Genomic DNA, 112,452 nt, shown 5'->3' on the forward strand with positions numbered 1-112,452 from the left:
TTGCGCTCCAAGACGAGATCGCACTGGCAGCAGTAGGAGCGATTGCGCCGAGCGTGCGGAAAGCCGAAATCGAACGAGTCAAGCGCAAGCGCCCCGACAGTCTCGATGCCTACGATCTCGTGCTGCAGGCCCAGCCTGACGTGGATTCAGGCATGCCGGATCAGGTGACCAGGGCGCTGGTGCTTCTCGAGCGTGCGCTCGCGCTCGAACCGGCCTATGCGCTGGCGCATGGCAATGCCGCGATGTGCCATCATTGCCTGTTCCTTCGCGCCGGCCTGCAGGAGATCAACCGTGCGTCTTCGATCCGCCACGCGCGTTCGGCCATCGTCCACGGGCAGGATGATGCGCTCGCCCTCACATGGGCGGGCTTTTCCATCGGAATGGATGCGCATGATCGCGCCGGCGCATTCGCGGCATTGGAAGCTGCGCTTGCCATCAGCCCGTCGTCGGCGCTGACCTACATCCTCGGCAGCGTCATGCTCGGATGGAGCGGTGAAGCAGAGCGCGCAATAGAGTGGAGCGAGCAGGGAATACGGCTGAGCCCGTTCGATTCCTGGGCCTGGGCCGCATTTGACGCGCAGGCGATGAGCCATTTGCTGCGCGGCCGTTACGAAGAGGCTTGCCGTGCCGCCTACAAATCCGTCCAAGCCAATCCGGCGCACAGCATCACCTATGTGCAATTGGCCGCCGCGCTGGCCAAGCTTGGCCGATTGGACGAAGCGAGGGCGGCCGCCGCCCGCGTGATCGAGCTTCAGCCTGGCTTTCGCTACAGCCGCCAGTTTGCAGGCGTGAATTGCGCGCCAGCGCTCGCGCAGGCTCTTGGCAGCGCATTACGGGCAGCCGGATTACCTGAATAGACGACGAACACGTCTGTTTCGTTTGGCCAGCGAGACGCCGTCGTTGTTTCCTGCCCTTGCTCAGTTGGTCGCCGGAGCGCGCTTCTTCCTCTTGCCTTTCGGCTTGTCCGCCGAAGCGACCGGCGTGTTCTCGTCATAGCCGGCATAGGCCTGGTAGTCGCGCGCGGTCGGCTCCGGCACCACGACATTGCTGTTGACGAAGACGAATTGGGTAGCGGCCGATGGGTCGGTAACCTGCACCTGGTACGGATGCAGCTGCGAATAAAGCACCTCGTCGCCATGCTGAACCGCGATGCGGATCGGCATGGTGACGGTGCCGGGCGCGAACATCGGCCCCGGCACGATCTTGCCGGCGACGGCTATCTTCATCGACATCTGGCCGTTGGCATGGGTGCAATCGCGCGTCACGTCGGTGATCGACGCCTGATAGATAATCTTCGACGGATCGTGAGCGGGATCGATCGGCTGGCCGTTGGGTCCGGTCTGTGCGGCCGCGGCGGCTGCCTCGGCCTCGGCCGCGGCGTCAACCTTCTTTTTCTTGGGCTTCGCCGTCGTGCCCTTGGCATAGGTGTTGAAATAGGCAGTGCCGTCGCGCAGCGTCACCTTCGGACAATAGGCTCGCAGCTGGCTGGCAAGGATCTTGGGATCCTGCGGCGGCGGCGGCGCGACGGGATCCTTCTTGGTTAGACCAAAGTTAAGAATACCATTGTCGCTCGATTGGCAGCCGGCGGCGGCAAGCATAAAGCCGGTGAGCGCCAGACCCGCGACAAAACGACGGTTGACCGAATAAAACGCCATGAAACTGCACTTCCCTCTCACAAAGCCGGTGACGTATAGCAACCGCGCGGCAAAAATGCGACTGAGCGGGCTCGGAAAATTAACCAATTGCCGTGGATGACGCGACCGGCAGCAATGGGCCTTTGACGATGCAATATGTGAGTACCCGCGGGGATGCGCCCGCGCTTGGATTTTCCGACGCTGTGCTGGCCGGCCTGGCGCGCGACGGCGGGCTCTACGTGCCGCGCGAGTGGCCACAGTTTTCGGCCGCCGACATCCGCGCCATGCGCGGCCTTGCCTATCCGGACCTTGCCATCCGCGTGCTGACGCCGTTCCTCGGCGGCGAGATCGCGGCGCCCGTCTTCGAGCGGCTGGTGCGCGAGGCCTATGCGACTTTCCGGCACGAGGCCGTCTGCCCGCTGGTGCAGACCGGGAAAAACACCTTCATCCTCGAGCTGTTCCACGGCCCGACGCTGGCCTTCAAGGACGTGGCGATGCAGTTGCTGGCGCGGCTGATGGATCATGTGCTTTCGGAACGGGGCAAACGCGCCACCATCGTCGGCGCGACCTCGGGCGACACCGGGGGTGCCGCGATCGATGCGTTCGCCGGCCGCGACCGCACCGACATCTTCATCCTGTTCCCGCACGGCAAGGTATCGCCGGTGCAGCAGCGCCAGATGACGACGTCGAGCGCGGCAAACGTCCATGCGCTGTCGGTCGAAGGCAATTTCGACGACTGCCAGGGCCTGGTTAAGGACATGTTCAACGACCACGCCTTTCGCGACAGGGTGTCGCTGTCGGGTGTGAATTCGATCAACTGGGCCCGCATCATGGCCCAGATCGTCTATTACTTCTCGTCGGCCCTGTCGCTCGGTGCGCCCGACAGGCCGGTCTCCTTCACCGTGCCGACGGGCAATTTCGGCGATATTTTCGCCGGCTACGCCGCCAAGCGCATGGGCCTGCCGATCGAGCGGCTGATTATCGCCACCAACGACAACGACATCCTGGCGCGGACGCTGGCGAGCGGCGAATACCGCACCAAGGGCGTGTTCGCCACGACCTCGCCGTCGATGGACATCCAGGTGTCGTCGAATTTCGAGCGGCTGCTGTTCGAGGCCGCAGGCCGCAATGCCGAGACCGTGCGGCGCTATATGAACGGCCTGAAGCAGTCGGGCGCCTTCACCATCGAGGAGGGCGAGCTCAAGCGCATCCGGGCCGAATTCGACGCCGGCCGCGCTAGCGTCGACGAGGTCGCCGCCACCATCCGCGCGACGCTCGAGGCGAGCAACTACCTGCTCGATCCGCATACGGCCGCCGCCGTCCGTGTCGCCGCCGCCCAGGACTCCGGCGCGGTGCCCATGGTGGTGCTCGGCACCGCGCATCCGGCGAAATTCCCGGCGGCGGTCGAGGCCGCGAGCGGCATCACCCCTGCCCTGCCCGCATGGTTAGGCGGCTTGATGACAGCCGACGAAAAATACACGATACTTCCATCCGACTTGAAAATGGTGGAAGATTACGTGGACCGCCACTCGCGGGCGGCGCGTTAGGGAGTACTTGCCATATGGGTGTTGAGGTAAGCCGTCTGTCGAACGGCCTGACAGTCGCCACCGAAACCCTTCCAAGCATCGAATCGGTTGCCCTTGGTGTCTGGGTCAAGTCAGGCGCCCGCAACGAGCGCGACGAAGAGCATGGCATGGCTCATCTGCTCGAGCACATGGCGTTCAAGGGCACGAAGCGCCGCAGCGCCTTCGAGATCGCCTCGGAAATCGAGAATGTCGGCGGCGAGATCAACGCCGCCACCAGCGTCGAGACGACCTCCTACTACGCCAGGGTGCTTTCCGACGACGTGCCGCTGGCGGTCGATATCCTGGCCGATATCCTGCAGGAATCCGAATTCGATCCCGACGAGCTGGAGCGCGAGCAGCATGTGATCCTGCAGGAGATCGGCGCCGCGCACGACACGCCCGACGACATCGTCTTCGACCGCTTCACCGAAACGGCTTTCCGTCATCAGACCATCGGCCGCTCGATCCTCGGCACGCCGGAGACGGTCAAATCCTTCACTTCCAAACAGCTGCACAGCTTCATCGAGCGCCAATATGACGCGGAGCGGATGGTCGTCGTGGCCGCCGGCGACGTCAAGCACGACAATTTCGTGCGCGAGGTCGAGAAGCGGCTTGGCGGCTTCCGTGCCAAGGCGGCGGGCAATATCCCGCAATATGCGCAATATGTCGGCGGCGACTTCCGCGAGGACCGCGACCTGATGGATGCGCAGATCGTGCTCGGCTTCGAAGGCCGCGCCTATCATGTGCGCGATTTCTACGCCTCGCAGGTGCTGTCGATGATCCTGGGCGGCGGCATGTCGTCGCGGCTGTTCCAGGAGGTGCGCGAGAAGCGCGGCCTCTGCTACTCGGTCTATGCCTTCCACTGGGGTTTTTCCGACACCGGCATCTTCGGCGTGCACGCCGCCACCGGGCAGAGCGACATCGCCAAGCTGGTGCCGGTGATCATCGGCGAATTGCAGAAGGCCGGCGAGAGCATCCAGCAGGACGAGCTCGACCGGGCGCGGGCGCAATATCGCGCCGGCCTGATCATGTCGGCCGAAAGTCCAGCGAGCCGCGCCTCGCAGATTGCCCGGCAACTGCTGTTGTTCGGACGACCGATCGCCAAAGAGGAATTGATGGAGCGGCTTTCGGCGCTGACCGTCGAGCGGCTGACCGATCTCTCCTCGCGGCTGTTCTCGACTAAGCCGACGCTTACCGCGGTCGGTCCCGTGGGCACGCTGGCGCCTTACGAGGCGATCCTCGAATCGCTTGCGGGCCCGCAGACGACGGCCCGCCGGCTCGCCGTCTGATCTTCGACCAAAACCGTGTTCGCGCTCCCTTTCTTTCGCCGCGACCTGCCGGCACTGAAGGGCGACAAGGTCACGCTGCGCGTGCCCTTGACCAACGACTATCGCGAATGGTCGGCGGTGCGCGGCGAAAGCCGCGCCTTCCTCGAACCCTGGGAGCCGCGCTGGCAGCCGGACGAGCTCGACCGCAATGCCTGGCGCCTGCGCATCAGCCGCTACCGCGAGGATTATGCCCAGGGCACGGCCATCGCCTTCTTCATCTTCGAAAAATCGAGCGGCAAGCTCGCCGGCGGCATCACGCTCGGCAACATCCGCCACGGCGTCGCGCAGAGCGGCCATATCGGCTACTGGATCGGTGAACGCTTCGGCGGCCGCGGCATGATGACAGAAGCGGTCAAGCTGGTGTCGCGCTTCGCCTTCGATACGCTGCGGTTGCACCGGATCGAAGCTGCCTGTATTCCCGAAAATGCCCGGTCGATCCGTGTGCTTGAAAAAGCCGGATTCCGGCGCGAAGGACTTCTGCGATCCTATCTCAGGATCAACGGCATCTGGCAGGATCACTACCTCTACGCCCGGATCGCGGACGATCCGCCGGGCGATGGAACGAAGGGCTGATTGTGACGAATTTTCCGCGATTAGCGTCGCTGTTCGCCCTCATCATGACGGTCGTCACGCTTTTTTCGGCCATGCCGGCTTTTGCCGTCGAGCCGATCAAGATCGCGCGCGACGACAAGGCGCTGGACCTGTCGCGCGCCGTGGAAATCTACCGGAACCAGGGTGAGAATTTCCAGGTCTCGACGGCGCCCGGCCCCGACGGCATCGTGCGGCGCATCGAGGTGGAAGCCAATGACGCGCGCTCGAGCGGCGACTGGGCCGTCTTCGCGCTCGCCAACACCACCGACCAGCAGCTCGACCGGCTGATCGTCGCGCCGCATTTCCGCCTGGTGAATTCCGGCATCTTCTGGCCCGACCTCGGCTCGACGCGCATCGCCGCCATCACGCCCAGCGAGGGCTTCGCGCTCGACCGCCAGACAAGCCCCGACGCCGACGTGTTCCGGGTGACGCTGAACCCCGGAACGGTGGTGACCTTCATCGCCGAGCTCGCCTCGCCGAAACTGCCGCAGGTCTATCTCTGGGAGCCGGATTCCTACAAGGACTCGGTCAACTCCTACACGCTGTTCCGCGGCATCGTCATCGGCATTTCGGGCCTTCTTGCGCTGTTCCTGACGATCCTGTTCGTGGTCAAGGGAACCTCGATGTTCCCGGCGACCGCGGCGCTCGCCTGGGCGGTGCTGGCCTATATCTGCGTCGACTTCGGCTTCCTCAACAAGATCATCGAGATATCGCCCGGCAACGAGCAGATCTGGCGGGCCGGCACGGAGGTGGCCTTGGCCGGAACCTTCGTGGTGTTCCTGTTCGCCTATCTCAACCTCAACCGGTGGCATGGTCATTTCAGCTACGGCGCGCTGGTCTGGATCCTCGGGCTCTTGTTGATCGCGGGGGTGGCCATCGTCGATCCGGCGGTCGCCGCCGGCGTTGCCCGCATCTCGTTCGCCGCCACCGCGCTAACGGGCCTCGGCCTCATCATCTTCCTCGGCATCCGCGGCTATGACCGCGCGATCATGCTGGTGCCGAGCTGGGTGATGGTGTTGCTATGGCTATGCGGATCGTGGATGGCGATCACCGGCATGCTGGACAACGACATCGCCCAGCCGGCGCTGGGCGGCGGGCTGATCCTGATCATCCTCTTGATCGGCTTCACGGTCATGCAGCACGCCTTTGCCGGCGGCGCGCTGCATCAGGGCCTGTTCTCCGACCTGGAGCGGCAGGCGCTCGCCGTCGCCGGCTCGGGCGACATCGTCTGGGATTGGGACGTGCTGCGCGACCGGGTGGTGACCAAGCCCGACATCAGCCTGCAGCTCGGCCTTGCGCCCAACAGCCTTGGGGGTGCGGCCCGCAACTGGCTGCCGGTGCTGCATGCCGACGACCGCGACACATTCCGCACCACGCTCGACGTGGTGCTGGAGCATAGGCGCGGCAAGGTAGCGCAGAACTTCCGCCTGCGCGGCGCCGACGGCCATTACCATTGGTTCTCGCTGCGCGCCCGCCCGGTGATCGGCTCCGACGGCGAGGTGATCCGCTGCGTCGGCACCATGATCGACGTCACCGAGCAGAAGAAATCCGAGGAAAGGCTGCTGCACGACGCCGTGCATGACAATTTGACCGGCCTGCCGAACCGCGAATTGTTCATGAACCGGCTGGAAGCGATCATCTCGATCGCCCGCACCGAGGAGAAGGTGCGCCCGACGGTCTTCATCATCGACATCGATCGCTTCAAGCAGGTCAATGACGGCCTTGGCATCTCCGCCGGCGACACCATTCTGCTCACTGTCGCGCGCCGGCTGCACCGGCTGCTCAAGCCGAAGGATTCGCTGTCGCGCTTTGCCGGCGACCAGTTCGCGCTGATGCTGCTTTCGGAACAGGACCCGGCCCGCATCGCTGCCATGGCGGACGCCATCAAGCACGCGATCAACAATCCGATCACCTTCGCCAAGCGAGAAATCGTGCTCACCGCATCGATCGGCCTGATCACCTGGACGACGGCGCAGACTTCGGCCGAGGACATGGTCAAGGACGCCGAGCTTGCCATGCACCAGGCCAAGCGTTTCGGCGGCGACAGGATCGAGCCCTTCCGTCCCGCCTTCCGCACCGTCGGCACCGACCGGCTGCAGTTCGAATCCGACCTTCGCCGCGCTATCGAGCGGCGCGAGTTCACGCTTGCCTACCAGCCGATCGTGCGGCTGGAGGATGGCAGCGTCGCCGGCTTCGAGGCGCTGCTGCGCTGGGACCATCCGCGCCGCGGCATGATCCCGCCGGGGGACTTCATTCCGGTCGCCGAGAATTGCGGGCTGATCGTGCAGCTCGGCCTGTTCGCCATGCAGCAGGCGGCCGAGGACCTCGCGACCTGGCAGAAGCAGATCGGCGACGCGCCGCTGTCGGTGTCGGTCAACCTGTCCAGCCGCCAGCTCATCCGCCGCGACCTGGTCAGCGACGTCCGCTCGGTCATAGCGCGCGCCAATCTGAAACCGCGCTGCTTCCGGCTGGAGCTCACCGAGTCCCTGGTGATGGACAATCCCGAGCAGACCGCGCATGTGCTGACCAAGCTGAAGCAGCTCGGCATCGGATTGTCGCTCGACGATTTCGGCACCGGCTATTCCTCGCTCTCCTACCTGACGCGCTTCCCCTTCGACACCATCAAGATCGACAAGAGCTTCGTCGACGACGCCACGCCGAAGCGTGCCGTGCTGCTCAAATCGATGGTCAACATGGCGCATGAGCTGGGGCTTTCGGTCGTGGCGGAAGGCATTTCGGATGAAAGCGACGCGCTGGAGCTGCGCCAGATGGGCTGCGAATATGTGCAGAGCTTCATGTTCGGCGCGCCGATGCCCGGCGACCAGGTGCTGAAGACGCTGAGGGAGCAGTATCCGCTGACCCAGGCTTAGAGGCCGTTTGGAAACTCTGCTCCTGCGGCCATCTGGATGCGCTTTCTGCGCTTCCGGTGCTCACGTGCGTTAAGCACGCTCCGCTCCGGTTCTCGAAATCACCACCATATGGCTGGCATGAGCGAGTTTCGAAACGGCCTCTGCGTCTGCTCGGGTAGGCTAAGCGTGCCCGGCGGCGGCGCTCAGATGGGCGAGGTCGATGCCGATCGAGGCAAGGATACGGTCGTATTTGCGCTCGATATCGGTGTCGAAGAGAAGCTCCGGCGTCGCCGGACAGGTGAGCCAGCCATTCTCGGAGATCTCCGTTTCGAGCTGGCCGGCGCCCCAGCCGGAATAGCCGAGCGCCATGAGGGCATGGCGCGGGCCGCGGCCGGTCGAGATGGCGCGCAGAATATCGACGGTTGCCGTCAGGCAGATATCGTCGGAGACGTTGAGCGAGGATTCCACGCGATAGTCGCCCGAATGCAGCACGAAGCCGCGGCTGCGATCGACGGGCCCGCCGTTGCGCACGACGAAATCGCGCGTATGCGCCGGCAGGCGGATCGCTTCCTGCTCGTTCATGATGCCGAGTTGCACAAGCAGGTCCGGAAACAGCATCTGCTGCGTCTGATTGATGATCAGTCCCATCGCGCCCTCGTCGCTATGGGCGCAGATGTAGATGACGGAGCGCGCGAAACGGTCGTCCTTCATGCCGGGCATGGCAATCAGGAACTGATCGTCGAGGAAACCGCGTCCGGCGGCCGACTTCTTGTGGCGCAGCAAGTCCATGGCCTCAGCGTAACGCGTTTCGGCAGCGCCGAAAAGATGGTGCCAGTCCCCGATGTCACGCAAATATGATACCGGGAGAGCGATGAAGTCATTGCGCGGCCAAGAACGGACGGTCAAATCACCGCATGCGATACATGAAATTACTGGTTCTCGGCGTCGTTTTCGGGTGGGCTACAAGCCTACCGGCTGAGGCCTCCTCCTCGAACTGGTACAACAGTGAAGGCGGCAAGGTTCGGCTGGTGACCACCGGCAAGCCCGACCAGGTCGGCAAGATCCACGGCGTGCTCGACATCGCGTTGAAGCCCGGCTGGAAAACCTATTGGCGCGATCCAGGCGACGCCGGCGTGCCGCCGCAACTCGACATATCGGGCAGCACCAATGTCGCCGACGCGCAATTGTCGTTCCCGCCGCCGCAGCGGCATGACGACGGCTATGGCAAATGGGCCGGCTACGATCGTCCGGTGTCGCTGCCGGTGACGTTCACGCTGTCTTCGCCCGACCAGCCGGCGACCATCGATGCCAATATCTTCCTCGGCATCTGCGAGACGATCTGCATTCCAGTGCAGACCCGGCTCAGCGTCGATCCCGGGTCCGACCCCGATAACGCGACCGACGCGGCTCTGGTGAAAACCGCACTTGCGACGCTGCCCTCCCCGGCCCGGTCCGATTTCGGCATCAGCGTGCTGTCCAGCGACCATGAGACCCTTGTCGTCCAGGCGCAGTCGCCCGGCGATCCGCAATCCGTCGATCTCTTCATCGCCGGCGAGCGCGACTACATGTTCGGCGCGCCGGTGCGCAGTCAGAAGGATGGCAAGCTCGTCTTCACCGTGCCGATCCTCGACCGGCCGTCGGCGGCGCCGACCGATGGCGGGCTGTATTACACGCTGACCAGTGCCGAAGGTTCGGTGGACGGGCTGCTGCCTTTCCCTTGATCCAGGGTCTTTCTGAGCCGCAATTCCGGACGGAAAACCGCTGCACACTTTTCCTGGAATTGCTCTGAAGAGTTGCCGGAGCCCGCGCAGTCCGATATCGAAGGCATCGATCCTTCCCATCCCCCAAGCGAGGCACCCCATGACCATTGCGGTTGGCGAAAAACTGCCCGAAGCGACCTTCAAGACCATGACCGCGGACGGCGCAAAGTCGATCACCGGCGATGAGATCTTCGCCGGCAAGAAAGTCGTGCTGTTCGGCGTTCCCGGCGCCTTCACGCCGACCTGCAGCAACAACCACCTGCCTGGTTATCTGGAGAATCATGACGCCATCCTGGCCCGCGGCGTCGACACGATCGCCCTCGTCTCGGTCAACGACGTGCATGTCATGGGCGCTTGGGCGCGGTTCACCGGCGGCGAAGGCAAGATCCTCTATCTCGCCGACGGCAGCGGCGATTTCGCCAAATCGGTGGGACTCGACAACGATCTTTCCGGGGCCGGCATGGGCCTGCGTTCGAAGCGCTTTTCAATGATCGTCGACGACGGCAAGGTCGTGGCGCTCAATGTCGAGACCAAGCCGGGCGTCGACGAGAGTGGCGCGGCAAAAATCCTCGAGCAGCTCTAGATCAGGTCAGGTTTCGTTGGCCCCATGATCTTGTCCGAAAACCAGTTCCACTTCTTGCGTTCGCTGACCTTCGGTTCAGGATCATGCTCTGATGTTTGACACCGTCTGGCGCGCAGTGGCGATCGGCATCGGCGCCACAGTATTCATGGATGTCTGGGCGATCCTCCTCAACAAGGCGTTCGGCCTGCCATTGCCCAACTGGGGCATGGTCGGACGCTGGGTGCGGCATCTGCCGAAGAGGGTTTTTCACGACGATATCGGCAAGGCGGCACCTTATGCGCATGAAAAGGCGCTCGGCTGGGCATTCCACTACCTCGTCGGCATTCTCTACGGCGTGATCCTTGTCGTGCTCGCCGGCGCGGGCTGGCTGGCGGCACCGACATTCCTGCCGGCCTTCATCCTCGGCATCGTCACGGTTGGGGCCGGCTGGTTCCTCCTGGCGCCGGGCATGGGCGCCGGCTGGGCGGCGTCCAAGCTTCCCAATCCGATGAAGGTGCGCGCGCTCAACCTCCTGGCGCACACGGTGTTCGCGCTCGGCATGTTCTCGACGGCGCTGCTGATCCGCTGACGATCAAATGCCGCTATGCGGCGCCAGTTCGTCGATGGGGCGCCAGCCGTGCAGGATGCGGCGAGCCTCAATGTCATAGGCGAAGTAATTGCCGCCGCCCGCCGGCTGATCCGCGACACGACTGATTTGGCGGGAATCGAGCAGAAGCAGCAGAAGTGTCCCCACGCCTCCATGGCCAATGAAAGCCAAGTTGCCGGTGAGGCCGGTGCCAAGCACGGCGTCGACTTCGTCCATGATGCGCTGCTGTGCGTCTATCGCCCTTTCCCATCCGCGGATGCTGTCATGCGGCCTGGCGAAGAACTCGTCGGCAACCGCTTCGAATTCCGGCGGCGGCAGGAAGCCCGTCGCCGACCGGTCGTTCTCGTGCATCCGCTCCCGCACCTCGACCTCAAGATGAAGGTGCTTCGCCAGGATTTTCGCAGTTTCGACCGCCTTGCGTTCAGCGGACGACACGATGCGCCCAATCGAGCCGATCCAGGGCTGATCGAGCATCGCAACAGCCCTTGCCCGGCCGATGTCAGACAGCCCCCATTCCGGCACCGGAATGTTGGCGTCGATCCGAACCTGCGGATGGGTAATGTAATAGGCGATCGGCAAGGCAAACTTTCTCCGATCAGATGCGGGCTCGATGGCCGATCAGTAGCTCTGGGTCGAGCGTCGCGCCTTCGCAACCGCCGGCCGCTTCGGCTGCGCTGCGGGCTGCGCCGCCAAAACAGGCTTCACCGGGGCCTTCTTGAACGGCGCCATGCCCTGCCGGGCCAGTTCGTCAGCGCGCTCGTTCTCCGGGTGGCCGGCATGGCCCTTAACCCAGTGCCAGACGACCTTGTGACGCCGGTTGGCCTCATCGAGCGCCTGCCAGAGCTCGCCATTCTTGACCGGCTTCCTGTCGCCGGTCTTCCAGCCGTTCTTCTTCCAGCCGTGGATCCATTTGGAGATGCCGTCCATGACGTATTTGCTGTCGGTGTAGAGGTCGACCGCGCAAGGCTCCTTCAGCGCGTTGAGCGCGGTGATGGCGGCCAGCAGCTCCATGCGGTTGTTGGTGGTCTCGGCCTCGCCGCCGGACAGCTCCTTGGTGACGCCGTTGTAGCGAAGCACTGCGCCCCAGCCGCCCGGCCCGGGATTGCCCGAGCAGGCGCCGTCGGTGAAGATCTCGATCTGCTTGTTCATGTCAGCCCGTATTCGGATGGCGACTTGATGGCGCGATGGAAGCGCATGCGGCGGATATATTCGGTCGGATCGCGCTTCATCACCAGCCCGCCATCCGGAATGGTCAGCCAGTCATAGAGGCGGGTCAGCATGAAGCGCAGCGCCGAGCCGCGCGCCAGCATCGGCAGCGCCGCCTTCTCGTCGCCCTGAAGCGGCCGCACCGACTGGTAGCCGGCCAGCAGCGCCGCCCCCTTGGTCAGGTTGAAGGAAAAATCCTTCTCGAAGCACCAGGCGTTGAGGCAGGTGGCGACATCATAGGCGTAGAGGTCGTCGCAGGCGAAATAGAAGTCGATCAGTCCCGAAAGCTTCTCGCCGAGGAAGAAGACGTTGTCCGGGAACAGATCGGCATGGATGATGCCCTTAGGGAGGCCGGTGGGCCAATTGCGCTCGAAATCGGCGAAATCGGCATCGACCTCGGCCGCCAAGCCGGGCTCGACCTCGTCGGCGCGCTCGCGCGAGGCCGCCCAGAGCTTGCGCCAGCCGTCGATCGCCAGCGCATTCGGCCTTCGCATCTGAAAATCCTGGCCGGCGAGATGCAGGCCGGCGAGCGCCTTGCCGACTTCGCCGCAATGCGCGGCCGTCGGCCGCCTGAGCGACAGGCCTTCGAGGAAGGTGATGATGACGGCGGGCCGGCCGGCCAGCGTGCCGATGACGCTGCCGTCATGCGCGGTGACCGGCAGCGGGCAGGAAATGCCTTTCCTGGCGAGATGGCCCATCAGGCCGAGAAAGAACGGCAGGTCGGCCTTGTCGACCCGCTTCTCGTAGAGCGTCAGGATGTAGGAGCCGGTCGAGGCGTGGACCAGGAAATTGGAATTCTCGGTGCCTTCGGCGATGCCTTTGTAGGAGAGCAGCTCACCCACCGGATAGGCCTTGAGGAATGCGGTCAGCTCGCCTTCGTTGACGTCGGTGTAGACGGCCATCCGGTTTCACGCCGCTCCATTGACGAAGGCCATGTCGGCCGCCGTCAGTTCGACATCGCGCAAAACCCGCATCACCGGAAAATCCTCCGTTTCCGTGGCCGTGACGGCCAGATCGATGGTGACGTCGAAGCGTTGCCGGAACGCGTCGATGATCTCGTCGACGATGATTTCCGGCGCCGAGGCGCCGGCCGACAGGCCGAGCGTCCTGATCCCGGCGATCTCATCCCACGGAATTTCAGCGGCGCGCTGCACGAGAAGCGACATTGTGGCGCCGGCGCGCTCCGCCACTTCGACAAGGCGACGCGAATTGGACGAATTGGGAGCGCCGACGATAAGGAAAAGATCGGCGCCGGCCGCTGTCTCCTTCACCGCTTCCTGGCGGTTTGTGGTGGCGTAGCAGATCGATTCGGCCGCGGCCGCATGCAGTTCGGGAAACCGCTCCTGGAGCGCCCGGATGATGCCGGCGGTGTCCTCGACCGACAAGGTCGTCTGGGTGACGAAGCCCAGCGCCGAAGCGTCGACGGGCACGAAACGCGCGGCGTCGGCCTCGGTCTCGATCAGTGTCACCGCGCCTTCCGGCAATTGTCCCATCGTGCCGATCACCTCCGGGTGGCCGGCATGGCCGATCAGGAGTACGTGGCGACCGAGACGCTGGTGGCGCATCGCCTGCTTGTGCACCTTGGAGACGAGCGGGCACGTGGCGTCGAGGTAAAAGAGATTGCGCGCCTGCGCGTCCGCCGGCACCGATTTCGGCACGCCATGCGCGGAAAAGACCACGGGCGACTGGCGATGCTCCGGCGGAATCTCGGACAGTTCCTCGATGAAGACGGCGCCCAGGCTCTGCAGCCCTTCGACGACGTAGCGGTTGTGCACGATCTCGTGGCGGACATAGACCGGCGCGCCATATTTCTTCAGCGCCAGCACGACGATCTGGATGGCGCGGTCGACACCGGCGCAGAAGCCGCGCGGCTGGCAGAGCCTGATCGTCAGCGGTGGCTTTTTCTGGGTCATGAATGCAAGGCCGATTCAGTCGGAACCAAGAACATGATGCCGAAAAGTGTGAAGCGGTTTTCGGACGACATCATGCTCTATCTGTTTGATTAGGCGAAATGATGTGCGCACCCCTGCCCTGTCAAGAGCGAGGACGCTCACTGCTCCTTCGCCGGGCGGCGCAACCTCAGGATCAGCACGGCTGCAAGGGCGACGGCCAGCCCGTACCACGTGACGGCATATTGCAAATGGTTGTTCGGCAGGTCGATGATGGTGACGCCACCGACCGGCAGGCCGCCAGGATTCGGCGTCTTGTCGGCATCGACGAAGAACGGCACCAGCACGAACCCGGCAGGCAGACCGGCGGTCGCCGCCATGACGTCGCGGTCCTTCCAATAGAAGATGTTCTTGGCGACGTCATTGTCGGGAAGCATCATCGACGGCTTTGCAGGCAGCGGATTGCGGGCGAGTCCGGTCACCGTCACCTTGCCGGCGACTTCGCCCTGCCGGCGCTTGGAGGGATCCTTGAGGTCATATGGAACGAAGCCGCGGTTGACGAGCACGAAGCGGCCGTCCTCGAGCTGCAGGGGCGTGTAGACGTTGAAGCCGCTGTCGCCTTGCCAAGTGGAAAAGAAGTGCCGCTCGCCCTGATGCAAGAAAGTGCCTGTTACCGTCACGGGCGTGTAGTCGACATCGTGGGAGGCGGCGAACTCCTTCTCGACGTCCGCCAGAGCCAGCGGTGCGGAATGGGTGCGCTTGTCAATGGTCGCGAGCAGGCCTTCCTTCCAGTGCAGGCGCTGGACCTGCCAGGTGCCGAGCCCGATCAAGACGGCGAACAGAACAAGGCCGAGGCCAAGCAGCAACGCTGTGCGCTGCCGCGAAGGGCCGCCAACCAAATCGGTCGTCTCGCTCATTCGTTGGAATCCAGCCTGCCTTCAGCAGCCTTCTTGGAGTACTGCAAGGTGATCAGCACGCCCTTGATGAGGCGCAGCGCCGTCAGGCACAGCACCAGGGCGAGCGGTATCCACAACATAAAGTGCAGCCAGAGCGGCGGACTGAACGTCACCTCCATCCACAATGCGAGGCCAACGACGACGAAGCCGATGATCAGGATGACGAACACGGCCGGCCCGTCGCCCGCATCGGCGAAGGAATAGTCGAGTCCGCAATTATAGCAGCGCTTGCCGACGGTGAGGAAACCCGAGAACAGCTTGCCTTCGCCGCAGCGCGGACAGTGGCCATGCAGGCCGGCCGAGATCGGATCGATAGGTGGCCAGATCGCCTTGTCTTCGCTCATGTTCCCACCCTAGACCTTTTTGCCCCAAAGAATAAGGCGGCCACGTCGCCGCAGCCGCCCCTTGGGATTCCTAAACCAGTCGGTTTAATGGCCTTCGATCAGTGCGCCGTTGGAGGCCCAGACATAGATGGCGCTGAACAGGAACAGCCAGACCACGTCGACGAAGTGCCAGTACCAGGCGGCCGCCTCGAAGCCGAAATGCTGCTTCGGGGTGAAGTCGCCGCGCCACGCGCGGATCAGGCAGACCAGCAGGAAGATGGTGCCGATGATGACGTGGAAGCCGTGGAAGCCGGTCGCCATGAAGAAGGTGGCGCCGTAGATCGAATCCCTGAAGCCGAACGGAGCGTGCATGTACTCGTAGGCCTGCACCATGGTGAACAGCATGCCGAGGCCGACGGTCAGCACCAGGCCGTTGATCAGGCCCTTGCGGTCGCCATGCAGAAGCGCGTGGTGCGCCCAGGTCACCGTCGTGCCCGACAGAAGCAGGATGATGGTGTTGTAGAGCGGCAAATGGAAGGGATCGAGGACTTCAAGCCCCTTCGGCGGCCACACGCCGCCGGTGAAGGCGGTGCGGGCATACTGGTTCGCCTCGCCGGGGAAGAGACTTGCGTCGAAGAAGGCCCAGAACCAGGCGACGAAGAACATCACCTCGGAGGCGATGAACATGATCATGCCATAGCGCAGGTGCAGCGAAACGACGCGCGTGTGGTGACCCTCATGCGCTTCCTTGATGGTGTCCGACCACCAGGCGAACATCGTGTAGAGCACGATGATCATCCCGATGAAAAACAGCCACGGATTGGCGATGTTGTGGCCGAAGACCGGGAAGTTGCCGCCCTTCAGATACTGCATCAGGCAGACGCCGCCGATGGCGGTGACCAGCGCGCCGATCGAGCCCAGGAAAGGCCAGGGGCTCGGGTTGACGAGATGGTAGTCGTGTTGTGGTTTTGCGTGCGCGTCTGCCATATCAACCCCCGAGGCTTGCGTCGGAATCTGGAACTTTGTTGCTGCTGCCAGCGGCCGGCGCCGAGGAGGCGACCGGCTGTTTGTTTTCGACCGGGAACATCGTGTAGGACAGGGTGATGGTCTTCAAGTCCTTGAGTTCCGGCACGTTGACGATGTCTGGATCGACATAGAACACGACCGGCATGTCCAGCGTCTCGCCGGGTTTCAGCGTCGTGTCGGTGAAGCAGAAGCACTCCACCTTGTTGAAATAGGCGCCGGCCATTTCCGGCTGCACGTTGAACGAGGCGCGGCCGGTAATGGTGCGGTCGAACTTGTTGGTGGCGCTGTAATGCGCCTGCGCCGTCGCGCCGATCTTGATCGTCACCGAGCGGGCGACAGGCTCGAACTGCCATGGAATGCCGTTGGTGTTGGCATCGAAGCGGATGGTGATATCGCGGTCGAGCACGCGGCCGGCATATTGCTTCTCGGCGCGCTGCGTGGTCCCGCCATAGCCGGTGACCTGGCAGAACATCTTGTAGAGCGGCACCGCCGCATAGGCCATGCCGACCATGCCGGTGAAGAAGGCGAGGCAGACGGCGGCGACGATGCCGTTGTTCACCTTGCGGGGCTTGCTGCTGGCCTCGCCGCCCATCAGCCGCCTCCCAGCAGGCCGGAGCCGGTGATGCTGGCTCCGCTGTGACCGAAGCGCACGATGGTGGCGGCATAGAAGACGACGACCAGCGCTGCCAGCGCAAGACCGATGGCGATGGAGCGGTTGCGGCGGGCCTTCTGCTGGCGTTCGGTCAGCGTGACCAGTTCGAGTTTCTTGTCAGCCACGATCATGCTCCCCCCATCATGAGGGCGCGCCCGACCACGCAATCGACGAGATAGGCGGCAAAGATAGCGAAGAGATAGAGCAGCGAATAGCCGAACAGGGCCTTGGCCGGCTTCATCGCGCGATCGTCGTCGGCCATGGCAAGCACTTTCCAGGCATACCAGACGAAGCCTGCGCCGAGGGCCGCCGAGACGACGCCGTAGCCGGCCGTGGTGTAGCCGAGCGCCCAGGGCAGCACCCCGACCGGCGCCAGGATCAGCGCATAGGCAAAGATCTGCCTACGGGTCGAGGCATGGCCGGCGACGTTCGGCATCATCGGGATGCCGGCGCGGGCGTAGTCGTCGGATTTGAAGAGAGCCAGCGCCCAGAAATGCGGCGGCGTCCACAGGAAGATGATCAGGAACAGGATCACGCTTTCGAGGCTGACCGAGCCGGTCACGGCGGCCCAGCCGATTACCGGCGGGATGGCGCCGGCGGCGCCGCCGATGACAATGTTCTGCGGCGTCCAGCGCTTCAGCCACATGGTGTAGATGACGGCGTAGAAGAAGATGGTGAAGGCGAGAAGCGATGCCGACAGCCAGTTGACCAGCACGCCGAGCGTCATCACCGATAGCACCGACAGCACAAGGCCAAAGCTCAACGCCTCGCCTGGGGTGACGCGACCGGACGGCACCGGGCGGCCGGCGGTCCTCGTCATCACGGCGTCGATGTCGGCGTCGTACCACATGTTGAGCGCGCCGGAAGCACCGGCGCCAATGGCGATTGCGAGGATAGCGATCACCGCCATGAGCGGATTGATGGCGACGGGCGCCGCGATCATGCCGACAAACGCCGTGAAGACGACCAGCGACATGACACGCGGCTTCAGGAGGGCGAAGAAATCGCCTGCGGTCGCTTCCGACATGCGAAAACCCGCTTCCTCCATCAATCTGTCTTCGGCAAGGGCCATGCGTACTTAAAGTCCATCATTCCGTTGGCCAAGACCGCCGGGCAAGCCGGCGGCCTCGTATGCGTCGGGACGCTGCCTACCTGATCTTCGGCAGCTGTTCCCACTGGTGGAACGGCGGCGGCGAAGGCAGCTGCCATTCGAGCGTGGTGGCGCCCTCGCCCCACGGGTTGGCGCCGGCGACGCGCTTCTTCTGGAAGGCCTCGAACACGCCGTAGAGGAAGATCGCAACGCCGACGGCCGCGATGTAGGAGCCGTAGGACGAAACCATGTTCCAGCCGGCGAACGCGTCCGGATAGTCGACGGTGCGGCGCGGCATGCCGGCGAGGCCGAGGAAGTGCTGCGGGAAGAAGATCAGGTTGACGCCGACGAAGGTCACCCAGAAGTGGGTGTTGGCGATAACCGGCGAGTACATGTAGCCGGTCATCTTCGGGAACCAGTAGTACCAGCCGGCGAAGATGGCGAACACCGCGCCCAGCGACAGCACGTAGTGGAAGTGGGCGATCACGAAATAGGTGTCGTGCAGCGAGCGGTCGAGACCGGCATTGGCCAGCTGAACGCCGGTGACGCCACCGATGGTGAACAGGAAGATGAAGCCCAGCGCCCACAGCATTGGCGGCTTGAAGGAGATCGAGCCGCCCCACATGGTGGCGATCCAGGAGAAGATCTTCACGCCGGTCGGCACCGCGATGACCATGGTGGCAAACACGAAGTAACGCTGCGTGTCGAGCGACAGGCCGGTCGTGTACATGTGGTGCGCCCAGACGATGAAGCCGACGGCGCCGATCGCGACCATGGCGTAGGCCATGCCGAGATAGCCGAACACCGGCTTCTTCGAGAAGGTCGAGACGATATGGCTGATGATGCCGAAGCCCGGCAGGATCAGGATGTACACCTCGGGATGGCCGAAGAACCAGAACAGATGCTGGAAGAGGATCGGGTCACCGCCCTGATCCGGCACGAAGAAAGCGGTGCCGAAATTGCGATCGGTGAGCAGCATGGTGATGGCGCCCGCCAGGACCGGCAGCGACAGAAGCAGCAGGAAGGCGGTGATCAGCACCGCCCAGGCAAACAGCGGCATCTTGTGCAGCGTCATGCCGGGAGCGCGCATGTTGAAGATGGTGGTGATGAAGTTGATGGCGCCGAGGATCGACGACGCGCCGGCGATATGGATCGACAGGATCGCCAGGTCCATCGCCGGGCCGGGCTGGCCGGATGTCGAGAGCGGCGGATAGATGGTCCAGCCGCCGCCGACGCCGAAGGCGCCTGGCGCGCTTGGCACGAACATCGAGGAGAGCAGCAGGATGAAGGCAGGCGGCAGCAGCCAGAACGAAATGTTGTTCATGCGCGGGAAGGCCATGTCCGGCGCGCCGATCATGATCGGCACCATCCAGTTGGCGAAGCCGCCGATGAGCGCCGGCATGACCATGAAGAAGATCATGATCAGGCCGTGCGCGGCGCCGAAGGCGTTGTACATGCTCTTGCCGCCGTCGATGGCGGCGTCGCCCTGCATGCCGTAGACCATCTGCGCCAGGCCGCTGAAGATCTGGATGCCCGGCTCCTGCAGCTCCATGCGGATGGCGACCGAGAGCGCGGCGCCGATGATGCCGGCCATGATCGCGAAGATCAGGTAGAGCGTGCCGATGTCCTTGTGGTTGGTCGAGTAGACCCAGCGGACCCAGCCATGCGGCCTGTGGTCGCCGTGATCGTGAGCTGCAGCCTCTGCCATGTTCCGCTCCGTTCCCTAAATCTTGCTAACCCGCGGCATCAGTTGCCGGCGGCCGCTACCTTGTTGGTACCATCGATCTCGGCCATCAGCGCCTTGTTGGCGGCGGGCACGTCGGTCTTGGCCGTATCCAGCCAGGTCTTGAACTGCGCATCGGACACCACGCGCACCGCGATCGGCATGAAGGCATGGTCCTTGCCGCAGAGCTGCGAGCACTGGCCGTAGTAGAGGCCTTCCTTCTCCGCCTTGAACCAGGTCTCGTTGGTGCGGCCGGGGACGGCATCCATCTTGATGCCGAAGGACGGCACAGCGAAGGAGTGGATGACGTCGGTGGCGGTGATCAGCACGCGGGTCATGGTGTTGACCGGCACGACCAGCTCGTTGTCGACCGCCAGCAGACGCGGATAGCGGGCGCGATCTTCCTTGCCCGCCTTGGCCCGGTCGGCATCCTGAAGAACCGCCGAGTTGAAGGAGAAGGTCTTGTCGACCTGGTACTCGTAATCCCAGTTCCACTGGTTGCCGGTCGCCTTGACGGTGAGCTTGGCTTCTTCCGGCGGCGTGTATTGAGCGGTGAGCAGCTGGAAGGAGGGAATGGCGATGAGCAGAAGCACGATCACCGGCCCGACGGTCCAGATCACCTCGATCAGCGTGTTGTGGCTGGTCCTGGACGGCACTGGATTGGCGCTTGCGCGGAACCTAACGATGCAGACCAGCAGAAGCACCAGCACGAGGATGGTGATCGGGACGATGAACCACATGGTGTAGTTCCCAAACCGCTCGATCTGCCGCATCATGTCGGTCGCGGGCGCCTGGAAGGTCATCTCCCATTCCCGCGGCTGGTCGGCGCGAGCCGCCGCACCGGAGAAGAGCACGGCCGAAGCTGCCGTACCTGCCAAGAATTCAGCGCTTGCCAGGAATTTCCTCATCGCCCTCTCGTCTCCCACTTCCCGCGATCTGGTCGCACCAATAACGGACGACACCGGAATTGGGAATCCCGGGCTGTCCCGAGGCTGGTTCAAACCATACTCTATTTCCCTCCGCAAGAAAGGAGCGGAGGAAACCGTGCGGCATTTTTGCGCGCAAGCCGAAGGCTGCGTTCGGCGCCCGCCATGCTATATGCGCGACGGTCGCAATTCGGGCGAATTTGCTTTGGAAAAGCATGCAATTGCCGGCATCGGGGCGGACCGGCGGAGGTCTCGTCCTTTACTTGGCCCCGGCGCGGCTTAAAGTGCCGTGATTCGCAATGGAGCCGTTATGACTTCCTGGCTTTCGAGAACCCTGGCGAAGGTCGTCCTTGCCGTCGCCTTGCTCGGTGTCGGCGTAGCCGTCGGCGCCCCCGCCTCGCCTAACGACGCCAAGCCGCCGAGCGGCACGGTGAAGTCGACGCATGGCGCGTGGTCGATCATCTGCGATACGCCGGCAGGTGCTACCTCAGAACAATGCGTGATGATGCAGAACGTCGTCGCCGAGGACCGCCCTGAAATGGGGCTTTCGGTCGTGGTGCTGCGCACAGCCGACAACAAGGCCGAGATCCTGCGCGTGCTGGCGCCGCTCGGCGTGCTCCTGCCCAACGGGCTTGGCCTCAATGTCGACGGCAAGGATATCGGCCGCGCCTATTTCGTGCGCTGCTTCCAGGATGGCTGCTACGCCGAGGTGATTCTGGAAAAGCCGCTGCTCGACACGCTGAAGAGCGGCACGTCGGCCACCTTCATCGTGTTCCAGACGCCCGAGGAAGGCATCGGCATTCCGGTCGATCTCAAGGGCTTTGCGGACGGCTTCGCCGCCCTACCTTGATCTTCTTGCCCATGCACCGCGGCCATTTCCGACGCTGAGGTCGGATGGCGAATGCGGATTTGGCGGCAGGAGGCTCCATGCGCACGTCATTGTCCGCTTTCATCGCTGGGCTGGCGCTGGCCGGTGCGGTTTCGGTCGCCCGGGCCGAGGACGCCGAAATCCTCCGGAGGCCCGACCCGGCGGCGATCCTCGATATCGCCAAAGGCTTCGGTTCCGCCAGGATGGGCAAGGACGACAACGGCGATCCGATGATTTCGGGGCGGATCGACGGCGTTAAATACCTGATCTATTTCTACGGCTGCGAAGACCACGAGAACTGCAAGTCGCTGCAATTCGCGACCGGCTACGCCGACCCGCTTACCGCTGACCAAGCCAACGCCTGGAACGCAAAATACCGGTGGGTGAGGGCCTATTCGGGCGACGGCTCGAATTTCAGGATGGATGTCAGCTTTGCCGGCGGCATCACCAGGGCCAATCTCGAGAAGCAGTTTTCCAATTGGAACGCGATGGCCGGCAACATCAAGGATTTCGTCAGCGGCAAGTGATGGCGGCGCAATCGTCGGCTTGACCCAGTTGGCGATTGTGCGACGACGGCTTCGCGCCTACATGCCGAGGAACGATTTGTTTCCATGAATGGATTTGCCATGAACAGCCTGATCGGCCAATTCGACATTTCAGACGATCGCGTCAAGGAGATCGTCACCGAGACCATCAAGGGCGCCGACGACGGCGAGCTGTTCCTCGAATACAGCGAGAACGAAGCGCTGATGTTCGATAATGGGCGGCTGAAGACGGCCAATTTCAACACCGACCGGGGGTTCGGCCTGCGTGCCGTCGCCGGCGAGGCCAGCGGTTATGCGCATTCGAGCGATCTCTCCGAAGCCTCGCTGTTGCGCGCGGCGGACGCAGTCTCGACTGTCAAAGGCGGCTATTCCGGCACATTGGCCGGAGCGCCCGCCCGCACCAACCGCCATCTCTATGGCGACGAGAACCCTATCCCCTCGCCTTCCTTCGAGGCCAAGGCCAAGCTGTTGCAGGAGATCGACGGCTGGCTGCGCGCGAAGGATCCGCGCGTGCGCCAGGTGACGGCGTCGCTTGCCGCCTCGTGGCAGCATGTCGAGATCGTGCGCGGCGACGGCCACATTGTGCGCGACATCCGCCCGCTGGTGCGGATCAACGTTTCCGTGGTGGTCGGCGATGGCGACCGGCAGGAGAGCGGCTCCTACGGCATGGGCGGCCGCAAGAGCTTTGGCGAATTCGTCGGCGAGGAAAGCTGGAAGCATGCCGCCAGCGAGGCGCTGCGGCAGGCGCTGGTCAATCTGGAAGCGGTTCCGGCGCCCGCCGGCACATTCGACATCGTGCTGTCCAGCGGCTGGCCGGGTGTGATGCTGCACGAGGCGGTCGGGCACGGGCTCGAAGGCGACTTCAACCGCAAGAAGACATCGGCCTTCGCCGGCCTGATGGGCCAGCAGGTGGCGGCAAAGGGTGTCACCGTGGTCGACGACGGCACCATCCCCGAGTGGCGCGGCTCGCTGACCGTCGACGATGAAGGGACGCCCTCGGCGCGCAACGTGCTGATCGAGGACGGCAAGCTCGTCGGCTATATGCAGGACCGCCAGAACGCCCGGCTGATGGGCATGAAGGCGACCGGCAACGGCCGCCGCGAAGGCTACGCGCACCAGCCGATGCCGCGCATGACCAACACCTACATGACCTCGGGCGACATGGAACCGGAAGAGATCATCGCCTCGGTCAAGAACGGCATCTATGCCGTTTCCTTCGGCGGCGGCCAGGTCGACATCACGTCGGGCAAGTTCGTGTTCGGCTGCACCGAAGCCTACATGATCGAGAACGGCAAGGTGACGCAGCCGATCAAGGGCGCGATGCTGATCGGCAACGGGCCGGACGCCATGCACCGCGTCAGCATGATCGGCAACGACATGAAGCTCGACACCGGCATCGGCATGTGCGGCAAGGCCGGACAGGGCGTGCCCGTCGGCGTCGGCCAGCCGCATCTACGGATGAACCAGATGACGGTGGGCGGCACCAGGGTTTGAGGTCTATCGTCCACTGCCTGGCGAACGACCATCCGGATCAGTCTCCGCGCGCCAGGCGGGTTGATTCTGGCTCCACCTTGAAGTGAACACAATCGTGTTAGGACATTATTAATTGTTCAATTGGCGGGGCGGGCGTTTGCGCATTAGCTTGTCGCCAGTCTTCTCGTTGCGGTGGTGTCGGCAATGCAGCGTTCTCCTGGCGTCCTGACTTCTTCTTTCCTCATTGGCCTCGTTTCCCTGGTTGGCGCATCATCGCTGCAAGTCGGCCCTGCAGCGGCGCAGTCGTCGCTGTTCAATCTAACGGCTGCGAGCGCCGCCGCAGTCGGCGGCAGCACCAGCGTCCCATATGGCTGGCTCGATTTTTGTCATCGCCGGCCGAAGGAATGCAACGTGCCTGCCCTGCCTGCCACAAGCGTCAGGCTGACCGCGCAGAAAATGAGCATCCTCAAGCGGGTAAACCAGAAGGCGAACCGTTCCATCAAGCCCGTCAGCAACTATGACCACTGGGGCACGACGATGGACCACTGGGACTATCCGACGGACGGCAAGGGCGACTGCAAGATCTACGCGCTCTACAAGCGCAAGCTGCTCCTGGAAGCGGGCTTCCCCCGGCAGGCGCTGCTGATGACGGTGGTGCGCGACCTCCACAATGAGGGCCACACCATTCTGACGGTGAAGACCGACAAGGGCGATCTTGTGCTGGACAATCTGGTCGACGAAATCCGCCCCTGGAACGCCACCGGCTATTATTTCCTGAAACGCCAGTCGCAGCAGAACCCGAACACCTGGGTGTCGATCAACCAGCGCGGCGGCACGGCGAAACGACTGTCTCCGAGCTCATAAGGGCCAGAGCGTTTCACGGAAACGGCGAGCCGCTCTCTCGCCCAGGGATGCAATTCTGCACGGAAGGCTATGGCGAAGTCGCCGAGCCCGAACCTTTCACCTTTTCCCGCAATCGCTCCCGGCGTGACCAGAGCGGTCTTGTCTGCTTTGACGGACTGATCCGTCACATTCTCTACCTGGCAAATTCATAGGCCGGAAAATCCGGCCCATGAACGAGCGTTGCCGCCTGCGACGGGCAAGCCTTGCTGGCCTACTGCTGGCAGGGCGGCTCGCCAGGACGCCCGCAGGTCGGCTTCTTGTTTCCCTGTGGCGGCTGTTCCTTGGGCTGCTGCGGCAGGCGCCGTTCCTGTATCTGGGGCTGAGGCCGGGGCTGCTGCTGCAAGCGTCTTTCTTGCATCTGAGGCTCAGGCCTCAACTGCTGCAGGCGCCTCTCTTGCATCTGAGGTCTTGGCTGCGCCTGGAACTCTGGCCTTTGCGGCCTGAGCACCTGCACGTTCGGCCTTTCCTGTTTGAAGCTGCGCTGGACGTTGATGCCTGCGCCGGCGGAACCCTCTTCGCCGTTAGGCAGCCTGCGGAACTTCCTGTTTGCGTTGGCCGAACCCTGATTCTGGTCGGAGAACACACTCGGATTGTTTCTCCTGAGCCGCTCCTGCACGCTCGCCCGGTTGTCGGCCGGCGCGCCGTTGACGGTCGGCAGCTTGCGGAACTTCTTACCGCTGTCGCCTCCGTTGACCGAGCCTTGATCGCTCGGGCTGAGGGCTGTCTGGCCTCCCGACAGATCCTTGCGTGTCAGCTTCCTCGGTCTGCCTTCGTTCTGGCCGGACAACGCATTCGGATTGTTCTTCCCGAACCTCTGCTGAGCGTTCTGCCCGTTCTCGCCTGGCGCGCCGTTGACCGCCGGCAGCTTGCGGAACTTCTTGCCCTTATCGCCTCCGTTGGCCAAATCTTGATCGCTCGGGCCGACAGTTGTCTGGCCTGCCGACAGATCCTTGCGTGTCAGCTTCCTCGGTCTGCCTTCGTTCTGGCCGGACAACGTATTCGCATTGTTCTTCCCGAACCTCTGCTGGGCGTTCTGCCCGTTCTCGCCCGACGCGCCATTGACGGTCGGCAACTTGCGGAACTTGCCCTTCTTGCCCTGATCGTCGACAACTCCGTTCTGCTGGCCGTTGCCCGTGACGGGGGCGCCGGCATTCCCGGTAGCCTGCTGGTTGCCGCTCACAGGGCCTTGCTTGCCCAGCACCCTCCTGTTGGGCGCGTTCTGGCCGTTGAGCACCGGCTTGCCGTTGACGAGCGGCAGCGCTCTGCCGTCAGCTCCCGGCAAGGCGTGATCAGTCGAGAGCTTGCCCATCGTCCTCGCCTGCGGCGTCACACCCGGCTGCTGGCCCTGCGTGACAGCCTGGCCCGGTTTCAGCGATTGCGGCGTCTCACCAGGCTGCTGGCCCTGCGTGGCAGCCTGGCCCGGCTTCAGCGGCTGGCCGCCCTGATTTTGCTTGAACAGCGCCGCCCTTTTCTGCAGCAACGGCGGCAACGCCACCTTGGCCGCCAGCGAGGCCGCGCCCGCACCAACCGCCATCTTCTGCCCGGTGGTGAGGCCGCTGGGTGCATTTGCGTTTGGCTGTCGGGCCTGATTGGCCGGCTCGTTGTTGATCGTCGTGTTGTTGATGTTGTTGATGACGGTCGTGTTGTGAATGTTGTTGAAGATGATGTCGTTCGGCGGCGGCACGATGTCACGCGGCGGCCTGACCCAGACCGGCACGGGGACGAAGACCGGCGTCGGCAGGACGTAAACATCGACCGGCGGCGGGGGCGGCGGCAGCACGACGAAATCGGGCGGCGGCGGCGGCAGGAATATCACGTCGATCGGCGGCGGCGGCTCGAAGTCGAAATCGGGATCGTCGAAATAGAGCACCGGCCTGTCGACATAGATGATTTCCTCCGGCGGCGGCGGTGGCACGTCGTAGACGATGACGGTGAAGCTCGTCGGTGGTTCGAGCTCGGCGTCGAAATGCTCCAGCCGGCGGCGCGCGTCCCAGGCATGCAGCCCGTGCGGATAACGCTCGAGGTAGGACCAATAGGCCTCCGGCGTATCCCGCAGCCATGTTTCGCGCCAGGTGATCGCCTCGCGCCGCGCCGCGATGATGGCCCGCACACGCTTGGCCATCGGATCGTACGGATAGGCAACGAGGAACTCCTCGTAGCCGCGCATGGTATCGCGGTCGAGTGCCGCGACATAGGCGTCATGCGCATTGAAGTCGCGGATCGGCCTGGTCCGGTTGGCCCGTTCTTCGGCCTCCGAAACCTTCGGCGGCGGCGCGTCCGGAGCGCGTTCGAAGAACACGAAAGGCGCGCTGATCTTCGAAGCGTCCCACGGAATTTCGGCACCTTGCGTCACCTCGTTGACGCGTAGCCGCGTGCGGTCGAAAACATCGTCAAGCGATATGCCGCCTTCCCGCATCATCTCGGCGAGCGCCTGAGCATAGGCGCCGTATGGGCCCTTGCCTTCCGGCGCAACCGTTCCGGGCGCCGCGTTGAACGCAATCAGCATGTTGGGGTCGGGGTCGACCAGCGCGAGACCGCCGGCCAGCGGCTGGCTCATTTTCGGAAGAGCACTAGGCCGTGCCGCGTCGAGGACGACGATATTGACCTTCGCCGGCAATCCCGCCAGGGACTTGGTGATATCGGAGAGCCGCATGGCCTGCAGCGGCACGTCGGCCGGATTGGCGATCTGGGCGTCGACCGGCAAGAAATAGTTCTCACCTTCGAACTGCACGCCGCGGCCGGCGAGGTATACGAAAACGGTCGCGTGCGGGCCGGCGGCGGAAACCTTTCCAAGGAAATCGCGCAGCGCGCCGCGCAACGATTCCTGGTCGACATCGCGCGCGCCGACCACATCGAACCCTGCTGCCTGCAGGGTCTGGGCGATCAGGCCGGCGTCATTCGCGGAGGTGACCAGCGCATCCGACGGATAGGCGGCGTTGCCGATGACGAATGCGAGACGTTTCTGCTGTTGGGCGAGCGCGCCCGTCGTGGACGCGACGGCGAACGCGATGAGAACGACGACAAGGCCGATGACTTTCCGAAGCGAGCGCATTGCAATCCGCCATCCTTGTCCGCCATTTCGTCCAACGCGACAACGCCGGAGAGGCAGGAATGTTTCCCTAACCGCAGAATTAAGACCCTGCAAAAAGGCGGCTTTAGGGCGCAATTTCGTCGAAAGAACAGAGGCTTCACAGTTTTCACGCGAGCCTCCGGCCGCGAGCTACCGCCGCCGCTTCGGCTTCTCCAAAAGCGCGACCGCCTCGACATGCGGCGACCACAGGAACTGGTCGATCGGCGTGACGCTCTTCAGCGTGTAGCCGCCATCGATCAGGATGCGCAGATCGCGCGCGAGCGTCACCGGATTGCAGGACACCGCGGCGACCAGCGGCACGTCGGAGCGGGCGATCTGCTTCGACTGGTCCTCGGCGCCGGCGCGCGGCGGATCGAAGACCAGCCCGTCGAAGACGTTCAACTCCTTGAAGGTCAGCGGCCGGCGGAACAGGTCGCGGCGTTCGCTGGTCACCCGCTTCAGGCCGCTGGCAAAGCGGAAGGCGCGGTCGAGCGCGGCAAGCGCCGGCGCATCGCCCTCGACGGCATGGACCTCGGATTGCGCGCCGAGCCTGAGCGCGAAGCTGCCGCAGCCGGCAAACAGGTCCGCGATCTTCCTGGCGCGCGACAGATGCTGGCCGACGAGGCTTGCCATCACCTGCTCGGCGGCCTCTGTCGCCTGCAGGAAGGCGCCCGGCGGCACGGCGACCGCGACGGGCCCGAACTGCACCACCGGCTTCTTCGGCTCGACGATGATCTCGCCGTCGACGGAAAGCCTTGCCAGGCCTTCGGCCAAGACGAAATTGGACGCGATACGGCGCTGATGGTCGCCAAGCTTGCCGGCATCGTGCACAGCCACGTCGAGGCCTGAAGCGGTGACGGTCACCGTCATATGAAATGCCTTCGGGGTGGCGCAGACCAAGCCGGCCAGGGCGCGCAGTTTGTCGAGCGCCGAGACGATCGCGGGCAGCGAGATCGGGCATTCCTCGATCGGGATAATCTCGGAAGACAGCGCGCGCACGAAGCCCAGCAGCATGCCGGCGTCCGTGCGCCTGGCACTGAACGTGACCCGGCGGCGGGTGTGCGGCGCGCAAGGCACCAGCGCAGCGATGTCGCAAGCGATGCCCTTGAGCTTCAGCGCCTGCACGACCCTCTCGCGCTTCCATTGCCGGTAGGCTCCAGCCTCGTAATGCTGCAGCGCGCAGCCGCCGCATTCGGTGAAATGGCGGCAGGCGGGATCGATCCTGAGCGGCGAGGCTTCCAATACCGACATCAGCGCGGCGCGGTCCTTCTGGCGCGCGGCCGTGACCGTCTCGCCCGGCAGCGTGAACGGGATGAAGACCTCCCCGCCTTCGGCATTGGCGATACCGTCGCCCTGCGAGCCTAGCCTTGCAATGGTGAAGCGTGTGCTCATCGCTCGTCCTTCATGGCGGCGAGCAGGAACTCGCGGTTTCCGCCGCCGCCTTCGATCGGCGACGGTTCGAGTCCCAGCACGCGCCAGCCGGGAACGCCGGCCAGCCAGTCGCGCAAATTTGCGGCAATCCGATCGGCATCGCCCGGATCCTTGAGCAGGCCGCCCTTGCCGATGGCCTCACGGCCCGCCTCGAATTGCGGCTTGACCAGCAGAACTGCCTTGGCGCCCTCGCCCGCCAATTCCAGCGCCGGCGGCAGCGCCAGCTTCAGCGAGATGAAGCTGACGTCGCAGACAAGGAAACCGGGAACGCGGCCGCCGAGATCGGCTGCCGTCAGATCGCGCGCGTTCAGTCCTTCGATCACCGTCACACGCGGGTCGCCGGCAATGTCTGGATGCATCTGGCCGTGACCGACATCGATCGCCATGACATGGGCCGCGCCGCGCTCGAGCAGCACCTGGGTGAAGCCGCCGGTCGAGGCGCCGATGTCGAGCGCCTCGCTGCCGGAAGGATCGAGGCCGAAACGGTCGAGGCCGGCGATCAGCTTCAGCGCCGCGCGCGACACATAGGCCTGCGCCGGATCATCGATGACGATCAGGCAGTCCGGCGCGACAGGCTGGCCGGGCTTGCGGGCGACGGCGCCGTCAACCGTCACCGTGCCGCGCTCGATCGCGTCGCGGGCGCGCGAGCGGCTGGCAAACAGACCGCGCCCGACAAGCAATTCATCGAGCCGCTGGCGCCGGCTGGCTGGCAAAGGGGAACTCATCGGCCTTCATTGGCGAAAGCCGGGCGCGAACGCAATGGTTGAATATGGCGCAAGAGGCTGCAGAATGCCGAGAGGAACAGGCGGTTCGTCAGCCGGTGGAGGTGGCAATGCTGAGGGGTACCTGTCATTGCGGCGGAGTTCATTGGACGCTGGAAGGCGATCCCGGCGCAATCACCGCATGCAATTGCACGCTTTGCCGCCGCTACGGCGCGCTCTGGGCCTATGACTATGCCGACGAGCGCATCCGCGTCGCCGGACCGCTGAAATCGTACACACGCGCCGAGGTGGCGGAGCCCGCGCTGGAAATCCTGTTCTGTCCGACCTGCGCCTGCGTGGTCGCCTGGCGTGGGCTGCGCTCCGGCGAAAGCGGCCGCACGCGTATCGCTGTCAATGTCAGGCTTGCGCCGCCCGAGGAGGTCGCCGACCTGCCGATCGACCATTTCGACGGCCTCGACACTTTTGACGACCTGCCGCGCGACGGCCGCTGCGTGCGCGATATGTGGTTCTAAAAAATGGTGCGCGACACCTGGCGCTCGACGGCGGGCATCAGGCCGTCATTGCCGGAGGCTTGCTTGCGCGGCGGCTCAACCGGAGTGGGCGCGACGAGACCTGCATCCGGCAGCACGACGAGTTGAGGAACCTGCTTATAGGAAAAGCCGCCACGGATGTTGCCCATCTTGCCGGCAACGATATCCAGCACCGCCTTTTCGAGATTGCGGTCGTAACGCGTCTCGGCTGCCGTCGGGGCCGTCACGGCCGCCAAAAGGGCCACTCCGCACAGAAGTGTTTTCATTTTGGTTGTCTCCCTGCCTGGCCCGAGCTTCTAGCAGGGCGCCGTTGAAAATCGGCCAAGAGACAGGGTAAGCGAACCGCCAAACGGGAGCGTTAACAGATACTTACATCTGGCACCCGGCAAACCGATTCACCGCTTGAAGCTCTGATTCAGGCGCGCTGCGCCTGCACGCCGCGACCGAGCGCGGCGAAGACCGTGCGCACGATGCCTGCCGAATCCAGCCCGGCATCGGCATACATCTTCTCCGGCTTGGCATGGTCGGTGAACGCGTCCGGCAGCACCAGCGGCCGCACCTTGAGGCCGCTTTCGAGAAGGCCTTCATGGGCAAGGAAGTGCAGCACCTGGCTGGCGAAGCCGCCGATGGCGCCCTCTTCGACAGTCACCAGCACCTCATGCGAACGGGCGAGCCGCCGGATGAGATCCTCGTCCAGCGGCTTGGCGAAGCGGGCGTCGGCAACCGTGGTGGAAAGGCCCGCAGCGCCAAGTTCCTCGGCCGCCAACAGGCAATCCTGCAGCCGCGTGCCGAAGGAAAGCAGCGCGACCTTGGTCCCTTCCTTGAGGATGCGGCCCCTGCCGATCTCCAGCAGCGAGCCGCGCTCCGGCATGTCGACGCCGACGCCGTTGCCGCGCGGATAGCGGAAGGCGATCGGACCGTCATCATAGGCAGCCGCGGTGCGCACCATATGGCGAAGCTCCGCCTCATCGGCGGCGGCCATGACGACGAAGCCCGGCAGCGTGGTCAGGAAGGTCGTATCGAAAGCGCCGCAGTGGGTGGCGCCGTCGGCGCCGACGAAACCGGCGCGGTCGATGGGAAAGCGCACCGGCAGTTTCTGGATCGCCACATCATGGACGACCTGGTCGTAGGCGCGTTGCAGGAAGGTAGAATAGATGGCGGCAAAAGGCTTGTAGCCTTCGGTGGCGAGCCCCGCGGCGAAGGTCACCGCATGCTGCTCGGCAATGCCGACATCGAAGGTTCGCTTCGGAAACACCTCGCCGAAGAGATCGAGGCCGGTGCCGCTCGGCATGGCGGCGGTGATGGCGACGATGCGGTCGTCCTCGCGCGCTTCCTGGATCAGGCTCTCGGCGAAGACCTTGGTGTAGGCGGGCGCGTTGGCCGGCGCCTTGGCCTGCGCACCGGTGATGACGTCGAACTTGTTGACGCCGTGATATTTGTCGGCTGCGGCTTCCGCCGGCGCGTAGCCCTTGCCCTTCTGGGTCACGACATGGATCAGCACCGGGCCTTTGCCATTGTCGCGGACGTTCTTCAGCACCGGAATCAGATGTTCGAGATTGTGCCCGTCGATCGGACCGATGTGATAGAAGCCGAGCTCCTCGAACAAGGTGCCGCCGGTGACGTAACCACGCGCATGCTCGACCGCACGGGTGATGGCGCGGTCGGCGCGCTTGCCCAGGTAGGATGTCAGCTTCTTGCCGAAATCGCGTAACCCCAGATAGGCCTTGCCGGAAGCGAGCCTGGCCAAATAGGCGCTCATGGCGCCGGTCGGCGGCGCGATCGACATGTCGTTGTCGTTGAGGATGACAATCAGCCGGGCGTCGAGCGCGCCGGCATTGTTCAGCGCCTCGAAGGCCATGCCGGCCGACATCGAGCCGTCGCCGATGACGGAAATGACATTGTTGCGGCCGCCCGACAGGTCGCGCGCCATAGCCATGCCGAGACCGGCCGAAATCGAGGTCGAGGAATGCGCGGCGCCGAACGGGTCGTATTCGCTCTCCGCGCGCCGGGTGAAACCGGAAAGGCCGCCTTCCTGGCGCAGCGTGCGGATGCGGTCGCGGCGGCCAGTCAGGATCTTGTGCGGATAGGCCTGGTGGCCGACGTCCCAGATCAGCCGATCCTGCGGCGTGTTGAAGACGTAATGAAGCGCAACCGTCAGTTCGACGACGCCGAGGCCGGCGCCGAGATGGCCGCCGGTCTGCGACACGGCGTCGATGAGCTCGGCGCGGAGTTCCGCGGCAAGCTGCGGCAGCGCGCTCTCATCAAGCGTCCGCAAATCCGCCGGAATGCGGACCTTGTCGAGCAGCGGCGTGTCTGGCTTCACTCGGGCGCGTCCTGCGTCAATCGATCGAACACGGCGCTATCAGCAGATTGCGCCATAATCATGCGCGGGAATAGTCCGCCGGCGGGCGAATGTAAATGCGCGCCAGTGACGCGTGCTACGCTGCAAGGTGTATTGAGATTCAGGTTAGGCCGCGCCGAAAATGATGGATTCCGAGAACCGGAGCGGAGCGTACTCAAAGTACGTGAGCACCGGAAGCGCAGGAAACCGGCATTTGCAGGCCGGCCTCACCTGAATATCAACACACCTTAGTTCTCGGGCAGCGGAATAAACTCTTCCTCATCGCCGGGAACGATATCGAAGCGGCCCGTCTTCCATTCCTGCTTGGCCTGCTCGATGCGTTCCTTGGAGGACGAGACGAAATTCCACCAGATGTAGCGCTTGGAGCCCAGCGAAGCGCCGCCGAACAGTATGAAATGCGCACCGCGCTCGGAAGAGACCACGATCTCCTCGCCCGGCTTGAACACCAGGAGCCGCTCGGCCGGGAAAACATCGCCGGCGATCGAGACATCGCCCTCCAGCGTGTAGATGGCGCGCTCCTCGGCATCGGCCGGAATCTTCACGCTGGCACCGGCGGCCAGCCTGAGATCGGCGTAGAGCGTGTCGGAAGCGGTCGCCACGGGCGAGCGCAGGCCTGAGAACGCGCCAATGACGACGCGGCCGCTGACACCCTCGGCATCGATCTGCGGCAAGCGGGCCACCGACGTGTTCGCGAACACCGGGGCAATCTCCTCCTTGCCGTCGGGCAGCGCCAGCCAGGTCTGCAGGCCGGAGACCGACATCGGCGCGCCGCGCAATTCCTGTGGCGTGCGCTCTGAATGAACGATGCCGCGCCCGGCTGTCATCAGATTCACGTCGCCCGGCGCGATCACCATTTCGGTGCCGAGCGAGTCCCGATGCCTGATCCTGCCGTCGAACAGGTAGGTGACGGTGGAAAGCCCGATATGCGGATGCGGGCGCACGTCGAGCGCATGACCGGCGCGCAGGACCGCAGGGCCCATGCGGTCGAAGAAGATGAACGGCCCGACCAGGCGGCGCTTTGCCGTCGGCAAAGCGCGGCGCACCTCGAAGCCGCCAATGTCCTTGGCGTTCGGAACGACCATCAGCTCGATCTGGTCGCAGGCGAAGGCATCGCCGGGTTCGGGATCGTTTCCCGGAAAGAAGCTCATGTCGGATCCTCAGGCGAAACGCAGCGCCGACCTGGCCTTCGCCTTGGCAGCTTCTTCCTCGCGGTTGCGCGGTTCCTGATTGGTTTCGAGCGAATCGATCAATTCGCGCGCGACAGCCGCGATCGCCTCGACGGCATGGTAGAAGGCATGCTCGTTGCGCTTGGACGGCTTGGTCGAGCCGCTAAGCTTGCGCACGAATTGCAGCGCTGCGTCATGCACTTCGTCATTGGTCGCCGGCGGCTCGAAATTGGCCAAGGTCTTGATGTTGCGGCACATGGCTTGAACTCCTTACCTGCTTTCTCTGCCCTTACCCGGTCTGAGATCATCCGCTGAGGTGTTGAGATTCAGGTCAGGCCGAGCCGAAAATGGTGGTTTCCGAGAACCGGAGCGGAGCGTACTTGAAGTACGTGAGCACCGGAAGCGCAGGAAGTTGCCATTTGCAGGCCGGCCTCACCTGAATATCAACACCTCAGTCGGCGTCCAGCGGTTCAGTTCCCACCGGCTTGCCGTCGCGCGACAGCCTGATCTTCTCGACCTTGTCCTCGGCCGCTTTCAGCAGCCGGTCGCAATGCGCCTTCAGCGCCTCGCCGCGCTCATAGATCTTGATCGACTGGTCGAGCGGGACGTCGCCGCGCTCAAGATCATCGACGATCTTCTCCAACGCGTCGAGCGCCTGTTCGAAGCTCATCGCCTTGACGTCCTCATTGCCTTCCAATGCCATACTCTATCCCTTCATCAGCCGCCCGACATGGGCGGCGACTGAAAATGCCAGTCCCTGCAGATCGTAGCCGCCTTCCAACAGGCTGACGAGCCTGTTGGAGCTATGGCGCCCGGCGCGCTCCATCAACTGGCCGGTCGCCCAATCGAAATCGTCCTCGGTCAGGTTGATCTCGGCCAACGGGTCGCGATGGTGCGCATCGAAGCCCGCGGAAATGATGATCAGGTCTGGCGCGAACGCGTCGATCGAGGGCAGCACGCGCGACAGGAAGGCGTCGCGGAAGAGATCGCTCCCCGTCTGCGGCGCCAGCGGCGCGTTGACGATGTTGCCGGCGCCGGTCTCGTTCTTCGCGCCGGTGCCCGGGTAAAGCGGCATCTGGTGCGTCGAGCAATAGAGCACCGATGGGTCGTCCCAGAAGATGTCCTGCGTGCCATTGCCGTGATGAACGTCCCAGTCGACGATGGCGACACGCTCGGCCTGGTGCTTCTTCTGCGCGTAACGGGCGGCGATCGCCGCCGTGTTGAACAGGCAAAAGCCCATCGCCGTAGTCTTTTCGGCATGATGGCCGGGCGGACGGGCGGCGACGAAGACGTTTGCCGCACGGCCCTCGAAGACGTCGTCTACCGCCGCGTTGGCACCGCCGATCGCGGTGATCACGGCCTGCCAGCTTTTCGGGCTGGCGCTGGTGTCGGCGTCGATCGACACGATCCCGCTCTCAGGGATCGCCCCGCGCACGCGCTCGACGAAATCCTCCGGGTGCGCATAGAAGATCGTTTTCTCGTCGCCTTCCGGCGCCTTGACGCGGTCGAGCGCCGAAAACGCCTCGTCGTCGAGCACGCGCTCGATGGCACGCAGGCGGTCGGGCCGCTCGGGATGGCCGGGCGGCGTGAGGTGTTCGAGGAAGATCGGGTGCGTATAGAGACGGGTGGCCATGGCGCCTAATCTAGGGACCTGGCGGCCGAATGACCATGTTTGGCAGGCCGAATGGCTGGGGAAATCGCGTCTTGCCGTGTCGCTAACGCCATTGGCGCGGCCCAAGCTTCGCTGTAAGGTCGCATCGCTGCCAGGTGCCCGCGACGCGGGAGAATCGGGAACACGGTTGAACTCCGTGGCGTGCCCAACACTGTAAGGGGGACCGCGCCGGCAAACGCCACTGTCGAAGACGGGAAGGCGCCGGATGCGGGACGATCCCGAGCCAGAAGACCGGCCCGGCAGACATGGTTTTCCGCTTGGTCAGGCGGCGGACTGCTTGTCGCAAGGGGAAAAGCGATGACGGCAGCAGCGATCGCCGCGAGCGGCGACGACTTTGACCAATTGGCGCGCGACGCGGTCTACCGGGCCATGTTCACCAGGCGCGACGTGCGCAGCCATTTCGTCCACGACGATCTCGATGACAATGTGCTGGCGCGGCTCATCACCGCCGCGCATCACGCCCCGTCGGTCGGCTATATGCAGCCGTGGAATTTCATCGTCATCCGCGACGCCGAGCGGCGCAGACAAGTGCGCGACCTGTTCCTCGCCGCGCGCGAGCAGGAGCTGCCGGCGATCGAAGCGGAGCGGCAGGCGCTCTACAGGAAACTGAAGCTCGAAGGCATCTGCGAAAGCGCGCTCAACCTGTGCATCACCTGCGACCGGCAGCGGTCGAAGGACTCGCCGCTCGGACGTTGGCACAATCCGGAGATGGATCTCTACAGCACCGTCTGCGCGGTGCAGAATTTCTGGCTGGCGGCACGGGCCGAAGGTGTCGGCGTCGGCTGGGTAAGCATCATCGAGACCGAGGCACTGAAGCGGCTTCTCGCGATCCCGGAGCATGTCACGCCGATCGCCTATCTGTGCGTCGGCCGCGTCTCGGCCTTCGCGCCGAAGCCGGACCTCGAGGCGCATGGCTGGGGCAAGCGCCTGCCGCTGCCCGAACTGGTCATGAGCGAGACGTTTCGCGGCGCCGGCGAGGCGCCGCTTAAATCGGCAATCGCAAAGCTCGGCAGCGCATCAAAGCCGTGATCAGGCGGCCCTCGGCGTATCCCAGCGCGAGCCGCCGCCGAAAGAGCCCAGCGCCTTGTCGCGCAGTTCCCTGAATTTGGACGAGGTCTCGGCGAGCCGGCGGTCCCATTCGGGATTGGGCGCCTGGCCTTCGATGGCTTCGAAATAGACCTGCATCAGCGAGGCGATGGCGAAGGGCTCGATGAAGGCTGCCTTGAAGGCCCAGGCGAAGACGATGGCCAGCACGAAGGCCCAGCCGGCAAGCTGGCCCGGCATGACCCACAGAATGGCGGCCGCGGGCGCCAGCATCAACAGGAAGATGACGAAGGACACGCCCCACATGATCGCCGCCAACCAGACGGCGTTCTTGACCATGTGCCTGCCGTTCTGCGCGTAGAGCACGACGCCTTGCCTTGCCGTCTCGAAAGGCGAGCTCGAATTGATGCGGATGTTGTAGCCGAGGATGATCTCGTCGACATAGGTCAGCGACAGGCGGATCACCGTGTTGATGAAGCTGACGATGCCGCTCAGGCCCGGAATGGGCAGGAAGGCGGCGATGCCGCCGATCAGGCCGGTGATGGCTCGGATGGCGCCCTTGACCAGCTGGTCGACGACGAAAAGGATGTTGGCCTCGGCAAAACGCTGGGTGACCACTTCCTTCGCGTAGGCGATCTGGCCCTGGCCGTCGGGGACATCTTGGCCGTCGATCAGATGCACCATGACGGCGATATGGCCCGCTTTCAACACATAGAGGATGTATTCGCGTATCCAGTAGACGGCGATCGAGACAACGCCGAAGCCGACCACGCCACCCCACAGCGCGAAGGACATCGGGCCGTCGGGATCGGTGGAGATGTGGCCGACGCCGTAGCCGACGCTGGCGCCCGTACCGGTCGCCATGATGTAGGCGACCGTGATGCCAAAATAGACGATCATGCGAAAGACGATGAACGGCCATGTCCGCATCATGATCGACACGGATCTGGCGATGCTGAAGTCCCACATGGCCCCGACTCCCCTCACCTTCAGAGTTGGCGGTGGAGGATGCGCTCGCCCCGGCGATTGTCAATCGCGGCAGGGTTGCGCCGGCCCGAAACCGGTGCATAAGCCGGTGGCTTGATTACCCGAGCGTGCCGTCAAGGCTTCTTTCGCAAGCCTTCGAGCAACTGCTTGAAGGCCGTGATCGCTTTTTTCGAGGTCGCCTCGGGGTCCGTCGAATTGGCGATGCGCTGCGCGGCCTGGCTGCTGGCGCCATTGATCAGCCGTGAGGTCGTCTCGGGATCAAGCTCCGGAACGACCTCGCCCTCTTCCTGCAGCCTGGTCAGATGGTTGGTCATCGAGGCGGTGCAGGCGCTGGCATTCGGCCACTGCGCCGGGTCGCCGAGCACCGCCGGGCCGTCGCGGAACATGATGCGCTGGATTTCCGGCTCCAGCGCCATCTCGATATAGGTGGTGCATTCGTCGACGAAATGCTGCCAGCGGGTCGGCGCTTTCGAAGCCACCTCGTTCACCCGCACAGCCATTTCGCCGTCGATCTCGGCGATCACCGCCTGCAGCAGCCCCTTCTTGTCGCCGAAATGATGGTAGAGCGCGCCGCGCGTGAGGCCGGCCGACGCGGTGAAATCGTCCATCGAGGCCTCGGCATAGCCGATCGTGCCGAAAGCATGGCGAGCGGCTGCGATCAGCTTGGCGCGCGTCTCGGCGATCATCTCCTTGCGCGGTCTGTGCATGGTTCTGGCCCTACTCACATACGCCTCGTATGCCAATTGACATACGTGGCGTATGAACTATTTCACAGTCATACGCAGCGTATGTAATTTTAGTATGCACCGTTGTCGAGGAGCAGGATCATGCGAAATCCTTATTCGGACATCTTTCGGGCTCCCGGCACGAAAGGCTTCGCCGCGGCGGCTTTCATCGCGCGCTTGCCGATCGCCATGGCCCCGATCGGCATCGTGGCGATGCTGTCGCAGACACATGGCGAATACTGGCTGGCCGGCGCCGTCTCGGCGACCTATGCGCTGGTCAATGCTTTCCTGTCGCCGCAAGTGTCGCGGCTGGTGGACCGACGTGGCCAGACGGCGATCGCAGCACCCATGACGCTCGTCTCGGTGCTTTCCTTCGCGACATTGATCGTCGCGGCCAACCAGCACTGGCCTATCTGGACGTTGTTCAGCTCGGCGCTACTTGCCGCCGCCATGCCCAGCATCCCGGCGCTGGTCCGGGCGCGCTGGACCGAGATCTTCCGCGACCGGCCGGAGCTCAACACGGCGTTCGCCTTCGAATCGGCCGCCGACGAACTGGTCTATGTCGCCGGCGCCTCGCTGTCGGTGGGCTTGAGCGCCGCGCTGTTCCCGGAAGCCGGCATGGTGGTCAGCACATTGCTGCTTGCGCTCGGCTCGGCGGCATTCCTGCTGCAGCGCTCGTCCGAGCCGCCGGTCCGCCCGGCCGAACATGGCGCGGCCGGCTCGGCGATCCGGCTGCGGCCGGTGCAGATCATCACCTTCGCACTGATCTTCGTCGGCGCGACCTTCGCCACGACGGAAGTGACGACGGTGGCGATCACCAAAGAGCTTGGCCAACCTGAGGCGGCGAGCCTCGTCATCGGCGTCTATGCGCTGGGATCCTTCGTGCTGGGCATCATCGTCGGCGCGCTCAGCCTCAAGGCGCCGCTGCAGCGGCAATTGGCGGTCGCGGTCACCGTGATCGCGCTCACCACCTTGCCGCTCCTCTTCGTTGACACGGTGCCGACTCTGGCGCTGGCGGTGTTCGTCAGCGGCGTCGCGATCTCGCCGACCTTCATCACCGCCTTCGGCCTGATCGAGCGCCACGTGCCGCCGGCGATGCTGACCGAAGGCGTCACCTGGGTGACGACCGGCATCGGCATCGGCATGGCGCTGGGTTCCTTCGCCGCCGGCTGGATGGTCGACACTTTCGGCCCGCAGAACGGGTTCTGGGTTTCGGTCGCGGCCGGCGCCATCGCGCTGGCCACCGTGCTCGCCGGCCAATGCCGGCTGGCGACGGACGATTGCGAGGCGGATAGGGGCGAGGCGGTCGTCGCGGCGGAGTGACGGTTATTCGGCCGTCCGATCATTATCGCGGACGTTGGCGGTTGGCCGGAGCCTCCGCGACTTCGTCATCCACGGGCGGAGCGACGCGAAGCGGAGCGCAGACCCGAGGATCCATTCCGTGACCTTGATCATAGAGCGCAGCGGAGCAGAATTCTGAACCGTCGCGGCGCTTCGAGGTCACGGAATGGATCCTCGGGTCTGCGCGCGTCGCTTCGCTCCTTGCTTCGCCCGTGGATGACGAAGTTCCGGAGCTCCGGCCAATCGCCTCCGTCACGGAGACTCCGGTCCGTCAGCAAGGCCGGCGGGCTGCCGTACGGCCTCCGGTTCGTCAACCCTCCGACAGACTACAGAATCTCGGTCTTGGCGATATGGATGCCAAATCCTTCAAGACCGACATAGTGGCGCTCGCGCGAGGCGATCAGGTTGATCGAGGAGATGCCCAGGTCCCTGAGAATCTGGGCGCCAAGGCCGATCTCGCGCCATTCGTTCTCGCGGCGGCGGGCTTCCTCGTGGTCCTCGCGGTCGCCGCTCGCGGGCCGCTTGCGCTCCTGATGGGCGACGCCGACCGAGCCTTCACGCAGATAGACGATGACACCGCGCCTGCGCTCGCCCATCGCCTTCATGATGCCGTCGAGGCGATGGCTGGTACCGAAGACGTCGGTGACGACATCTTCCGAATGCAGCCGTACCGGCACCTCCTCGCCATCGCGGATGTCGCCGAAGACGACCGCGAGATGGTGCATGGAATCCCAAGGCAGCGTGTAGGTGAAGGCCTGCGCCTTGCCGCCGGGCGTGTCGATGTCGGAGCAGGCGACGCGTTCGACCAGCGTCTCCTTGCGCTGGCGATAGGCGATGAGGTCGGCGACCGAGACCTGCTTCAGCCCATGTTCCTCGGCGAAGGCCTGGACTTGCGGCCCGCGCTTGACCGTGCCGTCGTCATTGACCAGTTCGGAAATGACGCCGACCGGCGGCAGGCCGGCGAGCTTGCAGAGATCGACTGCGGCCTCCGTATGGCCGGAGCGCATCAAGACGCCGCCTTCGCGCGCGATCAGCGGGAAGATGTGGCCGGGGCGCACGAAATCCGATGGGCCGACATTGCCGTTGGCAAGGTTGCGCACGGTGAGCGTGCGGTCGTCGGCGGAAATGCCGGTTGTCGTGCCGTGCTTGAAATCGACGCTGACGGTGAAGGCGGTGGTGTGGGCGGAATCATTGTCCGCCACCATCGGCGCGAGGTTCAGCCGCCTCGCGTCCTCGCGCAGCATCGGCGTGCAGACGATGCCGGAGGTGTTGCGGACGATGAAGGCCATCTTCTCCGGCGTGCAATGGACGGCGGCAACGATCAGGTCGCCCTCGTTCTCGCGCCCGTCATCGTCCATGACGACGACGATCTCGCCGCGCTCGAAGGCACGGATCGCTTCGACGATCTTCTTCTGGTCGTAAGGCATCGGCGCTCGCTTCGCTCGCAGGAATTAGGCAGTAGGCAGTAGGCAGTAGGCAGTAGAAGAAAGAAAACGGCTGTGTCGGGCGGTCTACTGCCCTACTCCCCTACTCCCTCCCTGTCTGTCCTCTGTGCCGCAGATAATGATCCGCGATCGCGCAGGCAACCATGGCTTCGCCGATCGGCACGGCGCGGATGCCGACGCACGGGTCGTGGCGGCCCTTGGTCATCACCTCGACATCCTTGCCATCCTTGTCGATCGACTGGCGCGGGGTCAGGATCGAGGAGGTCGGCTTGACGGCGAAGCGGGCAACGATCGCCTGGCCGGTCGAAATGCCGCCCAGTATGCCGCCGGCATTGTTGGACAGAAACACCGGCTTGCCGTCATTGCCCATGCGCATCTCGTCGGCATTCTGTTCGCCGGTGATGCGGGCGGCCTCGAAACCATTGCCGATCTCGACGCCCTTGACGGCGTTGATCGACATCAGGCCGGACGCGATGTCCTGGTCGAGCTTGGCGTAGATCGGCGCGCCGAGGCCGGCCGGCACGCCGTCGGCAACGATCTCGATCACCGCGCCGACCGAGGAGCCGGCCTTGCGGATGCCGTCGAGATAGGCGGTGAAGACCGGGACCGAGGCCGGATCCGGAGTGAAGAACGGGTTCTCGGCGTCGCCGACGAAATTCCAGTTCCAGTTGGCGCGATCGATGGATTTCTCGCCCATCGAGACCAGCGCGCCGCGCACCACCATGCCGGGCACTATCCTGCGCGCCAGGGCGCCCGCCGCCACCCGCGCTGCCGTCTCACGCGCCGAGGAGCGGCCGCCGCCGCGGTGATCGCGCAGGCCGTATTTGACGTCGTAGGTGTAGTCGGCATGGCCCGGCCGATACTGGCGGGCGATCTCGCCATAGTCCTTGGAGCGCTGGTCGACATTCTCGATCAGCATCGACACAGGCGTGCCGGTGGTGATCATCGTCTCGCCGTCCTCGTCGAGTATGAAGCCGGACAGGATCTTGACCTCGTCCGGCTCGCGGCGCTGGGTGACGAAGCGCGACTGGCCGGGGCGGCGGCGGTCGAGCTCGGCCTGGATGTCCTCGCGCTTGAAGCGGATGCCGGGCGGGCAGCCGTCGACAACGCAGCCGAGCGCGGCGCCATGGCTTTCACCCCAGGTGGTGACGCGGAAGAGATGGCCGAATGTGTTGTGCGACATGGGAAATACGCCCTGCCCGGTGAGGGAACCCGGTTAAGGCTGCGTTCTATTGGCGTTTTCCACAGTGGTCAAACGGTGATCGGCTGCATCAAACTGTGATGTGGCGGATTTAGTTTTGACACATTCGGTTGGTTTCTGCTCTCTTCCCATCCGCCGTTGAGGACCCGCCGCTGACAAGCTGGCGCACTGACCTAAAGAGGACGACGATGCGTACCCTGATTGGCGCAGCCTGCGCCATGTTGCTGATTTCCACCGCCGCCGCGTTCGCCGGCCAGACCGAAGGCCTGATCAAGAAGGTCGACAAGGACACGCTGACGCTGACACTTGACGACGGCAAGGCCTACAAGCTCAACGCCGAGACCGATCTCGACTCGCTGAAGCCCGGCATGGACATCGTCATCGCCTATGACGTGACCAATGGCGAGAATGTCGTGACGGATATGCAGTTGCCCGACAGCGACCAGAACTAATCTTTCGAGTTAGAGGCTGGAGCGTCCGTGTTTCGTCATTCTAGGGCGAAGCAAGGAGCGTAGCGACGCGCGCAGACCCTAGAATCCATTCCGTTACGTCGACGCTTTGCAGCGGTGCAGAACGAGTTCTCTTCTGCACCGTTTTTACCATTTGATCCAGGTCACGGCATGGATTCTAGGGTCTCCGCGACGGAGCTTCGCTCCTGCTTCGCCCTAGAATGACGATGCTAACCTTCAAAGCCACTCCAGGCTGCGGCCTTCCAGCCGCAGCAGACGGTCCTGGGGGATTTCGAGGCTGGCGGCTTCCTGTTTGGAAATGCCGGTGACGAAGCGGAAGAAGCAGCGCATGACGCCGCCATGAGTGACGCAGACAGTGGGCCGGTCGAGTGCATCGAACCATGGCTTCACCCGTTCCAGCAGCATCTCGTAGCTTTCCGCGCCCTCGCCCGGCGGCTGGAAATCCCACTTCGCTGCGCGGCGACTTTTGGTCGAACCCGGGACACGCTTTTCGAGTTCGGCAAAGGTGAAACCCTGCCAGTCGCCGAAGCTTAGCTCCACGAGGCGTGGATCGGTGCGGTAGCCGGAGGGATCGAGCCCCATGGCGGCGCGCATCAGCTCCATCGTCTCACGCGTGCGCCGCATCGGACTGGCGACAAAGTCGAAATCCGCAGGATTTCTGACGAGCTCCGCCAGTCGCTCCCCATTGCGCGTCGCCTGCTTGCGACCGAATGCATTGAGGTCGGTGTCGGCCTGGCCCTGCAGGCGGCGCTCGGCATTCCACTCGGTCTGGCCGTGACGCGCGATGTAGACGAGCGGATACATCAGGTCTTCCAAGGTCGGGCCAGGGCCTGGGACGAAGGATAGGCGAAGGTAAGGATCAGTCCTTGACGGTCGAGATATCCGGCGCGTCGACCGCCTTCATGCCAACGACATGGTAGCCGGAATCGACATGATGGACCTCGCCGGTCACGCCGCGCGACAGGTCCGACAGGAAATAGACGCCGGAATCGCCGACCTCTTCCTGGGTGACCGTCTGCTTCAGCGGCGAATTGTACTCGTTCCACTTCAGGATATAGCGGAAATCACCGATGCCGGAGGCGGCCAGCGTCTTGATCGGACCGGCGGAGATCGCGTTGACGCGGATCTTCTTGGCGCCGAGATCGACCGCGAGGTAGCGCACGCTTGCTTCCAGCGCCGCCTTGGCGACGCCCATGACGTTGTAATGCGGCATCACCTTCTCGGCGCCGTAATAGGTCAGCGTCAAAAGCGAGCCGCCATCGGTCATCAGCGGCTCGGCGCGCTTGGCGATGGTGGTGAAGGAATAGACCGAAATGTCCATGGTCCGCAGGAAATTGTCGCGCGTCGTCTCGACATAACGGCCGGTGAGCTCGTCCTTGTCGGAAAAGGCGATGGCGTGGACGAGGAAGTCGAGCTTGCCCCAGTGCTTGGCGATGTCGGCGAAGACCGCGTCGAGGCTTTCCGGGTCGGTGACGTCGCAATGGCCTGCGACATGCGCGTTGAGTTCGGCCGCGAGCGGCTCGACGCGCTTCCTGAAGGCCTCGCCCTGATAGGTCAGAGCGATTTCGGCGCCGTGATCGACGCAAGCCTTGGCGATGCCGAAAGCGATCGACCGATTGTTGGCGACGCCCAGGATCAGGCCCCGCTTACCGGCCATCAGGCCCTGTCCACCCGCCATGTGCAAGCTCTCCGCAAGAATATCTGCTTTGTGGAGAGCCTATCGCACAGGCACAAAGCCCCTTCAAGCGCTCAAAAGACACTGCAACAGGAACAAAATTCCCTCAATCAGCCTTTTCTGCGGCGCATCAGGGCCTCGAGTTCGGCATCGCCGCCTCCCGGCAGCATCAGCCGCACATGGGCATAGAGATCGCCATGGCCGCCTGCCTTTTCCGGCAGGCCCCTGCCCTTGAGGCGCAGCACCTTGTCCGAGCTCGACCATGCGGGCACGTTGACCGCGAGCTTGCCGGTCGGCGTCTCGACCGCCACTTTGGCGCCAAGCACCGCATCGGCCAGATCGACGGGAAGATCGACATGCAGGTCGCGGCCTTCGATGCGATAGCGCGAATGGCGGCGGATGTGGATCTTGACCAGCGCGTCGCCAGGCTGGCCCGGACCCTGCTCGCCCTGGCCCTTCAAGCGGATCGTCTGGCCATCCTCGACATAGGCCGGCAGCTTGACCGCCACCTTGCGGCCGTCGGGGAACATCGCCGTCACCTTATCGGCGGTGGCTGCCTCCTCGACACTGATATCCATGGTGACGTTGAGGTCCGCGGCCTGGACCGGCTGACGCCGGTCGGCCCGGCCGGCGCCGCGGGCACCGGAGAAGGCATCGCCAAAAATCTGGCTGAAGATGTCGCTGTTGCCGTCGAACGGATCGCCGCCCGGGCGCCCGCTGCGAAATTCGAAATGCGCGCCGCCGGGGCCTTGCTGACGGCGGAATCCGGCAAACGGATCGCCGCCGGCTGCGCCTTCAAAGCCCTGGAATTTAGGCTTGCCGTCGGCGTCGATCTCGCCGCGATCGTAGGCGGCGCGCGTCTTCTCATCGCCGACGATCTCGTAAGCCTGGTTGGCCGCGGCAAAACGGTCCTTCGCCTTCGGATCATTCGGATTCTGGTCCGGATGATACTTCTTGGCGAGCTTGCGGTAAGCCGATTTTATGTCCTTGGCCGATGCGTTCTTGGCAACGCCCAGCACCTCATAGGGGTCGCGCATGCTTCCTGCCTGCATGAGAGAATGGATTTATGAGTCGCCTCCTATATGCGCTCGCATAGGAAGAAATTCCAGTGGCGCAAGGGCAATTGGCGCCCGAAAATCAGAGTGCCGGACAATCAGAGCGCCTTGAATTCCTGCATGCGCCAGCCGCCGGCCTCGGCTAGGCACAGCTCGCCCTTGTAGAGGGCGACGCCGTCGAAGCTCTCGCGCGTGGCGCTGAAGCGGCGGCAGGTCAGGCCGCCATCCTTCAGTTCCACCAGTTCGGTGATCGCGCCGCGGGACCCGGTCCCGGCATTGGCCCATGGCACCGCTTGGCCGGCAAGCTCCTTCAAGTCGGCGGAGGAAACGGCGTTGCCGATGGTGGTCTGGTCGGAGTCCTTATCAGCCGCCGGGGCAGCCGGCGACGACGGCGCGCTGGAGGTGATGATCGAGCGGTCGACGTCGGCCTTTTCGAGACTGAAGCCGCCGGCACCGCAGCCGGCAAGCGGTAACGCCAACGTCACGACCACAGCCTTGACGCTGGCAGAAGCGATAACGCCCCATTGCCTGCTGTCAAAAGCTTGCGCGATACGCGACAATCGGCCAACTCCTCCCGCAACGGTAAAAATTCGGAAAACTATGAACGAAACTGAGTTAACAAGCAGTGACTTCACCGAGGCCGCGGAGCCGTTCAGGCTCTTTGCCGCATGGCTGGAGGACGCCACCAAAAGCGAGCCCAACGATCCCAACGGCGTAGCGCTGGCAACCGTCGACGCCGACGGCATGCCGGATGTGAGAATGGTGCTGCTCAAGGGGTTCGACGAAAAGGGATTTGTCTTCTACACGAATTTCGAGAGCGCCAAGGGCCGCGAGATTCTTGGCAGCATGAAGGCGGCGATGTGCTTCCACTGGAAATCGCTGCGCCGCCAGGTGCGTATACGCGGGCCGGTGGAGATCGTCAGCGACGCCGAGGCCGACGCCTATTACGCGACACGCCCGCGCGGCAGCCGCATCGGCGCCTGGGCCTCGAAACAGTCGCGGCCGCTGGAAAGCCGGTTCGCGCTGGAAAAGGCGGTGGCCGAATACACGGCGCGCTACGCCATCGGCGAGATTCCGCGGCCGAAACATTGGTCGGGTTTCCGCATCCTGCCGCAGACAATCGAGTTCTGGCAGGACAGGCCGTTTCGCCTGCACGACCGCATTCTTTTTTCGCGCAACGCCGCCGGCTGGGACAAGACGCGGCTTTATCCTTGAACGGTACCGCAGGCGAAGGTCTCAGCCCTTCTTGCGCGTCATGAAGGCGGTGAGCGCAGCGCGCGCCTCGTCCGACTTGAGCCGCTCGCGGAAATGCTCGCTTTCGACCTCGATGCGGGCGATCAATTCCTCGCGCGGCGCGCGCATCAGGTCGCGCGCGATCTTCAGCGCCTCAGGCGGCTTGGCCGCGATGTCGGCGGCGGCCGCCAACACGGCGCTTTCGAGGGCCTCTTCCGCGACGACATCGTAGATCATACCGGCGGCCTTGGCGCGCTCGGCCGAAAAGCCTTCGCCGAGGCCGAGCAGCGCGAAGGCGCCCTGCCGGCCAAGCAGCCGCGGCGCGATCAGACTGGAGCCGGCTTCAGGCACCAGGCCGAGATCGACAAAGGGCGTGCGGAACAGCGTGCGCGGCGTGGCGAAGGTCAGGTCGCAATGCAGGTTGAGCGTGGTGCCGATGCCGACGGCGATGCCGTCGACGCCCGACACCATCGGCTTTTCGGCCTTGGCCAGCGCCATCAGGAAATCCCAGACCTCGTTGCCACCCTCGCCGCCGGTGGCGATGACCAGGAAATCGGCTAGGTCGTTGCCGGCGGAAAACGCGCCCGGAACGCCGAGGAAGACATGGACGCGGACCGCCGGATCGGCATCGCCTTCGGCGAGCGCCGCCGACATTTTCGCATACATGGCGCGCGTCAGCGCGTTCTTCTTGTCCGGGCGGTTGACGCGGATGATCTGCACGGCGCCCTGGCGCTCGACGACGATGTGGTCTGTCACGATCTTTTTCCTTGTGAACGTCAAGCGGAAATCAGTTGCTTGCCGGCGGCGGCGAGGCTCTCGGCGCCGTCGACGACACGCTCCTTGAGCGCGCGCGTCTCACCGAGCAGGTTTTCTGCAAAGAAGCGGCAAAGCGCGACGCGGCTGCGGTCGGCCAGCCCGCCTTGCGCCAGATAGGCGCCGCCGGCAGCGAGCGAGATCAGGCGCAGATAGGGCGTGGCGCCGGCCATCGCGGCGTCGGTCTTGCCGTCGGCCATGAGCTTCTGCAGGAACCGCGTCGCCTCTTCGAGATCGGCCAGCGCATGGTCGAGTTTGTCGGCGGTGCGGCCGAAACCGTCAATGTTGGAGGTGCGCACCGCATCGGCCACAGCTTTCAATTCGCCGATATAGGAATGCACATGCTCGCCACCGCCGAGCGGCAGCTTTCGCGCCACAAGATCGATCGCCTGGATGCCGTTGGTGCCTTCATAGATCGGCGCGATGCGCGCGTCGCGATAGAGCGCTGCGGCACCTGTCTCCTCAATGAAGCCCATGCCGCCATGCACCTGGACGCCGATCGAGGCGACCTCGACGCCGACATCGGTCGAGAAGGCTTTAGCGAGCGGCGTCAGCAGGTTGGCGCGGTCGCGCCAATTGGCGGCGGCCTCGCCCTGGCCGACGCGCGCGCGGTCGATGGCGTGGGCGCAGGAATAGCTGATCGAGCGGGCGATCTGGGTCAGCGCCTTCATGGTGAGCAGGTTGCGCTGTACATCGGGGTGATGGACGATCGGCGCCATGCCAGCGCCCGTATAAGCGGAAGCCTTGCCCTGGCGGCGCTCGTTGGCATAGGCGATCGCCTTCTGCGTGGCGGTCTCGGCCACCCCCACGCCCTGCATGCCGACGGCAAGGCGGGCGTTGTTCATCATGGTGAACATGCAGGCGAGCCCCTTGTTCTCCTCGCCGATCAGCCAGCCGATGGCGCCGGGTGTGGAGCCTTGAAAACCGTCGCCGTAGATCATGGTGCAGGTCGGCGAGGCATGGATGCCGAGCTTGTGCTCGAGGCCGGAACAGAAGACGTCGTTGCGAGCGCCGAGCGAACCGTCGTCGTTGACGAAAAACTTCGGCACCAAAAACAGCGAGATGCCGCGCGTGCCGGCCGGCGCGTCGGGCAATCTGGCCAGCACCAGATGCACGATGTTGTCGGTGAAATCGTGCTCGCCATAGGTGATGAATATCTTCTGCCCGAAGATGCGGTAGGTGCCGTCGCCGATCGGCTCGGCGCGCGTACGCAAGGCCGCGAGGTCCGAGCCCGCCTGCGGCTCGGTCAGGTTCATCGTCCCCATCCACGCGCCGGAGACGAGTTTTGCCAGGTATTTGGCCTTGAGTTCCTCCGAGGCGTGTTTGTCGAGCGCCTCGACCGCGCCCATGGTTAGCGTCGGACCAATACCGAAGGCCATGGCGGCGGAGTTCCACATTTCGAGCGCGGCGACGCCGAGCATGGTCGGCAGGCCCTGACCGCCGAATTCCTCAGGACCGGACAGCGCGTTCCAGCCACCCTCGATCCAGCGCCGGTAGAGCTCCTTCCAGCCGGGCGGCGTGGTGACGGCGGCGTCCTTCAGCACAGCGCCTTGCTCGTCGCCGATCTTGTAGAGCGGAGCAACCTCCTCGCTGGCGAAACGGCCGGCCTCGGCCAGGATCGCGTCGACAAGGTCCTCGCCGAGATCGCCAAAAATGCCGGCGTCAAGCGCCGGCTTCAGTCCCGCCACCTGCTTCAGCGTGAAGGCGATGTCCTCGACCGGCGCGCGATACATGTCTGCTCCTCCCATTCCGGCCGAGCGTAGGCGCATGGCCGAAGCGAAGCCATCCACCTTTGGGCCGGCCTCACGCCTTCTTTTTACGTAAACGTCAACTTTTGTCACGCGGATTTTGCTTGAACTTCGTCATCCACGGGCGGAGCGGGAGCACCGCGAACGCGTAGAGCCGAGGATGGGCCTGACAACCGGAAAACCGCGTCCGCTTTTCCTGGATTACCAGCCGGATGTAATTCGGCGTAGAATTTTGAATGGTAATTGCAACATTGAGATTGGCCGTGGCCTTCGCGATTTCGTCATTCTATGGCGGAGCAAGGAGCGAAGCGACGCGCGCAGACCATAGATCCATTCCGTTACTTTGAGGCGCTTCTACGGTGCAGAATTCTACTCCGCTGCATCCCACGGCCAAGGTCACGGAATGGATCCTCGGGTCTACGCGTCCGCTGCGCTCCCGCTCCGCCCGTGGATGACGAAGCTCGGACGCTGCGCTGATCTCCGGAGTCTGCGATTGCTTCGTTGGGGCAAGCGAACCTTCGCGCTGGTCCAAGCGTCCGAAATCGCGCAGAAACAAAACGGTCTCTCAACGTATGCTGCGTCCCACCGCCTGCAGCGCCAGGAAGGCTTCGTAGCGCCTGTCATGCCAAGCCCGCATTTCACCGGTCGCCGGGGTGAAAACATCGCCAAGCCGGGACATGGCAGGCATGGCGCTTGAAAGGTCCGCATACCGGCCGGCCGCGACAGCTCCGAGCATCGCAGCGCCCAGCAGCACCGGTTCGGGCGATTGCGACGCGGCGACCGCCAAGCCGGCGGCGTCGGCAAGCAGCTGGCGCACCAGCGGCGACTGCCCGGCGCCGCCGCTGATGACGATGGTGTCGACGGCAAGACCGGATGACGCCATCGCCGCCACGATCTGGCGCACGCCGTAGCCGAGGCCGCAAAGCCCGGCCACGTAAAGGCCGACGAGATTTTCGACGGAACGGTCCGTGCCAAGCCCGGCAATCAGGCCGCGCGCGTCCGGATCGGCCAAGGGCGAGCGATTGCCGAGGAATTCGGGAACGACATGGATGCTTCCCGCGAGCGTGGCCGCGGCCGATAAGTCGGGCGAACCCGCCGTGGCGGCCGCGGCGAGCCAATCGACCAGCGATTTGCCTTCCGTAGCGGCGCGCGCAGAAGCCTCGGTTTCGGCCGGGTGGAAATGCACCAGCAGATCGATGGCCGCGCCGGCCGCCGACTGGCCGCCTTCGCTCAGCCAAAGCCCTGGCACCATAGCTGAATAATACGGCCCCCAGACTCCCGGAACGAAGGCCGGGCCTTCGCTGCTTGCCATGGTGCAGGCAGAGGTGCCGAGCACATAGGCCATGCGCGAGGCGATGGTGCCGGCTTCGCCCGCGGCCCCCACGGTGCCGACGCCGCCGGCATGGGCGTCGATCAGCCCGGCAGCGACGACGGTGCCTGGAACCAGTCCCAATTCACCGGCGGCCGCTTCCGTCAGGCCGGCGCCCAGCGCCGTGCCGGGATCGACCACGTCGGTGCCGATGCGGATAAAACCCTCGTCGGCAAGCTCGCCGAGCCCCACGGCATGGAAATAGCTTTCGTCCCAGCGCCGCTCGTGGCCGAGATAGGTCCATTTGCAGGCGAGCGTGCAGACCGAGCGGGCAAGGCTGCCCGTGGCGCGCCAGGTCAAATAGTCGGCCAGGTCGAAGAAATGCCGCGCTTGGGCAAAGGTCCCCGGCAGGTTCTCCTTGAGCCACAAAAGCTTCGGCGTCTCCATTTCCGGCGATATGACGCCGCCAACATAGTCGAGGACCGGATGCCGCAGGGCGTTGATGCGCCTGGTCTGGTCGAGGGCTCGGTGGTCCATCCAGACGATGATGTTCCTGTCGCTATCTCCCGAGCGGCCGACCGGCAAAGCCTCGCCCTCGTCGCCGACCACCACCAGCGAACAGGTCGCGTCGAAGCCGATGCCACCGATTTCCCGGGGATCGACGCCCGCCTTCCCGACCGCCTCGCGCACGCTGGCGCACACGGCCTCCCAGATGTCCCGGCTCGACTGCTCGGCGATCTCACCGGGCTCGACGAAGAGCGCGATGTCGCGCTTGGCGGAAGCGAGCAGCTCGCCGCGCTCGTCAAAGACGCCGGCGCGTGCGCTGCCGGTGCCGACATCAATGCCGAGGAAGTGGGAAGGCATGGGGACCTCAGGAGGTTAGGCAGTAGGGGAGTAGGAAGTAGGAAGGCAGTAGGCAGTAGGCAGTAGGCAGTAGGCAGTAGGCAGTAGGCAGTAGGCAGTAGGCAGTAGAACGATTGTTTAGTCGTGAGCGGTCGGTCGCAAGAGCAGAGATCTCTTCCCCTACTCCCCTACTCCCCTACTCCCCTACTCCCTTCACAAATCATTGCTCTGCGGCAGGATCACCAGATCCCGAATGGTGACGTTTCTCGGCCGCGTCAGCATGAACAGGACGGCGTCCGCGACCTCCGTGGGCTGCATCAGTCCGCCGGCCGCCAGCTCGTCCTCGAGCTTCTGCTTCGGCCAATCGCTGATCAGCGCCGTCACCACCGGTCCGGGCGCCACCGCGCCGACGCGCAGGCCATGCTTGGCGACCTGCCGGCGCAGCGTATGGACGAAGGCCTGGATGGCGTGCTTGGAGGCCGTGTAGACCGGTTCCCAGACGACAGGGACGAGGCCCGCAATCGAACTTGTGACGATGATGTCGCCGGTCTTGCGTTCGACCATATGCGGCAGCACCGCGTGCACCGAGCGGAACACCGAGTTGATGTTGAGGTTCAGCATGCGGTCCCAGGCATCCGGATCGCCGTTGAGGATCTCGCCGCCCACATAGGAGCCGGCATTGGCGTGGAAGATGTCGAGCTGGCCGGCCTTGTCGAGGATGCCGGGCATCATGGTCGCCACGCTAGCCGGGCTGGTGAGGTCGACCACCAGCGGGATCGCGCCATCGCCGAGCTCGACGACCACCTCCTTCAGCCTGTCCTGCGCGCGGTCGACCAGAACGACGCGGGCGCCGGCGGCAAGCATCGCCCTGGCGCATTCGAGGCCGATGCCCGATGCCGCGCCGGTGACCGCGGCGACTTTTCCCGAAAGATCGTGAGCCATGTGTACCCTTCTCGTTTGAACTGTTCAGGCGCGGCCGTGCGAAGCACGGGAACGGCGCGCGAGGGAATCGACGATCACGGCGATGGCCAGAACGGCACCGGTGATCATGTAACGAAGCGACGAGGACAGATCGAGCAGCGTCAGGCCGCTGGCGATCGACTGGATGACGATGATGCCGAGCAGCGCGGAATAGGCGCTGCCGCGGCCGCCGAACAGGCTGGTGCCACCGATGACCGCGGCCGCGATCGCGTTCAGGTTGACGTCGCCGGTGCCGGCCTGCTGGCTGGCGGAAGCAAGCCTGGCGGCCGCAAGCACACCGCCGAGCGCGGCAAAGAGCGAGCAGAGCGCGAAAGCGCTGAGATAGATGGCGCGGACCTTGATGCCGGCGCGCCGTGCTGCCTCGCGGTTGCCGCCGACGGCGGTCATCGAGCGCCCCCATTTGGTCCGGGTCAGCGCATAGTTCATCGCCACGACGAGGCCGACGAAGAGGCCGAACATCCACGGGATGCCGCGCGACTGGTTGAGATAGGCGACGATCAGCTCGAGGCCGACGGTAATGACGGCGACGCGCACGATGAGCCCGGTCACGGACGGTGCCGACAGGTTGGCCGCCCGGCGGCGCGCGAAGGTGCGAAGCCCGGAGATCAGCAGCGCCAGGCCCGGGATCGCTGCCAGCGTGTACGATACCCATTTCGGCATCACCATCAGCTGGCCGAAATCCACCAAAGCGGAGCCGTATGGCAGGTTGATCGAGCCGGTGGAGCCGAGAATGTAGAGCTGCATGCCCAGCACCGCGAGCAAGCCGGCCAGCGTCGAAACGAAGCTCGGCATGCCCAGACGGTTGAACAAAATGGCATAGAGCGAGCCGATCAGGGCGCCGAAGGCCAACGCCGCCAGGATGGCGAGCGCGACCGGCCATCCCTGGTTGACCCAGAGCGTGCCGACTATCGCGGAGGCGAAGCCGCTGATCGAGCCGACGGAAAGGTCGATCTCGCCGACCATCAGCACGCAGACGATGCCGAGCGCGATGACGCCGACCGTCGAGCAGTCGAAGAGAAGATTGACCAGATTGCTGCTGGAAACGAACACGGGATTGAGGCTGGTGAATACGGTCCAGATGACCACCAGGCCGACGATGACCGGCAGAGAGCCGAGATCGCCGCTACGCACGCGGTCGAGGAAGGCGCGGAGCGCGCCGCCGAAGCCGGCTTCATGCTTCACTCGCGCATCGGCGCGGTCGAGGGCCATCGGGGCGGAGGTGCTTTTCTCTGCCGTCATGGGCGTTGCTCCCCCGCCTGTGCGCTGCCGCTGTGATCGCGCTCCATGCGCAGGCGCTCGACGCGGCGCGACACCGCGTTGTTGGACGCGCCCGTGATGGCGCTCACCAGATCCTGGTTCGAGGCGTCGGGCTCGAAGACGCCGTTGTTGCGCCCCAGCCGCAGCACCACGATGCGGTCGGCGACGGCGCGGACATCTTCCATGTTGTGGCTGATCATCACGACGCCGAGGCCGCGCGCGCGGACGCGGTCGATAAGGTTGAGCACCTCCGCCGTCTGGGCGACGCCAAGCGCCGCGGTCGGCTCGTCGAGCAGGATGAGTTTCGGCTCGAGCAGCAGCGAGCGCGCGATGGCGACCGTCTGGCGCTGGCCGCCGGACAGCGAGGCGACCGCCTCGCGCACGCTCGGGATGCGCGCCGACAATTCGTTGAGCAGCGTCCAGGCGCGCATCTCCATCGCCACCTCGTCCAGCCGCAGCGGGCTGAGCTCGTTGCCCAGGAAAATATTGGCGACCACATCGAGGTTTTCGCAGAGCGCCAGATCCTGGAACACGGTTGCGATGCCAAGCGTCAGCGCCGCGCGCGGATCGGGCAGCGTGACCGGCTTGCCGCGGAAATTGATCGTTCCCGCGCTCGGCTGATGCACGCCTGCGAGGATCTTGACCAGCGTCGACTTGCCGGCGCCGTTGTCGCCGACCAGCGCGACGACCTCGCCGGCATGGACATCGAAATCGATATCGGTCAGCGCCGAAACGGCGCCGAAATTCTTCGATATGCCGCGCAGGCTGAGCACCAGCTCGCCGGCGGAAGCCGACCTTTCGGGACTTTCACTCATGCGCCGCCTTTCTTGACTGTCGTTCGCTGGACATCCGGCCGCCAAGGAGCGGCCGGATGCCATATGGATCACTTCGTGATGCCGAGCTTCTTGCAGCCCTCGGCATAGCGATCGACGCAGAGTTCGGCCGCCGTGTTGATCTTCTTGTCGATGATCTCGGCCTTGAGGTTCTCCTGCGTCACCACCGCCGGCGTGAACAGCTGCGAGGGCGTGTCGTAGAGCGTCATCTCTGCCTTCGGCTTTTCGCCCGACAACAGCTTGACGGCCACGTTGGCCGCGGCCGCCGCAACGATCTCGCTCGGCTTGGAGATGGTGTTGTACTGGTCGCCGGCGATGATCAGCTGCAGCGCCGCGATGGTCGCGTCGTTGCCGGTCACCGGCGGAACCGGATCGACGCCTGCTGCCTTGAAAGCGGCGATCGCGCCGCCGCCGGTGCCGTCATTGGCCGCGACGACGCCGAGGATCTTGGTGCCGAAGCGGGTGATCTGGCCGCTCGCCCATTGCTGTGCCTTCGGCGGCGCCCATTCCGGCGTGTCGAACTCGGCCAGGATCGGATAGCCGCTGTTGTCGAGGCCTTCGTGGATGCCCTTCTTGATCAGGCCGGCGGCAGCGTCGGTCGGCGAGCCGTTGATCTGCAGCAGGCCGCCGCCGGCCGGGTCGACCTTCAGAGCCTTGAGGTGCTCGATCAGCGAGTCGGCGATGGCCTTGCCGATGCCTTCATTGTTGAAGGAGACGTAGAAATCGGCGGGCGCCGTCGGGATGGGCCGGTCATAGGCGATCACCTTGACGCCCTGGCTCTGGGCGAGCTTGACCAGCGAGGCGGCGGCGGTCGAATCGACCGGGTCGAGCACGATCGCCTTGGCGCCCTGCGAGATCACCGAATTGAACTGCTGCTGCTGGCGCGCCGCATCGGCGTCGGCGTTTTGATAAATCACCTTGCAGCCAGGGCAGAGCTTCTTCATCTCGGCGACGAAGCCGGGATAGTCGTGCTGCTCGTAGCGGGTCGACGCCTGGTCGGGCATCAGGAAGGCAACCGTAGCATCGGTTACCGTGTCGGCGAAGGCCGCGGTGCTGCCGAGCAGCGAGACCGCGAAAACGGCCGCGATCGTCGATTTAAAGGCAAACGGCGATTTCCAAGCATGTCTGGTCATTCGAATGTCTCCGTTTCGAGAAATGGTTTCACGAGGACCTGCGCGGTGGACCACGCGCCAGGCCTTGACTGCATGTCGAACTGTTGGGAGGAGTATTGTCAGTGGCCGAGGATCGATCCGATCCCGGTAAACTCTACAAGCATCCTCCTGAACGTGCTGGATTCGAAACAAACGATCTCCAGCACAGGGTGCTCCGCACCCCGCGTCCTTCCTTCCCTGAATCTTTTGTTGTTTGACCAATTGCGGACGGAGGCTACGGCAAGCTCGCCGCGTTCAACCGCTTCGCAATTGCTCTAGGCTCCTCCCGCTTCCTCCCTGTTAGGCGGCTATCTCCGCGTTGATATTCTCAGCCAACAAGGCCCTGAAGCGCGAAGGCGACATGCCTTTCTGCGCCAGGAACTGACGGTTGAAATTCGAGATGTTGTTGTAGCCGGCGGCGTAGCAGATTTCGGTGATCGACATCTGGTCCTCGCTCATCAGCAGCTGACAGGCAAGGTTGATGCGCAGGCGGTTGACATACTGCACAAGTGCCATTCCGGTGTGCCGGCGGAAGCTGCGCGAGAAGGCGCTCGGGCTGCGCCCGGCGATCTCGGCGAGCGTCCCTTCGCTGAAAGGCTCGGTCAGGTGGCAATTGATGTAAGCGAGCGCCTGGTTGATGCCGGCCGACATGAAGCCCGAGGGGTCGGGCAGATAGCCCGCGCTGGCCAGCGTGCGGACGTCGCCGGCGCGGTTCAATATATCGAGCACGGCCATGAACAGCGACAGGCGGCGCACGCCCTGCGCCTCGACCAGTTCGGCCAGCAAGGGCGCGCAGAGCTCGGCTGTCGCCGCCGAGAACAGCGCGCCGCGGCGGCTGGTTTCGAGAATGCCGGCGCAGGCGGCAAGTTCGGGCAGCGCGGCGGAGGCACCAGCGATGAATTCTTCCGAGAATTGAACGACGCGGCCACGCAGCGGCACGGTCTCGCCCGGCGGCACGTCGCTGACCCAGTTGTGCGGCAAATTGGGCCCGGTAAGCACCAGATTGCCCGGCTCGAACTCGCCGATGAAGTCGCCGACGAAATAGCGGCCGGTGGTGGCGACGACCAGATGCAGCTCGTATTCGGGATGGAAGTGCCAGCGCACGGTGCGGAAAGGATAGCCGTGGGCCCAGGCCTTGAACGACTCTCCCTGTCTGATCTGGACGACTTCCAGGTCCGGATTCATCTTCATTTCCTCCCCGCGCGGGTCCGGTCTTGGGACCGGTTGCTGCGCTTCGTCAGGCAGGCCTGTGTATTCCCACTGGCCGCCGTGATTGAAGCTTAGGCGGCAATTGAAACGCCTGCCACCACGGCTTGTCCACCCGACCGATACTTTTTTGACGTTTCGGAGCAGGTCGAAGCAGCCGATGTTTTGAAAGCACTTCCTTAACCATAGCGGTTCAGGATCGTTCTCTGGTCAGTGGGGACACCCTGATTGAAAAAGCCGGCGCGCCCTCTTCGCCGCCTGGCGCTTCTCGCGGCGGCGATTGCGCTGGGCACGGCGGCAAAGGCCTCGGATTTCTCCGAGCCGTGGAAGAATGTCGACCGCCCGCTGGTCATCGACGCCTACGAATACAATTCGATCGACTGGCAGCAGCTCGTCACCGACAAGCGTGTCGCCGGCTTCATCAACAAGGCGTCCGACGGGCTGCCGCCGCCCTATTTCTGCTTCGGCGCCGAAGCCGACATCAAACTCTGCAAGGCGCAGTGGAAGCGCTATGCGGTGACGCGCGAATTGTTCCAGACGCGCAAGGTGGTGGCCAAGGCGCTCGGCCTGAAATGGGGCGCCTATCACCTGGCGCGGCCCGGCAACCCGGTCGAGCAGGCCAATAATTTCATCGATTTCGCCGAGCCGGCGCCCGACGAGCTGATGGCCCTCGACATCGAAGGCATCGATGCAACGCAATGGATGTCGCTGGAGGACGCTGAAGAATTCGTGCGCCAGGTGCATCGCCGCCTCGGCCGCTTCCCGGTGCTCTATGTCAACGGCAAGACCGCCCAGTATATCGCCGATAACCGCTACCAGTATCGGCTCCTGTCGCGGCTGCCGCTCTGGTATGCGCGCTACAAGCCGGATATCGACGTGCATTTCCCGATGGGCAACTGGCAGGGCTATGCGCTCTGGCAATTCTCGGCGCACACCAATTGCGGCCGCTTCCGTTGCCCCTACCGCGTGCCCGGCACGCCCAACGACATCGACGTCAGCGTCGCGCCGATGAGCGCTGACGAGCTGCGCCGGCAATGGGCCTTTGGCGGCCTGCTCGACGTGCCGGCCGACTACCTCGCCTCGATCCCGGTGCCGGTTTCGCGTGAGATGGCGCTCGCCGGCAAGGTGACCATCACCTATGCCGACGTGGCGGCGCCGCCGACCTTCGAGGAGATGGTGGCGGTGCTCGGCGCGCGCTGGGAGACATTCCGCGACGGATTCCGCATGCCGGTGGTGAAGACGGTGCCTCGGCGCGCCGGCTTCGGCATCGCGCAATATGTCGCCTGGAAACGCTCCGGACAGCGCACGCCCGAGCAGATCGACGCGGCCTTCGCCGCTGCCGCCGATCCGGTCAGCACCGCCTCAACCGCGCTCGACAGCGCCAAGCGCTGACTTCTTCCAAGAGCCGACTTGTTCCCGGAGCCGAGCGACATCAGCGATGGCTGCCCAGGCTGGCATACATGCCGGTGGTGCGAAACTGCGTCGGATTGATGCCGTAACAGCGGCGAAAGACCTTGGAGAAGTAGTTCGCGTCCTCGAAGCCGCACAGCACCGCGACTTCCTTGACCGGCAGGAAATCGGCCTTGGTCAGGAGTTTCGCCGCGCGTTGCAGGCGCTGCTGCAGCACGAATTCGGCCGGCGGCAATCCTTCGCTCTCGGCGAAGCAGCGCGAGAAATGGGCACGGCTCAAGCCACTGATCTGAACCAGCTCCGCCACCGGCAGCGGCTTGTCGAGATTGGCGTTGATGTGGTCGATGACCGGTTGCATGGCGCTTTGCTTCTCGGCGAAGGCGTGCGAGCCGAAGACGTCGTCATAAAGCGCCATTGCCGCCTCGTAGGCGATCGCCGAGGCCGCGCCTGGCGAAGCGGCGCCCTTGATCAGCCGCAGGCTGCAATCGGCAAGGTGATCGATGGTGGCCGGCTGCAGCCGCAGCACCGGGCCCGAGACGCTGAGGATGGACTTGTGGATGCGTAGCGCCTCCTCGCCGTTCATCGAGATCCAGAAATATTCCCAGCGGTCGCCCTTGGCCAACCAGTAGCGATGATTGTGCGGCACCAGAACCAGCAGCGTGTCGTTCGCCTGCAGGCGGTAATTGCGGCTCTCGTAGCGCAATTGGCCGGTGCCGCCGATCGTATGCTGGAGAACCGTGAACGGGGTCTGGCCGCGCTTCCTGCCGTCCCAGTCATATGCCTCGTCCTCGCGCAGTTCATAGCCCGTGCTGGTCGGCATGGCATGCAGGCGCTGGCGGCCGCGCGGCAGCGAGATCGTCCGCATCAGCTTTCCGTTGGCGATCAGGTCCCGCAGCACAAAATTACCCTCGAAAGCATAATCCTTCTCTGGCCCCCTCGGCGAATAAGCGCATAATCCGGCCCTCAAGAACGCGAAAGACCCGCGGTCGAGGAGCGGGCGGGAGGAGAAAGAGCCGGATTTCCGGCTTTGAATGGCATGCGCGCTGTTGCGCGCGGCCATGTTCTCTCCTTTGCTCCTTGCCTAGCATTCGATTGGATCGAGGTGAAGGTGATGAGTTTCAAAATCGCTATTATCGGCGCCGGCAGCGTCGGCTTCACCAAGAAGCTGTTCACCGACATTTTATGCGTGCCGGAGTTCAAGGGTATCGAATTCGCGCTGACGGATGTCAGCGAGCACAATCTGGCGATGATCAAGGCGATCCTCGACAGGATCATCGAGGCTAACAAGTTGCCGACCAAGGTGACGGCGACCACCAACCGCCGCGAGGCGCTGGAGGGCGCGCGCTATATCATCAGCTGCGTGCGCGTCGGCGGGCTCGAAGCCTATGCCGACGACATCCGCATCCCGCTGAAATACGGCATCGACCAATGCGTCGGCGACACGATCTGCGCCGGCGGCATTCTCTACGGCCAGCGCAACATTCCGGTGATCCTCGACTTCTGCAAGGATATAAGGGAGGTCGCCGCCACCGGCGCCAAGTTCCTCAACTACGCCAACCCGATGGCGATGAACACCTGGGCAGCGATCGAATACGGCAAGGTCGACACGGTCGGCCTCTGCCACGGCGTTCAGCATGGCGCCGAGCAGATTGCCCAGGTGCTAGGCGCAAAGTCGCCCAAGGAGCTCGACTATGTCTGCTCCGGCATCAACCACCAGACCTGGTTCATCGAGCTCAAGCTGAACGGCCGGCCGATCGGCAAGGACGAATTGATCTCCGCCTTCGAGGCGCATCCGGTCTATTCGAAGCAGGAAAAGCTGCGCATCGACGTGCTGAAGCGTTTTGGGGTCTATTCGACCGAAAGCAACGGCCACCTGTCGGAATATCTGCCCTGGTATCGCAAGCGTCCCGACGAGATCGCGCGCTGGATCGACATGTCGGACTGGATCCATGGCGAGACGGGCGGCTACCTGCGCTACTCGACCGAAACCCGCAACTGGTTCGAGACGGAATATCCGCAATTTCTCGAAGCGGCCTCGAAACCGATCGACTCGGCAAAACGCTCGAACGAACACGCCAGCCACATCCTCGAGGCGCTTGAGACCAATCGCGTCTATCGCGGCCATTTCAACGTCAAGAACAACGGCGTGATCACCAACCTGCCGCAGGATGCCATCATCGAATCGCCCGGCTTCGTCGACCGGTTCGGCATCAACATGGCAGCCGGCATCACCTTGCCGGAAGCCTGCGCGGCCACCTGCATGGCTTCGATCAACGTCCAGCGCATGTCGGTGCATGCCGCCATCGCCGGCGACATCGACCTGTTGAAGCTCGCCGTGCTGCACGATCCGCTGGTCGGAGCCGTGTCGACGCCGGAAGAGGTCTGGCAGATGGTGGACGAGATGGTCGTCGCGCAGGCTCAATGGCTGCCGCAATATGCGCATGCCGTTCCGGCGGCAAAGGAGCGGCTTTCGAAATCCAAGGTCAAGACGCGTGAATGGGCAGGCGCGGCGCGGCGCAGCGTGCGCTCGATCGAGGAATTGCGCGCCGAGAAGGCGGCGCTGAAACAGGCCGGCTGAGACTGGGACAAGCAGCCGGACCTGCTGGAGGCAGGTCCCGTCGGAATGAGCCGTCCCGAACAAGAGGCGGGCAACAGCAGACATCCAAACATCTGGGAGGAGACTATGAGGAACCTGCATAGAATTGGTATCGCCGCCGGGCTGATGCTGAGCGTTTCAGTCCATGCACTCAACGCTTTCGCGTCCGAACCGACCGTGCCGCCGCAGCCGGCGACATTCCCGGCCGAAGGCAAGATCCACTATGTGGCGCGCGACTCCATCCTGGAGTTCAAGGCGCTGCCCGAATATCACGAGCCGGACTGGGTAACGGAGAAATACGTCAAGACCGGCAAGTTGCCGCCGGTCAAGGACAGACTGCCCAAGGAGCCGCTGGTCTTCAAGACCGGCAACATGCCCGACGGCATCGGCGTCTATGGCGACACGATGCGCCACGTCATCGGCGGCAGGCCGGAAGGCTGGAACTACGGCGCCGGCCAGACGCAAGGCTGGGGCGGCATCGATATCGGCTTGTCCGAATGCCTGACGCGCACGGCGCCGCTGTTCCAGGTCGAGGCCAAGGACACCGAGCCGCTTCCGAACCTCGCCAAGAGCTGGGACTGGTCGAGTGACGGCCACAAGCTCACCATGCATCTGATCGAAGGCGCCAAATGGTCGGACGGCGCGCCCTTCAACGCCGACGACGTCATGTTCTACTGGGATGACGAGGTCGTCGATCCCAACGTCTCGCCGCTGAACGGCGCCACGCCCGAAACTTTCGGCGTCGGCACGACGCTGAAGAAGGTCGACGACTACACCGTCGAGTGGACCTTCAAGGAGGCGTTCCCGCGGCAATATCTCTATGCGATGGCCTACGGCACCTTCTGTCCCGGCCCTTCGCATATCCTGAAGCCGCAGCATCCGAAATATTCGAAGAATACCTACGACCAGTTCAAGAACGCCTTCCCGCCGGATTATATGAACATGCCGGTGATGGGCGCCTGGGTGCCGGTCGAATACCGGCCGGACGATATCATCGTCTTACGGCGCAACCCCTACTATTGGAAGGTCGACGAAAAGGGCAACCAGCTGCCCTATCTCAACGAGCTGCAATACAAGCTGTCGACCTGGGCCGACCGCGACGTCCAGGCGGTGGCGGGCTCCGGCGACTTCTCGAACCTTGAGCAGCCCGAGAATTTCGTCGCCTCGCTGAAGCGCGCGGCCGACCCGAACGCGCCGGCCCGGCTTGCCTTCGGCCCGCGCCTCATCGGCTACAATCTGCGCATGAATTTCTCCGCCAATGGCTGGGGCAACCCGGACGAACGCGGCCAGGCGCTGCGCGAATTGAACCGCAACGAGGACTTCCGCAAGGCGGTGACCATGGCGCTCGACCGCAAGGCGCTGGGCGACTCGCTGGTCAAGGGTCCGTTTACCGCCATCTATCCGGGCGGCTTCTCGTCGGGCACCAGCTTCTATGACCGCAAGTCGACCGTCTACTATCCGTTCGATCTCAAAGGCGCCAAGGCCGAGCTTGCCAAGGCCGGGCTGAAGGACACTGATGGCGACGGCATCGTGAACTTCCCGGCCGGCACCGCCGGCGGCAAGAATGTCGAGATCGTGATGCTGGTCAACAACGACTACACCACCGACAAGAGCCTCGCCGAAGGCGTCGTCGCGCAGATGGAAAAGCTCGGACTGAGGGTCGTCCTCAACGGGGTCAACGGAACGCAGCGCGACGCCATCCAATATTCCGGCCGTTTCGATTGGCTGATCCGGCGCAACGAGACCGAGCTCACCTCGGTGGTGCAAAACACCGAGCAACTTGCTCCCGTCGGCCCGAAGACCAGCTGGAATCACCGCGCGCCGGAAAGCGGCGAAGTCGACCTGATGCCCTTCGAGAAGGACCTCGTGGACATCGTCAACAAGTTCGTGACGACGCAGGACAACGACCAGCGTGCCGACCTGATGCGAAAGTTCCAGAAGATATCGACCGAGCATGTCTACAATGTCGGGCTGACCGAGTATCCGGGCGCGCTCATCATCAACAAGCGCTTCTCCAACATCCCGCAAGGCACGCCGATCTACATGTTCAACTGGGCCGAGGATTCGATCATCCGCGAACGTGTCTTCGTCGCCGCCGACAAGCAGGCGAAGCACGAATTGTATCCGGAGGAGCTTCCCGGCAAACCGGGTGACAAGGGTCCGATGTAAGGTTTACCTCCCCTGACGAAAAGACGTCCGGCCGCGCCGCGGCGCGGCCGGACAACGAAACCTCCGAACGCACCTCAGGGAGCGACCGGCCAGAAAGGAAGCTGACCGCCCATGTTGCGATTCCTGCTTATGCGCATAGCGTCGGCGCTTCCCGTCCTCGCCATCTTGAGCCTCGTCACCTTCGCCATCATCCAGGCGCCGCCCGGCGACTATGCGGATTACATCCGCTCGCAGCTGATCAACCAGGGTGGCGCTTCCTACGCCGAGGCTGAAGCGCAAGCCCAGGCCTACCGCGTCGAGCATGGCCTCGATAAGCCGCTGCCCATCCAGTATCTCAACTGGATCGGCGGCATCGTCACCCGCGGCGATTTCGGCTACAGCCTCTACTACAACAAGCCCGTGGCCGATGTGGTGGGCGAGCGCCTGCCGCGCACCTTGCTTCTGGCGCTGGTCTGCCATCTGCTCGCCTCGGTGCTCGGCATCACCTTCGGCATATGGGCGGCAACGCGTCAGTACAGCTGGATCGATTCGACACTTTCGGCGATCTCGTTCCTCGGCATGACGGTGCCGCGCTTCCTGATGGCGCTGATCATCGTCTACCTCTTGGTCTTCCAGTTCAACGTCTCCGAGATCGGCTCGTTCTTCTCGCCGCAATATGGCGGCGCGCCCTGGTCGTGGGCGAAGTTCGTCGACCTGGTCAAACACGTCTGGCCGGTTGTGGCGATCGCGACCTTCGGCGGCCTCGCCTACAATATGCGCGTCATGCGCGGCAATCTGCTCGACACGCTCAACGCGCAATATGTCGAGACGGCCAAGGCCAAAGGCCTGACCGGCGCCGCCGTCGTCATGCGGCACGCCGTGCCCAATGCGCTGCATCCGCTGGTGATGTATCAGGGCGTGGTGCTGCCCTATATGCTCACCGGCGAGATCGAGACGGCAATCATCTTCGCACTGCCCACTGTCGGCCCGGCGATCGTCGGCTCGATGGCGGTTGGCGACGTCTATGTCACGGCGACCTTCATGATGGTGCTGTCGGCGACGCTGATCGTCGGCAACATCATCGCCGACATGCTGCTGGTCCTGCTCGACCCGCGCATCCGCCAGTTCGGGGAGCGCTAGATGCTGGCCCGCGATCCCTCACCCCTGCCCCCATCTCTTACGCCCTTGCCGGCCGAAAGCGTCCCGGTGGCCGAAGCCGCGCATGGCAATGAGAGCTACATCGCGCTTGTCTGGCGCCGGCTGAAGCGTTCGTGGACCGGCATGGCCGGGCTTTGCCTGGTCGCGCTCTTGCTTGTCATGGCGGTGTTCGCCGAATTCCTGGCGCCGATGGACCCCAAGGCGACCGATGTCGCCTTCGCGCCGCCGCAACTGCCCGCCTTCCACGACAAGGACGGCAATTTCGTCGCGCGGCCGCGGGTCTATGCGCTGGCCGATTCAGCCGATCTCGATCCGGTCACCTTCCAGCCGATCGTCGGCCCCGACTACGACCATCCAAGGCTGCTCGGCTTCTTCGTCGAAGGCGCGCCCTACAAGCTTCTCGGTCTCGTCCCGATGAACCGGCATTTCTTCGCCTCGATGGACGGCCAGCCGGTGCATTTCCTCGGCACCGACAAGTTCGGCCGCGATGTGCTGTCGCGCGCCATCCACGGCTCGCGCGTGTCGCTGATGATCGCGCTGACGGTGGTCTTCATCATCACGGTCATCGGCACAAGCGTCGGCATGATCTCCGGCTATTTCGGCGGCAAGTTCGACGTCTGGATGCAGCGCTTCGTCGAGCTTGTCCTCGCCTTCCCGCAATTGCCGCTATATCTGGCGCTGACGACGCTGATCCCGGTCACCGCGCCGACCAATGTCTTCCTCGCCTTCGTCATCATCGTCATGTCGGCGCTGGGCTGGGCGCAGATGTCGCGCGAGGTGCGCGGCAAGACGCTGGCGCTGGCGCGGATCGACTATGTGCGCGCCGCCATGGCGGTCGGGGCCACCGATCGGCGCATCATCATGCAGCACATCTTCCCCAATGTGATGAGCCATGTGATCGTCGCCGTGACCCTGGCGATCCCGACTGTGGTGCTGCTCGAATCCTTCCTCGGTTTCCTCGGCTTCGCGGTGAAGCCGCCGCTGATCTCCTGGGGCCTGATGCTGCAGGACACCGCGACCTATTCGGTCATCGGCACCTATCCGTGGATCCTGTCGCCGGTCGGCTTCGTGCTGATCACCGTCTTTGCCTTCAACGCGCTGGGCGACGGCCTGCGCGATGCCGTCGATCCTTATTGAGGTGGCCGGATGACGACGATCGCGCTCGCAGACTCCCTCGCGCCGGCCATCCGGCTCGACCATGGCGGACGCCATGACCAACCCGTCATCGACGCCCGCAACATCGAGGTCGCGTTCAAGGTCGAGCACGGCACCGTCGAGGCGGTCAAGGACGTCTCCTTCCAGATCTATCGCGGCGAGACGATCGCGATCGTGGGCGAGTCCGGCTCCGGCAAGTCGGTGACGGCGCGCACCGTCATGGGGCTGCTGTCCAGGCGGGCAACCGTCTCGCCGCGATCAAGCGTCGAATATCTCGGGCAGAACATCCTGAAATTCCCCGAGAGCGCCCGGCGCAAGCTGCGCGGCAACCGCATCTCGATGATCTTCCAGGAGCCGATGAGCTCGCTCAACCCGATCTATACGGTCGGCAGCCAGATCGTCGAGGCAATCCGGGTGCATCGCAAAGTCGGGCGCAGACAAGCCTGGGCGCGCGCGCTCGAGCTGCTACGGCATGTCCAGATCCCCGAGCCGGAGGCGCGGCTGAAGCAATATCCGCATCAGCTGTCGGGCGGTCAGCGGCAGCGGGTGATGATCGCCATGGCCTTGGCCAACGAGCCCGACGTTCTGATCGCCGACGAGCCGACCACGGCGCTCGACGTCACGGTGCAGGCGCAGATCCTGAACCTGATCCGCAACCTGCAGAAGGAACTGCGGATGGCGGTGATCCTGATCACCCACGATCTCACGGTGGTGCGCAAGTTCTCCGACTACGTCTATGTCATGCAGCATGGCGAAATGCGCGAGCACAACGTCACCGAGCGGCTGTTCGCCGACCCGCGGCACCCTTACACGCAGCGGCTGCTCGCCTCGGAGCCGCGCGGCCGCCCGCAGCCACTGCCGGAGAGCAGCGGCACCATCCTCGAGGCGAACGGCGTGCGCGTCTGCTTCATGCTGCGCCACGGCTCCTTCCTCAAGCCGGACTGGCGCGAGCTGGTCGCGGTCGATGATCTTGACCTGAAGCTTTGCCGTCACGAGACGCTGGGGCTGGTCGGCGAATCCGGCTCCGGCAAGACCAGCTTCGGCCAGGCACTTATCAGGCTGGCCGACGCCAAGCGCGGCGAGATCCGCTTCGACGGCCAGCCGATCGAGAACTTCTCACGCACCGAGATGCGGCCGCTGCGCTCGCGCATGCAGGTCGTCTTCCAGGATCCGTTCTCCTCGCTCAACCCGCGCATGACGATCGGCCAGATCATCGAGGAAGGCCTGGTCGTCAACAGTCTGGGCGCGACGCGGCGCGAGCGGAACGAGCGGGTGCGCGAGGCGCTGGTCAGCGCCGGCATGCCCGGCAACATCCTGTCGCGCTTCCCGCACGAGTTCTCCGGCGGCCAGCGACAGCGCATCGCGATCGCGCGCGCCATCGCGCTGGAGCCCGAATTCATCCTGCTCGACGAGCCGACTTCGGCGCTCGACCTTTCGGTGCAGGCGCAGATCATCGACCTGTTGCGCAAGCTGCAGGACGAGCGCGGCCTGAGCTATCTCTTCATCTCGCACGACCTCAAGGTGGTGCGGGCGCTCTGCCACCGCGTCATCGTCATGCAGCACGGCAAGATCGTCGAGCAGGGACCCGTCGACGAGGTCCTTTCCAATCCCAAGACCGCCTACACCGAACGGCTCGTCAGGGCCGCTTTCGACGTGGCTTAGAAGTGCCGGAGGTTTTTACAGTGGCAAGAAATCCCAGGATCACATTCATTGGCGCAGGCTCGACGGTGTTCATGAAGAATATCATCGGCGACGTGCTGCAGCGGCCGGCGCTGTCGGGTGCCACCATCGCGCTGATGGACATCAACCCGCAGCGGTTGGAAGAAAGCGCCGTCGTGGTCAACAAGCTGATCGCGACGCTCGGCGTCAAGGCGAAGGCCGAGACCTATTCCGACCAGCGCAAGGCGCTTTCCGGCGCCGACTTCGTCGTCGTCGCCTTCCAGATCGGCGGCTACGAGCCCTGCACCGTCACCGACTTCGAGGTGCCGAAGAAATACGGCTTGCGCCAGACCATCGCCGACACGCTCGGCGTCGGCGGCATCATGCGGGGCCTCAGGACGGTGCCGCATCTATGGAAGATCTGCGAGGACATGCTTGCGGTCTGCCCGGAAGCGATCATGCTGCAATATGTCAACCCGATGGCGATCAACACCTGGGCGATCGCCGAGAAATATCCCACGATCAAGCAGGTCGGGCTCTGCCACTCGGTGCAGGGCACGGCGATGGAACTGGCGCACGATCTCGACCTTCCCTATGAGGAGATCCGCTACCGCTCGGCCGGCATCAACCACATGGCCTTTTATCTCAAGTTCGAGCATCGCCAGCCGGACGGCACCTACCGCGACCTCTATCCCGACCTCGTGCGCGCCTATCGCGAGGGCCGTGCGCCAAAACCCGGCTGGAACCCGCGCTGCCCGAACAAGGTGCGCTACGAGATGCTGACCAGGCTCGGCTATTTCGTCACCGAAAGCTCGGAGCATTTCGCCGAATACACGCCCTATTTCATCAAGGACGGCCGACCCGACCTGATCGAGAAATACGGCATTCCGCTCGACGAATATCCGAAACGCTGCATCGAGCAGATCGAGCGCTGGAAGGGCCAGGCGGAAGCCTATCGCTCGGCCGAGCGGATCGAGGTCGAGCAGTCGAAGGAATATGCCTCCTCGATCATGAATTCGGTGTGGACCGGCGAGCCGTCGGTGATCTACGGCAATGTCCGCAACAATGGCTGCATCACCTCGCTGCCTTTCGACTGCGCGGCGGAAGTGCCGTGCCTGGTCGATGCCTCCGGCATCCAGCCCACTTACATCGGCGAGTTGCCGCCGCAGCTGACGGCGCTGATCCGCACCAATATCAATGTGCAGGAGCTGACGGTGCGGGCGCTGATGAGCGAGAACCGCGAGCACATCTACCATGCGGCGATGATGGACCCGCATACGGCGGCCGAGCTCGACCTCGATCAGATCTGGTCCTTGGTCGACGACCTGCTTGCCGCGCATGGCGACTGGCTGCCGGCTTGGGCGCGAGGCCGGCGCAAGAGCGCGGCCGCCTGAATTCCGGAATTACGCCCCGGCCTTCTCGCGCTCGACGGCGCGCCAGCCGATGTCATGGCGGTAAAAGCCTTGCGGCCAGTCGATCTGGTCGATCGCCGCATATGCCTTGGCCTGCGCCTCGCCGACGGTCGTGCCGAGCGCGGTGACATTGAGCACACGGCCGCCATTGGCGACCAGCGCACCGCCATTGATGGCGGTGCCGGCATGGAAGACCTGGACGCCCTCCCCTTCCGCCTCGTCGAGGCCGCGGATGACCGAGCCCTTTTCCGGCGCGCCGGGATAACCCCTGGCCGCCATCACCACGGTCAACGCCGTCTCGTCGCTCCAGCGGACCGACATATGCGCGAGCTGGCCGTCGACGGCGGCGTTGAGCAGGACGAGCAAATCGTCCTTCAGCCGCATCATCAGCACTTGGCATTCGGGATCGCCGAAGCGGGTGTTGTACTCGATCAGCTTGGGGCCCTGGTCGGTGATCATCAGGCCGGCGAAGAGGATGCCGGCGAAGGGCGCGCCGAGATTGGCCATGCCGCGCATGGTGGGCTCGATGATCTCGCGCATGGTGCGCTCGGTCATTTCCGGCGTCATCACCGGCGCCGGCGAATAGGCGCCCATGCCGCCGGTGTTCGGCCCGGTATCGCCGTCGCCGACGCGCTTGTGGTCCTGCGCGGTGCCGAAGGGGAGCGCGGTGGCGCCGTCGCACAGGCAGAAGAAGCTTGCCTCCTCGCCGGTCAGATATTCCTCGACCACGACCTCGGCGCCGGCGGCGCCGAAGGCGCCGTCGAAGCAGGCTTCGAGCGCGGCGTTCGCCTCGTCCTGCGTCATGGCGATGGCGACGCCCTTGCCGGCGGCGAGCCCGTCGGCCTTGATGACGATCGGCGCCCCGGTCTTCTCGACATGGGCTTTCGCCGAGGCGAGGTCGCTGAAACGGCCATAGGCGGCGGTCGGAATGTTGAACCTGGCGCAAAGATCCTTGGTGAAGCCCTTCGATCCCTCGAGCCGCGCCGCCGCCTTGGAGGGGCCGAAGACGCGGATGCCCCAGGCGCGCAGATCGTCCGCGATGCCGGCCACCAGCGGACCTTCCGGACCGACCACGACCAGATCGATCTTCTTTTCCTGGCAGAAGGCGGCCACAGTAGAATGGTCGGCGACGTCGAGCTTCACCGGTTCGGCGATGCGGCCGATGCCCGGATTGCCGGGCGAGGCATAGAGCTTCGTCAGCAGCGGCGAGGCGGACATCTTCCAGGCCAGCGCATGTTCGCGGCCACCCGAACCAAGAAGAAGAACGTTCATGGCCACCTCTTGCTGATCGTCTCCCTGAACCCGCTATTGGTCCACGGGCGGCGGGTCAAGGCGTCTCGGCATTTTGGCGGCAATTGCGCACGGGAACATGGGCCTCATCAAGGCCGATGAGACAGGTGCCGAATTTGACCGGTCGGGGAAAACGGGAGTTTCGGAGAGCGGCTCAGCTCTGGAATGCCTCAGCTCTGGAAAATGACGGGGAACCAATCCTCGCGCAGTTTCTGGCCGGGCTTCATGTCGTGACCCGGATAGGGCGGCGAGGTGCGGCCGGGACGTTCGACATAATGTGCGTCGTCGCCGACCCAGCGCAGCGACAGCGCCCGGCGCCGCGCCGCCGTCAGGTTGCCGCGCGCACCGTGCGCGGTGCGGAAGTCGAACAGGATGGCGTCGCCCGGCTCCATCTCCCATTCGAGCACCTTCATCGACGGGTCGTTGTCGGGGTCGGGCACAGGCAGGTAGTCGCCCTCGCCGGCGTAGAAGTTGTCGTCGTTCACCCAGCGCACCGGCAGCACCATCTTTTCCCATTTGTGCGAGCCGGCGATCAGCCTCAGCGTCGCTTCCTTCACCGGATCGATCGGGATCCAGAAGCTCACCGTCTGGCTGCCGTCGACGAAGTAGTAGGGAATGTCCTGGTGCCACGGCGTCGGCTTCTGCGTGCCGGGCTCCTTGACGAGGACGTGGTCGTGGAAGAACTGGGCGCTGCGCGACTGCATGACCGCGGCTGCGAGCTCGGCGGCCGGCGACTCGCGCACGATCCTGACGAATTCCGGGATGCGCTCCCAGTTGCAATAGTCGTCGAAGAAGCTGCCCTTGCCGTCGGCGATGTCGGAGGCGGCGGCGCTGCGGTTGCGCATATTACGCTCGATGCCGTCGGCGATCACGTCGACCCAGTCCTTGAAGGCGCCGCGAATGCAGACTGCGCCGTCGCGCTGATAATCGGCAATCGTCGAAGCATCGATCTTTGGGCTGGCCATGGCGTACTCTCCTTGGGTTGGCAAGCGACTATCGCAAGCGCCCGACATCGGGTAAAATAATAACTTGCCATCTGGTTTATAGTTATAACCTATGAGACTGACCCTCGCGCAATTGCGCTATGTCGTTGCCGTGGCCCGCTATGGCAGCGTGACCGCGGCAGCCCAGGCGCTGAACGTGTCGCAGCCGTCCATCTCAGTTGCGATCGACAATGTCGAGGACGCGCTGGGCCACAAACTGTTCGTGCGCCAGCGCGGCAGCGGCGTTTCGCTGACATCCTTCGGCCGCAGGGCCGTGGCCAAGGCAAGGCAGGTGCTGGGCGAGGCGGACGAGCTGGCGGCGCTCGGTTCGCGTGACGCCGATGTCGGCGGCGAGCTGGCGCTCGGCTGCTTCGAGGATCTGGCGCCCTATTTCGCGCCGGCGCTGATGCGGGCCTTCGCCGAGCGCTGCCCGGCCGTCACCGTCGTCATCGGCGATGAAACCTTCGAGACGTTGGGGCGGCGCCTGGCCGACAGCGCCGTCGATCTCGGCCTCACCTACGATCTCGGCCTGCCCGGGCATTTCAAGCGCATTCTCCTGCACGAGCTGCGGCCGCACGCGCTTTTGCCGGCCGGCCATGAGCTGGCGGACAAGCACGCCGTCAGCCTGGCCGAACTCGCGCAGCATCCGCTGATCACCACCGACCAACCGCATAGCTGGCAGCATATGCTGGACCTCTTCCTCAGCCGCGGCCTGTCGCCGGTCGCGCGGGCGACGACGAGTTCGTTCGAGCTGCAGCGCTCCATGGTGGCCAACGGCTTCGGCGTCGCGGTCAGCTATACGAGGCCTTATGGCGACCGCAGCTATGACGGCCTGCCGCTGGTCTGCAAGCCGCTCTCCGATCCGCTGCCCATGCAGCGCATCATCCTGACCCACGACACGCGCCAGCGCCTGTCGAAAGCGGCCGCGGCGTTCATCGACGTCGCCAAGGCATGGTTTGCCGGTCACGATGTTTTCACCGCCTAGGTTTTCAGCGCCTTAGCGACAACGCGGCCGCTTGACGGCGCTGCTTGCTGCTGCCACTCCAGCGTGATGGAAACCGTCCAGTCGAAAGCGATCCAGGGCCGTGTCGCCGACGCGCCGAGCGGCCATTGGGTCTACCGCGTGCTGCCGCGCTGGCTCTGGCCCTATGCGCAGCTTGCGCGCTGGGACAGGCCGATCGGCTGGCAGCTGCTTTTATGGCCCTGCTGGTGGTCGGCAGCGCTTGCCGCGGGCGCCTATCCGCGCCCGACCGACCCGCTGCTGACGCTGCTGCCGACGCCTTGGTATCTATTGCTGTTCTTCATCGGCGCTGTCGCCATGCGCGGCGCCGGCTGCACCTACAACGATCTCGCCGACCAGGACATCGACAACCAGGTCGAGCGCACGCGCTCGCGGCCGCTGCCCGCCGGCAAGGTGACACGCCGCCAGGCCTGGGCTTTCGTCATCATCCAGGCGCTGGTGGGCTTGGCCGTGCTGTTGCAGTTCAACGGCTTCGCCATTCCGCTCGGCATCGCCTCGCTGGCGATCGTCGCGGTCTATCCTTTCATGAAGCGCATCACCAACTGGCCGCAATTGGTGCTTGGGCTGGCCTTCTCCTGGGGCGCGCTGATGGGCTGGGCGGTCGAATTCGGCGATCTCGATGATCCGGCGATCATGCTCTATATCGGCTCGATCCTGTGGGTGATCGGCTACGATACGATCTACGCGCATCAGGACAAGGAAGACGACGCCATCGTCGGTGTGCGCTCGACGGCGCGGCTGTTCGGCGACAACACCAAGACCTGGCTGGTTGGACTCTATGGCGGCGCGCTGGTCTGCTTCGCCATCGCCTTTGCATCCGCCCAGGTGCCGATCGTGGCGCTGGCCGGGCTGATCGCCGCCGGCGCGCATATGGCGCGCCAGATCATCCGACTCGACATCAACAATCCGGACCAATGCCTGAAACTGTTCAAGTCGAACAACCAGGTCGGCTGGCTGATCTTCCTCGGCCTGATCGGCGGGTCCGTGTGGATTTGGCTGAAGCCGCTGGTGTAGCGGGCTCCCCCTTCCCCCCTTGTGGGGGAAGGTGTCGCCGAAGGCGACGGATGAGGGGTGCTCCAGAGGACACCAGCGTCTCACTCCTCTGGAGCACCCCTCATCCGTCTCGGCGCTGCGCGCCGATCCACCTTCTCCCACAAGGGGAGAAGGGAAAATCGCACTACTCCCTTGCGATAATCTCCTGGCCGTCGATGACCAGCCTCAGGCCCAGATTGCCGGCCTTGCGGCGGGCGAGGAAGCGCGGGCGGCGCGTGGTGGAAACACGGCCCTTGCGGCGCTCCTGCGGCGGCAGCGCCTTGATGGCGGCGCCGAGCGATTCTTCCAGGGTGCGGGCAATGCCGTCGGCCTCGATCAGCAGCATCGGCAGGCGATAGGCATCGGCCCAGGCGCGCCAGTCGGCGGCGACGTCGTCGAGGTCGTCGGCGACCAGGAGCGGCACCGACAGCATCGGATCATTGTGGAGGAGCTCGAGCGTCACGGTGACATTGCCGTCCGGATCCTCCATGGCGCGCGCGGCGACGCCGCGGAACGCCTTGGCGGGCAGCGCGATGATCGCCGGCACGCCGCTCATCTCCAGCACACGGCGGATGACGGCGCCGCGCTGGTCGATGGTGAAGGTCACATCGCCATAGTCGTCGCGGGTGGCATAGCTCACCATCTGCGGCAGGCGAAATGGGTCGAGACGCATATTGCGCCCGGCCCAGACTGGCTTCAGTCCAGTGTTCATCGATGTCTTCCCTGTTAGTCCTGAGGGCCGTTTTTCCGGTTCTCTCAGGGCCGGTTTTTCCGGCCTCGTTATGGGAAGAAACATTAGCGCTCGCTTCTTACCGGCGCGCTTAAGAAAGTCGGTTAAATTTTGCTGATCTGAGCCAATGGTTATCGGAATGCGACCGACCGCCGGATGAGGTGAGGATCAGATAACCTTACCGGGATTCATGATGCCTGCCGGATCGAAGGCGGCCTTCACGCGGCGCATCAGGTCGATCGCCATCGGCGGCGCCGTGGCGATCAGCTCGTCGCGTTTCAATTGGCCGATGCCGTGCTCGGCCGAGATCGAGCCATGGAAGGAGCGCACGACATCGTGCACGGCCTGGTTCATAGGGTGGTAGAGTTCGAGGAACGCCTCGTCCTGCCAATCCACGGGACGCGAGATGTTGTAGTGCAGGTTGCCGTCGCCCATGTGGCCGAAGCAGACGACGCGCGCGCCGGGGCAGACTCCCTCCACCACGCCGGCCGCCTTTTCAATGAACTCCGGGATCGAGGCGATCGGCACCGAAATGTCGTGCTTGATCGAAGCGCCTTCGGGCTTCTGGCATTCGGGAAGCGTCTCGCGGAAATTCCAGAAGGCGTCGCCTTGGGCAAGGCTTGCCGATACTACCGCGTCGCCGACGACGCCCTGATCGAGAGCCTCGGCCAGGACTTCTTCGATCAGCGCCCTGCCGTCTTCCTCGGAGCGGCCGGAAGAGACCTGCATCAGCACATACCACGGCCAGTCGTCGGCCAGCGGCCGCGTGATGCCTTGCCCGTGCTTGAGCGTGAAATCGTATGGCCTTTTGCCGATCAGCTCGAAAGCGGTGAGCGATGCGCCGGCGCGATCCATCGCCAGGGTGAACAGCGAAAGCGCATCTTTCGGCGACGATGGCAGGCCGGCAAAGGCCACCTCCCTGCCCTTCGGCTTCGGGAACAATTTCATCACCGCGGCGGTGATGACGCCGAGCGTCCCTTCGGCGCCGACGAAGAGATTCTTCAGATCGTAGCCGGTGTTGTCCTTCTTCAGCTTGCGCAGATCGTCGAACACCTCGCCGGTCGGCAGCACGACCTCGACGCCAAGGCAGAGCTCGCGCGCATTGCCGTAGGCAAGCACGCCGGTGCCGCCGGCATTGGAGGAGAGATTGCCGCCGATCTGGCAGGAGCCCTGGGCAGCGAGCGAGAGCGGAAACAGCCGGTCGGCGGCGTCGGCCGCTTCCTGCAGCGTCTGCAGGATGACGCCGGCCTCGACCGTTACCGTGTTCGACAGGACATCGATCTCGCGGATGCGGTTCAGTCGCGACAGCGAGACCACGATGTCGCGGCCGGATCTGTCCGGCACCTGGGCGCCGACCAGGCCTGTATTGCCGCTTTGCGGCACGATCGGCGTTCCGGTCTCGGTCGCAAGTCGCATGATGCGGCTCACTTCCTCAACGCTGCCGGGGCGCAGCACCAGCGATGTCCGGCCGTGCCAAAGGCCGCGCCGCTCGGTGATGTAAGGCGCGATGTCGGCCTGATCGCGCAACGCATATTTGTCGCCGACGATTGCCGCGAAGCGGTCGATGACGGCGGGATCGAGGTCCAAGGGCTGATCGTTCATGGGCGGCGAGACTAGAGCAATTCCAGGAAAAGTGCGAAGCGGTTTCCGTCCGGAATTGCGTCAGAACAGAGAGATAGACTCAGGCCGGCTTATCACGCGGCGTGGCGGCGCGGGCGAGCCGGTCATTGATCGCCTCGCCCAGGCCCTCGAACGGGATCGGCTCGACGGCGATGGTCGCGGCGCCGACACGGTCGAGCGCCTGCATATAGGCAAAGAGGTTGCTTGCCGCTTCGCGCAGGTCGCCCCTTTCAGAGAGATTGCGCAGCGCAACGGCCCGTTCCCAGCCCTCGGCGCGGTTGCGGCCGAACGCAAGCAACGCCTCGCCTTCGGCAATTTTTCCGACATTGAGCCGCATCGCGGCGCCCGGCGCGTAATGCGAGGCAAGCATGCCCGGCGCCTCGATGCCGCTGGCGCCGCGCGACAGCTTCGCACAGGCCACCGCCTCGATCTCCTCGGCGCCGATGCCGCCGGGCCGCAGCAGCCGCAACTTGCCGTTCTCGACCTTGAGAATAGTCGATTCCAGGCCGACCGGCGTCGCGCCGCCATCAACGACCAGCCTGATCCTGTCGCCGAGATCGGCGGCGACCGCCTGCGCTGTCGTGCCGCTGATTTTCCCGGAGGAATTGGCGCTCGGGGCTGCGAGCGGCCTGCCGAGCCGGGCGATGAGCTCGCCGCCAAACCCACGCGGCATGCGCAACGCGATGGTGTCCAGCCCCGCGGTGACGAGCGGGTGGATGCCGTTGCCGGCGCGCTGCGGGAGCACCAGCGTCAGCGGACCCGGCCAGAAGGCTTCGGCCAGTTTTGCCGAGAGCGGATCGAAGCCGGCGATACGGTCCGCCATCGCGCGATCGGCGACATGGGCGATCAGCGGGTTGAAGCGCGGCCGGCCCTTGGCCTCGAAGATGCGCGCCACGGCAATGCCATTGGTGGCATCGCCGGCCAGGCCGTAAACCGTCTCTGTCGGGATGGCGACGACGTCGCCCCCTTCGAGCAGCGCCAATGCCTGCTGCATAGCCTCGCCGACCGCCAGTATCTCAGCCAAATCCGCCACCAGTCCTGAACATGCCGGTCCCGTAATACGGCCGCTTGCATCGGGCAAGTGCGGGCATTGGCGATTTATCAATCCCTAAAATGTTAAGTTCCCGTGCAAGCCGGCTTCAATCGGACGGCTCTAGGGTGCGGGTTCAATGCGGTTGCGGCTTGGGAGTTTGTAATGCGTTTGCTCGGAGCTTTCGGTATCAGCCTTCTGGCGATGAACGGCGCGGCACATGCCTCGTCAATCGTCGTGGTGGCACCCTCGACCTCGACGCCTTCGGTTATCAGGCTGAATGCGATCGACCCGACCAAGCTGTCTGCGGCCTCGACGCCGTCGATGATAGCGCTTGGCGAGCCTGTGCCCGCCGTCACCGACGAAAAGGTCGCGGCAATCCCCGCGAAATCCGGGCGCCAGCAGGCCCCGATGATCATTCGCGGCGGCATTGTCGGCGGCGCTTTCGAAACGCCCCCGGCGGCCAAGCCCACGGCACCGGCAAATACAACCGCCGCCGCGCCGGCAAACGGCACCACGCCGGCAACGCCCGCGAACGGCACCGCGTCCGCTTCGAACGGCAACAGCGGAACCGGCGGACAGCCGGCCGCGACGGCCAATGCGTCGGGCGGCGGCGCGCAGCCGCAAGGCGCCCCGTCGGTGCCGCGCGTCGGCAAGGCGATGTAGATCACACTGGATCCGGCCCTGGCATGCTAGGCGCTTAACCTGTCCGATTCCCGTGATCGGATCGGGCACGATTGCGCCGGCATTTCAAAAAGGGGTTTCATGACTGTTTCGAAAGCAATGACCGTTGCCGCACTGTTGACGGCGACGACACTGGGCACGGGTACGGCACGGGCCGACGACATGCTTGGCTCTTACACGGCGCGGATTTCCGACCGCGATCACCGCGCCAGCGACGGCTACCCGCTCGGCAGCGCGGCGCAGATGGTGCGGCAGGACCGCGCCAACTGGCATAAATTCCACCGGCGCGACAGCGACGACCAGGGTGATGCCTGGTTCCGCAGCGACGGCTCGCGCGCCGACCTGCAGCGCATGCTGGAACGCGGCGGCGCCATGAGCAGCGCCACAAGGCGCGCCATCGTCAATGGCGAGCCGTTGATCGAGGTCGATGTCTATTCGGACGGTGTGCGGGTCAGCATAGTGGAGGATTAACGGGTCAATCTTCCTGGAAGACCGACAAGAGCCGCACCGACGAAAAAGGGCGACGCGCGACGCGCCGCCCCTGATGGTTCAGACGAGAGGAGACGGCTCAGGCCGCTTCTTCCTTGTCGTCATCGTCGGACTCATCCTCATCGGCTTCGTCCTCATCATCGTCGCCATCTTCATCCTCGTCGTCGGACTCATCGTCGCCCGAGGCTTTGGCTTCTTCGTCGGCGTCTTCGTCGTCGCCGTCTTCGTCGCCTTCATCTTGGTCGTCCGACTCGTCGTCGGCCGAGGCAGTGGTTTCCTCGTCGCCGTCTTCCTCGTCGTCTTCGGACGGATCGGCGGATTCGACCGCCGCGGCGGCAGCGTGGTCGAGAAGGTTTTCGGAAGCGGATTCGATCGCCGCGGCGGCGGCCGGGGTCTCTTCATTCAGGTCGATATCGTCAACGGAATTCATGGCATGCCTCCGTGTTTGGGGAATGTCTTACGGCGTGCCCCGCGAAACGATTTCGGGCAACGCGCCTTAGGTCTTTGGTTGATGCATGTCGTTGCCCCAGGACCGCTCAGCGCTTCTGGACGACATGCACCTTTGTCCCATGCGGAGGTCATCGTCATATGACTGTAAGCCGGCTCCGGCGCATTAAATTTCGGGCGCCGAATTGTTCAAGACTGCCGGCATCCTAGCCGATGCGGGCAGGCTCGAATGTGCGGTTTTCCGAGCCGTCAGCCGACGATTTTTGAAAAATCCCCGACCTGGTCGGTGGCGGCGCGGATGCGGGCGAGCAGCGCCAGACGGTTGGCGCGCACGGCCTGGTCCTCATCATTCACGAGAACACGCTCAAAGAATGAATCAACCGGTTCGCGCAACACGCTAAGCGCCAGCATGGCGGCAGAAAAATCTTCGTTTTGAATTGCTTGGCCGGCTTCCTTCTCGGCCTGATTCACCGCGGCATAGAGCTTCTTTTCCGCGTCCTCGCGGAACAGCGCCGGCTCAACGGTCTCGGCGATTGCCGTTTTCTTCTTCTCCTCGGCGGCCAGGATGTTGGCGGCGCGCTTGGTTCCGGCAAGCAGGTTCTTGCCCTCCTCGGTGTCGAGCAAGGAGCCGAGCGCCTCGACGCGGCGGACGATCTGCAGGAGGTCGTCGTTCGGCGATTGCCCAATCTCCCCCCTTGTGGGGGAGATTGGGCGCGAGCCCGCTGACAGCACGGCATCGATCAAGTCATGCCGTGCACCGCTTTCACGCAGATAGACTTTCAGACGGTCGTGGAAGAAGGCGAGGAGGTCGGACGACTGGTCAGCGCCGCCTTTGAAGTTTGCAAAGGCCTTGGCGAAAACAGACGTCAGCGCCAGACGAATCCGGTTCTCGACGAGTATTCTGACCACGCCAAGAGCCGCACGTCGCAGCGCGAACGGATCCTTGCTGCCCGTGGGCTTTTCATCGATCGCCCAGAAGCCGGTGAGCGTGTCGAGCTTGTCGGCGAGCGCGACGGCAACCGAGACCGGATCTGTCGGCACGCGGTCGGATGGGCCTTGCGGTTTGTAGTGCTCCTCGGCGGCCGCGGCGACCGACGGATGCTCGCCCTGCAGCAGCGCATATTTGCGGCCCATGGCGCCTTGCAGCTCGGGGAACTCGCCGACCACTTCGGTTTGCAGGTCCGCCTTGGCAAGCACGGCGGCACGGCTTGCGAGCGCGGTAATCTCCCCCCTCAAGGGGGGGATGTCGCCGGAGGCGACCGTCGGCGCCAGTTCCTCAGCCAACCGCTTGATACGCTCAACGCGCGCGCCTTGCGTGCCCAGCTTCGCGTGAAAAGTCACGTTGAGATGATCGAGGCGCGCCATGCGCTGGTCGAGCGGCTTCTTCAAATCCAGGTCGAACTTCGCCGCCGACTCAGCGAGTTGATCGAGGTCGGGCAAATCGCCTTGATCGGTCCGCCAGAAATAGAGCGCATCGGACAGGCGCGCGCGCACCACCTTGCCGTTGCCGTAGGCGATCTCCTTGCCGCCGTCGCTCGCCTCGATGTTGGCGACCAGCACGAAGCGGTTCGAAAGCGATTGGCGAATCTCCCCCCTAGAGGTGGAGATGCCCGGCAGGGCAGAGAGGGGGGCCTCGCGCTGAGTCCCCTCTGTCGGCTTCCCCGACATCTCCCCCTCCGAGGGGGAGATCGGGCGCGACGTCACGAAACACTTCTGGTTGGCGCGGATGGTGAGGCGGATGACCTCGCCCGGAATGGTGAGGAAGTCCTGCTCGAACTCGCCCATCAGCACGACCGGCCATTCGACCAGACCGGAGACTTCCTCCAGCAGGCCCTCGTCCTCGACAAGGTCGAGGCCGTTGGCGAAAGCGATGTTGCGGGCGTCGGCCAGGATGATCTCCTTGCGCCGGTCGGCATCGAGCACGACCTTGGCCGCCTCGAGCTTCGCCACATAATCGTCGAAGCGGCGCACGGTGATCGCGCCCGGCGCGTGGAAGCGATGGCCATAGGTGATATTGCCGGCGCGGATGCCGTCGATCTCGAAATCGACGATCACCGGCTCCTCGGTCTCCGGCCCGAAGGTGCAGACGATCGACTGCAGCGGCCGTACCCAGCGCAGCGAGCCGGGTTTCGCCGAGGCCGGCCCCCAGCGCATCGATTTCGGCCAGGGAAAGCTTTTGATGATGCCCGGCACCAGCTCGGCGATGATCTCTTCGGCCGCCCGGCCCGGCTTCGCGATGTGGGCGACGTAGAAGTCGCCCTTCTTGGGGTCGGAATGGACATGCGCCTCGGCGATCGACGAAAGGCCGGCCTTGCGAAGGAAGCCCTGCACCGCCTGCTCGGGCGCCGTGGTCGAAGGACCCTTGATCTCCTCGCGGATGTCCTTCGAGCGCGCGGTCAGGCCACGGATGTCGAGCGCCAGGCGCCGCGGCGTCCAATATTCGCGCGCCGCCTCATAGGTGAGACCCGCCTCGACCAGACCGTCGGTCAGCATCTTCCTGAGGTCGCCGGCCGCCTTGCGCTGCATGCGGGCGGGAATCTCTTCCGAGCGGAGTTCCAAGAGCAGGTCGGGCATAGTTAAGCTCCCCACCCTCCCCTTGATGGGGAGGGTCGGCGCGAAGCGCCGAAACGAATGGGCGGGAGATAGCAACTCGGCCGCCCGCTGTCACCCCGCCAGCAGATCGCCTCTTCGACCGATTTCGCGGAATTTTTCGACCCGCTGTCGGGTTGGCGCCGGCCCACCCGTCCTTGGAGCAGAACTTCCCATGAACCGAACGCTGCGCTGAAGCGACAAACGCTCAGGCAGAGATCTATTGGCTGAACGGTGATGAAGACGGCATCGAGAACCCTGCAGATCCTGGCGCTCAGCGCCTGCTTCGCCGTCCAGGCACACGGCACGATCACGATGCCTGGGATCAGGCAGGCCATGCGCACGATCGACGGCGCATCGGCGCAGATCGTATTGCCGGTCGGTGCCGCCGTCGAGACCGCGAAGGCCGTGTCGGCTTAAGCCGCCGCCAGCCCGCCCGCCCGCGTCTTGAGGAACGCTTCGCCGCAAGCCTTGGCCAGATTGCGTACGCGCAGGATGTAGCTTTGCCGCTCGGTGGCCGAGATGACGCCGCGCGCGTCGAGCAGGTTGAAGACATGGCTTGCCTTGATGCACTGGTCGTAGGCCGGGAAGACCATGCGGTGCACCGCCAGATTGTCGCTCGGCTTCGGCGTGCCGGCATCGAGCAGCGCCTTGCACTCGGCCTCGGCGTCCTCGAAGTGCCTCAGCAGCATCGCGGTGTTGGCGAATTCGAAATTGTGGCGCGAATATTCCTGCTCGGCCTGCAGGAAGACGTCGCCGTAAGTGACTTTCTCGGCGCCCTCGCGGCCGTTGAAGTTCAGATCGTAGACATTGTCGACGCCCTGCACATACATGGCGAGCCGCTCCAGGCCGTAGGTCAGCTCGCCCGCCACCGGCGCGCATTCGATGCCGCAGACCTGCTGGAAATAGGTGAACTGCGAGACTTCCATGCCGTCGCACCAGCACTCCCAGCCGAGCCCCCAGGCGCCCAGCGTCGGGCTTTCCCAGTCGTCCTCGACGAAGCGGATGTCGTGCAGCAGCGGATCGACGCCGATTGCTTCCAGCGAGCCCAGATAGAGTTCCTGCAGGTTCGGCGGATTTGGCTTCAGGATCACCTGGTATTGGTAATAGTGCTGCAGGCGGTTCGGGTTCTCGCCGTAGCGGCCATCCTTCGGGCGGCGCGAGGGCTGCACATAGGCCGCGTTCCAGCGCAGCGGGCCCAGCGCGCGCAAGGTGGTGGCCGGATGGAAGGTGCCGGCGCCGACCTCCATGTCGTAGGGCTGCAGGATGACGCAACCATAGTCCGCCCAGTAATTGTGCAAGGTCAGGATCAGCCCCTGGAAGGAGCGGCTGGGATGCATATGGGCAGGAATTTCGATGGTCACGGCGGCCTCGGAAAGCGCGGGATGACGCTTCCCTAGTTGCCGGGCCGCCGAGCGTCAAGGCGGGAGGCTCGCGCCCGGCAAGGCGGAAAGCTTTGCGGCGGGCTGGCCCATTGCCGTCGAGCGGCGGCCGCCGTTTGCTCCGTTCCAGCTCAACGACAGAGGTTTCGCTATGTCCGGTCAACTCACCATACGACCCGTCACAAGGCTGGACTACGAGCAGTGGCTGCCGCTCTGGGACGGCTACAACGCGTTTTACGGACGCTCCGGGCCGACGGCGCTTGCCGGCGAGATCACGCAGATGACATGGTCGCGTTTCTTCGATGCCTATGAGCCGGTGCATGCGCTGATGGCCGAGCAGGAGGGCAAGCTTCTCGGCCTCGTGCACTATCTCTATCATCGCTCGACCACATCGATCGCCCCGAGCTGCTATCTGCAGGACCTCTTCACCACGCAGGCCGCGCGCGGCCAGGGCGTCGGCCGGGCGCTGATCGAAGGCGTCTATGAACGCGCCAGGCAAGCGGGCGCGAACCGCGTCTACTGGCTGACGCATGAGACGAACCACACCGCGATGCAGCTCTACGACAAGATCGGCGAGAAGTCGGGGTTCATCGTCTATAGAAAAATGTTCTAGTTTCCTCGACACAGGGAAAGGCAGCTGTTTGTCGGCGCAAGATTGTCACCGGTCATTTCCACGACAACCGCTGAGATTGGTTGAAGCCTTCCAACCTCGTCATTTCAGGGCGGAGCAGCTGCGAAGCGGCGTCGCAGAGACCCTGGAATCCATTCCGTGACCTGAGCCGCGGAGTGCAGCGGAGCAGAATTCTGCACCGCAGCAGCGCTCAGAAGTCACGGAATGGATCCTCGGGTCTGCGCGCGTCGCTTCGCAGCTGCTCCGCCCGTGGATGACGACAGAGTGGCCGTTTCGGCCAATCTCCACCTGCCAAGGCCCGAGCTCGGCAGACGCCGGGCCGAAACGAAAACGGGGCTCGATGAGCCCCGCATTCTTCAATGTTGACGAAAAGCGCTCAGCCTTTCGGCGCGGGCGTCGGCTCCGGCTTCACCTTGGGGGTTTCCTGCGCGGTGTTGGATTCGATCGGCGGCAGGCCTTTGAGCAGCTTCTGCTGCAAAGTGGCGAGCACATCCGGATCGGGCTTCAGGTCGCGTGCCTGCGTCCACTGATAGGTGGCCTCGAGCTTGCGGCCGACGCGCCAGTAGGCATCGCCGAGATGATCGTTGAGGACCGGATCCTCGGGCTTCAGCGAGACGGCGCGCTCCATCTCGCGCACGGCGTCGTCGAAGCGGCCCATGCGGAAATAGGCCCAGCCCAGCGAATCGACGATGTAGCCGTCGTTCGGCCGCAAATCCACGGCCTTCTGGATCATCGCCAGGCCTTCCTTGAGGTTCATGTTCATGTCGACCCAGGAATAGCCGAGATAGTTCATGACCTGCGGCTGGTCGGGCTGCAGCTCCAGCGCCTTGCGGAAATTGGGTTCCGCCTTCGGCCATTCCTTCAGCCGCTCATAGGCGATGCCGCGCTGGTAGAAGATGTTCCAGTTGGCGGCGGTCGGCGTCTTCAGTTGGTCGACAGCCCTGTCGTAGAGACTGGCGGCCGAGCGGAAATCTTCCTTCGAGCCATAGACGCCGCCAAGCGCCAGATAGGCGCGCATGTCGTCCGGATGTCTGTCGAGATAGGCCTTGAGATGCGAAATCGCCTCGTCATGCTTGTCGAGATCGGCAAGGTTGAGGCCGATCTGCAGGTCGGAGAGCTCCTTCAGCGGCGAGGACGCCGGAATGCGGCGGTAGAGCGAGACGGCGCCTTCGCCGTCCTTCAACTGCTCGGCCACGGCGGCAAGCTGCACAAGGGCTGCGTCGCTGTCCGGCTTCAGTGCCAGGGCATATTGCAGATAGAGCCGCACAAAAGGCTCGCCGCCGCCGCGGTTGAGCGCGGTGGCAAGGTCAAGCAGGATTTCGGACGCGCCGTCGGCCGGACCGGCGACGAGCGGCTCGATCTTGTCGCCCTTGCTGATGCGGTCGCGCAGCGTGGTGATTTCGAGCTTGCCCGGCGCGAAGGCTTCGGCCTGGTTCAACACCGCCTGCGCCTTCGACTTGTCGCCCTTGCGGACCAGGAACGAGGCATAGGCCTGGGCGTTGCGCATCCAGGTTTCGGGCGCGGAGCCGCCGGCCGCGGTATCGGCCATGGTGGCGGCGTAGAGTTCCTCGGCCTTGTCGTTCAGGCCGGCAGCGTCGGCGATCAGCGCCCGGTGGAACGATTTGAACAGGCCGAACCAGTCCGGGCCCTTGAGCTTGTCGATGGAGTCCATGGCCTCGGACGCGTTGCCGGCACCTTCCTTGGCCCAGCCGTCCATGACGCCCGAGAGCAGTCGGTCGAGATCGGATTCCAGCGAGAGCTTCAGCCAGTACTGCGCCTTGGCGTAGTCCTTCTTGTGGAAGGAATCGATGGCCAGAGCCAGGCGCGAGAAGCGCTCGACGTCCGGCACTTCCTTCAGCTTGTCGGCATAGACGAGCGATTCCTCGAAGCGGCCTTGCGCGACCAGAGCCAGCATCAGGCTCTGCTGCAATTCCTTGTCGTTCGGCGCAAAGGCCAGCGCCTGCTTGTAATAGGCGATCGCATCGTCGAGATCGTTGTCGCTTTCGGCGATATGAGCCGCGAGATAGGCGCCCGAGAAAGACGTGATCTGGAGCGGTCGGGCCTCTTCCTTGGCCTGGACCGGCAGCACCCAAAGCGCCACACCGGTCAAAAATGCCAGCCTCGTCAGCCAGCGCGCACGTCCTTGCCGCATCGTATCCCTTTCAGCCAGATGCGATCCCGCCCTTGGCGGACCGCCCACAGACTCGCTCTTTTCCGGTCAAAGCATGGCCTTTTTGGGGTCAGGCTTCAATTGCCGGGCGAATCACAATGCAATCATCCGGCTTAAAAAACGATGCCGCGCCAGCGAAAATCCCGCGCGCAGGCCCGGGACGCCCATATGCGGCATCGGATTGCCTACAGATAGGTATCGCTGAATCCGCTGGCGGCAACCGTATCGCACAGGCCGGACCATTCGCAGCCGGAGCACGCCTGGCGCGTCAGGCCGGCGGAAAAAGCCTTGCGCATCCCCGCCAGTTTGGGGGCGTCCAGCACCAACCGGTCTCCGGCCTGGATGGGCCGGTTGAGGAGAGCCCCCACATCGCGCGCCGCCATCCGGTCCCGCTCGGCGGCGCTCTCGCGCAGGCAATGCGGCTCCGGCTCACCGAGCAGCGGGGCGCAGACGTCGTCCGGACCGGCAACGATCACCACCGCCTCGCTCTCGCCCAGCCGCTTCACCACCTTGTCGTAATTGGCGGTGAAGGCCGGCGAGTAGCCCTTGCCGACATAGGTCAGCAGGCAGAGCAGATGATGGGCGCGCAGCTTGACGGTCATCGCGTCCCGGACGAGCGGTCGCCTTGCTCTGCACGATAGGTGGAAAAGAGCTTCAGCGTCGCCGCGCCCAGCGCCGACTTGAGCATGCCGCCGACGATGAAGGGCACGAAGCCGAAGGTGATGGCCTTTTCAGCGCCGATCATGACGGCAAGCCAGGCGGTGCCTAGAACCAGGCAAAGCAGGTTGCCGATGAGCATGGCAGCGAAGGCAAGCATGACGCGATTGCCGTTCCAGCCGCGTTCGGCCAGCCAGCCGACGACAGCGCCGACGACCGGAAAGGCGAAGAGATAGCCGCCGGTCGGGCCAACGAAATGCTGTATGCCAGCGGCGCCGCCTGCAAGAACCGGGAAACCGGCGGCGCCCTCGACGAGCCAGGCGGCGATAGTCAGCGCACCGAAGCGCCAGCCATAAAGCGCGCCGACCAGGGTGACGGCGAAGGTCTGCATGGTGACCGGAACCGGCACCATCGGCACCTCGATATAGGACGACAGCGCCAGGAACAGCGAACCGAGGATCACCGCGCCGATCTGCCAGGCGAGCGAACGGCTGTGCAGCCGCAATGGGCTGAAGGAGGGGTTTTGGGTCGAAATGGCTGCGTTGGTCACGGTGTCTTCCTTGGTTGGCGTGGAATTATAGATAATTTTAGGACTTCATCTATTATCGAATCCATATTTTGAAACGAATGGCAAGCGCCTGCCCTCGAATTCGTCATTCCAGGGCGGAGCAAGGAGCGAAGCGACGCGCGCAGACCCTGGAATCCATTCCGTTACGCGGGTCGAAGAATGCAGCGGCGAAGAAGGCGACCGGCTACGCCGGCGCACCGGTGCCATTGTCTGGTCGCCTCGAAGCTCATAGGTCACGGAATGGATTCTAGGGTCTGCGCGCGTCGCTCCGCTCCTGGCTCCGCCCTAGAATGACGAGGCTGAGAAGCCTCGGCCAATCGCCAATCGCCAAACCTACCCCACGATGGCGAAGGCGTCGCGCGTCTTGCCGGAAGCGGTCTTGACCGGCTTCTGGCCGATCCATTGCACGTGCCGCCCGAGTGTCGCGGCGGCCGATTCGGTGTTGCCTTGTCTCAGGGCGCTCAGGATCGCCCGATGATCCTGGTCGGTGCGGGTTTCCCATTCCGAGCGCCAGGCCGCGAAAAGGAAGCGCGCGCTCGCGGCATGCAGGTCGTCGATGGTGGAGAGCAGGCGCGGCATGCTGCAGGGCGCCAGGATCAGCCGATGGAAGGTGCGATTGGCCTCTTCCCAGGAGCGCACGTCGCGGGATTTGTCGCCGGCCTTGGTCGCCTCCTCGGCCTGGTCGAGGATCGACGCCGTCAGATGCGGCACGGCATGGCGCAGCGCCAGCACTTCGAGCGCCGCCCGCATCTCGGCCACCTCCCTGACCTCGCCGAGATCGAAAGAGGCGACGCGCACGCCGCGGCGCGGTTCGCCGATCGCCAATCCTTGAGCCTCCAGGCGCCGGAAGGCCTCGCGCACCGGGACATGACTGGTGTTGAATTCCTCGGCGACATGGTCCTGGCGCAGCCGCGATCCGGGCTCGATCGCACCCGAAATGATGCGATCCGCCAGTTCCTTGCTGATGCGGACGGCGATCGTGTCTTCTTTGCTGGCCATGTTTTATAGATAATTTGCCGGACCGCTCCTTGTCGAGACGGCCGGCGCGGGATTCACAGGCGCCCTTCCCGGCGGACCCAAATGTGCCGGATCCGCGGGCTCAGTTGACGCGGCTGATGCAGAAATCGATCACGTCGATCAAAGCCGACTTCTGCGGCGTCGCCTCCAGCGGCGCCAGCGCGTCGCGGGCGATCTCGCCGAAATGGCGGGCGCGGCCGATCGTATCGGCGATGGCGCCGTGGCGGGCCATCAGTCCGATAGCCTTTTCAAGCCCGGCATCGTCAGCGACGTTGTCCTCGATGGCGCGCTTCCAGAAGGTGCGCTCGGCCTTGGTGCCGCGCCGGTAGGCGAGGATCACCGGCAGCGTCACCTTGCCCTCGCGGAAATCGTCGCCGACATTCTTGCCGAGATCCTTGCTCGAGCCGCCATAGTCCAGCGCGTCGTCGATGAGCTGGAAGGCAAGGCCGAGATTCATGCCGTAGGAACGAAGCGCGGCGCGATCGGTGCGCGAGGCCTGGGCGATGACCGGCCCGACTTCGGCGGCGGCCGAGAACAGCGCCGCCGTCTTGGCCTTGATGACGGCGAAATGCTCGTCCTCGGTGGTCTCGAGGTTCTTGGCGGCGGCCAGCTGCATGACCTCGCCCTCGGCAATGATGGAGGCTGCGGCCGACAGGATGTCCAGCGCTTCCAGCGAGCCGACCTCGACCATCATGCGGAAAGCCTGGCCGAGCAGGAAATCGCCGACGAGCACGCTCGCCTGGTTGCCCCAGATCATGCGCGCCGTCTTCTTGCCGCGGCGCAGCGCGCTCTCGTCGACCACGTCGTCATGCAGAAGCGTCGCCGTGTGCATGAATTCGACGGCGGTCGCGAGCTTGACATGGCCTTCGCCGGAATAGCCGAACATCTGCGCGGCGGCGAGCGTGAGCATGGGCCTGAGCCGCTTGCCGCCGGAGGAGATCAGATGATTGGCGATCTCCGGGATCATTTCGACGTCGGAGCCGGCCTTGGACAGGATCAGCTCGTTGACCCGCCCCATATCGGCGGCTGTCAGATCGATCAAATCCTTGATGGAAGCGGGTTCCCGCTTGCCTTCGATGTTGAGAACGACACCCACCACGACAACTCCCGTCAATCTGACGCACCCTTGGTCCCTCGCCGACTCTAGGGCGGTGCAACCGGGCACGGCAAGAGGCGAATTAGCGCGGCTCCGCCGACGGAGTGTCCACGCGCACGTTTACACGAACGCCACAACCTGCGATTTTCGTTTCATGATCGAGCTTGTCCGCACCAACGACGCCGTCGTCATCTCCTTTGTCGAATCGCTGATGCGCGATGCCGGCATCGCCTGTTTCGTCGCCGACCAGAATATGAGCGTGCTCGACGGTTCGCTCGGCATCCTGCCGCGGCGCGTGATGGTCGATGCCGAAAAGGTCGATGCCGCACGGCGCATCCTCAAGGATGCCGGCATCGAGAACGAGATCCGCAAAAAATAATGGGAGCCAGCACCGCCCCCGTCCCGGATACGCCGGCGCACACGATCGATGCCTTCCATCGCGGGCGCTTCTGGCTGGTGCAGCCGAGCCGCGGCGGTCATCGCGCCGGCATGGACGCCATGATGCTGGCGGCCGCCGTGCCGTCCGGCTTTTCCGGCCGGCTCGCCGATTTCGGCGCGGGCGCCGGCGCCGCCGCCCTTGCCGTGTTGTCGCGCTGTCCGGCGGCGCAGGCCGTGCTCGTCGAGCGCTCCGCCGAAATGGCCGGGTTCGCCACTGCCACGCTTTCGCATCCCGGCAATGGCCATCTCGGCGACCGCGCCTCGGTGCTGACCGCCGACGTGACGCTGACCGGTCGAGCGCGGACCGAGGCCGGGCTTGCCGACAACTCCTTCGACTTCGTCATCATGAACCCGCCGTTCAACGCGGCCGAGGATCGCTCGACGCCCGACGCGTTGCGCAGAGAGGCGCATGTGGCGGAGGACGGGCTGTTCGAGCGCTGGATCAGGAGCGCCGCCGCCGTCGCCAGGCCGCGCGGCGGGCTGGCCGTCATCGCGCGGCCCGAGCAGTTGGTTGCCATCCTGGACGCGATCGAGGGACGCTTCGGCGATGCCGAGTTGCTGTGCGTGCATCCGCGGCCGGATGCGGCGGCGATCCGCATCGTCGTCAGGGCGGTGCTCGGCGCGCGCGGAAAATTGTCGATCCGCCCGCCGCTCATCTTGCACGGGCCGTCCGGCAACGGGCCGGCGGAGCGGACGGAAATGATCAATAACGGCCTGGCATCGCTGTTCGGCGATTGATCCTTGAAGCGCGTCGCGTTGAAATGGATTCTAGCGACGCGCTTCAAGTTTTTGTTTTATGCATGTCTTTTTCGCAAAACCGCTGCACACTTTTGCGCGACATGCACTGGCCGGCGATGCGGCATTGCCGTTGGCCGGCGAGTTCCTTACATGCCCAAGCAGGATGATGCCGCGACCGTGAAACAGACCAACCGACCTGATCTCATCTTGCTCCTTTGCCTTTTGTCCGGAGACAATCATTCGTGAAACGCCTTTTCAACCGCCTGCTGCCGAAATCCTGGCGCTCGACAGTCGTCACCATTCCGGTCATCCGGCTGCAAGGCCCCATCATGGCCGGCGGAGGCCAGTTCCGGCCGAGCCTGTCGCTCGCCTCGACGGCCGGCCTGATCGAAAAGGCGTTCGGCTTCGACGCGCCGGCGGTCGCCATCTCGATCAATTCGCCGGGCGGCTCAGCGGTGCAGTCGCGTCTGATCTTCAAGCGCATCCGCGACCTGGCGGCGGAAAAGAACAAGAAGGTGCTGGTCTTCGTCGAGGACGTGGCGGCCTCGGGCGGCTACATGATCGCGGTTGCCGGCGACGAGATCTTCGCCGACCCGTCCTCGATCGTCGGCTCGATCGGCGTGGTCTCGGCCTCTTTCGGCTTCCCGGAGCTGATGAAGAAGATCGGCGTCGAGCGGCGCGTTCACACCGCCGGCCAGAACAAGGCCGTGCTCGATCCGTTCAAGCCCGAGAAGGAGGAGGACGTCGAGCGACTGAAGGCGCTGCAGCTCGAAGTGCACGAGACCTTCATCGACCTCGTCAAGGAACGGCGCGGCAGCAAGCTCAAGGACGACCCGGACCTGTTCACCGGCCTGTTCTGGACCGCCAAGCGCGGCCTCGAGCTCGGCCTTGTCGATGCGCTGGGCGATATGCGCAGCGTGCTCAAAACCCGTTTCGGCGAGAAGACGCAGCTCAAGCTGATCACCGCGCCGCGCGGTCTGTTCGGCCGTTTCGGCCTGTTCGGCTCGCGCGTTTCGGCGCCGGATATCGCGGCGGCCGCCGCCAGCGGCGTCCTCGATGCGGCGGAAGAGCGCGCGCTGTGGGCGCGCTTCGGGCTTTGAAAAAGCCATGAATGCGGCTAGCATGGCCGCTTGACCGACCCATTCGGCCGGCCTTGCCGCGAGGACGCGGGGGGAGTTTAGAGATGCCGCAGATCATTTTCTTCGCCGTTGTCGGCGCCGCCGCTTACTTTGGCTACCGCGCTTTCGTGCGCGAGGCCGAACGCGTGACGGCCAAGATCCGGCGTACCGAAAGACAGGCGGCGAACGGCACGACGGGCACGCTGGTCAAGGACCCCAAGACCGGCGAATATCGTCTCGCCAAGGACTGATCCCATCTCGCCAGCAGCCGACATCCTGGAGCCCGGCACAGAGGTCCGGACATGGCTTGCGCCTGCCAAGATCAACCTGGCGCTGCATGTCATCGGACAGCGCGCCGACGGCTACCATCTCATCGACAGTCTTGCCGTCTTCACCCGCTTCGGCGACCGGCTCGAGATCGAACGGGCCGAGCAGGATGAATTCTCGGTATCCGGCCGTTATGCCGCCGGGCTGCCGCTCGACGGCGACAATCTGGTGGTGAAGGCGCGCGATGCCTTGCGCCGGGAAGCCGGCATGCAACAGGGATCGCCGGTCGCCATCCGGCTGGAGAAGAACCTGCCCATCGCCTCCGGAGTCGGCGGCGGCTCGAGCGACGCTGCGGCCGCGCTTAATGGCCTGGCGCGGCTCTGGAAGCTCGATATCGACGACAATTCGCTGGCGCGGATCGGGCTTTCGCTCGGTGCCGACCTGCCGATGTGCCTCAAATCAAAGCCGCTGATCGCACGCGGTATCGGCGATGAAGTCTCGCCGCTATCCGCCTTTCCTGCGCTTGGCCTGGTGCTGGTCAATCCGGGCGTCGCGGTCTCGACGCCGGACGTGTTCAAGGCGCTCTCCAGCCGCGATAACGAGGCGCTGCCGCCGCTGCCTAAGCGCCTCGATTTCCACTCGATCCGCAACTGGCTGGAGACGACGCGCAACGATCTCGAGCCCGCCGCCCGTTCGGTCCAGCCGGCGATCGGCGAGGCGCTCAAGGCGCTCAAGCGTGCCGACGCCGCGTTCGCGCGCATGTCCGGCTCGGGCGCCACCTGTTTCGGCCTGTTCGAGACCGGCAATGTTGCAAAACGCGCGGCGATCGAGATCCGCGCCCGCCACCCCGACTGGTTCGTTGCCGCGACGCGCAGCATGGAGGTGAGCGATGGCGAAGCTTGACGAAAGCCGGCCCTTCATTCCGGTGCGCATCGCCGTGCTTACCGTCTCCGACACGCGCGGCCTCGCCGAAGACAAATCCGGACAGACGCTGGCCGACCGCATCGCGGAAGCCGGCCACAACCTTGCCGTGCGCGATATCGTGACCGATGACCGCGACAAGATCCGCGACAAGGTGCTTGGCTGGTCGAAGGACGAAAACATCGATGTCGTGATCACAACCGGCGGCACCGGCTTCACCGGCCGCGACGTGACGCCGGAGGCGCTGGAGCCGATCTTCGAAAAGCGCATGGACGGCTTTTCGGAAGTCTTCCACCGCATCTCCTACGACAAGATCGGCACCTCGACGATCCAGAGCCGGGCAACAGGCGGCGTCGTCAACGCCACCTTCGTCTTCGTGCTGCCGGGCTCGCCCGGCGCCTGCAAGGACGCCTGGGACGGCATCATCAAGGCGCAGCTCGACTACCGGCACATGCCCTGCAACTTCGTCGAGATCATGCCGCGGCTGGACGAGCATCTCAGGCGCGGCGGCAAGCCCACCTCGTAAAGCTCAGTTAAGGCGCCCGGCCGGCACGGCGGGGCATCATTTCGGCGGCGCGATCCAGATTTCGGCGTTCAGCCTTCTGGTCGCCAGGCCGCGCGCCAGGGCTTCGGCGCTGCGCGCGCTCTTTGCCAGAGCCGAGGCCTGACGCTTGCTGATGACAAGCCCCTCGGCCAGCGCACGATTGCTCGAGAACACCCTGGCCAGGAAAGGCGCACGGTTGGCGCGGGCGCGTGAAAAGCGCGCCGGCATGGTCTGTTTCGCGGTGTGCGCCACGACTTCGTCGATCCAGCCCTCGGCGAGCCGCGCCCCCGGCTCGAGCAGGAGCAGCCAGTCGCCCTTGGCCTGGCCGATACCGGCGCCGATCCCGCCGGTCGCATAGTGGCAGCCGGCATGCTCGGCCACCCGGTGCGTCTGATCGGTCGAGCCTTGATCGCAGACGATCACGTCGCGCACGACGCCTTCGACCGCGCCGCCGACCAGCGAGGCGAGCGTACGGGCAAGCCCCTCTTCGTCGTTGCGGGTTTCGATAAGGACGCTGAGCATTTTAGCCGAATAGCGGAAAGTGCGGCGATGCGCCAGTTGCGCGCTTCAAGCGAAAAAGTTCTTGCTTTGTTCTCTTCGGCGAAATAGGAATAGTTTCATGAACAGAGCGATTCGACAGCCTGCCGACAGTCCCTGGGAGAGGGCGAAAATGGAACAGATCGTGCGCGCCGACATTGCCGCTTTCGGAGCAGGCCGAGCCGAGATGGCGAACGCGATGATCGAGCAGAGCGGCTTGCGCGTGCGGCCCGATCGCAATCGCGGCCGCTCGGCCGGGATCAATCCGTCCGGCCGGTTCGAGCCGATCAGCCGGCATGTGTTCGACGACGGCTGGAACTCGCTGGAGGAACTGCCGCCGTTCAAGACGGAAGTGCAGGTCGAAAAGCCGCGCACCATCATCACGCGCAACGAGTCGCCTGACATCTCCTTCGACCGTTCGATCAACCCCTATCGCGGCTGCGAGCATGGCTGCGTCTACTGCTTCGCCAGGCCGACGCATGCCTTCATGGGCCTGTCGCCGGGGCTCGATTTCGAATCGAAGCTGTTCGCCAAGCCGGATGCCGCGCGCATGCTGGACAGGGAATTGTCGAAACCGGGCTACCAGCCGCGCACGATCGCCATCGGGACCAACACCGATCCCTACCAGCCGATCGAGAAGCAATACCGCATCATGCGCGAGATCCTGGAAGTGCTGGAAGCGCGCGGTCATCCGGTAGGCATCGTCACCAAGTCGGCGCTGGTGACACGCGACATCGACATCCTGTCGCGCATGGCCGAGCGCGGCCTTGCCAAGGTGGCGCTGTCGGTGACGACGCTCGACCGCATGCTGGCGAGAACGATGGAGCCACGCGCCTCGACGCCGACGAAGCGGCTGGAGGCGATCAGGCAGCTTTCGGATGCCGGCATCCCGGCATCGGTCATGGTGGCGCCGATTATTCCGGGGCTTACCGATCCCGAGATGGAGCGCATCCTCGATTCGGCTAGAGCCGCCGGCGCGCGGGAGGCCGGCTACGTCATCCTGCGCCTGCCGCTCGAAGTGGCGCCGATCTTCAAGGACTGGCTGTTGCGCCATTATCCCGACCGCTACCGGCATGTGATGTCGCTTATCCGCTCGATGCGCGACGGCAAGGATTACGATTCCGAATGGGGCAAGCGCATGAAGGGCGCCGGTCCCTATGCCTGGCAGATCGGCCGGCGCTTCGAGATCGCCGCCAAGCGGCTCGGCCTCAATGTCGAGCGGCGGCAGCTTCGCACCGACCAATTCGTCGCAGGCGCCAGTGCCGGCGAGCAGCTGATGCTGCTTTGACGCCAGCACCGGCCATGACGGCCGGCGCTAAGCACTTCCAGGCAAAGCGATTTTCGGTCTGGAATTGCTATTTGTTTCGAAATCCCGTCCGGCCCCTGTCCCCCGGCTGTGAGACGGTGCCTTCCCGGTCCGACGCCCCATCCGACCCGGAAGGACTTGCGGAGAATCGGAGCCGATGCGAACCTCGCCGCACCATGGCTCGCGCGCGTTCCGATTCTCCGCTTCTCTTTGAAATGGTCGAGAAGCCCGACTTCTCGATCGAGACGAAAGCGATAGCCGACGGGCTGTGGCCGGTCGCCGGTATGGACGAGGCCGGCCGCGGTCCGCTCGCCGGTCCGGTGGTGGCCGCCGCGGTGGTGCTCAACCCCGCCAACATTCCCGAAGGCCTCGACGATTCCAAGCGCCTCACCCATTTGCAGCGCGAGGCGCTGTTTCTCAAGATTCTCGGCTCGGCGCTCAGCATCTCGATGGCTTCGATCAGCGCCGAAGGCATCGACAACAGCAACATTTTGAAAGCCAGCCTCGAAGCGATGCGCCGCGCTGCCGCCGGCCTGTCCTTGCGACCGAAGCTCGCCCTGGCCGACGGCCGCGACATACCGCCAGGTCTCGCCTGCGAAGGCCGCGCGCTCATCAAGGGCGACCAGCGCTCGCAGTCGATCGCCGCCGCCTCGATCGTCGCCAAGGTGATGCGCGACCGCATGATGTGTGGCTGCGGCGGACATCACGAGCACTACGGCTTCGAAGTGCATATGGGCTACGCGACGGTCCGCCACCGCACCGCGATCGAGGCGCATGGGCCGGTGGCACGGCTCCACCGGGCCTCGTTCGCGCCGTTCCGGTTGGGTGGGATTGAGATGGCGGAAGAGGAAGAGAGCCTCGCCGGGCTCGAGTAGTTAGCTGATCTGCCCCCAATGTGGTTACGGCTTGCGGACATCCTCTGTCACTGGCGTGACTGATCGACCTGAGGCTTGATTGCCACGTGGTTCCCCCAATCCGTCGCTGCTTCGCAGCGCCACCTTTCCCCCTGCGGAGGGAAAGGAAGGGAGCGTTGCTGGACGAGCATTGACGGCAAAAAGCTTGGCGCCTTCCTCTACCCCGTCGATCGGGGGAGAGGTGGCTCGGCGAAGCCGAGACGGAGTGGGGGTCGACCAGCGCTACATAAGACAATGCATGCGCCAAGCTGCCACGCACGCTATCACCAAGACCAGCTGCTCGGAATGTGTGCATAGCGTAGCCCCTTGTGGGGAAGATTGGCAGCTTCGGCGCCGCGCTCCTTCCAAACAAAAAAGCCGCCGGGTTGCCCAGGCAGCTTTTGAGTTCGAAGTTTCGAAGTCGGCTCAGTTCAGCTTGGCCTTCACATCATTGAGCGCCGACTTGAACAGATCCGCGCCTGCCTTGACGTCGACCTTGGCGGCGAGCAGCGTGCGGGCGGCTTCGACGGCGATGTCGACGGCGGTGGCGCGCACTTCGCTCACCGCCTCGCGCTCGGCCTGGCTGATCTTCTGCTCGGCAAGCGCGGTGCGCCGGGCGACATAGTCCTCGGTCTTCTTGGCCGCCTCGGAGGCAAGCAAGTCAGCCTCGCGTTTGGCGGCAGCGACGATGTCGGCGGCCTCCTTCTCGGCTTCCTTGCGCTTCTGCTGATACTGGCGCAGCAGCTGCTGGGCCTCCTCGCGCAGGCGCCGTGCCTCCTCGAGCTCGCTGCTGATCTTGGCCGCGCGGGCGTCGAGCGACTTGGCAAGCATGCCCGGCACCCTCAGATAGACGACGGCGCCGAGGAAGATGATCAGGGCGATGGTGGCCCAGAGCGTGGCGAGTGATGTGGCGTCCATGATCCCGCTCCTCACCGGCTCGCGGATTTGACCGCGGCCGCGATTTCGGCCTTGTCGGCCTTGCCGCCGACAAGCGCCTCGACGATGGCCGAGGTCGTGTCCTCGGCGATAGTGCCGACTTCCTTCATCGCCTTGGCCTTGATCGAGGCGATGCTCGCCTCGGCCTCGCCAAGCTTCTTCTCAAGCTCGGCCTCGAGCTTCTTGCGCGTGCCCTCGGCTTGCGCCTTGGCGGCGTCGTTCGCCTGCTGGCCGATCTTGTTGGCGTTGACCTTGGCTTCCGCCAGTTCCTGCTCATAGGCAGCAACCGCGGCGTCCGCCTCGCCCTTCAGCCTTGCGGCATGGTCGAGGTCCTGGGTGATGCGGTCGTTGCGGACATCGATGATGCCGCCAAGACGCGGCATCACAACCCGCTTCAGGAACAGGTAAAAGAGCCCGAAGGTGATGACCAGCCACAGGATCTGCGACGGGAAGGTTTTGGCATCGAACGGCGGGAACGCTTCATGCTCCGCGGCAGGCACGGCAGTGCCGGCATGCGTATCGCCCTCGGCCGCGGCCGGCGCTGCTTCTTGCGCATAGGCAGATGTCACGAACATCTCATTCCCCTGTCCCTAGAACGGGCCGCACCATGCGGCCCCTTTCGTCAGCGCCGGCTCTTACTTGAAGACCAGGAGCAGAGCGATCAGGAGCGAGAAGATGCCCAGAGCTTCGGTCACCGCGAAGCCGAAGATCAGGCGGCCGAACTGGCCGTCGGCAGCCGACGGGTTGCGGAGCGCACCCGAGAGGTAGCTGCCGAAGATGTTGCCGAGGCCGATGCCCGCGCCGCCCATGCCGATGCAGGCGATACCAGCGCCGATAGCAGCTGCTGCAGTTGCGTCCATTTCAAAACTCCTGTGGTTTCTCTGTTCGTTGAAGTTGGTACGTTGGGTAAGCTGGCGCCGGGGCGCCGGTGAAAATCAGTGGCTCGGGTGCAGCGCGTCGTTCAGATACATGCAGGTCAGCACCGCGAACACATAGGCCTGCAGGAAGGCGACCAACAGCTCGAGCGCGGAGAGCGCGACCGCCATGGCAAGCGGCAGCACCGAGCCGGCGATACCGACGGCGCCAAACGCGCTCAGGCTGACGACGAAGCCCGAGAACACTTTCAGCGTGATGTGGCCGGCCAGCATGTTGGCGAAAAGACGAACCGAGAGGCTGACGGGCCGCGAGACGAAGGAGATGATTTCGATCGCCACCACCAGCGGCAGAAGGTAGCCCGGCACGCCATGCGGCACGAACAGCTTGAGGAAGCCGAAGCCGTGCTTGGCGAAGCCGTAGACGAGGACCGTGCCGATGACCAGGATCGCCAGCGTGAAGGTGACGATGATGTGGCTGGTGACGGTGAAGAAATAAGGGAACAGGCCGATCAGGTTGGCGACCAGCACGAACATGAACAGCGAGAACACCAGCGGGAAGAACTGCATGCCCTGCTTGCCCGCGGCATCGCGCAGCATGTTGCCGACGAATTCGTAGGCCATTTCGGACACCGACTGCAGGCGACCCGGAATCAAGGCCCGGCTGGCGGTGCTCATATAGAGGAAGGCGGACGCCAGGACGATCGTCACGACCATGAACAAAGAGGAGTTGGTGAAAGATACGTCGTAGCCGCCGATATGCAGCGGGATGATCGGATGGATCTGGAACTGGTGGATCGGATCGACCTTGTCAGCAGCCACTTTAAATCCCCGTCAAAGCCACAAACGGCTTTTTAATTCACTTAGCGCCCTGCGGCGCCTCACTTCATTCTCTCGGCTCGCGCGGCTTGCCGCCCTGGCCGAATTCCGATGCCAGTCCCGCCGAGCGCAGGACATTGAGTATGCCTGCGCCAAAGCCCAGCAACAGGCCGACGATCAGACCCCAGGGCGCTATTCCCGCCAGACGGTCGATGATCCAGCCCAAGCCGACACCGACCACCACTCCGGCGATGAACTCGCTGGACAGCTTCAGCGCCTGACCGTAACCGGTCGCAGCTTTCGCTTCGTCTTTCCCCTCGGACCGGTCCGTGCGTCTCGTCGCAAGCGATGCTTCGAGGTCGCGCCGGCGGCGCTCAAGTTCGTCGTCGCGGATGGTGGCTTCTGGCTGCCTGCCGCGGCCGGTTTCTCCGGTTCCGTCTGGCCCGGTTTTGTCGGCCATCGCCCCCCCCTGCCCGGGCAGACGATTGCCGTCCGTCCGCTTCTAAAGTCGCCGGCAACATAGTTAGAGGGTCCGCCCCCGTCAAGCCACGGGCCGAACTTCCAAGCGATGTATTTTTAACAGTTAAATCAATGGTTTATCGAGGTGCGACATCGTGCCCTTCACGCCTGCGTGAGGTAACGGCGCGAATCCGCGCGACAAGGCGCGTCCGCCGAGGCATTGCCGGGCGTCGGAGGAAGGTTGGCCGGGGTGGTATTTAAGCGGCTCAGCTCGAGCCACCTAAAGCGCGTCGCGATCCTTCAGATTCGCTCCACGCGCTTCAGTTTTTGATTTCGCGCGTGTCTTCCCGAAACCGCTTACCACTTTCGGGAGACATGCTTTAGCGGCTCAGCTCCAGCCGCCGCCATAGGTGCGGTAGAAGATATGCAGGCCGATCCTGGTCATCTTGTGCATGGCCCGCGCCCAGCCCGGATGGACGTAATTGGCGTAGTAATGAGTCGAAGAACCGACCTCGGGAATGAATATCTTGCCGGCGGTCACCGCCATGGCAACCTCCTGGGCGGTCTTGTAGGAGGCCAGGTCGGTGATTGTCTTCTTCCTGCCGTCGCAGGCAAAGGAGAACTGGCAGCGGTTGAACCAATTGTCGTTCTGGTAGACGACGCCGCAGATCGTCTTCGGATAGGTCGGGTTGCGGACGCGGTTGAGGATCACCTGCGCCACCGCCGCCTGGCCGCGGACCGGCTCGCTGCGCGCCTCGAAATAGATGCCCTTGGCAAGGCAGGCCTGCTCGGGCTTGGAAAAGACACTTGCCGGCAGGGGGGTCTGCAGCCAGGCATGGTCGCCCTTGCCCATCGGCGGAATGAAGCGGCCATCGTTGGGATCGTCCTGCAGCAGCGCCTCGAAGGGCGAAGCCTTGGCGTAGTCGGGCGCGGACTGGGCATAGGCCGTGGCAAGGATGTCCGGCTTGTCGTTGTTGACGAGGGCGACAAGCGCCGCCGGCAGCGCCGGATCCGGCCTCTTGTCCTCGCGAAGATGGAAGGCCTGGGCGATCTGGACTTCCTTGCCCTTGATGCCCGGCTTGGCGAAGGTGAGCTTCAGGCCGCTGTCCATCGCGGGACGCAGCAGCGAGGAGGTGCGCTCGAAAATCGAGCCGGCGCTGAAATTCTTGGGCGGCGCGACTGGCGACACCTTGACGATGCGGCCCTTCTTGTCGGCGCGCACGACACGATCCTCATCGGGCGTCGCGCCAACGGCGCTGCCCTTGCCGCGGAAGGCGACGGTGCCAACCCCCGGCAAATTTACGCCGGAACCGGAGAGCGAGCCGGTGGTGACGGAATCGACAAACGGCATTTCGGCCGCGTGCACTGAGCCAGCTGCGGATTTCTCGATATAGGCGTTCCAGCGGGTGTCGGACGATTCCAGGCCGGAGATCAGGCTTGCCATATCCTGATAGGCGACGGCCGACGGGAAGCCGATCCAAATACCGAGCCCGAGTACCAAAGGAGGAAGAAAGGAACGTTTTTTCGCAACGGCGGCGGCGGCAAGCCGCAATGAAACGCGTCGATGCACGGAACTCTCCAGAACGCTACTGACCCCGGAGAGTCAAAATGAAGCATTAACCTTGATGCGGGGTTAACGACATCGATCATGTTCTTTTCATGTTTGAGGCAAGCCGGCTTGCAATTTCCACAGCGGGCCGATGAAGAATCAGGCCTGGGTGGGTGCATCGGCTTCGGCTGAATCAGGCCTGGCGCAGGAAGATCGGCCAGGCGAGCACCGCGCAAACCGCCGCCGCCAGCCACACGCCCGGCCATGCGAAGGCGACCAAGATCCAGGGGATGGCGATCGGCACCAGGCAGAAGCCGATAAAGACGAAACTGTTGGCAAGGCTGAGCGCGGTGCCGACATGGCCGGCGCCGGCAAGGGTGGCAAGCTCGGTATAGGCGACGCCGTGCCAGGCCGAGACGGATATGCCGGCGACGATGACCATCAGTGGAAGCAGCACCAGCAGCCACGGTGCGCCGGCAGCGCCGATCACCAGCAGCCACAGCGCCAGGAAGGCAAATGCGCTCAGCGCGCTGCAGAGTTTCAGGAACGGGCGGCGGTTGCCGTGGCGGTCGGTGAAACGGCCGCTCCATACGCGCATCACCATGGCGCCGGTCTGCACGGCGGCGAGGCTCGCGCTGGTCACCAAGGTGCCCATGCCCGCAAAGTCATGCAGGAAGACCGAGCCGAAGGTCAGCACCGCGACCTGCGGGAAGCAGAGCAGGCCGATGGCGGTCGACATGCGCCACACCTCGATGTTGCGCAAGGGCGCCGGGCCGCTTGCCGCTGCGGCGGCGTGACCGCCGCTTTCCGCCGGCGGCTCGTGCAGCCAACGCCAGGCAAACCAGGCCGAGAGCGCGGACACGACGGCAAGCAGGCCGAAGACCGCGGCGAAGCCGAAAGCCAGCGCCAGCGAAGGCAGGATGAGAGCGCCCAGCCCGCCGCCGAGCGGCACCGCCGTCTGCCTGATGCTCATGGCGAAGCCGCGCTCTCCGTCGCCGAACCAGCCCATGATGGCGCGGCCGCTGGAACCGTTGACGCTGCCGCCGAGCAGGCCGGCGACGAGCAGGCTGGCCGACAGCAGCGCGACGCCGGGAACGGCCATTTTCGTCGGCACGACAAGCAGCGCCATGATGAAAAGCCATGCGGCCGTCGCGCCGAGCCCGGTCAGGAGCACGCGGCGGTCGCCCCAGCGGTCGGTGAGCACTCCCCAGGGCAGCTCGCTCAGCGCCACGCCGAGACCGAGTAGACCCAATGCCAAGCCCAGCGAAGCATTGTCGAGGTGGTAGCCCTGGCGCATCGCCACTGCGGTTGCCGGAATGCCGGAGAAGGTGGCGGAGAAGCCGGCATTGGCGGCGACCCCGATGCCCAGCACCTTCCAGCGATGGTTGGGGCCGAAGGCGCGGCGGGCTGAGGCGCCGGCGCTTGCATCAGCCGGTTGGCAGTCGTTGCGTGTGACGATGGCGGACATGGTTCATTCCCGTTGCGACCGGCTGACGGCTTGACGGACCGGATGTAGCGCCATAGCTTCATCCATAAAATCAGGAAGTTTTTGATCGACAGTTCTGAAAATTAGGATAATCCCGATGCGCCGCGTCACTTTCGACCTTGATGTCCTCAGAACCTTCGTCACCGGCATGGAGCTGGGCAGCTTCGCCAAGGCGGCCGAACGGCTTGGCCGCTCGACATCCGCGGTCAGCGCGCAATTGAAGAAGCTGGAGGAGCAGGCGGACACGCCGATCTTCCGCAAGGCAGGGCGCGGCCTGGCGCTCACCGAAGCCGGCGAGACGATGCTCGGCTACGCGCGGCGGCTGATCGAGCTCAACGACGAGGCGACCTCCGCCATCCGCGACGTCGAGCTGGAAGGCTGGGTACGGCTCGGCCTGCAGGAGGATTTCGGCGAGGCCGTGCTGCCCGACGTGCTCGGCCGCTTCGCCCGCGCCCATCCCAAGGTCCGCATCGAAGCACGGATCGGCCGCAGCCACGACCTGGCCGAGCGTGTCCTGTCAGGCAATCTCGACATCGCGCTTGCCTGGCATGACGGCACGGCCCTGCCCTATAGCCGCCATGTCGCCGACGTGCCGGCGCGCTGGATCGGCCCGGCCAAGCCGATCGAGGCTGGTCCGCGCAATGGCGAGCCGCTGCCGCTGGTGGTGTTCGAGGCGCCGTGCCTGCTCAGAACCGTGGCGACCGAGACACTCGATCGCGCGGGCATGCCCTGGCGCATGTCCTTCTCGAGTCCTTCCCTCGGCGGCATCTGGGCGGCGGTGGCGGCAGGCCTCGGCCTGACGATCCGCACCGATATCGGCCTGCCTGCCAATGTCAGGGCGATCGCGCCGGGAGTCCTCGGGCTTCCTGCCCTGCCGACGATGGCGCTGCACCTGCACCGGAAGGACGCCGAGCTCGACCCGGTGGCAGCGCGGCTGGCGGAGATCCTGCTGCAGGCGGCAGTGGAGACGTTGCCGGAGGGAGCGCGAACCGGCGATGGGTTGCGAGAGGTCGCTTAGCGTCCTAGCCGACGCCTTTCGACATCGTCATTCTAGGGCGAGGCAAGGAGCGGAGCGACGCGCGTAGACCCGTGGATGACGAGGGATCAGCGTCGGCGCTTTCCCAGAAGTCACCGCTTCTTCGCCCTGCCCGCAAACGGATTGTCCGAGGTGCGCAGTGCCATGCGGATCGGCACGCCTGGCATGTCGAAGGCCTCGCGCAGGCTGTTGGTCAAATAGCGGACATAGGATTGCGGCATGGCGTCCGGGCGGGAGCAGGAGACGACGAAGCCCGGCGGGCGGGTCTTGGCCTGGGTGACGTATTTGATCTTCAGCCGGCGGCCGGCGACGGCGGGCGGCGGGTGATGCGCGAGGATGCCTTCCAGCCAGCGGTTGAGCTTGCCGGTAGAGACACGGCTGTTCCAGACCTTGTGCGTCTTGATGACGCTTTCCATCAGCCGGTCGAGGCCGCGCCCGGTCTCGGCCGAGACCGTCACCGCCTGGATACCGCGCACCTGCGGCAGGAGCCGCTCGGTCTTTTCGCGCAGCTCGGCCAGCAGCTCCTGCGGATTGTCGATCAGGTCCCATTTGTTGAAGGCGATCACCGGCGCCCTGCCCTCGCGGATGATGAGATCGGCGATCTGCAGATCCTGCTTCTCGAACGGGATGGTGGCGTCGAGCATGATGATGACGATCTCGGCGAAGCGGATGGCGCGCAGGCCATCCTGCACCGAGAGCACTTCCAGCTTTTCATGGATCCTGGATTTGCGGCGCATGCCGGCCGTGTCGAACAGCTTTATCCTGCGGCCACGCCAGTCCCAGTCGACCGAGATCGAATCGCGGGTAATGCCGGCTTCCGGACCGGTGAGCAGCCGCTCCTCGCCGATCAGCGCATTGATCAGCGTCGACTTGCCGGCGTTCGGGCGGCCGACGACGGCGATGCGCAGCGGCTTGGTGTCGTCATAGGGCGCTTCAGCATCCGGGTCGGCGATGTCCTCGCCGATCAGAACCTCGCTGGCGGCGATCTCGCCGGCTTCGTCTTCCTCATCCTCGCCGAAAGCGCGTTCCTGGCCGAGCGCTTCAATTACGGCGTCGCGCAGATCCGGCATGCCCTGGCCGTGCTCGGCCGAGATCGGGATCGGCTCGCCGAGGCCGAGCTCCCAGGCTTCCAGCATGCCCCCTTGAGCGCCACGCGCCTCTGCCTTGTTGGCGACGAGCACCACCGGCTTGCCCGATTTGCGCACCACCTCGGCGAAGGTGCGGTCGTCGGGCATCAGGCCCGACTTGGCATCGACGGTGAAGAAGATGAGGTCGGCTTCGCGAATGGCGATTTCGGTCTGCTGGCGCATGCGGCCGGGAAGCGTCGAAGCCGCTGCGTCCTCGAAACCGGCGGTGTCGATGACATCGAAATGGAGATCGTAGAGTTTTGCCGCATGGACACGGCGGTCGCGCGTTACACCAGGCGTGTCGTCGACAAGCGCCAGCTTCTTTCCGACCAGCCGATTGAAAAGAGTCGATTTGCCGACGTTAGGCCGGCCGATGATGGCGACTTTGAAGCCCATCCAGGATCACGACACGTTGCCCGACCCGCGGATCAACTCGGACATCAGCTGCGCGCGCTGGCGCACATTGCGCGGGGCGGCTTCATCCGAAGAGATCTGGTCGAACAGTTTGAGCGCGTCCGCCGACTTGCCGTCCTTCCAGGCGGCAAGGCCGAGCGCCTCGCGCGCCGAATGGCGCAGCGGATTGGTGTCGGCGGTAAGCGCCTCGATGCGGCTGGAGACATCGGCGTAGGAGCCGTGGTCGACGAGCAGGAGCGCCGCCCTCAGCCGCGCGATATCGCGAATGCCGGCGGGAATGGCGCTGTCGGCGGCGACCTCGTCGAAATCCTTGACCGCGCCATCGACGTCGCCCTTGTTGGCCTTGACGGTCGCGGCGCGCATGCGGGCGAGCAGCGGATAGGCGCCGTAGCCGTCCTTCTCCAGCTGGTCGAGCGCGGCGATCGCCTCGTCGTTCTTGCCGTCATTGGCGAGCTTGAGGGCCGCCGAGAAGGCGTCGCCCGAGCGGTTGGCGCGGGTTTCGTCCCAATAGCGGTAGCCGACGACAGCGGCGGTGCCGAGCACGATCAGGATGGCAAGGCCGAGAATGGCCGGGCCGAAACGGTCCCATAGCTTCTGCGCCTGCTCGCGACGAATCTCTTCGTTGACTTCGCGGATAAAACTGTCGTCCGACATCAATCAAAACCATTGCGGCCCCAGGAGGGGGCGCTTCTTGAGCCCGCGTTTTAGCGAAATTTCGTCGGCATGGAAGGGGGCGGACCGGAAAATCGGCTGAGAATGCCGGGCGCCCACAGTCCATACCTGAACGCAACCGCGCCACATTTGCGCGATAGCCGGCTTCCGATCGGCCGGAAGACGTCCCCGCCAGAAGGTTGTCAATGCTTCGTTCGTACCGCGTCCTTGCGATCAGTCTTGCCTCGCTCGCCTCAGCCAATACCGCCTTCGCCGATCCGCCGAAATCGCCAACCGTTTCCCCGGCCAAGCAGGTCGTGCTGATCTCGTTCGACGCCGCCCGCGATATCTCGCAATGGCAGCGCAGCCGGGCGCTGGCAAAGCGCACGGGCGCGCATTTCACCTATTTCCTGTCCTGCGTCTTCCTGCTCTCTCCCGAGACGCGGCTGCACTATGCCGGCCCCGGCAAGGCCGCCGGCAAATCGAATGTCGGCTTCGGCGCCTCGAAACAGGATGTCGCCGACCGGCTGGAGCAGGTCCGGCTGGCAGCTGCCGAAGGCCACGACATCGGCAGCCATGCCTGCGGCCATTTCGACGGCAAGGACTGGAGCAAGGCCGACTGGCTGGCCGAATTCGCCTCCGCGCGCCGCATTTTCGAGAACGCCTATGCCATCAACGGCATCCAGGAACCGGCCGGCTGGCGCAATTTCGCTCGCCATACCGTAACCGGTTTTCGCGCGCCCTATCTGGCCACCGATAAGGCGCTTTACGAAGCGCTGCCCGAGGCCGGCTTTGAATACGACGCGAGCGGCGTCTCGAGCGGCCCGGTCGTGCCGCCAACCCTGAATGGCATAACCCGCTTCGCCCTGCCGCTTATCCCGGAGGGAGACAAGGCCAAGCTGGTCGTCGCCATGGATTACAATCTTTATGTCCGCCACTCGGGCGGCACCGAAAAGCCGGCCGAGGCGGACGCATTCACCGAGCGCGCCTATCAGGCGTTCCACACCGCCTTCGAGGCTCAGTACAACGGCAAGCGCCTGCCGCTGGAGCTCGGCTTCCACTTCACCCTGATGAACGACGGCGCCTACTGGAACGCGCTGGAGCGCTTCGCCGGCGAGGTCTGCGTGAAGGCCGATGTCGAGTGCATCAGTTTCCGCGACTATCTCGCGCGCCAGCGGCCCGGGCAGGCGCAGGCGGCGGTGGGCGGCTAACTGGACCGGCCGCGCTCTAGCCTGCCGGCTGATCTTCGGGACGCATGCCAGCTTGCTCGCGCTCTAGATAGTGCTGATCGATAATCGGCAGTTGCTCGCCCTGCAGCGTCGCTTCGAAGGCTCGCAGACGTTTGTGCACCGACTGCAGTTCAACAATCGTCGACCACGAATTCAACAGGAACTGCAGCGAATTCGTCACCTTGCCGAACGCGTTCGATATCTGGTTCAGGGCGCCGAACGTGATCTTATGCGCAACCAGCGAGGGCCCAAGGATGAGCAACGAAAAAATGTTGTCGGCTTGCAGGTAGGTGTAACGAACGACGTTGAAATAGATGTAGTGGAAATATAGCTTGAAATAATTACGGCGGACATTGGCGAATAATTGTGTCGTCGTCGCCGGCTGCGCCCGATCGGGATGATCCTCGCCGTAGACAAGTTCCTTGCGATAGGCTGCCTCGACACGCTGGTTGCGGAACTGCAGGCCCGGCAGCTTGAGACCCGCCACCATGACGGAAATCGTTCCGAACAGACACCAGCCCAATGCGGCAACGACCAGCGGCTGCGGGACCGTGCCGATGATCGGCAATTCGGTGATGTGGGCCTGCAGTTGAATCAAGACCGGCAGAAAGGCGATCAATGTCATGATCGACTGAACGAAAGTCGAGCCGAGATCTTCCATGATCTGCGAGAAGCGCATCGTGTCCTCCTGGATACGCTGCGAGGCGCCCTCGATGTGGCGCAGCCGGCCCCAGTTGGCCATGAAGTAATCATTCATCGCGGTGCGCCAGCGGAAGATCCAATGGCTGACGATGAAGGCGTTGACCACCTGCACGTTCATGCCGACCAGCGCGAGCCAGGAGAAATCGGCCAACCCCTTGTAGAATTCGATGTCGGTCGAGGCCGTCGTTCCCGACATCAAGCCCTGAACATAATCGAAGAACGGGCCATACCAGTTGTTGACCGCAACCGAGACCTGAACGTTGAAGTAGATGAAGAACAGGATGACGGCGGTCATCAGGATCGACCAGTTCTGCCACGGGTGCGGGGCGTACCAGCTCCAGAAGGCGTAGAAGATCGCCACGCAGGCCACGAAGTACATGTAGAACCACAGAAACGGCTTCGACCACAGCACCGCGATGCCGATGATCGGCGGCGAACCGGCCGCCACGGGCGGCAGGCCGAAGACGGCGCCCAACTGCTCGCCGCCGAAGAACCAGAACAGGATCGCGGCAAGGCTCCAGACGGCGGCCGATGTGAAGAAAAGCTTCGGCTGCGGGAAGAAGGATACGAACACTGTGGCGGGTTTCCTCGGTCTGACCGCAAATCAGCGGCGTTGCAGTTCGGCGGGCATAAAGTCACACATTAGGGGGAAAGAAAATGCCCGTGCCCGACGCCCGGCATCGAACAAACCGCAAATCATGGCGATTTTGGCGCAGCCGACCAAGCAATGACGCCGGAGGCGAGCAGCGCCGACGCTGCCATGATCGAAGCAAGCATGTAATTGCCCGAAGCCTGGGCGAGCAGGCCGGCGGCGATCGGGCCGACGATCTGGCCAAGGCCGAAGGCCGCCGTCATCACCGCGAAGATGCGGCGCGGCGCCCGCGGCGCGAGCTGCCTGCCCATCTGTAGGCCCAGCGCCGTGATAGCGATGAAGGTGCCGCCGAGCAGGACGCCGGCGATCAGCGGTCCGGCGACGCCCTTGACGACGACGCTGGCGGTGACGCCGACCACCTCGACCAGGCAACTCGCGGCATAAGTGGCATAGAGCCCTATCCGGCCGGCGAGCTTCTGCCACGCCCAAGTCGAGGGAAAGCCAGCGAGGCCGGCAACCATCCAGACAGTCGCCTCGAAGACGCGCCCGCCGCCGCCCTGGCGGACGATGGCGACCAGGAAAGTGGCCGTCACCACATAGCCGAAGCCGAACAGCCCATAGGCGACGATCAACTTCACCAGGGACCCGTACTTCGGCAGCGCCGGCTCGCGCCCGCTGGCGACATTGGCCGGCATGGTCGAGCCGGCGAGCAGCGCGACGACGAGCAGGCCAAGCGCCGAAAGCGCTCCGGACCAGAGCCAGCCGGCGGCCCAGCCCGCATGTTCGGAGACGAGGATCGCCAGCAGCGCCGAGGACGCGGCAATGCCGAGGCCCACGCCGCCGAAATGCAGCGCCTGCAAATCGCCGCGGCCAGCCTCAGCCAGATGGCTGAAGACGATCGAGGCCATGAACACCATGACGAAGGCACTGGCGAGGCCGGCCAGGAAGCGGATGACGAGGAAGGCGGCCATCGTCTCGTTGAACCCCATGAGGGCCGCGAGCACGGCGCTGGCGGCGAGGCCGGCGAACATCAGCATGCGCTCGCGGCCATGCGCCCAGCCACCGGCCGCGGCAAGCGCGCCGATGAGGTAGCCGACATAATTGGCGGAAGCTATCCAACCGGCATCGGCCGGCGTCAGGCCAAGTCCCTCCATCATGCCCGGCAGGATCGGCGTGTAGACGAAGCGGCCGATGCCCATGGCGACGGCAAGCGCGACCATGCCGGCGAGAGCAAGCCGCAAGGGAGATGGCGAGGCGTTCATTGCAGTGCACAATAATTGCATGTGCAGGTGAAACAATGCGCTTGCGTTGGGCCAGGTGCACGTCCCCTCACCCAGCCTCCGCTTCGCTCGGCTGACCTCTCCCCGGTGGGGAGAGGAGCCTGTCGCTGCCGGCGCCATCTCTTCTCGCCTTGGGGAGAAGGTGGCCGCGAAGCGGCCGGATGAGGGGGAGCACCGCCGAAAAAGATCAATAACTTCGCGGCAACTTAGCGGCCAGCGGCACCCGTCATCTCGTAAGCTGTGCGGCGGGCCGTCAGCCGGAAGGGCATGTCGCCGAGCTCGCGCTCCGACATGGTGTCGAACACCGGATGCGACAGCGGATCGATGATCCAGCGCGCGATCTCGCCGTCCTCGGGCGGCCTCGCCTCGGTGCCGCAAAGCCCTTTCAGCAAAGATAAAATCTTCATCGGGGCCACCTCATGGCTCAAGGCTGTTCCAGGTAAATTCTGCCGTTTCCTGTCGGGGTTCAATTGAGATTTCGGTCCGTTCACTTTAGAAAAACTGGATGGCCATGCTGAACCGCGTCCATCTCAACGGCCTGCGCGCCGTGGAAACCGTCGCCCGCCTGGGATCGCTGGCGGGCGCGGCCGCGGAGTTGAATGTCTCGGTCAGCGCCGTCAGCCAGCAGGTCAAGCGCACGGAAAAGCAGTTGGGACAGGCGCTGTTCGAACGCACGCCGGGCGGGCTCGTGCCGACGGAATTCGGCGTCGTCTTCACGACGCGGCTCAGCGCCGGCTTCCGCGAGCTTGCGCAAGCCGTGGCGCTGGCCGACGAGGCCAACGAGTGCACGCTGGTCGTCTCGGTGGCGCCGGCTTTCGCCTCGAAATGGCTGCTGCCCCGGCTGTCGCGGCATTTCGCGCGCCATCCGAATGTGCTTTTGCGCATCGACGCTTCGGCCAGGATCGCCAATCTCGACCGCTCCGATGTCGATATCGCCATCCGGCTTGGCGACGGCAAATGGCCGGGCGGGCGCGCCGAGCTTCTGCTTGCCCAGGAGGTATTTCCAGTCTGCGCGCCCTCGATCGCGGCCAGGCTGAAGTCGATCGGCGATCTGGCGCAGACCTGTGCCATCACCGACGAGCGGGCGATGTTCAGCTGGGACGGCTGGTTCGAGGCGGCCGGCGTCGAGCCGGTCACCTTCCAGAAAGGCGCGCGTTTCACCGATCCGATGCTTTGCCTGGAATCGGCGATCGCCGGCCACGGCGTGATGCTCGCCTGGCAGTTGCTGACCGCCGACGCGCTGGCCGACGGCCGGCTGGTCGCGCCCTTCGGAATCAGGGCCGAGAGCGGGCTGGGTTACTGGCTGGTGACCTCGGCCCCCAAGAGCGAAAGCCGCAAGGTACGCGACTTCAAGACCTGGATCCGCGAGGAGATCGAGGCGACCGTGGCGCAGTTCCGGGCACTCGACAGCGCCGCCTAACCGCTCCGTACTTTCAATGCCGCGGTTCGTCCTGCTTGAGAGCAGGCCCAGTCGATCGCGGTGGAAAGGTCAATCGCAGCGGTCTATGTAAGGATGAGAACCCCAACATAACGGCAGCAGGATCATGACCACACATTCGCGCGGCGTTTCGGCAAGCATCGACCCGGTGAAGCTCGACCGACTGGCGGAAGTCGCCGTCAAGGTCGGACTGCAATTGCAGCCCGGACAGGACCTGGTGCTGACCTCCTCGATCGCAGCGCTGCCGCTGACCCGCCGCATCGTCGAGCACGCCTATAAGGCCGGCGCCGGGCTGGTGACGCCGATCTTCAACGACGACGAGATCACGCTGGCGCGCTTCCGCTATGGGGCAGACGCCGGCTTCGACCGCGCCGCCGGCTGGCTCTATGAAGGCATGGCGAAGGCGTTCTCCAACAATGCGGCGCGGCTCGCCGTGCGCGGCGAGGATCCGTCGCTGCTCTCGTCGCAGGATCCGGCCAAGGTGGCGCGCGCCAACAAGGCCAACTCGATGGCCTACCAGCCGGCGCTGGAGAAGATCACCGGCTTCGACATCAACTGGAACATCGTCGCCTATCCCGATCTTGCCTGGGCAAAACAGGTGTTTCCGGGTGAGCCGGACGACGTCGCGGTGGTGAAGCTTGCCGACGCCATCTTCTCGGCCTCGCGGGTCGACGTCGAGGACCCGATCGGCAATTGGAAGGCGCATAACGCCGCCTTGGCCGAGCGCACGAAGTGGCTCAACGAGCACCGTTTCCACGCGCTGCATTTCACCGGGCCGGGCACCGACCTGACCGTCGGGCTGGCGGATGGCCATGAATGGATGGGCGGCGCTTCGACGGCGAAGAACGGCATCACCTGCAACCCGAACATTCCGACCGAGGAGGTCTTCACCACGCCGCATGCGAGGCGCGTCGAGGGCCATGTCTCCTCGACCAAGCCGCTCTCCTACCAGGGCACGCTGATCGACGACATCTCGGTGCGCTTCGAGGGTGGGCGGATCGTCGAGGCCAAGGCCTCGAAGGGCGAGGACGTGCTGCAGAAGGTGCTGGACACCGATGAAGGCGCGCGGCGTCTCGGCGAGGTGGCGCTGGTGCCGCATTCCTCGCCGATCGCGAAGAGCGGGCTGTTGTTCTTCAACACGCTGTTCGACGAGAACGCCGCCTGCCACATCGCGCTCGGGCAGTGTTATTCGAAATGCTTCGTCGACGGCGCGTCGCTCAGCCAGGACGAGATCGCGGAGCGCGGCGGCAACAAGAGCTTCATCCACATCGACTGGATGATCGGCTCCGACAAGATCGACATTGACGGCGTGGCCAAGGATGGCGGCCGCGTGCCGGTGATGCGCAAGGGCGAGTGGGCGTAACGGTGCTTTGTTGGCGCAATTCCGAACGGACGGCCACGGCGAAGTCGCCGAGCCCAACCGCTGCACACTTTGTCGGGGCTTGGCAAAGGAGGCATAAGTGGCCTTCGACATTGCGGTGAAGCGTGTCTATGAGCCGCCGGCGAAAGCCGACGGCCAGCGGGTGCTGGTCGACCGCATCTGGCCGCGCGGCGTCAGCAAGAAGGACGCCGAACTGACGCTTTGGCTGAAGGAGATCGCGCCGAGCGACGCGCTGCGCAAATGGTTCGGGCACGAGCCGGAGCGCTGGCCGGAATTCCAGAAGCGATATCGGGCCGAGCTCGACGCCAATAGCGACGCGGTAGCGCAGCTGCGTGGCCTGCTGCGTGAGGGCAAGGTGACGCTGCTCTACGGCGCGCATGACGAAACGAACAACAATGCGGTGGCGCTGGCGGCGTACCTAAAGGCGTAAACGTTGAGATGCTGGCGGGACAGCGCCCCCCTCTGTCCTGCCGGACATCTCCCCCTCTTGGGGGGAGATTGGCAGCTCCGGCGCTCCGCTAATTCTTGCAAGGTTGATTGGCGAAGGCCGGCGTGACGGCTGATCTCCACCCTTGAGGGGGAGATGTCCGGCAGGACAGAGAGGGGGGCGAAGGAACTCGACGTAAGTGGTCGTGCCTACTTCCCGCCCACCGCCTCCTCATAAACATCCGGCTTGAAGCCAACGATAACGTCATTCCCCACCTCCAGCACCGGCCGCTTGATCATCGTCGGCTTGGCGAGCATCAGCTTCTTGGCCTTCTTCTCGTCCAGCCCTTCCTTGTCCGCCTCCGGCAGCTCGCGAAAGGTGGTGCTGCCCTTATTGAGCAGCTTTTCCCAGCCGACCTTGGCGATCCAACCGCTGAGCCTGTCGGCCTCGATCCCCTCTGCCCGGTAGTCATGAAAGCGATACGGCACGTCATGGCTCTCCAGCCAGACGCGCGCCTTCTTGATCGTGTCGCAAGTGGTGATGCCATATATGGTGATGGTCAAGGCAGCCTCTGTCGGATGAGATTTTCGAATCCGGCAGAAGCCTAGGCCGGCCCTATAGGCTTTGCCAGCGCTTTACGCCGGTGCGATTGGCTCTTGCCAATACTAAGGTTTTTTCCTAAGTATTTTTCCTGCAAAGGTCGTCTGACCGCAAGGCGGTCTCGGAAGGAACAGCTATGAGCCTGCAGACCGTCAGCCCAAACCCGCCGCCGATCGACGGCATATTTCGCGCGCTGGCCGATCCGACACGCCGGCGTGTCGTGGAGCGGCTGAACAGGAGTCCCGCCTCAGTCAGCGAGCTGGCGGAGCCGTTCGGCATGGCGCTCCCCTCCTTCGTCGAGCACCTAAAGGTGCTGGAAGGTTGCGGGCTGGTGCAGTCGCAAAAGGCCGGTCGGGTCAGGACCTACAGCCTTTCGCCCGAGCCGCTGAAGCTGGCGGAAAACTGGCTCGCCGAACAGCGCGCGCTGTGGGAGCGCCGCCTCGACCAGTTCGACGCCTATGTGATGAGCCTCAAGGAGAGTGAAAAGTGAGCTATCCGTTCAAGCCGAACCCGAAACTGGACCTGACGCTGGAGCGCTTCCTCGACGCGTCGCGCGAACTCCTGTGGCGCGCCTGGACGAGGCCGGAGCATGTCAAGCAGTGGTTCACGCCGAAGCCATGGATCATCACCGATTGCGAGATCGACCTCAGGCCCGGCGGCCTGTTCCGCACGCGCATGCAATCGCCCGACGGCAAGGAGGTCAACGACCGCCATTGCTGCTATCTCGAGATCGTGCCGAACGAGCGGCTGGTGTGGACCGACGCGCTGCTGCCGGGCTACCGGCCGTCCGGCGAGCCCTTCATCACCGCGATCATCACGCTGACGCCCGAGGGCAAGGGCACGCGCTACACCGCCACCGCCATCCATCGCGACGAGGCGACCCGCAACAGCCACGAGGAGATGGGTTTCTTCGACGGCTGGGGCACGGTAGCCGACCAGTTGGCGGCCTATGTGAAGACGATTTGAGAAGCT

General features: G+C 64.4%; 112 protein-coding genes and 1 riboswitch (1 of these 113 cut by a window edge). Of the genes, 45 read left to right on the forward strand and 67 right to left on the reverse strand.

Annotated elements, in window-relative coordinates:
• Positions 1-857 carry the 3' portion of a winged helix-turn-helix domain-containing tetratricopeptide repeat protein gene (locus tag LB552_RS10620; RefSeq protein WP_224605060.1) on the forward strand. Its footprint begins 706 nt before the window's first position, so 857 of the gene's 1,563 nt are visible here — the last part of the coding sequence; the start codon falls outside the window, past its left edge; its stop codon occupies positions 855-857.
• A 60-nt stretch (positions 858-917) separates the two neighbouring features.
• Here the strand turns inward: LB552_RS10620 and LB552_RS10625 are convergent, their stop codons facing one another.
• Complete coding sequence (locus tag LB552_RS10625; protein WP_224605062.1) at positions 918-1,655, reverse strand: hypothetical protein; 738 nt, start codon at positions 1,653-1,655, stop codon at positions 918-920.
• Between the two features lie 128 nt (positions 1,656-1,783).
• On the opposite strand from LB552_RS10625, the gene thrC reads away from it, so the two are divergent.
• From thrC to LB552_RS10645, 4 genes are read left to right on the forward strand one after another with little or no spacing between them, the layout of a single operon-like run.
• On the forward strand, positions 1,784-3,181 hold the full coding sequence (gene thrC / locus LB552_RS10630; RefSeq protein ID WP_224605066.1) for a threonine synthase: 1,398 nt from the start codon (positions 1,784-1,786) through the stop codon (positions 3,179-3,181).
• Positions 3,182-3,195: 14 nt separating this feature from the next.
• Positions 3,196-4,488: a M16 family metallopeptidase gene (locus tag LB552_RS10635; protein WP_095766779.1), complete on the forward strand. Its 1,293-nt coding sequence runs from the start codon at positions 3,196-3,198 to the stop codon at positions 4,486-4,488.
• Positions 4,489-4,503: 15 nt separating this feature from the next.
• The gene (locus tag LB552_RS10640; RefSeq protein WP_140541542.1) at positions 4,504-5,100 is read left to right on the forward strand and encodes a GNAT family N-acetyltransferase; all 597 of its coding nucleotides are present in this window, start codon (positions 4,504-4,506) and stop codon (positions 5,098-5,100) included.
• A gap of 2 nt (positions 5,101-5,102) precedes the next feature.
• A complete protein-coding gene (locus tag LB552_RS10645; protein ID WP_224605069.1) occupies positions 5,103-7,988 on the forward strand; it encodes an EAL domain-containing protein in 2,886 nt (961 codons plus the stop codon).
• Between the two features lie 159 nt (positions 7,989-8,147).
• Here LB552_RS10645 and LB552_RS10650 read toward each other — a convergent pair whose 3' ends face one another.
• Positions 8,148-8,756, reverse strand: a complete 609-nt coding sequence (locus tag LB552_RS10650; RefSeq protein ID WP_095767156.1) for a YqgE/AlgH family protein — start codon at positions 8,754-8,756, stop codon at positions 8,148-8,150.
• A 125-nt stretch (positions 8,757-8,881) separates the two neighbouring features.
• Here LB552_RS10650 and LB552_RS10655 point away from each other — a divergent pair, with 125 nt between their 5' ends.
• From LB552_RS10655 to LB552_RS10665, 3 genes are all read left to right on the forward strand, one after another.
• Positions 8,882-9,688 (forward strand): protein-disulfide reductase DsbD domain-containing protein, encoded by an 807-nt coding sequence (locus LB552_RS10655; protein ID WP_318012028.1) that lies wholly within the window; start codon positions 8,882-8,884, stop codon positions 9,686-9,688.
• Positions 9,689-9,827: 139 nt separating this feature from the next.
• Positions 9,828-10,310 carry a peroxiredoxin gene (locus LB552_RS10660; RefSeq protein ID WP_224605073.1) on the forward strand — a complete coding sequence of 161 codons (483 nt, stop codon included), beginning with the start codon at positions 9,828-9,830 and terminating at the stop codon, positions 10,308-10,310.
• A 91-nt stretch (positions 10,311-10,401) separates the two neighbouring features.
• Positions 10,402-10,878 (forward strand): DUF2938 domain-containing protein, encoded by a 477-nt coding sequence (locus LB552_RS10665; RefSeq protein ID WP_224605076.1) that lies wholly within the window; start codon positions 10,402-10,404, stop codon positions 10,876-10,878.
• A gap of 3 nt (positions 10,879-10,881) precedes the next feature.
• On the opposite strand, the gene LB552_RS10670 is transcribed toward LB552_RS10665, so the two are convergent.
• From LB552_RS10670 to coxB, 12 genes are all read right to left on the reverse strand, one after another.
• Entirely contained in the window at positions 10,882-11,475 is a 594-nt protein-coding gene (locus tag LB552_RS10670) for a histidine phosphatase family protein (protein ID WP_224545850.1), read from the reverse strand.
• A gap of 39 nt (positions 11,476-11,514) precedes the next feature.
• Positions 11,515-12,045 (reverse strand): ribonuclease HI, encoded by a 531-nt coding sequence (rnhA, locus tag LB552_RS10675; RefSeq protein ID WP_224605079.1) that lies wholly within the window; start codon positions 12,043-12,045, stop codon positions 11,515-11,517.
• Complete coding sequence (locus LB552_RS10680; protein ID WP_224605082.1) at positions 12,042-13,004, reverse strand: homoserine kinase; 963 nt, start codon at positions 13,002-13,004, stop codon at positions 12,042-12,044. The genes rnhA and LB552_RS10680 overlap by 4 nt, the downstream gene beginning before the upstream one ends.
• A 6-nt stretch (positions 13,005-13,010) precedes the next feature.
• Positions 13,011-14,015 (reverse strand): 4-hydroxy-3-methylbut-2-enyl diphosphate reductase, encoded by a 1,005-nt coding sequence (ispH, locus tag LB552_RS10685; protein WP_140541535.1) that lies wholly within the window; start codon positions 14,013-14,015, stop codon positions 13,011-13,013.
• Positions 14,016-14,152: 137 nt separating this feature from the next.
• Positions 14,153-14,908, reverse strand: coding sequence for an SURF1 family protein (locus LB552_RS10690; protein ID WP_224605085.1), 756 nt, complete (start codon positions 14,906-14,908; stop codon positions 14,153-14,155).
• Positions 14,905-15,291, reverse strand: a complete 387-nt coding sequence (locus tag LB552_RS10695) for a DUF983 domain-containing protein (RefSeq protein ID WP_224605088.1) — start codon at positions 15,289-15,291, stop codon at positions 14,905-14,907. Before LB552_RS10695 ends, LB552_RS10690 begins: the two co-directional genes overlap by 4 nt.
• Before the next feature lie 84 nt (positions 15,292-15,375).
• Entirely contained in the window at positions 15,376-16,257 is an 882-nt protein-coding gene (locus LB552_RS10700) for a cytochrome c oxidase subunit 3 (RefSeq protein WP_224545856.1), read from the reverse strand.
• 1 nt (position 16,258) lies between these two features.
• On the reverse strand, positions 16,259-16,888 hold the full coding sequence (locus tag LB552_RS10705) for a cytochrome c oxidase assembly protein (RefSeq protein WP_095766766.1): 630 nt from the start codon (positions 16,886-16,888) through the stop codon (positions 16,259-16,261).
• Entirely contained in the window at positions 16,888-17,079 is a 192-nt protein-coding gene (locus LB552_RS10710; RefSeq protein ID WP_140541531.1) for a hypothetical protein, read from the reverse strand. Before LB552_RS10710 ends, LB552_RS10705 begins: the two co-directional genes overlap by 1 nt.
• Positions 17,076-18,020, reverse strand: coding sequence for a heme o synthase (locus LB552_RS10715; protein WP_224605091.1), 945 nt, complete (start codon positions 18,018-18,020; stop codon positions 17,076-17,078). The genes LB552_RS10710 and LB552_RS10715 overlap by 4 nt, the downstream gene beginning before the upstream one ends.
• Before the next feature lie 76 nt (positions 18,021-18,096).
• Complete coding sequence (gene ctaD / locus LB552_RS10720; protein WP_095766763.1) at positions 18,097-19,746, reverse strand: cytochrome c oxidase subunit I; 1,650 nt, start codon at positions 19,744-19,746, stop codon at positions 18,097-18,099.
• 38 nt (positions 19,747-19,784) lie between these two features.
• Positions 19,785-20,786 (reverse strand): cytochrome c oxidase subunit II, encoded by a 1,002-nt coding sequence (gene coxB / locus LB552_RS10725; protein ID WP_411965842.1) that lies wholly within the window; start codon positions 20,784-20,786, stop codon positions 19,785-19,787.
• A gap of 211 nt (positions 20,787-20,997) precedes the next feature.
• Here coxB and LB552_RS10730 point away from each other — a divergent pair, with 211 nt between their 5' ends.
• From LB552_RS10730 to LB552_RS10745, 4 genes are all read left to right on the forward strand, one after another.
• The gene (locus LB552_RS10730; protein ID WP_095766761.1) at positions 20,998-21,537 is read left to right on the forward strand and encodes an invasion associated locus B family protein; all 540 of its coding nucleotides are present in this window, start codon (positions 20,998-21,000) and stop codon (positions 21,535-21,537) included.
• Positions 21,538-21,614: 77 nt separating this feature from the next.
• Positions 21,615-22,082, forward strand: coding sequence for a YbjN domain-containing protein (locus LB552_RS10735; protein ID WP_224605097.1), 468 nt, complete (start codon positions 21,615-21,617; stop codon positions 22,080-22,082).
• 99 nt (positions 22,083-22,181) lie between these two features.
• Positions 22,182-23,594: a metalloprotease TldD gene (gene tldD / locus LB552_RS10740; RefSeq protein ID WP_224605100.1), complete on the forward strand. Its 1,413-nt coding sequence runs from the start codon at positions 22,182-22,184 to the stop codon at positions 23,592-23,594.
• Positions 23,595-23,777: 183 nt separating this feature from the next.
• On the forward strand, positions 23,778-24,437 hold the full coding sequence (locus tag LB552_RS10745) for a transglutaminase-like cysteine peptidase (protein ID WP_176476980.1): 660 nt from the start codon (positions 23,778-23,780) through the stop codon (positions 24,435-24,437).
• Positions 24,438-24,687: 250 nt separating this feature from the next.
• Here LB552_RS10745 and LB552_RS10750 read toward each other — a convergent pair whose 3' ends face one another.
• The 3 genes from LB552_RS10750 to LB552_RS10760 all read right to left on the reverse strand — a co-directional run bounded on the left by LB552_RS10750 (position 24,688) and on the right by LB552_RS10760 (position 29,702).
• Positions 24,688-27,528 (reverse strand): caspase domain-containing protein, encoded by a 2,841-nt coding sequence (locus LB552_RS10750; protein WP_224605114.1) that lies wholly within the window; start codon positions 27,526-27,528, stop codon positions 24,688-24,690.
• A 168-nt stretch (positions 27,529-27,696) separates the two neighbouring features.
• The gene (locus tag LB552_RS10755) at positions 27,697-28,938 is read right to left on the reverse strand and encodes a class I SAM-dependent RNA methyltransferase (protein ID WP_095766758.1); all 1,242 of its coding nucleotides are present in this window, start codon (positions 28,936-28,938) and stop codon (positions 27,697-27,699) included.
• The gene (locus tag LB552_RS10760) at positions 28,935-29,702 is read right to left on the reverse strand and encodes a TlyA family RNA methyltransferase (RefSeq protein ID WP_224605116.1); all 768 of its coding nucleotides are present in this window, start codon (positions 29,700-29,702) and stop codon (positions 28,935-28,937) included. The genes LB552_RS10755 and LB552_RS10760 overlap by 4 nt, the downstream gene beginning before the upstream one ends.
• 107 nt (positions 29,703-29,809) lie before the next feature.
• On the opposite strand from LB552_RS10760, the gene LB552_RS10765 reads away from it, so the two are divergent.
• On the forward strand, positions 29,810-30,211 hold the full coding sequence (locus LB552_RS10765) for a GFA family protein (RefSeq protein WP_224605118.1): 402 nt from the start codon (positions 29,810-29,812) through the stop codon (positions 30,209-30,211).
• On the opposite strand, the gene LB552_RS10770 is transcribed toward LB552_RS10765, so the two are convergent.
• From LB552_RS10770 to LB552_RS10795, 6 genes are all read right to left on the reverse strand, one after another.
• The gene (locus LB552_RS10770; RefSeq protein ID WP_224526386.1) at positions 30,208-30,495 is read right to left on the reverse strand and encodes a hypothetical protein; all 288 of its coding nucleotides are present in this window, start codon (positions 30,493-30,495) and stop codon (positions 30,208-30,210) included. The genes LB552_RS10765 and LB552_RS10770 overlap by 4 nt on opposite strands.
• Before the next feature lie 149 nt (positions 30,496-30,644).
• Positions 30,645-32,552: a 1-deoxy-D-xylulose-5-phosphate synthase gene (dxs, locus tag LB552_RS10775; protein ID WP_224605121.1), complete on the reverse strand. Its 1,908-nt coding sequence runs from the start codon at positions 32,550-32,552 to the stop codon at positions 30,645-30,647.
• 266 nt (positions 32,553-32,818) lie between these two features.
• A complete protein-coding gene (locus tag LB552_RS10780; protein WP_224605124.1) occupies positions 32,819-33,739 on the reverse strand; it encodes a pirin family protein in 921 nt (306 codons plus the stop codon).
• Positions 33,740-33,748: 9 nt separating this feature from the next.
• On the reverse strand, positions 33,749-34,015 hold the full coding sequence (locus LB552_RS10785) for a DUF2277 domain-containing protein (RefSeq protein ID WP_095766753.1): 267 nt from the start codon (positions 34,013-34,015) through the stop codon (positions 33,749-33,751).
• Positions 34,016-34,208: 193 nt separating this feature from the next.
• Entirely contained in the window at positions 34,209-34,460 is a 252-nt protein-coding gene (locus LB552_RS10790; protein WP_095766752.1) for an exodeoxyribonuclease VII small subunit, read from the reverse strand.
• Positions 34,461-34,463: 3 nt separating this feature from the next.
• A complete protein-coding gene (locus LB552_RS10795; RefSeq protein WP_224605127.1) occupies positions 34,464-35,390 on the reverse strand; it encodes a histone deacetylase family protein in 927 nt (308 codons plus the stop codon).
• A 115-nt stretch (positions 35,391-35,505) separates the two neighbouring features.
• Positions 35,506-35,684: riboswitch (cobalamin riboswitch) on the forward strand.
• 42 nt (positions 35,685-35,726) lie between these two features.
• On the opposite strand from LB552_RS10795, the gene bluB reads away from it, so the two are divergent.
• Positions 35,727-36,458: a 5,6-dimethylbenzimidazole synthase gene (gene bluB, locus LB552_RS10800; protein WP_224605130.1), complete on the forward strand. Its 732-nt coding sequence runs from the start codon at positions 35,727-35,729 to the stop codon at positions 36,456-36,458.
• Here the strand turns inward: bluB and LB552_RS10805 are convergent, their stop codons facing one another.
• Both LB552_RS10805 and LB552_RS10810 read right to left on the reverse strand, forming a co-directional pair.
• Positions 36,459-37,442, reverse strand: coding sequence for a hypothetical protein (locus LB552_RS10805; protein ID WP_224605132.1), 984 nt, complete (start codon positions 37,440-37,442; stop codon positions 36,459-36,461).
• Positions 37,443-37,573: 131 nt separating this feature from the next.
• A complete protein-coding gene (locus tag LB552_RS10810; RefSeq protein ID WP_095766748.1) occupies positions 37,574-38,167 on the reverse strand; it encodes a TetR/AcrR family transcriptional regulator in 594 nt (197 codons plus the stop codon).
• Positions 38,168-38,287: 120 nt separating this feature from the next.
• Here LB552_RS10810 and LB552_RS10815 point away from each other — a divergent pair, with 120 nt between their 5' ends.
• On the forward strand, positions 38,288-39,508 hold the full coding sequence (locus tag LB552_RS10815) for an MFS transporter (RefSeq protein WP_224605136.1): 1,221 nt from the start codon (positions 38,288-38,290) through the stop codon (positions 39,506-39,508).
• A gap of 344 nt (positions 39,509-39,852) precedes the next feature.
• Here LB552_RS10815 and ribB read toward each other — a convergent pair whose 3' ends face one another.
• Together ribB and aroC are read right to left on the reverse strand one after the other, a co-directional pair.
• Complete coding sequence (gene ribB / locus LB552_RS10820; protein WP_224605146.1) at positions 39,853-40,953, reverse strand: 3,4-dihydroxy-2-butanone-4-phosphate synthase; 1,101 nt, start codon at positions 40,951-40,953, stop codon at positions 39,853-39,855.
• A 100-nt stretch (positions 40,954-41,053) separates the two neighbouring features.
• Entirely contained in the window at positions 41,054-42,154 is a 1,101-nt protein-coding gene (aroC, locus tag LB552_RS10825) for a chorismate synthase (protein WP_224605149.1), read from the reverse strand.
• A gap of 206 nt (positions 42,155-42,360) precedes the next feature.
• Between aroC and LB552_RS10830 the strand changes: the two genes are divergently transcribed.
• On the forward strand, positions 42,361-42,624 hold the full coding sequence (locus LB552_RS10830; protein ID WP_224516004.1) for a DUF1344 domain-containing protein: 264 nt from the start codon (positions 42,361-42,363) through the stop codon (positions 42,622-42,624).
• 234 nt (positions 42,625-42,858) lie between these two features.
• Here the strand turns inward: LB552_RS10830 and LB552_RS10835 are convergent, their stop codons facing one another.
• The 4 genes from LB552_RS10835 to LB552_RS10850 form a co-directional block, all read right to left on the reverse strand.
• Complete coding sequence (locus LB552_RS10835) at positions 42,859-43,446, reverse strand: histidine phosphatase family protein (RefSeq protein ID WP_224605152.1); 588 nt, start codon at positions 43,444-43,446, stop codon at positions 42,859-42,861.
• A 55-nt stretch (positions 43,447-43,501) separates the two neighbouring features.
• Positions 43,502-44,320: an enoyl-ACP reductase FabI gene (gene fabI, locus LB552_RS10840; RefSeq protein ID WP_095766743.1), complete on the reverse strand. Its 819-nt coding sequence runs from the start codon at positions 44,318-44,320 to the stop codon at positions 43,502-43,504.
• Between the two features lie 107 nt (positions 44,321-44,427).
• Positions 44,428-45,354 carry a DnaJ C-terminal domain-containing protein gene (locus LB552_RS10845; RefSeq protein WP_224605155.1) on the reverse strand — a complete coding sequence of 309 codons (927 nt, stop codon included), beginning with the start codon at positions 45,352-45,354 and terminating at the stop codon, positions 44,428-44,430.
• 116 nt (positions 45,355-45,470) lie between these two features.
• Entirely contained in the window at positions 45,471-45,932 is a 462-nt protein-coding gene (locus LB552_RS10850) for an RT0821/Lpp0805 family surface protein (RefSeq protein ID WP_224605157.1), read from the reverse strand.
• Between LB552_RS10850 and pdxH the strand changes: the two genes are divergently transcribed.
• On the forward strand, positions 45,868-46,587 hold the full coding sequence (gene pdxH, locus LB552_RS10855) for a pyridoxamine 5'-phosphate oxidase (RefSeq protein WP_411962463.1): 720 nt from the start codon (positions 45,868-45,870) through the stop codon (positions 46,585-46,587). The genes LB552_RS10850 and pdxH overlap by 65 nt on opposite strands.
• A gap of 21 nt (positions 46,588-46,608) precedes the next feature.
• Here pdxH and LB552_RS10860 read toward each other — a convergent pair whose 3' ends face one another.
• From LB552_RS10860 to LB552_RS10895, 8 genes are all read right to left on the reverse strand, one after another.
• Positions 46,609-47,361 (reverse strand): crotonase/enoyl-CoA hydratase family protein, encoded by a 753-nt coding sequence (locus LB552_RS10860; RefSeq protein ID WP_224605158.1) that lies wholly within the window; start codon positions 47,359-47,361, stop codon positions 46,609-46,611.
• Between the two features lie 20 nt (positions 47,362-47,381).
• Positions 47,382-49,151 (reverse strand): acyl-CoA dehydrogenase family protein, encoded by a 1,770-nt coding sequence (locus LB552_RS10865; protein ID WP_224605160.1) that lies wholly within the window; start codon positions 49,149-49,151, stop codon positions 47,382-47,384.
• 580 nt (positions 49,152-49,731) lie between these two features.
• Entirely contained in the window at positions 49,732-51,339 is a 1,608-nt protein-coding gene (locus LB552_RS10870) for an FGGY-family carbohydrate kinase (RefSeq protein WP_224605171.1), read from the reverse strand.
• Between the two features lie 192 nt (positions 51,340-51,531).
• Positions 51,532-52,260: an SDR family oxidoreductase gene (locus LB552_RS10875; RefSeq protein WP_224605173.1), complete on the reverse strand. Its 729-nt coding sequence runs from the start codon at positions 52,258-52,260 to the stop codon at positions 51,532-51,534.
• 24 nt (positions 52,261-52,284) lie between these two features.
• Complete coding sequence (locus tag LB552_RS10880) at positions 52,285-53,538, reverse strand: sugar ABC transporter permease (RefSeq protein ID WP_224605175.1); 1,254 nt, start codon at positions 53,536-53,538, stop codon at positions 52,285-52,287.
• Positions 53,535-54,371, reverse strand: coding sequence for an ATP-binding cassette domain-containing protein (locus LB552_RS10885; protein ID WP_140845839.1), 837 nt, complete (start codon positions 54,369-54,371; stop codon positions 53,535-53,537). The genes LB552_RS10880 and LB552_RS10885 overlap by 4 nt, the downstream gene beginning before the upstream one ends.
• 68 nt (positions 54,372-54,439) lie before the next feature.
• Complete coding sequence (locus LB552_RS10890; protein ID WP_140845838.1) at positions 54,440-55,522, reverse strand: sugar ABC transporter substrate-binding protein; 1,083 nt, start codon at positions 55,520-55,522, stop codon at positions 54,440-54,442.
• 318 nt (positions 55,523-55,840) lie between these two features.
• The gene (locus LB552_RS10895; protein ID WP_095770174.1) at positions 55,841-56,725 is read right to left on the reverse strand and encodes an AraC family transcriptional regulator; all 885 of its coding nucleotides are present in this window, start codon (positions 56,723-56,725) and stop codon (positions 55,841-55,843) included.
• Between the two features lie 249 nt (positions 56,726-56,974).
• Between LB552_RS10895 and LB552_RS10900 the strand changes: the two genes are divergently transcribed.
• Positions 56,975-58,138: a glycoside hydrolase family 25 protein gene (locus LB552_RS10900; protein ID WP_224605178.1), complete on the forward strand. Its 1,164-nt coding sequence runs from the start codon at positions 56,975-56,977 to the stop codon at positions 58,136-58,138.
• Positions 58,139-58,178: 40 nt separating this feature from the next.
• Here LB552_RS10900 and LB552_RS10905 read toward each other — a convergent pair whose 3' ends face one another.
• On the reverse strand, positions 58,179-59,021 hold the full coding sequence (locus LB552_RS10905) for an AraC family transcriptional regulator (RefSeq protein WP_263481586.1): 843 nt from the start codon (positions 59,019-59,021) through the stop codon (positions 58,179-58,181).
• 246 nt (positions 59,022-59,267) lie between these two features.
• Between LB552_RS10905 and LB552_RS10910 the strand changes: the two genes are divergently transcribed.
• The 6 genes from LB552_RS10910 to LB552_RS10935 all read left to right on the forward strand — a co-directional run bounded on the left by LB552_RS10910 (position 59,268) and on the right by LB552_RS10935 (position 68,266).
• Entirely contained in the window at positions 59,268-60,734 is a 1,467-nt protein-coding gene (locus LB552_RS10910; protein ID WP_224605183.1) for an alpha-glucosidase/alpha-galactosidase, read from the forward strand.
• Between the two features lie 105 nt (positions 60,735-60,839).
• Entirely contained in the window at positions 60,840-62,921 is a 2,082-nt protein-coding gene (locus LB552_RS10915) for an ABC transporter substrate-binding protein (protein ID WP_224605186.1), read from the forward strand.
• A gap of 111 nt (positions 62,922-63,032) precedes the next feature.
• Complete coding sequence (locus LB552_RS10920; protein WP_224605189.1) at positions 63,033-64,040, forward strand: ABC transporter permease; 1,008 nt, start codon at positions 63,033-63,035, stop codon at positions 64,038-64,040.
• On the forward strand, positions 64,041-65,195 hold the full coding sequence (locus tag LB552_RS10925; RefSeq protein WP_224605192.1) for an ABC transporter permease: 1,155 nt from the start codon (positions 64,041-64,043) through the stop codon (positions 65,193-65,195). It begins immediately after the preceding gene.
• 9 nt (positions 65,196-65,204) lie between these two features.
• Positions 65,205-66,875 (forward strand): ABC transporter ATP-binding protein, encoded by a 1,671-nt coding sequence (locus LB552_RS10930; protein ID WP_224605195.1) that lies wholly within the window; start codon positions 65,205-65,207, stop codon positions 66,873-66,875.
• Positions 66,876-66,895: 20 nt separating this feature from the next.
• Positions 66,896-68,266, forward strand: coding sequence for an alpha-glucosidase/alpha-galactosidase (locus LB552_RS10935; RefSeq protein WP_224605198.1), 1,371 nt, complete (start codon positions 66,896-66,898; stop codon positions 68,264-68,266).
• Between the two features lie 9 nt (positions 68,267-68,275).
• Here LB552_RS10935 and purD read toward each other — a convergent pair whose 3' ends face one another.
• Positions 68,276-69,556 (reverse strand): phosphoribosylamine--glycine ligase, encoded by a 1,281-nt coding sequence (purD, locus tag LB552_RS10940; RefSeq protein ID WP_224605200.1) that lies wholly within the window; start codon positions 69,554-69,556, stop codon positions 68,276-68,278.
• A gap of 188 nt (positions 69,557-69,744) precedes the next feature.
• Positions 69,745-70,539, reverse strand: a complete 795-nt coding sequence (locus tag LB552_RS10945; protein ID WP_224605213.1) for a phytanoyl-CoA dioxygenase family protein — start codon at positions 70,537-70,539, stop codon at positions 69,745-69,747.
• A 91-nt stretch (positions 70,540-70,630) separates the two neighbouring features.
• On the opposite strand from LB552_RS10945, the gene LB552_RS10950 reads away from it, so the two are divergent.
• Entirely contained in the window at positions 70,631-71,542 is a 912-nt protein-coding gene (locus LB552_RS10950) for a LysR family transcriptional regulator (RefSeq protein WP_224605216.1), read from the forward strand.
• 66 nt (positions 71,543-71,608) lie between these two features.
• Positions 71,609-72,592: a 4-hydroxybenzoate octaprenyltransferase gene (gene ubiA, locus LB552_RS10955; RefSeq protein WP_095770156.1), complete on the forward strand. Its 984-nt coding sequence runs from the start codon at positions 71,609-71,611 to the stop codon at positions 72,590-72,592.
• A 163-nt stretch (positions 72,593-72,755) separates the two neighbouring features.
• On the opposite strand, the gene LB552_RS10960 is transcribed toward ubiA, so the two are convergent.
• The 3 genes from LB552_RS10960 to LB552_RS10970 form a co-directional block, all read right to left on the reverse strand.
• A complete protein-coding gene (locus LB552_RS10960; RefSeq protein ID WP_140545535.1) occupies positions 72,756-73,322 on the reverse strand; it encodes a DUF6101 family protein in 567 nt (188 codons plus the stop codon).
• Positions 73,323-73,508: 186 nt separating this feature from the next.
• Positions 73,509-74,942: an FAD-binding oxidoreductase gene (locus LB552_RS10965; RefSeq protein WP_224605219.1), complete on the reverse strand. Its 1,434-nt coding sequence runs from the start codon at positions 74,940-74,942 to the stop codon at positions 73,509-73,511.
• 79 nt (positions 74,943-75,021) lie between these two features.
• Complete coding sequence (locus LB552_RS10970; protein WP_224605244.1) at positions 75,022-75,984, reverse strand: L-threonylcarbamoyladenylate synthase; 963 nt, start codon at positions 75,982-75,984, stop codon at positions 75,022-75,024.
• 171 nt (positions 75,985-76,155) lie between these two features.
• Here LB552_RS10970 and LB552_RS10975 point away from each other — a divergent pair, with 171 nt between their 5' ends.
• Positions 76,156-76,656, forward strand: a complete 501-nt coding sequence (locus tag LB552_RS10975; RefSeq protein ID WP_224605245.1) for a hypothetical protein — start codon at positions 76,156-76,158, stop codon at positions 76,654-76,656.
• A gap of 99 nt (positions 76,657-76,755) precedes the next feature.
• Positions 76,756-77,145 carry a hypothetical protein gene (locus LB552_RS10980; RefSeq protein ID WP_224605248.1) on the forward strand — a complete coding sequence of 130 codons (390 nt, stop codon included), beginning with the start codon at positions 76,756-76,758 and terminating at the stop codon, positions 77,143-77,145.
• 97 nt (positions 77,146-77,242) lie between these two features.
• Here the strand turns inward: LB552_RS10980 and LB552_RS10985 are convergent, their stop codons facing one another.
• Together LB552_RS10985 and glyS are read right to left on the reverse strand one after the other, a co-directional pair.
• Entirely contained in the window at positions 77,243-77,593 is a 351-nt protein-coding gene (locus LB552_RS10985; RefSeq protein ID WP_224605250.1) for an ATPase, read from the reverse strand.
• Between the two features lie 266 nt (positions 77,594-77,859).
• Positions 77,860-80,184, reverse strand: coding sequence for a glycine--tRNA ligase subunit beta (gene glyS, locus LB552_RS10990; protein ID WP_224605252.1), 2,325 nt, complete (start codon positions 80,182-80,184; stop codon positions 77,860-77,862).
• Between the two features lie 252 nt (positions 80,185-80,436).
• Here glyS and LB552_RS10995 point away from each other — a divergent pair, with 252 nt between their 5' ends.
• Positions 80,437-80,619, forward strand: a complete 183-nt coding sequence (locus tag LB552_RS10995) for a hypothetical protein (protein WP_224526492.1) — start codon at positions 80,437-80,439, stop codon at positions 80,617-80,619.
• Here LB552_RS10995 and LB552_RS11000 read toward each other — a convergent pair.
• Complete coding sequence (locus LB552_RS11000) at positions 80,616-81,539, reverse strand: glycine--tRNA ligase subunit alpha (RefSeq protein ID WP_224605952.1); 924 nt, start codon at positions 81,537-81,539, stop codon at positions 80,616-80,618. The two genes, LB552_RS10995 and LB552_RS11000, sit on opposite strands and share 4 nt — an antisense overlap.
• A 193-nt stretch (positions 81,540-81,732) precedes the next feature.
• Here LB552_RS11000 and LB552_RS11005 point away from each other — a divergent pair, with 193 nt between their 5' ends.
• Positions 81,733-82,194, forward strand: a complete 462-nt coding sequence (locus LB552_RS11005) for a GNAT family N-acetyltransferase (RefSeq protein ID WP_224605254.1) — start codon at positions 81,733-81,735, stop codon at positions 82,192-82,194.
• A 394-nt stretch (positions 82,195-82,588) separates the two neighbouring features.
• Here the strand turns inward: LB552_RS11005 and LB552_RS11010 are convergent, their stop codons facing one another.
• The 5 genes from LB552_RS11010 to LB552_RS11030 all read right to left on the reverse strand — a co-directional run bounded on the left by LB552_RS11010 (position 82,589) and on the right by LB552_RS11030 (position 87,720).
• Entirely contained in the window at positions 82,589-84,364 is a 1,776-nt protein-coding gene (locus LB552_RS11010) for a tetratricopeptide repeat protein (protein ID WP_224605265.1), read from the reverse strand.
• 203 nt (positions 84,365-84,567) lie between these two features.
• On the reverse strand, positions 84,568-84,984 hold the full coding sequence (locus LB552_RS11015) for a DUF1284 domain-containing protein (protein ID WP_224605267.1): 417 nt from the start codon (positions 84,982-84,984) through the stop codon (positions 84,568-84,570).
• Positions 84,981-85,589, reverse strand: a complete 609-nt coding sequence (locus LB552_RS11020) for a biotin transporter BioY (RefSeq protein WP_224605268.1) — start codon at positions 85,587-85,589, stop codon at positions 84,981-84,983. Before LB552_RS11020 ends, LB552_RS11015 begins: the two co-directional genes overlap by 4 nt.
• Before the next feature lie 351 nt (positions 85,590-85,940).
• Positions 85,941-86,606, reverse strand: coding sequence for a GntR family transcriptional regulator (locus tag LB552_RS11025; RefSeq protein WP_224605270.1), 666 nt, complete (start codon positions 86,604-86,606; stop codon positions 85,941-85,943).
• A 100-nt stretch (positions 86,607-86,706) separates the two neighbouring features.
• Positions 86,707-87,720 (reverse strand): polyprenyl synthetase family protein, encoded by a 1,014-nt coding sequence (locus LB552_RS11030; protein ID WP_112095919.1) that lies wholly within the window; start codon positions 87,718-87,720, stop codon positions 86,707-86,709.
• A 154-nt stretch (positions 87,721-87,874) separates the two neighbouring features.
• On the opposite strand from LB552_RS11030, the gene LB552_RS11035 reads away from it, so the two are divergent.
• The 6 genes from LB552_RS11035 (at position 87,875) to moaB (ending at position 91,728) form a co-directional block, all read left to right on the forward strand.
• Positions 87,875-88,099 (forward strand): DUF2007 domain-containing protein, encoded by a 225-nt coding sequence (locus LB552_RS11035; protein WP_027164594.1) that lies wholly within the window; start codon positions 87,875-87,877, stop codon positions 88,097-88,099.
• A complete protein-coding gene (locus LB552_RS11040) occupies positions 88,099-88,896 on the forward strand; it encodes a tRNA1(Val) (adenine(37)-N6)-methyltransferase (protein WP_224605272.1) in 798 nt (265 codons plus the stop codon). Before LB552_RS11035 ends, LB552_RS11040 begins: the two co-directional genes overlap by 1 nt.
• A gap of 242 nt (positions 88,897-89,138) precedes the next feature.
• Positions 89,139-89,996, forward strand: a complete 858-nt coding sequence (locus LB552_RS11045) for a S49 family peptidase (protein WP_095768714.1) — start codon at positions 89,139-89,141, stop codon at positions 89,994-89,996.
• Positions 89,997-90,079: 83 nt separating this feature from the next.
• Positions 90,080-90,265 carry an NfeD family protein gene (locus tag LB552_RS11050; RefSeq protein WP_095768715.1) on the forward strand — a complete coding sequence of 62 codons (186 nt, stop codon included), beginning with the start codon at positions 90,080-90,082 and terminating at the stop codon, positions 90,263-90,265.
• Between the two features lie 25 nt (positions 90,266-90,290).
• On the forward strand, positions 90,291-91,184 hold the full coding sequence (locus LB552_RS11055; RefSeq protein ID WP_224605955.1) for a 4-(cytidine 5'-diphospho)-2-C-methyl-D-erythritol kinase: 894 nt from the start codon (positions 90,291-90,293) through the stop codon (positions 91,182-91,184).
• On the forward strand, positions 91,171-91,728 hold the full coding sequence (gene moaB / locus LB552_RS11060; RefSeq protein WP_224605273.1) for a molybdenum cofactor biosynthesis protein B: 558 nt from the start codon (positions 91,171-91,173) through the stop codon (positions 91,726-91,728). Before LB552_RS11055 ends, moaB begins: the two co-directional genes overlap by 14 nt.
• Positions 91,729-91,764: 36 nt before the next feature.
• Here the strand turns inward: moaB and LB552_RS11065 are convergent, their stop codons facing one another.
• Complete coding sequence (locus LB552_RS11065) at positions 91,765-92,268, reverse strand: glycosyltransferase (protein WP_095768718.1); 504 nt, start codon at positions 92,266-92,268, stop codon at positions 91,765-91,767.
• Between the two features lie 148 nt (positions 92,269-92,416).
• On the opposite strand from LB552_RS11065, the gene LB552_RS11070 reads away from it, so the two are divergent.
• Together LB552_RS11070 and LB552_RS11075 are read left to right on the forward strand one after the other, a co-directional pair.
• Positions 92,417-93,571, forward strand: coding sequence for a PA0069 family radical SAM protein (locus LB552_RS11070; RefSeq protein WP_140845812.1), 1,155 nt, complete (start codon positions 92,417-92,419; stop codon positions 93,569-93,571).
• A gap of 194 nt (positions 93,572-93,765) precedes the next feature.
• Positions 93,766-94,464, forward strand: a complete 699-nt coding sequence (locus tag LB552_RS11075) for a ribonuclease HII (RefSeq protein ID WP_224605275.1) — start codon at positions 93,766-93,768, stop codon at positions 94,462-94,464.
• Between the two features lie 444 nt (positions 94,465-94,908).
• Here the strand turns inward: LB552_RS11075 and LB552_RS11080 are convergent, their stop codons facing one another.
• The 7 genes from LB552_RS11080 to LB552_RS11110 all read right to left on the reverse strand — a co-directional run bounded on the left by LB552_RS11080 (position 94,909) and on the right by LB552_RS11110 (position 100,585).
• On the reverse strand, positions 94,909-95,400 hold the full coding sequence (locus LB552_RS11080) for a F0F1 ATP synthase subunit B (RefSeq protein WP_224605286.1): 492 nt from the start codon (positions 95,398-95,400) through the stop codon (positions 94,909-94,911).
• Positions 95,401-95,411: 11 nt separating this feature from the next.
• Entirely contained in the window at positions 95,412-95,993 is a 582-nt protein-coding gene (locus LB552_RS11085; protein ID WP_095768722.1) for a F0F1 ATP synthase subunit B, read from the reverse strand.
• 60 nt (positions 95,994-96,053) lie between these two features.
• Positions 96,054-96,278 (reverse strand): F0F1 ATP synthase subunit C, encoded by a 225-nt coding sequence (locus LB552_RS11090; RefSeq protein WP_027164582.1) that lies wholly within the window; start codon positions 96,276-96,278, stop codon positions 96,054-96,056.
• Positions 96,279-96,353: 75 nt separating this feature from the next.
• Positions 96,354-97,112: a F0F1 ATP synthase subunit A gene (locus LB552_RS11095; protein ID WP_095768723.1), complete on the reverse strand. Its 759-nt coding sequence runs from the start codon at positions 97,110-97,112 to the stop codon at positions 96,354-96,356.
• A 64-nt stretch (positions 97,113-97,176) separates the two neighbouring features.
• Positions 97,177-97,569, reverse strand: a complete 393-nt coding sequence (locus LB552_RS11100; protein ID WP_095768724.1) for an AtpZ/AtpI family protein — start codon at positions 97,567-97,569, stop codon at positions 97,177-97,179.
• Between the two features lie 387 nt (positions 97,570-97,956).
• The gene (locus tag LB552_RS11105) at positions 97,957-99,138 is read right to left on the reverse strand and encodes a cell wall hydrolase (RefSeq protein ID WP_224601281.1); all 1,182 of its coding nucleotides are present in this window, start codon (positions 99,136-99,138) and stop codon (positions 97,957-97,959) included.
• 172 nt (positions 99,139-99,310) lie between these two features.
• Positions 99,311-100,585, reverse strand: a complete 1,275-nt coding sequence (locus LB552_RS11110; protein ID WP_224605289.1) for an MFS transporter — start codon at positions 100,583-100,585, stop codon at positions 99,311-99,313.
• 115 nt (positions 100,586-100,700) lie between these two features.
• On the opposite strand from LB552_RS11110, the gene LB552_RS11115 reads away from it, so the two are divergent.
• Positions 100,701-101,621 carry a LysR substrate-binding domain-containing protein gene (locus LB552_RS11115; RefSeq protein ID WP_224605292.1) on the forward strand — a complete coding sequence of 307 codons (921 nt, stop codon included), beginning with the start codon at positions 100,701-100,703 and terminating at the stop codon, positions 101,619-101,621.
• A gap of 110 nt (positions 101,622-101,731) precedes the next feature.
• On the opposite strand, the gene der is transcribed toward LB552_RS11115, so the two are convergent.
• Positions 101,732-103,162 carry a ribosome biogenesis GTPase Der gene (gene der / locus LB552_RS11120; protein WP_224546899.1) on the reverse strand — a complete coding sequence of 477 codons (1,431 nt, stop codon included), beginning with the start codon at positions 103,160-103,162 and terminating at the stop codon, positions 101,732-101,734.
• Between the two features lie 6 nt (positions 103,163-103,168).
• Positions 103,169-103,834 (reverse strand): tetratricopeptide repeat protein, encoded by a 666-nt coding sequence (locus LB552_RS11125; RefSeq protein WP_140845806.1) that lies wholly within the window; start codon positions 103,832-103,834, stop codon positions 103,169-103,171.
• Between the two features lie 203 nt (positions 103,835-104,037).
• Between LB552_RS11125 and LB552_RS11130 the strand changes: the two genes are divergently transcribed.
• Complete coding sequence (locus tag LB552_RS11130) at positions 104,038-105,042, forward strand: polysaccharide deacetylase family protein (protein WP_224605333.1); 1,005 nt, start codon at positions 104,038-104,040, stop codon at positions 105,040-105,042.
• A 16-nt stretch (positions 105,043-105,058) separates the two neighbouring features.
• Here the strand turns inward: LB552_RS11130 and sbmA are convergent, their stop codons facing one another.
• From sbmA to LB552_RS11145, 3 genes are all read right to left on the reverse strand, one after another.
• A complete protein-coding gene (sbmA, locus tag LB552_RS11135; protein WP_095768730.1) occupies positions 105,059-106,336 on the reverse strand; it encodes a peptide antibiotic transporter SbmA in 1,278 nt (425 codons plus the stop codon).
• Between the two features lie 122 nt (positions 106,337-106,458).
• Complete coding sequence (locus tag LB552_RS11140) at positions 106,459-107,616, reverse strand: YbfB/YjiJ family MFS transporter (RefSeq protein ID WP_224605336.1); 1,158 nt, start codon at positions 107,614-107,616, stop codon at positions 106,459-106,461.
• Between the two features lie 224 nt (positions 107,617-107,840).
• Positions 107,841-108,041, reverse strand: a complete 201-nt coding sequence (locus LB552_RS11145) for a hypothetical protein (RefSeq protein WP_224605339.1) — start codon at positions 108,039-108,041, stop codon at positions 107,841-107,843.
• A gap of 98 nt (positions 108,042-108,139) precedes the next feature.
• Between LB552_RS11145 and LB552_RS11150 the strand changes: the two genes are divergently transcribed.
• From LB552_RS11150 to LB552_RS11160, 3 genes are all read left to right on the forward strand, one after another.
• Entirely contained in the window at positions 108,140-109,054 is a 915-nt protein-coding gene (locus LB552_RS11150; RefSeq protein WP_224605342.1) for a LysR substrate-binding domain-containing protein, read from the forward strand.
• A 124-nt stretch (positions 109,055-109,178) separates the two neighbouring features.
• Positions 109,179-110,435 carry an aminopeptidase gene (locus tag LB552_RS11155; protein WP_224605345.1) on the forward strand — a complete coding sequence of 419 codons (1,257 nt, stop codon included), beginning with the start codon at positions 109,179-109,181 and terminating at the stop codon, positions 110,433-110,435.
• 97 nt (positions 110,436-110,532) lie between these two features.
• Positions 110,533-110,883, forward strand: a complete 351-nt coding sequence (locus tag LB552_RS11160; protein ID WP_224605348.1) for a DUF488 domain-containing protein — start codon at positions 110,533-110,535, stop codon at positions 110,881-110,883.
• A 206-nt stretch (positions 110,884-111,089) separates the two neighbouring features.
• On the opposite strand, the gene LB552_RS11165 is transcribed toward LB552_RS11160, so the two are convergent.
• Positions 111,090-111,443, reverse strand: coding sequence for an ArsC family reductase (locus LB552_RS11165; protein ID WP_224605351.1), 354 nt, complete (start codon positions 111,441-111,443; stop codon positions 111,090-111,092).
• Between the two features lie 173 nt (positions 111,444-111,616).
• Here LB552_RS11165 and LB552_RS11170 point away from each other — a divergent pair, with 173 nt between their 5' ends.
• Positions 111,617-111,970 carry an ArsR/SmtB family transcription factor gene (locus tag LB552_RS11170; protein WP_224605354.1) on the forward strand — a complete coding sequence of 118 codons (354 nt, stop codon included), beginning with the start codon at positions 111,617-111,619 and terminating at the stop codon, positions 111,968-111,970.
• Entirely contained in the window at positions 111,967-112,446 is a 480-nt protein-coding gene (locus tag LB552_RS11175; protein WP_224526553.1) for an SRPBCC family protein, read from the forward strand. The genes LB552_RS11170 and LB552_RS11175 overlap by 4 nt, the downstream gene beginning before the upstream one ends.
• Positions 112,447-112,452 lie beyond the last annotated feature (6 nt).

Source organism: Mesorhizobium sp. CA7, from assembly GCF_020165015.1.
GTDB lineage: Bacteria > Pseudomonadota > Alphaproteobacteria > Rhizobiales > Rhizobiaceae > Mesorhizobium.

Bases quoted from the DNA above. Each gene is read 5' to 3' on its own strand.
- LB552_RS10625 (WP_224605062.1), bottom strand. From the start codon at position 1,655: ATGGCGTTTTATTCGGTCAACCGTCGTTTTGTCGCGGGTCTGGCGCTC.
- thrC (WP_224605066.1), top strand. From the start codon at position 1,784: ATGCAATATGTGAGTACCCGCGGGGATGCGCCCGCGCTTGGATTTTCC.
- LB552_RS10635 (WP_095766779.1), top strand. From the start codon at position 3,196: ATGGGTGTTGAGGTAAGCCGTCTGTCGAACGGCCTGACAGTCGCCACC.
- LB552_RS10650 (WP_095767156.1), bottom strand. From the start codon at position 8,756: ATGGACTTGCTGCGCCACAAGAAGTCGGCCGCCGGACGCGGTTTCCTC.
- LB552_RS10655 (WP_318012028.1), top strand. From the start codon at position 8,882: ATGCGATACATGAAATTACTGGTTCTCGGCGTCGTTTTCGGGTGGGCT.
- LB552_RS10660 (WP_224605073.1), top strand. From the start codon at position 9,828: ATGACCATTGCGGTTGGCGAAAAACTGCCCGAAGCGACCTTCAAGACC.
- LB552_RS10665 (WP_224605076.1), top strand. From the start codon at position 10,402: ATGTTTGACACCGTCTGGCGCGCAGTGGCGATCGGCATCGGCGCCACA.
- rnhA (WP_224605079.1), bottom strand. From the start codon at position 12,045: ATGAACAAGCAGATCGAGATCTTCACCGACGGCGCCTGCTCGGGCAAT.
- LB552_RS10680 (WP_224605082.1), bottom strand. From the start codon at position 13,004: ATGGCCGTCTACACCGACGTCAACGAAGGCGAGCTGACCGCATTCCTC.
- ispH (WP_140541535.1), bottom strand. From the start codon at position 14,015: ATGACCCAGAAAAAGCCACCGCTGACGATCAGGCTCTGCCAGCCGCGC.
- LB552_RS10690 (WP_224605085.1), bottom strand. From the start codon at position 14,908: ATGAGCGAGACGACCGATTTGGTTGGCGGCCCTTCGCGGCAGCGCACA.
- LB552_RS10695 (WP_224605088.1), bottom strand. From the start codon at position 15,291: ATGAGCGAAGACAAGGCGATCTGGCCACCTATCGATCCGATCTCGGCC.
- LB552_RS10700 (WP_224545856.1), bottom strand. From the start codon at position 16,257: ATGGCAGACGCGCACGCAAAACCACAACACGACTACCATCTCGTCAAC.
- LB552_RS10705 (WP_095766766.1), bottom strand. From the start codon at position 16,888: ATGGGCGGCGAGGCCAGCAGCAAGCCCCGCAAGGTGAACAACGGCATC.
- LB552_RS10710 (WP_140541531.1), bottom strand. From the start codon at position 17,079: ATGATCGTGGCTGACAAGAAACTCGAACTGGTCACGCTGACCGAACGC.
- LB552_RS10715 (WP_224605091.1), bottom strand. From the start codon at position 18,020: ATGGCCCTTGCCGAAGACAGATTGATGGAGGAAGCGGGTTTTCGCATG.
- ctaD (WP_095766763.1), bottom strand. From the start codon at position 19,746: ATGGCAGAGGCTGCAGCTCACGATCACGGCGACCACAGGCCGCATGGC.
- LB552_RS10730 (WP_095766761.1), top strand. From the start codon at position 20,998: ATGACTTCCTGGCTTTCGAGAACCCTGGCGAAGGTCGTCCTTGCCGTC.
- LB552_RS10735 (WP_224605097.1), top strand. From the start codon at position 21,615: ATGCGCACGTCATTGTCCGCTTTCATCGCTGGGCTGGCGCTGGCCGGT.
- tldD (WP_224605100.1), top strand. From the start codon at position 22,182: ATGAACAGCCTGATCGGCCAATTCGACATTTCAGACGATCGCGTCAAG.
- LB552_RS10745 (WP_176476980.1), top strand. From the start codon at position 23,778: ATGCAGCGTTCTCCTGGCGTCCTGACTTCTTCTTTCCTCATTGGCCTC.
- LB552_RS10750 (WP_224605114.1), bottom strand. From the start codon at position 27,528: ATGCGCTCGCTTCGGAAAGTCATCGGCCTTGTCGTCGTTCTCATCGCG.
- LB552_RS10755 (WP_095766758.1), bottom strand. From the start codon at position 28,938: ATGAGCACACGCTTCACCATTGCAAGGCTAGGCTCGCAGGGCGACGGT.
- LB552_RS10760 (WP_224605116.1), bottom strand. From the start codon at position 29,702: ATGAGTTCCCCTTTGCCAGCCAGCCGGCGCCAGCGGCTCGATGAATTG.
- LB552_RS10765 (WP_224605118.1), top strand. From the start codon at position 29,810: ATGCTGAGGGGTACCTGTCATTGCGGCGGAGTTCATTGGACGCTGGAA.
- LB552_RS10770 (WP_224526386.1), bottom strand. From the start codon at position 30,495: ATGAAAACACTTCTGTGCGGAGTGGCCCTTTTGGCGGCCGTGACGGCC.
- LB552_RS10780 (WP_224605124.1), bottom strand. From the start codon at position 33,739: ATGAGCTTCTTTCCGGGAAACGATCCCGAACCCGGCGATGCCTTCGCC.
- LB552_RS10785 (WP_095766753.1), bottom strand. From the start codon at position 34,015: ATGTGCCGCAACATCAAGACCTTGGCCAATTTCGAGCCGCCGGCGACC.
- LB552_RS10790 (WP_095766752.1), bottom strand. From the start codon at position 34,460: ATGGCATTGGAAGGCAATGAGGACGTCAAGGCGATGAGCTTCGAACAG.
- LB552_RS10795 (WP_224605127.1), bottom strand. From the start codon at position 35,390: ATGGCCACCCGTCTCTATACGCACCCGATCTTCCTCGAACACCTCACG.
- bluB (WP_224605130.1), top strand. From the start codon at position 35,727: ATGACGGCAGCAGCGATCGCCGCGAGCGGCGACGACTTTGACCAATTG.
- LB552_RS10805 (WP_224605132.1), bottom strand. From the start codon at position 37,442: ATGTGGGACTTCAGCATCGCCAGATCCGTGTCGATCATGATGCGGACA.
- LB552_RS10810 (WP_095766748.1), bottom strand. From the start codon at position 38,167: ATGCACAGACCGCGCAAGGAGATGATCGCCGAGACGCGCGCCAAGCTG.
- LB552_RS10815 (WP_224605136.1), top strand. From the start codon at position 38,288: ATGCGAAATCCTTATTCGGACATCTTTCGGGCTCCCGGCACGAAAGGC.
- ribB (WP_224605146.1), bottom strand. From the start codon at position 40,953: ATGCCTTACGACCAGAAGAAGATCGTCGAAGCGATCCGTGCCTTCGAG.
- aroC (WP_224605149.1), bottom strand. From the start codon at position 42,154: ATGTCGCACAACACATTCGGCCATCTCTTCCGCGTCACCACCTGGGGT.
- LB552_RS10830 (WP_224516004.1), top strand. From the start codon at position 42,361: ATGCGTACCCTGATTGGCGCAGCCTGCGCCATGTTGCTGATTTCCACC.
- LB552_RS10835 (WP_224605152.1), bottom strand. From the start codon at position 43,446: ATGTATCCGCTCGTCTACATCGCGCGTCACGGCCAGACCGAGTGGAAT.
- fabI (WP_095766743.1), bottom strand. From the start codon at position 44,320: ATGGCGGGTGGACAGGGCCTGATGGCCGGTAAGCGGGGCCTGATCCTG.
- LB552_RS10845 (WP_224605155.1), bottom strand. From the start codon at position 45,354: ATGCGCGACCCCTATGAGGTGCTGGGCGTTGCCAAGAACGCATCGGCC.
- LB552_RS10865 (WP_224605160.1), bottom strand. From the start codon at position 49,151: ATGTATCGCGCGCCGGTCGAGGACATCGCCTTCACGCTGAAGCAGGTG.
- LB552_RS10870 (WP_224605171.1), bottom strand. From the start codon at position 51,339: ATGCCTTCCCACTTCCTCGGCATTGATGTCGGCACCGGCAGCGCACGC.
- LB552_RS10875 (WP_224605173.1), bottom strand. From the start codon at position 52,260: ATGGCTCACGATCTTTCGGGAAAAGTCGCCGCGGTCACCGGCGCGGCA.
- LB552_RS10880 (WP_224605175.1), bottom strand. From the start codon at position 53,538: ATGACGGCAGAGAAAAGCACCTCCGCCCCGATGGCCCTCGACCGCGCC.
- LB552_RS10885 (WP_140845839.1), bottom strand. From the start codon at position 54,371: ATGAGTGAAAGTCCCGAAAGGTCGGCTTCCGCCGGCGAGCTGGTGCTC.
- LB552_RS10890 (WP_140845838.1), bottom strand. From the start codon at position 55,522: ATGACCAGACATGCTTGGAAATCGCCGTTTGCCTTTAAATCGACGATC.
- LB552_RS10895 (WP_095770174.1), bottom strand. From the start codon at position 56,725: ATGAATCCGGACCTGGAAGTCGTCCAGATCAGACAGGGAGAGTCGTTC.
- LB552_RS10905 (WP_263481586.1), bottom strand. From the start codon at position 59,021: ATGCGGACGATCTCGCTGCCGCGCGGCCGCCAGCGCCTGCATGCCATG.
- LB552_RS10910 (WP_224605183.1), top strand. From the start codon at position 59,268: ATGAGTTTCAAAATCGCTATTATCGGCGCCGGCAGCGTCGGCTTCACC.
- LB552_RS10915 (WP_224605186.1), top strand. From the start codon at position 60,840: ATGAGGAACCTGCATAGAATTGGTATCGCCGCCGGGCTGATGCTGAGC.
- LB552_RS10920 (WP_224605189.1), top strand. From the start codon at position 63,033: ATGTTGCGATTCCTGCTTATGCGCATAGCGTCGGCGCTTCCCGTCCTC.
- LB552_RS10925 (WP_224605192.1), top strand. From the start codon at position 64,041: ATGCTGGCCCGCGATCCCTCACCCCTGCCCCCATCTCTTACGCCCTTG.
- LB552_RS10930 (WP_224605195.1), top strand. From the start codon at position 65,205: ATGACGACGATCGCGCTCGCAGACTCCCTCGCGCCGGCCATCCGGCTC.
- purD (WP_224605200.1), bottom strand. From the start codon at position 69,556: ATGAACGTTCTTCTTCTTGGTTCGGGTGGCCGCGAACATGCGCTGGCC.
- LB552_RS10945 (WP_224605213.1), bottom strand. From the start codon at position 70,539: ATGGCCAGCCCAAAGATCGATGCTTCGACGATTGCCGATTATCAGCGC.
- LB552_RS10950 (WP_224605216.1), top strand. From the start codon at position 70,631: ATGAGACTGACCCTCGCGCAATTGCGCTATGTCGTTGCCGTGGCCCGC.
- ubiA (WP_095770156.1), top strand. From the start codon at position 71,609: ATGGAAACCGTCCAGTCGAAAGCGATCCAGGGCCGTGTCGCCGACGCG.
- LB552_RS10960 (WP_140545535.1), bottom strand. From the start codon at position 73,322: ATGAACACTGGACTGAAGCCAGTCTGGGCCGGGCGCAATATGCGTCTC.
- LB552_RS10965 (WP_224605219.1), bottom strand. From the start codon at position 74,942: ATGAACGATCAGCCCTTGGACCTCGATCCCGCCGTCATCGACCGCTTC.
- LB552_RS10975 (WP_224605245.1), top strand. From the start codon at position 76,156: ATGCGTTTGCTCGGAGCTTTCGGTATCAGCCTTCTGGCGATGAACGGC.
- LB552_RS10980 (WP_224605248.1), top strand. From the start codon at position 76,756: ATGACTGTTTCGAAAGCAATGACCGTTGCCGCACTGTTGACGGCGACG.
- LB552_RS10985 (WP_224605250.1), bottom strand. From the start codon at position 77,593: ATGAATTCCGTTGACGATATCGACCTGAATGAAGAGACCCCGGCCGCC.
- glyS (WP_224605252.1), bottom strand. From the start codon at position 80,184: ATGCCCGACCTGCTCTTGGAACTCCGCTCGGAAGAGATTCCCGCCCGC.
- LB552_RS10995 (WP_224526492.1), top strand. From the start codon at position 80,437: ATGAAGACGGCATCGAGAACCCTGCAGATCCTGGCGCTCAGCGCCTGC.
- LB552_RS11000 (WP_224605952.1), bottom strand. From the start codon at position 81,539: ATGCATCCCAGCCGCTCCTTCCAGGGGCTGATCCTGACCTTGCACAAT.
- LB552_RS11005 (WP_224605254.1), top strand. From the start codon at position 81,733: ATGTCCGGTCAACTCACCATACGACCCGTCACAAGGCTGGACTACGAG.
- LB552_RS11010 (WP_224605265.1), bottom strand. From the start codon at position 84,364: ATGCGGCAAGGACGTGCGCGCTGGCTGACGAGGCTGGCATTTTTGACC.
- LB552_RS11015 (WP_224605267.1), bottom strand. From the start codon at position 84,984: ATGACCGTCAAGCTGCGCGCCCATCATCTGCTCTGCCTGCTGACCTAT.
- LB552_RS11025 (WP_224605270.1), bottom strand. From the start codon at position 86,606: ATGGCCAGCAAAGAAGACACGATCGCCGTCCGCATCAGCAAGGAACTG.
- LB552_RS11035 (WP_027164594.1), top strand. From the start codon at position 87,875: ATGATCGAGCTTGTCCGCACCAACGACGCCGTCGTCATCTCCTTTGTC.
- LB552_RS11040 (WP_224605272.1), top strand. From the start codon at position 88,099: ATGGGAGCCAGCACCGCCCCCGTCCCGGATACGCCGGCGCACACGATC.
- LB552_RS11050 (WP_095768715.1), top strand. From the start codon at position 90,080: ATGCCGCAGATCATTTTCTTCGCCGTTGTCGGCGCCGCCGCTTACTTT.
- moaB (WP_224605273.1), top strand. From the start codon at position 91,171: ATGGCGAAGCTTGACGAAAGCCGGCCCTTCATTCCGGTGCGCATCGCC.
- LB552_RS11065 (WP_095768718.1), bottom strand. From the start codon at position 92,268: ATGCTCAGCGTCCTTATCGAAACCCGCAACGACGAAGAGGGGCTTGCC.
- LB552_RS11070 (WP_140845812.1), top strand. From the start codon at position 92,417: ATGGAACAGATCGTGCGCGCCGACATTGCCGCTTTCGGAGCAGGCCGA.
- LB552_RS11075 (WP_224605275.1), top strand. From the start codon at position 93,766: ATGGCTCGCGCGCGTTCCGATTCTCCGCTTCTCTTTGAAATGGTCGAG.
- LB552_RS11080 (WP_224605286.1), bottom strand. From the start codon at position 95,400: ATGGACGCCACATCACTCGCCACGCTCTGGGCCACCATCGCCCTGATC.
- LB552_RS11085 (WP_095768722.1), bottom strand. From the start codon at position 95,993: ATGTTCGTGACATCTGCCTATGCGCAAGAAGCAGCGCCGGCCGCGGCC.
- LB552_RS11090 (WP_027164582.1), bottom strand. From the start codon at position 96,278: ATGGACGCAACTGCAGCAGCTGCTATCGGCGCTGGTATCGCCTGCATC.
- LB552_RS11100 (WP_095768724.1), bottom strand. From the start codon at position 97,569: ATGGCCGACAAAACCGGGCCAGACGGAACCGGAGAAACCGGCCGCGGC.
- LB552_RS11110 (WP_224605289.1), bottom strand. From the start codon at position 100,585: ATGTCCGCCATCGTCACACGCAACGACTGCCAACCGGCTGATGCAAGC.
- LB552_RS11115 (WP_224605292.1), top strand. From the start codon at position 100,701: ATGCGCCGCGTCACTTTCGACCTTGATGTCCTCAGAACCTTCGTCACC.
- der (WP_224546899.1), bottom strand. From the start codon at position 103,162: ATGGGCTTCAAAGTCGCCATCATCGGCCGGCCTAACGTCGGCAAATCG.
- LB552_RS11125 (WP_140845806.1), bottom strand. From the start codon at position 103,834: ATGTCGGACGACAGTTTTATCCGCGAAGTCAACGAAGAGATTCGTCGC.
- LB552_RS11130 (WP_224605333.1), top strand. From the start codon at position 104,038: ATGCTTCGTTCGTACCGCGTCCTTGCGATCAGTCTTGCCTCGCTCGCC.
- LB552_RS11140 (WP_224605336.1), bottom strand. From the start codon at position 107,616: ATGAACGCCTCGCCATCTCCCTTGCGGCTTGCTCTCGCCGGCATGGTC.
- LB552_RS11145 (WP_224605339.1), bottom strand. From the start codon at position 108,041: ATGAAGATTTTATCTTTGCTGAAAGGGCTTTGCGGCACCGAGGCGAGG.
- LB552_RS11150 (WP_224605342.1), top strand. From the start codon at position 108,140: ATGGCCATGCTGAACCGCGTCCATCTCAACGGCCTGCGCGCCGTGGAA.
- LB552_RS11155 (WP_224605345.1), top strand. From the start codon at position 109,179: ATGACCACACATTCGCGCGGCGTTTCGGCAAGCATCGACCCGGTGAAG.
- LB552_RS11170 (WP_224605354.1), top strand. From the start codon at position 111,617: ATGAGCCTGCAGACCGTCAGCCCAAACCCGCCGCCGATCGACGGCATA.